At 60.0% G+C, this 112,716-nt stretch carries 107 protein-coding genes and 1 tRNA gene (2 of these 108 running past the window's edge); 54 read left to right on the top strand and 54 right to left on the bottom strand.

The window, feature by feature from the left end; genetic code table 11:
• Nucleotides 1-247 carry the end of a Na+/H+ antiporter gene (locus B3229_RS10325; protein ID WP_286870557.1) on the top strand. The gene continues 1,403 nt to the left of window position 1, outside the view, so the window shows 247 of its 1,650 coding nt (coding positions 1,404-1,650); its start codon lies beyond the left edge, outside the window; the stop codon is at nt 245-247.
• A gap of 14 nt (nt 248-261) precedes the next feature.
• Here B3229_RS10325 and B3229_RS10330 read toward each other — a convergent pair whose 3' ends face one another.
• A complete protein-coding gene (locus tag B3229_RS10330; protein ID WP_286870559.1) occupies nt 262-1,164 on the bottom strand; it encodes a LysR family transcriptional regulator in 903 nt (300 codons plus the stop codon).
• A 103-nt stretch (nt 1,165-1,267) separates the two neighbouring features.
• Between B3229_RS10330 and B3229_RS10335 the strand changes: the two genes are divergently transcribed.
• The 3 genes from B3229_RS10335 (at nt 1,268) to B3229_RS10345 (ending at nt 3,045) form a co-directional block, all read left to right on the top strand.
• The gene (locus B3229_RS10335; protein WP_048781492.1) at nt 1,268-1,693 is read left to right on the top strand and encodes a CidA/LrgA family protein; all 426 of its coding nucleotides are present in this window, start codon (nt 1,268-1,270) and stop codon (nt 1,691-1,693) included.
• Nucleotides 1,686-2,381: an LrgB family protein gene (locus B3229_RS10340; protein ID WP_277268451.1), complete on the top strand. Its 696-nt coding sequence runs from the start codon at nt 1,686-1,688 to the stop codon at nt 2,379-2,381. Before B3229_RS10335 ends, B3229_RS10340 begins: the two co-directional genes overlap by 8 nt.
• Before the next feature lie 118 nt (nt 2,382-2,499).
• On the top strand, nt 2,500-3,045 hold the full coding sequence (locus B3229_RS10345) for a YfaZ family outer membrane protein (protein WP_033749177.1): 546 nt from the start codon (nt 2,500-2,502) through the stop codon (nt 3,043-3,045).
• Nucleotides 3,046-3,099: 54 nt separating this feature from the next.
• On the opposite strand, the gene B3229_RS10350 is transcribed toward B3229_RS10345, so the two are convergent.
• The 5 genes from B3229_RS10350 to acs all read right to left on the bottom strand — a co-directional run bounded on the left by B3229_RS10350 (nt 3,100) and on the right by acs (nt 7,833).
• Nucleotides 3,100-3,402, bottom strand: a complete 303-nt coding sequence (locus B3229_RS10350; protein WP_048784072.1) for a type II toxin-antitoxin system RelE/ParE family toxin — start codon at nt 3,400-3,402, stop codon at nt 3,100-3,102.
• Nucleotides 3,402-3,656 carry a type II toxin-antitoxin system Phd/YefM family antitoxin gene (locus B3229_RS10355; RefSeq protein WP_286870565.1) on the bottom strand — a complete coding sequence of 85 codons (255 nt, stop codon included), beginning with the start codon at nt 3,654-3,656 and terminating at the stop codon, nt 3,402-3,404. Before B3229_RS10355 ends, B3229_RS10350 begins: the two co-directional genes overlap by 1 nt.
• A gap of 101 nt (nt 3,657-3,757) precedes the next feature.
• The gene (locus B3229_RS10360) at nt 3,758-5,407 is read right to left on the bottom strand and encodes a cation acetate symporter (RefSeq protein WP_048784068.1); all 1,650 of its coding nucleotides are present in this window, start codon (nt 5,405-5,407) and stop codon (nt 3,758-3,760) included.
• Complete coding sequence (locus B3229_RS10365) at nt 5,404-5,733, bottom strand: DUF485 domain-containing protein (protein ID WP_033749179.1); 330 nt, start codon at nt 5,731-5,733, stop codon at nt 5,404-5,406. Before B3229_RS10365 ends, B3229_RS10360 begins: the two co-directional genes overlap by 4 nt.
• Nucleotides 5,734-5,877: 144 nt before the next feature.
• Nucleotides 5,878-7,833 (bottom strand): acetate--CoA ligase, encoded by a 1,956-nt coding sequence (gene acs / locus B3229_RS10370; protein ID WP_286870567.1) that lies wholly within the window; start codon nt 7,831-7,833, stop codon nt 5,878-5,880.
• Between the two features lie 549 nt (nt 7,834-8,382).
• On the opposite strand from acs, the gene gltP reads away from it, so the two are divergent.
• The 3 genes from gltP (at nt 8,383) to B3229_RS10385 (ending at nt 12,595) form a co-directional block, all read left to right on the top strand.
• Nucleotides 8,383-9,684: a glutamate/aspartate:proton symporter GltP gene (gene gltP, locus B3229_RS10375; protein ID WP_033749181.1), complete on the top strand. Its 1,302-nt coding sequence runs from the start codon at nt 8,383-8,385 to the stop codon at nt 9,682-9,684.
• 277 nt (nt 9,685-9,961) lie between these two features.
• Nucleotides 9,962-10,861 carry an N-acetylmuramic acid 6-phosphate etherase gene (murQ, locus tag B3229_RS10380; RefSeq protein WP_048783042.1) on the top strand — a complete coding sequence of 300 codons (900 nt, stop codon included), beginning with the start codon at nt 9,962-9,964 and terminating at the stop codon, nt 10,859-10,861.
• 189 nt (nt 10,862-11,050) lie between these two features.
• A complete protein-coding gene (locus tag B3229_RS10385) occupies nt 11,051-12,595 on the top strand; it encodes a methyl-accepting chemotaxis protein (protein ID WP_286870568.1) in 1,545 nt (514 codons plus the stop codon).
• On the opposite strand, the gene B3229_RS10390 is transcribed toward B3229_RS10385, so the two are convergent.
• A complete protein-coding gene (locus tag B3229_RS10390) occupies nt 12,592-13,551 on the bottom strand; it encodes an AraC family transcriptional regulator (RefSeq protein ID WP_048783044.1) in 960 nt (319 codons plus the stop codon). The genes B3229_RS10385 and B3229_RS10390 overlap by 4 nt on opposite strands.
• Nucleotides 13,552-13,655: 104 nt before the next feature.
• Here B3229_RS10390 and B3229_RS10395 point away from each other — a divergent pair, with 104 nt between their 5' ends.
• The 4 genes from B3229_RS10395 (at nt 13,656) to B3229_RS10410 (ending at nt 18,266) form a co-directional block, all read left to right on the top strand.
• Nucleotides 13,656-14,843, top strand: a complete 1,188-nt coding sequence (locus B3229_RS10395; RefSeq protein ID WP_286870569.1) for an MFS transporter — start codon at nt 13,656-13,658, stop codon at nt 14,841-14,843.
• A 215-nt stretch (nt 14,844-15,058) separates the two neighbouring features.
• Nucleotides 15,059-15,268, top strand: coding sequence for a DUF1471 domain-containing protein (locus tag B3229_RS10400; protein WP_033749187.1), 210 nt, complete (start codon nt 15,059-15,061; stop codon nt 15,266-15,268).
• 209 nt (nt 15,269-15,477) lie between these two features.
• Nucleotides 15,478-16,518 carry a YncE family protein gene (locus B3229_RS10405; protein WP_286870570.1) on the top strand — a complete coding sequence of 347 codons (1,041 nt, stop codon included), beginning with the start codon at nt 15,478-15,480 and terminating at the stop codon, nt 16,516-16,518.
• A 107-nt stretch (nt 16,519-16,625) separates the two neighbouring features.
• Nucleotides 16,626-18,266, top strand: coding sequence for a dihydroxyacetone kinase subunit DhaK (locus B3229_RS10410; protein ID WP_286870571.1), 1,641 nt, complete (start codon nt 16,626-16,628; stop codon nt 18,264-18,266).
• Between the two features lie 58 nt (nt 18,267-18,324).
• Here B3229_RS10410 and B3229_RS10415 read toward each other — a convergent pair whose 3' ends face one another.
• The 4 genes from B3229_RS10415 to sbmA all read right to left on the bottom strand — a co-directional run bounded on the left by B3229_RS10415 (nt 18,325) and on the right by sbmA (nt 23,141).
• Nucleotides 18,325-19,338, bottom strand: a complete 1,014-nt coding sequence (locus B3229_RS10415) for an aldose 1-epimerase family protein (protein WP_048783051.1) — start codon at nt 19,336-19,338, stop codon at nt 18,325-18,327.
• The gene (fucP, locus tag B3229_RS10420; protein WP_286870574.1) at nt 19,335-20,660 is read right to left on the bottom strand and encodes an L-fucose:H+ symporter permease; all 1,326 of its coding nucleotides are present in this window, start codon (nt 20,658-20,660) and stop codon (nt 19,335-19,337) included. The genes B3229_RS10415 and fucP overlap by 4 nt, the downstream gene beginning before the upstream one ends.
• Nucleotides 20,661-20,669: 9 nt before the next feature.
• Entirely contained in the window at nt 20,670-21,587 is a 918-nt protein-coding gene (gene rbsK / locus B3229_RS10425) for a ribokinase (protein WP_096072441.1), read from the bottom strand.
• A 312-nt stretch (nt 21,588-21,899) separates the two neighbouring features.
• A complete protein-coding gene (gene sbmA / locus B3229_RS10430) occupies nt 21,900-23,141 on the bottom strand; it encodes a peptide antibiotic transporter SbmA (protein ID WP_286870577.1) in 1,242 nt (413 codons plus the stop codon).
• A gap of 297 nt (nt 23,142-23,438) precedes the next feature.
• Here sbmA and B3229_RS10435 point away from each other — a divergent pair, with 297 nt between their 5' ends.
• Genes B3229_RS10435 through B3229_RS10445 form a run of 3 tightly spaced genes read left to right on the top strand, consistent with a single transcriptional unit; the run spans nt 23,439 to nt 27,284 of the window.
• Nucleotides 23,439-24,170 (top strand): gluconate 2-dehydrogenase subunit 3 family protein, encoded by a 732-nt coding sequence (locus B3229_RS10435; RefSeq protein WP_286870579.1) that lies wholly within the window; start codon nt 23,439-23,441, stop codon nt 24,168-24,170.
• Nucleotides 24,171-24,172: 2 nt separating this feature from the next.
• Nucleotides 24,173-25,957 carry a GMC family oxidoreductase gene (locus tag B3229_RS10440; RefSeq protein ID WP_286870581.1) on the top strand — a complete coding sequence of 595 codons (1,785 nt, stop codon included), beginning with the start codon at nt 24,173-24,175 and terminating at the stop codon, nt 25,955-25,957.
• Nucleotides 25,958-25,967: 10 nt separating this feature from the next.
• Nucleotides 25,968-27,284, top strand: coding sequence for a c-type cytochrome (locus B3229_RS10445; protein WP_286870583.1), 1,317 nt, complete (start codon nt 25,968-25,970; stop codon nt 27,282-27,284).
• Nucleotides 27,285-27,342: 58 nt separating this feature from the next.
• Here B3229_RS10445 and B3229_RS10450 read toward each other — a convergent pair whose 3' ends face one another.
• The 4 genes from B3229_RS10450 to B3229_RS10465 form a co-directional block, all read right to left on the bottom strand.
• Nucleotides 27,343-28,755: an MFS transporter gene (locus B3229_RS10450; protein ID WP_048783062.1), complete on the bottom strand. Its 1,413-nt coding sequence runs from the start codon at nt 28,753-28,755 to the stop codon at nt 27,343-27,345.
• Between the two features lie 186 nt (nt 28,756-28,941).
• Nucleotides 28,942-30,462: a p-aminobenzoyl-glutamate transporter gene (gene abgT, locus B3229_RS10455; protein WP_286870585.1), complete on the bottom strand. Its 1,521-nt coding sequence runs from the start codon at nt 30,460-30,462 to the stop codon at nt 28,942-28,944.
• A 78-nt stretch (nt 30,463-30,540) separates the two neighbouring features.
• Nucleotides 30,541-31,983: a M20 family metallopeptidase gene (locus B3229_RS10460; protein ID WP_286870587.1), complete on the bottom strand. Its 1,443-nt coding sequence runs from the start codon at nt 31,981-31,983 to the stop codon at nt 30,541-30,543.
• Nucleotides 31,980-33,293, bottom strand: a complete 1,314-nt coding sequence (locus tag B3229_RS10465; protein ID WP_048783068.1) for a M20 family metallo-hydrolase — start codon at nt 33,291-33,293, stop codon at nt 31,980-31,982. The genes B3229_RS10460 and B3229_RS10465 overlap by 4 nt, the downstream gene beginning before the upstream one ends.
• A gap of 104 nt (nt 33,294-33,397) precedes the next feature.
• Between B3229_RS10465 and B3229_RS10470 the strand changes: the two genes are divergently transcribed.
• Together B3229_RS10470 and yjdN are read left to right on the top strand one after the other, a co-directional pair.
• Nucleotides 33,398-34,294, top strand: a complete 897-nt coding sequence (locus B3229_RS10470; RefSeq protein ID WP_286870589.1) for a LysR family transcriptional regulator — start codon at nt 33,398-33,400, stop codon at nt 34,292-34,294.
• Between the two features lie 74 nt (nt 34,295-34,368).
• Nucleotides 34,369-34,806 carry a VOC family metalloprotein YjdN gene (yjdN, locus tag B3229_RS10475; protein ID WP_033749203.1) on the top strand — a complete coding sequence of 146 codons (438 nt, stop codon included), beginning with the start codon at nt 34,369-34,371 and terminating at the stop codon, nt 34,804-34,806.
• 191 nt (nt 34,807-34,997) lie between these two features.
• On the opposite strand, the gene B3229_RS10480 is transcribed toward yjdN, so the two are convergent.
• From B3229_RS10480 to B3229_RS10490, 3 genes are all read right to left on the bottom strand, one after another.
• On the bottom strand, nt 34,998-35,864 hold the full coding sequence (locus B3229_RS10480; protein ID WP_033793233.1) for a nucleoside-specific channel-forming protein Tsx: 867 nt from the start codon (nt 35,862-35,864) through the stop codon (nt 34,998-35,000).
• Between the two features lie 275 nt (nt 35,865-36,139).
• Nucleotides 36,140-37,495, bottom strand: coding sequence for a sensor histidine kinase (locus B3229_RS10485; protein WP_048783071.1), 1,356 nt, complete (start codon nt 37,493-37,495; stop codon nt 36,140-36,142).
• The gene (locus B3229_RS10490; RefSeq protein ID WP_033749206.1) at nt 37,492-38,151 is read right to left on the bottom strand and encodes a response regulator; all 660 of its coding nucleotides are present in this window, start codon (nt 38,149-38,151) and stop codon (nt 37,492-37,494) included. Before B3229_RS10490 ends, B3229_RS10485 begins: the two co-directional genes overlap by 4 nt.
• Before the next feature lie 186 nt (nt 38,152-38,337).
• Here B3229_RS10490 and B3229_RS10495 point away from each other — a divergent pair, with 186 nt between their 5' ends.
• The 3 genes from B3229_RS10495 (at nt 38,338) to B3229_RS10505 (ending at nt 40,975) form a co-directional block, all read left to right on the top strand.
• Nucleotides 38,338-38,706, top strand: a complete 369-nt coding sequence (locus tag B3229_RS10495) for a helix-turn-helix domain-containing protein (RefSeq protein WP_033749207.1) — start codon at nt 38,338-38,340, stop codon at nt 38,704-38,706.
• A 68-nt stretch (nt 38,707-38,774) separates the two neighbouring features.
• Nucleotides 38,775-39,665, top strand: coding sequence for a LysR family transcriptional regulator (locus tag B3229_RS10500; protein ID WP_286870595.1), 891 nt, complete (start codon nt 38,775-38,777; stop codon nt 39,663-39,665).
• Nucleotides 39,666-39,772: 107 nt separating this feature from the next.
• A complete protein-coding gene (locus tag B3229_RS10505) occupies nt 39,773-40,975 on the top strand; it encodes an MFS transporter (protein ID WP_286870597.1) in 1,203 nt (400 codons plus the stop codon).
• 76 nt (nt 40,976-41,051) lie between these two features.
• Here B3229_RS10505 and B3229_RS10510 read toward each other — a convergent pair whose 3' ends face one another.
• Both B3229_RS10510 and B3229_RS10515 read right to left on the bottom strand, forming a co-directional pair.
• The gene (locus tag B3229_RS10510) at nt 41,052-43,442 is read right to left on the bottom strand and encodes a glucose/quinate/shikimate family membrane-bound PQQ-dependent dehydrogenase (protein ID WP_048783092.1); all 2,391 of its coding nucleotides are present in this window, start codon (nt 43,440-43,442) and stop codon (nt 41,052-41,054) included.
• A gap of 283 nt (nt 43,443-43,725) precedes the next feature.
• A complete protein-coding gene (locus B3229_RS10515; RefSeq protein WP_286870600.1) occupies nt 43,726-44,316 on the bottom strand; it encodes a hypothetical protein in 591 nt (196 codons plus the stop codon).
• A gap of 389 nt (nt 44,317-44,705) precedes the next feature.
• Here B3229_RS10515 and B3229_RS10520 point away from each other — a divergent pair, with 389 nt between their 5' ends.
• The 3 genes from B3229_RS10520 (at nt 44,706) to B3229_RS10530 (ending at nt 48,248) form a co-directional block, all read left to right on the top strand.
• The gene (locus tag B3229_RS10520) at nt 44,706-45,965 is read left to right on the top strand and encodes an MFS transporter (protein WP_286870602.1); all 1,260 of its coding nucleotides are present in this window, start codon (nt 44,706-44,708) and stop codon (nt 45,963-45,965) included.
• Complete coding sequence (locus B3229_RS10525; protein ID WP_286870604.1) at nt 45,962-46,816, top strand: BadF/BadG/BcrA/BcrD ATPase family protein; 855 nt, start codon at nt 45,962-45,964, stop codon at nt 46,814-46,816. The genes B3229_RS10520 and B3229_RS10525 overlap by 4 nt, the downstream gene beginning before the upstream one ends.
• 103 nt (nt 46,817-46,919) lie before the next feature.
• On the top strand, nt 46,920-48,248 hold the full coding sequence (locus B3229_RS10530) for a glycoside hydrolase family 28 protein (protein ID WP_286870605.1): 1,329 nt from the start codon (nt 46,920-46,922) through the stop codon (nt 48,246-48,248).
• Here B3229_RS10530 and B3229_RS10535 read toward each other — a convergent pair.
• Nucleotides 48,245-49,321 carry a tartrate dehydrogenase gene (locus B3229_RS10535; protein ID WP_286870607.1) on the bottom strand — a complete coding sequence of 359 codons (1,077 nt, stop codon included), beginning with the start codon at nt 49,319-49,321 and terminating at the stop codon, nt 48,245-48,247. The genes B3229_RS10530 and B3229_RS10535 overlap by 4 nt on opposite strands.
• 86 nt (nt 49,322-49,407) lie before the next feature.
• On the opposite strand from B3229_RS10535, the gene B3229_RS10540 reads away from it, so the two are divergent.
• Both B3229_RS10540 and B3229_RS10545 read left to right on the top strand, forming a co-directional pair.
• On the top strand, nt 49,408-50,325 hold the full coding sequence (locus B3229_RS10540; protein ID WP_033749217.1) for a LysR family transcriptional regulator: 918 nt from the start codon (nt 49,408-49,410) through the stop codon (nt 50,323-50,325).
• 126 nt (nt 50,326-50,451) lie between these two features.
• The gene (locus B3229_RS10545) at nt 50,452-51,543 is read left to right on the top strand and encodes a YncE family protein (protein ID WP_286870610.1); all 1,092 of its coding nucleotides are present in this window, start codon (nt 50,452-50,454) and stop codon (nt 51,541-51,543) included.
• 283 nt (nt 51,544-51,826) lie between these two features.
• Here the strand turns inward: B3229_RS10545 and B3229_RS10550 are convergent, their stop codons facing one another.
• From B3229_RS10550 to B3229_RS10560, 3 genes are all read right to left on the bottom strand, one after another.
• On the bottom strand, nt 51,827-52,120 hold the full coding sequence (locus B3229_RS10550) for a DUF1330 domain-containing protein (RefSeq protein WP_013359848.1): 294 nt from the start codon (nt 52,118-52,120) through the stop codon (nt 51,827-51,829).
• Between the two features lie 11 nt (nt 52,121-52,131).
• On the bottom strand, nt 52,132-52,998 hold the full coding sequence (gene yghU / locus B3229_RS10555; protein WP_048781794.1) for a glutathione-dependent disulfide-bond oxidoreductase: 867 nt from the start codon (nt 52,996-52,998) through the stop codon (nt 52,132-52,134).
• A gap of 89 nt (nt 52,999-53,087) precedes the next feature.
• A complete protein-coding gene (locus B3229_RS10560; protein WP_286870615.1) occupies nt 53,088-54,107 on the bottom strand; it encodes a LacI family DNA-binding transcriptional regulator in 1,020 nt (339 codons plus the stop codon).
• A 98-nt stretch (nt 54,108-54,205) separates the two neighbouring features.
• On the opposite strand from B3229_RS10560, the gene B3229_RS10565 reads away from it, so the two are divergent.
• A complete protein-coding gene (locus tag B3229_RS10565; protein WP_286870617.1) occupies nt 54,206-55,219 on the top strand; it encodes a Gfo/Idh/MocA family protein in 1,014 nt (337 codons plus the stop codon).
• Between the two features lie 4 nt (nt 55,220-55,223).
• Here B3229_RS10565 and B3229_RS10570 read toward each other — a convergent pair whose 3' ends face one another.
• The gene (locus B3229_RS10570; RefSeq protein WP_033793251.1) at nt 55,224-56,108 is read right to left on the bottom strand and encodes a sugar phosphate isomerase/epimerase family protein; all 885 of its coding nucleotides are present in this window, start codon (nt 56,106-56,108) and stop codon (nt 55,224-55,226) included.
• Nucleotides 56,109-56,129: 21 nt separating this feature from the next.
• Nucleotides 56,130-57,161 carry a Gfo/Idh/MocA family protein gene (locus B3229_RS10575; protein WP_286870620.1) on the bottom strand — a complete coding sequence of 344 codons (1,032 nt, stop codon included), beginning with the start codon at nt 57,159-57,161 and terminating at the stop codon, nt 56,130-56,132.
• A gap of 340 nt (nt 57,162-57,501) precedes the next feature.
• Between B3229_RS10575 and B3229_RS10580 the strand changes: the two genes are divergently transcribed.
• The 3 genes from B3229_RS10580 (at nt 57,502) to B3229_RS10590 (ending at nt 60,782) form a co-directional block, all read left to right on the top strand.
• A complete protein-coding gene (locus tag B3229_RS10580) occupies nt 57,502-58,527 on the top strand; it encodes a LacI family DNA-binding transcriptional regulator (RefSeq protein WP_286870622.1) in 1,026 nt (341 codons plus the stop codon).
• 151 nt (nt 58,528-58,678) lie between these two features.
• The gene (locus B3229_RS10585) at nt 58,679-59,602 is read left to right on the top strand and encodes a TIM barrel protein (RefSeq protein WP_286870624.1); all 924 of its coding nucleotides are present in this window, start codon (nt 58,679-58,681) and stop codon (nt 59,600-59,602) included.
• Between the two features lie 10 nt (nt 59,603-59,612).
• Nucleotides 59,613-60,782, top strand: coding sequence for a Gfo/Idh/MocA family protein (locus tag B3229_RS10590; RefSeq protein ID WP_286870626.1), 1,170 nt, complete (start codon nt 59,613-59,615; stop codon nt 60,780-60,782).
• A gap of 15 nt (nt 60,783-60,797) precedes the next feature.
• Here the strand turns inward: B3229_RS10590 and B3229_RS10595 are convergent, their stop codons facing one another.
• The 4 genes from B3229_RS10595 to B3229_RS10610 all read right to left on the bottom strand — a co-directional run bounded on the left by B3229_RS10595 (nt 60,798) and on the right by B3229_RS10610 (nt 64,848).
• A complete protein-coding gene (locus B3229_RS10595) occupies nt 60,798-61,529 on the bottom strand; it encodes a class II aldolase and adducin N-terminal domain-containing protein (RefSeq protein ID WP_286870628.1) in 732 nt (243 codons plus the stop codon).
• A 66-nt stretch (nt 61,530-61,595) separates the two neighbouring features.
• Nucleotides 61,596-62,408 carry an ABC transporter substrate-binding protein gene (locus B3229_RS10600; RefSeq protein ID WP_286870630.1) on the bottom strand — a complete coding sequence of 271 codons (813 nt, stop codon included), beginning with the start codon at nt 62,406-62,408 and terminating at the stop codon, nt 61,596-61,598.
• Nucleotides 62,409-62,427: 19 nt separating this feature from the next.
• Nucleotides 62,428-63,300, bottom strand: coding sequence for a phytanoyl-CoA dioxygenase family protein (locus tag B3229_RS10605; RefSeq protein ID WP_286870632.1), 873 nt, complete (start codon nt 63,298-63,300; stop codon nt 62,428-62,430).
• A 27-nt stretch (nt 63,301-63,327) separates the two neighbouring features.
• On the bottom strand, nt 63,328-64,848 hold the full coding sequence (locus tag B3229_RS10610; RefSeq protein WP_048785967.1) for an amino acid ABC transporter permease/ATP-binding protein: 1,521 nt from the start codon (nt 64,846-64,848) through the stop codon (nt 63,328-63,330).
• A 472-nt stretch (nt 64,849-65,320) separates the two neighbouring features.
• Between B3229_RS10610 and B3229_RS10615 the strand changes: the two genes are divergently transcribed.
• The 5 genes from B3229_RS10615 to argE all read left to right on the top strand — a co-directional run bounded on the left by B3229_RS10615 (nt 65,321) and on the right by argE (nt 69,961).
• The gene (locus B3229_RS10615; protein ID WP_286870634.1) at nt 65,321-66,241 is read left to right on the top strand and encodes a LysR substrate-binding domain-containing protein; all 921 of its coding nucleotides are present in this window, start codon (nt 65,321-65,323) and stop codon (nt 66,239-66,241) included.
• A 150-nt stretch (nt 66,242-66,391) separates the two neighbouring features.
• Complete coding sequence (locus B3229_RS10620) at nt 66,392-67,657, top strand: flavin-containing monooxygenase (RefSeq protein ID WP_286870636.1); 1,266 nt, start codon at nt 66,392-66,394, stop codon at nt 67,655-67,657.
• Between the two features lie 18 nt (nt 67,658-67,675).
• On the top strand, nt 67,676-68,110 hold the full coding sequence (locus B3229_RS10625) for a RidA family protein (protein ID WP_033793294.1): 435 nt from the start codon (nt 67,676-67,678) through the stop codon (nt 68,108-68,110).
• A complete protein-coding gene (locus B3229_RS10630; protein ID WP_286870638.1) occupies nt 68,107-68,781 on the top strand; it encodes a DUF1028 domain-containing protein in 675 nt (224 codons plus the stop codon). Before B3229_RS10625 ends, B3229_RS10630 begins: the two co-directional genes overlap by 4 nt.
• Nucleotides 68,774-69,961 carry an acetylornithine deacetylase gene (argE, locus tag B3229_RS10635; RefSeq protein ID WP_286870640.1) on the top strand — a complete coding sequence of 396 codons (1,188 nt, stop codon included), beginning with the start codon at nt 68,774-68,776 and terminating at the stop codon, nt 69,959-69,961. Before B3229_RS10630 ends, argE begins: the two co-directional genes overlap by 8 nt.
• Nucleotides 69,962-70,309: 348 nt before the next feature.
• Here argE and B3229_RS10640 read toward each other — a convergent pair.
• The 6 genes from B3229_RS10640 to aspA all read right to left on the bottom strand — a co-directional run bounded on the left by B3229_RS10640 (nt 70,310) and on the right by aspA (nt 76,034).
• A tRNA-Phe gene (locus B3229_RS10640) sits at nt 70,310-70,385 on the bottom strand.
• Between the two features lie 107 nt (nt 70,386-70,492).
• The gene (dicD, locus tag B3229_RS10645) at nt 70,493-71,074 is read right to left on the bottom strand and encodes a division control transcriptional repressor DicD (protein ID WP_048784694.1); all 582 of its coding nucleotides are present in this window, start codon (nt 71,072-71,074) and stop codon (nt 70,493-70,495) included.
• 53 nt (nt 71,075-71,127) lie between these two features.
• Entirely contained in the window at nt 71,128-72,828 is a 1,701-nt protein-coding gene (locus tag B3229_RS10650; RefSeq protein ID WP_286870643.1) for a protein-disulfide reductase DsbD, read from the bottom strand.
• A complete protein-coding gene (gene cutA, locus B3229_RS10655; protein ID WP_033749239.1) occupies nt 72,804-73,118 on the bottom strand; it encodes a divalent cation tolerance protein CutA in 315 nt (104 codons plus the stop codon). Before cutA ends, B3229_RS10650 begins: the two co-directional genes overlap by 25 nt.
• 75 nt (nt 73,119-73,193) lie before the next feature.
• Nucleotides 73,194-74,495, bottom strand: a complete 1,302-nt coding sequence (locus B3229_RS10660; RefSeq protein ID WP_033749240.1) for an anaerobic C4-dicarboxylate transporter — start codon at nt 74,493-74,495, stop codon at nt 73,194-73,196.
• Nucleotides 74,496-74,597: 102 nt separating this feature from the next.
• Nucleotides 74,598-76,034 (bottom strand): aspartate ammonia-lyase, encoded by a 1,437-nt coding sequence (gene aspA / locus B3229_RS10665; protein WP_033793295.1) that lies wholly within the window; start codon nt 76,032-76,034, stop codon nt 74,598-74,600.
• A gap of 347 nt (nt 76,035-76,381) precedes the next feature.
• Here aspA and B3229_RS10670 point away from each other — a divergent pair, with 347 nt between their 5' ends.
• The 4 genes from B3229_RS10670 to B3229_RS10685 all read left to right on the top strand — a co-directional run bounded on the left by B3229_RS10670 (nt 76,382) and on the right by B3229_RS10685 (nt 79,607).
• A complete protein-coding gene (locus tag B3229_RS10670) occupies nt 76,382-76,840 on the top strand; it encodes an FxsA family protein (RefSeq protein WP_033749241.1) in 459 nt (152 codons plus the stop codon).
• A 235-nt stretch (nt 76,841-77,075) separates the two neighbouring features.
• Complete coding sequence (locus tag B3229_RS10675; protein ID WP_033749242.1) at nt 77,076-77,369, top strand: co-chaperone GroES; 294 nt, start codon at nt 77,076-77,078, stop codon at nt 77,367-77,369.
• A gap of 45 nt (nt 77,370-77,414) precedes the next feature.
• Nucleotides 77,415-79,055, top strand: a complete 1,641-nt coding sequence (gene groL / locus B3229_RS10680) for a chaperonin GroEL (RefSeq protein ID WP_286870648.1) — start codon at nt 77,415-77,417, stop codon at nt 79,053-79,055.
• 195 nt (nt 79,056-79,250) lie between these two features.
• Nucleotides 79,251-79,607, top strand: a complete 357-nt coding sequence (locus B3229_RS10685; RefSeq protein ID WP_033749244.1) for a DUF4156 domain-containing protein — start codon at nt 79,251-79,253, stop codon at nt 79,605-79,607.
• 73 nt (nt 79,608-79,680) lie between these two features.
• Here the strand turns inward: B3229_RS10685 and epmB are convergent, their stop codons facing one another.
• Nucleotides 79,681-80,709 carry an EF-P beta-lysylation protein EpmB gene (epmB, locus tag B3229_RS10690; protein ID WP_286870651.1) on the bottom strand — a complete coding sequence of 343 codons (1,029 nt, stop codon included), beginning with the start codon at nt 80,707-80,709 and terminating at the stop codon, nt 79,681-79,683.
• 41 nt (nt 80,710-80,750) lie between these two features.
• Here epmB and efp point away from each other — a divergent pair, with 41 nt between their 5' ends.
• The 3 genes from efp to B3229_RS10705 all read left to right on the top strand — a co-directional run bounded on the left by efp (nt 80,751) and on the right by B3229_RS10705 (nt 81,738).
• Nucleotides 80,751-81,317, top strand: a complete 567-nt coding sequence (gene efp / locus B3229_RS10695; protein ID WP_033749246.1) for an elongation factor P — start codon at nt 80,751-80,753, stop codon at nt 81,315-81,317.
• 51 nt (nt 81,318-81,368) lie between these two features.
• The gene (locus B3229_RS10700) at nt 81,369-81,500 is read left to right on the top strand and encodes an entericidin A/B family lipoprotein (protein ID WP_065426305.1); all 132 of its coding nucleotides are present in this window, start codon (nt 81,369-81,371) and stop codon (nt 81,498-81,500) included.
• A 103-nt stretch (nt 81,501-81,603) separates the two neighbouring features.
• The gene (locus B3229_RS10705) at nt 81,604-81,738 is read left to right on the top strand and encodes an entericidin A/B family lipoprotein (RefSeq protein WP_033749247.1); all 135 of its coding nucleotides are present in this window, start codon (nt 81,604-81,606) and stop codon (nt 81,736-81,738) included.
• Nucleotides 81,739-81,771: 33 nt separating this feature from the next.
• Here B3229_RS10705 and B3229_RS10710 read toward each other — a convergent pair whose 3' ends face one another.
• Nucleotides 81,772-82,296 (bottom strand): lipocalin family protein, encoded by a 525-nt coding sequence (locus B3229_RS10710; protein ID WP_033749248.1) that lies wholly within the window; start codon nt 82,294-82,296, stop codon nt 81,772-81,774.
• A gap of 134 nt (nt 82,297-82,430) precedes the next feature.
• On the opposite strand from B3229_RS10710, the gene epmA reads away from it, so the two are divergent.
• Nucleotides 82,431-83,408 carry an elongation factor P--(R)-beta-lysine ligase gene (gene epmA / locus B3229_RS10715; RefSeq protein ID WP_286870656.1) on the top strand — a complete coding sequence of 326 codons (978 nt, stop codon included), beginning with the start codon at nt 82,431-82,433 and terminating at the stop codon, nt 83,406-83,408.
• A gap of 77 nt (nt 83,409-83,485) precedes the next feature.
• On the opposite strand, the gene degS is transcribed toward epmA, so the two are convergent.
• The 3 genes from degS to zapG form a co-directional block, all read right to left on the bottom strand.
• Nucleotides 83,486-84,553, bottom strand: coding sequence for an outer membrane-stress sensor serine endopeptidase DegS (gene degS, locus B3229_RS10720; protein WP_286870658.1), 1,068 nt, complete (start codon nt 84,551-84,553; stop codon nt 83,486-83,488).
• A gap of 92 nt (nt 84,554-84,645) precedes the next feature.
• A complete protein-coding gene (gene degQ / locus B3229_RS10725) occupies nt 84,646-86,016 on the bottom strand; it encodes a serine endoprotease DegQ (protein WP_033749251.1) in 1,371 nt (456 codons plus the stop codon).
• Between the two features lie 110 nt (nt 86,017-86,126).
• Nucleotides 86,127-86,528, bottom strand: a complete 402-nt coding sequence (gene zapG / locus B3229_RS10730) for a Z-ring associated protein ZapG (RefSeq protein WP_033749631.1) — start codon at nt 86,526-86,528, stop codon at nt 86,127-86,129.
• A 176-nt stretch (nt 86,529-86,704) separates the two neighbouring features.
• Between zapG and zapE the strand changes: the two genes are divergently transcribed.
• The 5 genes from zapE to sspB all read left to right on the top strand — a co-directional run bounded on the left by zapE (nt 86,705) and on the right by sspB (nt 90,355).
• Nucleotides 86,705-87,832 (top strand): cell division protein ZapE, encoded by a 1,128-nt coding sequence (gene zapE, locus B3229_RS10735; RefSeq protein ID WP_048784687.1) that lies wholly within the window; start codon nt 86,705-86,707, stop codon nt 87,830-87,832.
• Nucleotides 87,833-88,060: 228 nt separating this feature from the next.
• Complete coding sequence (gene rplM, locus B3229_RS10740; protein WP_033793286.1) at nt 88,061-88,489, top strand: 50S ribosomal protein L13; 429 nt, start codon at nt 88,061-88,063, stop codon at nt 88,487-88,489.
• A gap of 15 nt (nt 88,490-88,504) precedes the next feature.
• Nucleotides 88,505-88,897 (top strand): 30S ribosomal protein S9, encoded by a 393-nt coding sequence (rpsI, locus tag B3229_RS10745; RefSeq protein WP_031375459.1) that lies wholly within the window; start codon nt 88,505-88,507, stop codon nt 88,895-88,897.
• A 327-nt stretch (nt 88,898-89,224) separates the two neighbouring features.
• Nucleotides 89,225-89,866 carry a stringent starvation protein SspA gene (gene sspA, locus B3229_RS10750; RefSeq protein WP_033749254.1) on the top strand — a complete coding sequence of 214 codons (642 nt, stop codon included), beginning with the start codon at nt 89,225-89,227 and terminating at the stop codon, nt 89,864-89,866.
• 3 nt (nt 89,867-89,869) lie between these two features.
• Nucleotides 89,870-90,355, top strand: coding sequence for a ClpXP protease specificity-enhancing factor (sspB, locus tag B3229_RS10755; protein ID WP_048784686.1), 486 nt, complete (start codon nt 89,870-89,872; stop codon nt 90,353-90,355).
• 51 nt (nt 90,356-90,406) lie between these two features.
• Here the strand turns inward: sspB and B3229_RS10760 are convergent, their stop codons facing one another.
• Together B3229_RS10760 and gltB are read right to left on the bottom strand one after the other, a co-directional pair.
• Nucleotides 90,407-91,825 carry a glutamate synthase small subunit gene (locus tag B3229_RS10760; protein WP_286870663.1) on the bottom strand — a complete coding sequence of 473 codons (1,419 nt, stop codon included), beginning with the start codon at nt 91,823-91,825 and terminating at the stop codon, nt 90,407-90,409.
• Between the two features lie 49 nt (nt 91,826-91,874).
• Nucleotides 91,875-96,344, bottom strand: a complete 4,470-nt coding sequence (gene gltB / locus B3229_RS10765; RefSeq protein WP_033749257.1) for a glutamate synthase large subunit — start codon at nt 96,342-96,344, stop codon at nt 91,875-91,877.
• A gap of 849 nt (nt 96,345-97,193) precedes the next feature.
• Here gltB and arcB point away from each other — a divergent pair.
• Nucleotides 97,194-99,536 carry an aerobic respiration two-component sensor histidine kinase ArcB gene (gene arcB / locus B3229_RS10770; RefSeq protein WP_286870666.1) on the top strand — a complete coding sequence of 781 codons (2,343 nt, stop codon included), beginning with the start codon at nt 97,194-97,196 and terminating at the stop codon, nt 99,534-99,536.
• 884 nt (nt 99,537-100,420) lie between these two features.
• A complete protein-coding gene (mtgA, locus tag B3229_RS10775) occupies nt 100,421-101,140 on the top strand; it encodes a monofunctional biosynthetic peptidoglycan transglycosylase (RefSeq protein ID WP_286870668.1) in 720 nt (239 codons plus the stop codon).
• 3 nt (nt 101,141-101,143) lie between these two features.
• Here the strand turns inward: mtgA and npr are convergent, their stop codons facing one another.
• The 11 genes from npr to B3229_RS10830 form a co-directional block, all read right to left on the bottom strand.
• Nucleotides 101,144-101,416 (bottom strand): PTS phosphocarrier protein NPr, encoded by a 273-nt coding sequence (npr, locus tag B3229_RS10780; protein ID WP_033793304.1) that lies wholly within the window; start codon nt 101,414-101,416, stop codon nt 101,144-101,146.
• A complete protein-coding gene (gene rapZ / locus B3229_RS10785; RefSeq protein ID WP_033749261.1) occupies nt 101,413-102,267 on the bottom strand; it encodes an RNase adapter RapZ in 855 nt (284 codons plus the stop codon). Before rapZ ends, npr begins: the two co-directional genes overlap by 4 nt.
• Nucleotides 102,268-102,321: 54 nt before the next feature.
• Nucleotides 102,322-102,801 carry a PTS IIA-like nitrogen regulatory protein PtsN gene (gene ptsN, locus B3229_RS10790; RefSeq protein ID WP_033749262.1) on the bottom strand — a complete coding sequence of 160 codons (480 nt, stop codon included), beginning with the start codon at nt 102,799-102,801 and terminating at the stop codon, nt 102,322-102,324.
• Nucleotides 102,802-102,957: 156 nt separating this feature from the next.
• Nucleotides 102,958-103,245: a ribosome hibernation promoting factor gene (gene hpf, locus B3229_RS10795; RefSeq protein ID WP_048784682.1), complete on the bottom strand. Its 288-nt coding sequence runs from the start codon at nt 103,243-103,245 to the stop codon at nt 102,958-102,960.
• 21 nt (nt 103,246-103,266) lie between these two features.
• Nucleotides 103,267-104,700 (bottom strand): RNA polymerase factor sigma-54, encoded by a 1,434-nt coding sequence (rpoN, locus tag B3229_RS10800; RefSeq protein ID WP_048784681.1) that lies wholly within the window; start codon nt 104,698-104,700, stop codon nt 103,267-103,269.
• Between the two features lie 47 nt (nt 104,701-104,747).
• Complete coding sequence (gene lptB, locus B3229_RS10805) at nt 104,748-105,473, bottom strand: LPS export ABC transporter ATP-binding protein (protein ID WP_033749265.1); 726 nt, start codon at nt 105,471-105,473, stop codon at nt 104,748-104,750.
• Between the two features lie 5 nt (nt 105,474-105,478).
• Nucleotides 105,479-106,027 carry a lipopolysaccharide ABC transporter substrate-binding protein LptA gene (gene lptA / locus B3229_RS10810; protein WP_033749266.1) on the bottom strand — a complete coding sequence of 183 codons (549 nt, stop codon included), beginning with the start codon at nt 106,025-106,027 and terminating at the stop codon, nt 105,479-105,481.
• Complete coding sequence (lptC, locus tag B3229_RS10815; RefSeq protein ID WP_033749267.1) at nt 105,996-106,574, bottom strand: LPS export ABC transporter periplasmic protein LptC; 579 nt, start codon at nt 106,572-106,574, stop codon at nt 105,996-105,998. The genes lptA and lptC overlap by 32 nt, the downstream gene beginning before the upstream one ends.
• Entirely contained in the window at nt 106,571-107,137 is a 567-nt protein-coding gene (gene kdsC / locus B3229_RS10820) for a 3-deoxy-manno-octulosonate-8-phosphatase KdsC (protein ID WP_048784680.1), read from the bottom strand. The genes lptC and kdsC overlap by 4 nt, the downstream gene beginning before the upstream one ends.
• Nucleotides 107,138-107,150: 13 nt before the next feature.
• The gene (gene kdsD, locus B3229_RS10825; protein ID WP_033749269.1) at nt 107,151-108,137 is read right to left on the bottom strand and encodes an arabinose-5-phosphate isomerase KdsD; all 987 of its coding nucleotides are present in this window, start codon (nt 108,135-108,137) and stop codon (nt 107,151-107,153) included.
• Between the two features lie 17 nt (nt 108,138-108,154).
• Entirely contained in the window at nt 108,155-109,135 is a 981-nt protein-coding gene (locus B3229_RS10830) for a calcium/sodium antiporter (protein ID WP_033749270.1), read from the bottom strand.
• A 225-nt stretch (nt 109,136-109,360) separates the two neighbouring features.
• Here B3229_RS10830 and mlaF point away from each other — a divergent pair, with 225 nt between their 5' ends.
• From mlaF to ibaG, 6 genes are all read left to right on the top strand, one after another.
• A complete protein-coding gene (gene mlaF, locus B3229_RS10835) occupies nt 109,361-110,176 on the top strand; it encodes a phospholipid ABC transporter ATP-binding protein MlaF (RefSeq protein ID WP_033749271.1) in 816 nt (271 codons plus the stop codon).
• Between the two features lie 4 nt (nt 110,177-110,180).
• Nucleotides 110,181-110,963 (top strand): lipid asymmetry maintenance ABC transporter permease subunit MlaE, encoded by a 783-nt coding sequence (gene mlaE / locus B3229_RS10840; RefSeq protein WP_033749272.1) that lies wholly within the window; start codon nt 110,181-110,183, stop codon nt 110,961-110,963.
• A gap of 4 nt (nt 110,964-110,967) precedes the next feature.
• Nucleotides 110,968-111,513: an outer membrane lipid asymmetry maintenance protein MlaD gene (gene mlaD / locus B3229_RS10845; RefSeq protein ID WP_048784679.1), complete on the top strand. Its 546-nt coding sequence runs from the start codon at nt 110,968-110,970 to the stop codon at nt 111,511-111,513.
• A 13-nt stretch (nt 111,514-111,526) separates the two neighbouring features.
• Nucleotides 111,527-112,159 (top strand): phospholipid-binding protein MlaC, encoded by a 633-nt coding sequence (gene mlaC, locus B3229_RS10850; protein ID WP_033749275.1) that lies wholly within the window; start codon nt 111,527-111,529, stop codon nt 112,157-112,159.
• 2 nt (nt 112,160-112,161) lie between these two features.
• Nucleotides 112,162-112,467 (top strand): lipid asymmetry maintenance protein MlaB, encoded by a 306-nt coding sequence (mlaB, locus tag B3229_RS10855; RefSeq protein WP_033749276.1) that lies wholly within the window; start codon nt 112,162-112,164, stop codon nt 112,465-112,467.
• A gap of 115 nt (nt 112,468-112,582) precedes the next feature.
• A protein-coding gene (gene ibaG / locus B3229_RS10860; RefSeq protein WP_033749277.1) for a BolA family iron metabolism protein IbaG crosses the window boundary here: on the top strand, nt 112,583-112,716 show its 5' portion. The gene runs 124 nt beyond the window's last position; the window shows 134 of its 258 coding nt (coding positions 1-134); its start codon is at nt 112,583-112,585; its stop codon lies off the right edge, out of view.

Here is a 112,716-nt window from a genome sequence, read left to right on the forward strand (position 1 = left end):
GCTGCTTAAAGAGGTTAGCCTGCGCGTTATCGGCAACCTGCGTCGCCGGGCGGACGGCAAAAGCGATCTGGAGCAGGCGCTGTTCGCCGAGAATCTGGAGCGTCGTTTCCGCCTGACCGCGCTGCGCGCCGAGCGCGCCGAGGTCTATCACCTGCGCGCGACCCAGCAGCTCTCCGATGAGAGCATGCAGCGCCTGCTGCGCGATCTCGACCTGCTGGAAGCGCTGCTGATCGAGAAAGAAGAGTAAGCCGCGCGCCGCGCCTATACCGACAGGCGCGGCGCTTCATCCGGCCAGTGTTCGCGGCAGCAGGCGATCCACGCCTGCGCGCTGCGCGACAGATAGCTTCCCTCCCGCCAGATCAATCCCAGACTCCACATTAGCTCCGACTCCAGCGGCAGCCACAGCAGCGACTGCTTATCCAGCCGCTGACAGATCGGCTCCGGCAGGATCGCCAGCCCCATCTCCGCCTGCACCATCGCTGCCAGAAAATCCCACTGTCCGCTGCGCACCGCGATATGCGGCGTGACGCCAAGACGCTGAAACGCCTTCATCAGCTGGCGATTCAGCGAGAACTCCTCGTTGAAAATCAGCAGCGGATGCGCCGCCAGCTCCGTCAGCGCGATATGGCTGCGGTTAAGCCAGGCGGGCTGACGCGGCACCAGCACGCAGAGCGGATGGTGCATCAGGGGCAGCGTGTTCAGCGGCAGATCGGGATCGACCGGCAGGGCGGTAAGGGCGATATCCAGGCTGCCCGCGAGCACCGCCTGCTGCACCGTCAGGCCGCCAAATTCGGCGATGTTCAGGGTGACGCCGGGATAGCGGCGGCGAAACGCCGAGATCGAGCCGGCGATCTGCATGCCGACCATCGGCGGAATGCCGAGGCGCAGCTCGCCGGTTTTCAGCTGGTTAATGTCGCCGATCTCCGCCTCAAGCTGGTGGAACTCCTGCAAAATCGCCAGCCCGCGCTGGTAGACCGCCTGGCCGCTGTCGGTCAGATGCAGCTTGCGGCCGTCGCGCAGCAGCAGGGTGCAGCCCAGTTCCTCTTCCAGCTGACGCAGCATTTTGCTGATGGTGGGCTGGGTCACATAGAGCTTCTGCGCGGCGCGGGTAAAACTCTGCTGGCGCACCACCTCGGTAAAGTAGCGTAACGCACGGACGTCCATAACTATTCCCTTTTGGCATGATTGGGATAATTTTAATTCATTTTTTTCACCTTCTGTCGCGGATTTATACTAAGCACCGAATCTGGTGAAGGGAGAGAAGAAAATGGCGTTAGCGCTCAGCCCGCAGCGCGTGGGCAGGCTGCAACGACTCTGGTTGCCGCTGCAGCTGCTGCTGTACATCGGCATGTTTATCGCCAGCGATCGTCTGGTGAGCTGGCTGCATTTGCCGCTGCCCGCCAATATCGTCGGCATGCTGCTGTTGCTGGCGCTGATCGTCACGCGCGTGCTGCCGCTGCGCTGGGTCAGAGCGGGCTCGCGCTGGCTGCTGGCCGAAATGCTGCTGTTCTTTATTCCGGCGGTGGTGGCGGTGGTGAACTACGGCGACCTGCTGCGCGTCGACGGCTGGCGCATCTGCGTGGTGATTGCGCTAAGCACCGTGCTGGTGCTCGCCTCCACCGCGCTGGTGGTCGATCGCCTCTACCGCTATGAAGTGGCGCGCGCGGCGCGCAGGGAAGAGCGTGATGCGTGATTTTATCCTGAGCCTGCTCTGTCTGGCGGTCACGCTGCTGATCTACTTTCTCAACAAGCGTCTCTATCGCCGCTGGCGCACGCTGCTGCTGATGCCGCTGGTGGCGACGCCCGTGCTGCTGGTGGCGCTGCTGCTGATTACGCACGTCTCCTGGCAGGACTATATTGCTGAAAGCCACTGGCTGCTCTGGCTGCTCGGCCCGGCGACGCTGGCCTTTGCCGTGCCGGTGTATGAAAACATGACGATTATTCGCCGTCACTGGCTCTCGCTGAGCGCGGGTGTGCTGACCGCCACGCTGGTGGCGGTGTGCAGTTCGGTGTGGCTGGCGCGGCTGCTGACGCTGCCTGAGTCGATCCAGCGCAGCCTGGCGGTGCGCTCCATCACCACGCCTTTCGCGCTGGCGGCGGCGAAGCCCATCGGCGGCCAGCCCGATCTGGTGGCGCTGTTTGTGGTGATTACCGGCGTATTCGGCATGGCGATCGGTGACGTGCTGTTTCTGCGCATCGCTATCCGGCAGGGCGTGGCGAAAGGGGCGGGTTTCGGCGCGGCGTCGCACGGCGCAGGCACGGCGCGCGCCTACCAGCTCGGCGAGCAGGAAGGCGTGGTTGCCAGCCTGGTGATGATGCTTTCCGGCGTGGTGACGGTGGTGCTGGCGCCGCTTATCGGCCAGCTGATGTGGGCAGCCTGACAACAAAATTTGCCGATCGACATGTCTGTTTACGTAAAGGTTGCCAAATAGAGTTGTCAGAGGATTTCAGGCTGTTAACCTTTGCGCCGAAATTATTGTCCTTTCATGGAGTGGAATCATGTTTAAGCAACTTGTTACCGGGAGCGCACTGGGTCTGGTACTGCTGAGCGGCGCGGCGCAGGCTATCGAAGGCAGCGTGGATGTCGGCGAGCACAACACTAATCTGAACGTCGGTCTGGGCACCACCTCTCCGGGCCTGTTCCTTAAAGGCAACTGGCTGCGCAGCGATCACGACGGCAGCACCTACGGCCTGGGACTGGGTTACAACGTCGATATCGGCGGACTGCGTCTGGCGCCGACCGCCAAGACCATTTTCACCCATCCGGAAGATGGTAAAGATGGCTTCGCCGTGGCGCTGGGCGGCGGCGCGCAGTACAGCTTCAACAGCATGTGGGGCCTGTACGGCGAATACTACTACGCGCCAGAAGGTCTGACCGACCATCTCGACAGCTATCAGGAAGCCGCTGGCGGCCTGAGCTTCACCCCGATTTCACTGCTGAACCTGCGCGTGGGCTATCAGTATATCGAGCTGAACAACAAAGGCGGTCGTAAAGACAACGTGCTGGTCGACGGCCCGTACGTCGGCGCTTCGCTGCGTTTCTAATCAGCGTAATAAACACGTTTGAGCCGGTTGCTTGCGCGACCGGCTTTTTTATTGTCAGGGCTGACGCTTTTTCACCGCTTTTGGCAGACGCGTCTGATGAATAATCGCGATGACCTGAATGCCCTCAGGCACCCGAAGAAAATAGAGGTAATGGCTTTCGTAAGGCCAGTAAAAGACGCCTGGCCAGGTCTCATTGCTGATGTCGATGCCGACCTGATGGCTGGCGAGCATTTGCATCGTCACACGCATGCCCTGCAAATACGCCTGAGTGATGACAGCTCCCCATCGCGTTAATGAATGGGCTTTGACCTCTTTTAAATCTTCCTTCGCTTCATCCGTAAGCCTGAACTGTCCCATTACAGATCCTTCATCAGCTCCTCAAAGACAGCCTCACCGTCATGCAATTGACCGTTTTCCGCCTGAGCGATAGCGTGCGCCAGTTTAGCCCGCAGGCTTTCTAGCTTGAATTGCTCAAAGGCTTCATAATCTTCAGCTGGCAGGCAGACAAAGGCGGTGCGGCCATTTTTAGTGATAGTAACGGCCTCGTGCTGCGCTTTGTTCATCAGCTCGCCAAAACGCGTTTTTGCCTGGTTAGCGGTAAAACTCAGCATTGTGATTCCTTAATCGTGCGAATCGTGCGATTCGCACTTATTTTAGCCTTTCTGCTGAGAAAAACGCCAGCGTCTGTTCACGCTGGCGGGAAAGATATGACTTAGTGCGACTTGCCCTGCGAGATGCCAATACCGGTTTGCGAGCGGATAAACTGCGCCCGGAAGCGGCCGCGCTCCTGCGCGCCCTGCGGCGAATGGTCGGTAACGGAGAAGAGCCAGGTGCCGACAAAGGCGACAATCATCGAGAAGAGCGCCGGATACTCATAGGGATAAACCGGGGAGGCGTGACCCAGCACCTGCACCCAGACCGTCGGGCCGAGGATCATCAGCACAACCGCGGTAATCAGCCCAAGCCAGCCGCCAATCATCGCGCCGCGGGTAGTCAGCTTCGACCAGTACATCGACAGCAGAATGATCGGGAAGTTACAGCTGGCGGCGATAGAGAAGGCGAGGCCGACCATAAAGGCGATGTTCTGCTTCTCAAACAGGATGCCCAGCGCAATCGCCACCACGCCCAAGACCAGTACGGTAATCTTCGACACGCGCAGCTCTTCGCGCTCGGTCGCCTGGCCTTTGCGAATAACGCTGGCGTACAGGTCGTGCGATACCGCCGACGCGCCCGCCAGCGTCAGCCCGGCGACCACTGCCAGAATGGTGGCGAAGGCCACGGCGGAGATAAAGCCGAGGAAGGTGCTGCCGCCTACCGCGTTCGCCAGATGCACCGCCGCCATATTGGTGCCGCCGATCAGCGCGCCGCTGGCGTCTTTAAAGGCGGGATTCGCCCCGACCAGCAGAATCGCCCCGAAGCCGATAATAAAGGTCAGGAAGTAGAAGTAGCCCATAAAGCCGGTGGCCCAGAAGACGCTTTTACGCGCCTCGCGCGCGTCCGCCACGGTAAAGAAGCGCATCAGAATATGCGGCAATCCGGCGGTGCCGAACATCAGCCCCAGTCCGAGCGAGAGCGCGGAAATGGGATCCTTCACCAGCCCGCCCGGCTGCATGATGGCCGCGCCTTTCGGGTGCACCGCCATCGCCTGAGTAAAAAGGTTATTGAAGCTGAAGCCGGTCGCCTTCATCACCATGATCGCCATAAAAGAGGCGCCGAACAGCAGCAGTACCGCTTTGATAATCTGCACCCAGGTGGTCGCCAGCATGCCGCCGAACAGCACGTAGAGCACCATCAGAATGCCCACCAGCACCACGGCGATATGATAGTCGAGGCCGAACAGCAGCTGGATCAGCTTGCCCGCGCCCACCATTTGCGCAATCAGGTAGAGCGCCACCACTACCAGCGAGCCGCAGGCGGAGAGGGTGCGAATCGGCTTCTGCTGCAGGCGATAAGAGGCGACGTCGGCGAAGGTGTAGCGACCCAGGTTGCGCAGGCGCTCGGCGATCAGAAACAGGATCATCGGCCAGCCCACCAGGAAGCCGAGCGAGTAGATCAGCCCGTCGTAGCCGGAGGTATAAACCAGCGCGGAGATGCCGAGAAAGGAGGCGGCGGACATAAAGTCGCCCGCCATCGCCAGGCCGTTCTGGAAACCGGTTATATTGCCGCCGGCGGTATAGTAGTCGTTGCGCGAGCGGGTGCGCTTCGACGCCCAGTACGTAATGCCCAGCGTGGCGGCGACGAACACCACAAACATGCCGATCGCCTGATAGTTGGTGGCCTGCTTCTGCACCGCGCCGGTCAGGGCGTCCGCCAGCGCGGAGGCGGGCAGCAGCGCCAGCAGCCAGAGAGAAAGACGCTTCATGGTTTTACCTCGCTGAGGATCTGCTTCGTCAGGCGATCGAATTCGCCGTTGGCGCGCCAGACGTAAACGCCGGTCAGCACAAAAGAAATCACAATCAGGCCTACGCCGATGGGAATGCCGCGCGTCACGCTGGTGCCGTCATGCAGCGGCGTGCCGAGCCAGCCGGGCGCGAAAGCGATCAGCAGAATAAAGCCGACGTAGAGCACCAGCATAATCAGCGACAGCACCAGGGCGAACCGCTGGCGCTTATGCACCAGCTCCTGAAAGCGCGGATGACGCTCAATTCGTTGATTGAGCGCCTCCTGAGTGGAAAGGGCGTCGTTCATCACAGTTTCTCCAGAGGTTATGCAGGCGGCAGCCTCACGCTGCTGCGCGAGAAAGGCCTGGTCAGATATTGTTATGTGACTTCAGAAACACACTGCGTAAGGAAAGGGCGGCGGGAAGAAGAGACCTCCCGCCGGTAAGACGGTTTACGGCATACGGAGCGTCTGCTTCTCCTCCAGCAGTTTATCCACGACGCCTGGATCGGCCAGCGTTGAGGTATCGCCCAGATTGCTGGTGTCGCCCGCGGCGATCTTGCGCAGAATGCGGCGCATAATCTTGCCGGAGCGGGTTTTCGGCAGCGAGTCGGTCCAGTGCAGGATATCGGGCGTAGCGATGGCGCCGATCTCTTTCCGCACCCAACTGCGCACCTCGGTATAGAGCTCTGGCGACGGCTCTTCGCCATGGTTCAGCGTGATATAGGCGTAGATCGCCTGGCCTTTAATGCTGTGGGGAATGCCCACCACCGCCGCTTCGGCGATTTTAGGGTGCGACACCAGCGCAGATTCGATCTCGGCGGTGCCGAGACGGTGGCCGGAAACGTTAAGCACGTCGTCGACGCGGCCGGTGATCCAGTAGTAGCCATCTTCGTCGCGGCGCGCGCCGTCGCCGCTGAAATAGCAATTTTTGAAGGTAGAGAAGTAGGTCTGCTCGAAGCGGTCATGATCGCCGAACAGCGTACGCGCCTGGCCCGGCCAGGAGTCGGTGATCACCAGATTGCCTTCCGCCGCGCCCTCCTGCGGATTGCCTTCGTTATCCACCAGCGCAGGCTGCACGCCGAAGAAAGGTTTGGTCGCGGAGCCCGCTTTCAGCTCGATGGCGCCCGGCAGCGGCGCGATCATAAAGCCGCCGGTTTCAGTCTGCCACCAGGTATCGACAATCGGACAGCGGCCGTCGCCAATCTTATTGTAGTACCACTCCCAGGCTTCCGGGTTAATGGGTTCGCCCACCGAGCCCATGATGCGCAGGCTCTGACGGCTGGTGCCCTCAATCGCCTTGTCGCCTTCCGCCATCAGGGCGCGGATCGCCGTCGGCGCGGTATAGAGCAGGGTCACTTTGTGTTTATCCACCACTTCCGCCATGCGGCTCGGTTTCGGCCAGTTCGGCACGCCCTCGAACATCAGGGTGGTGGCGCCGCACGCCAGCGGCCCGTAGAGCAGATAGCTGTGACCGGTGACCCAGCCGACGTCGGCGGTACACCAGTAGATATCTTCCGGATGATAATCGAAAACGTATTTAAAGGTGGTCGCCGCATAAACCAGGTAGCCGCCGGTGGTGTGCAGCACCCCTTTCGGCTTGCCGGTAGAGCCAGAGGTATAAAGGATAAAAAGCGGATCTTCCGCCTGCATCTCGGCGGGCGCGTGCTGCTCGCTCGCTTTATCCATTAACTCGGACCACCAGAGATCGCGGCCATCCTGCCAGTCGATCGACCCGCCGGTACGCTTCAGCACCACCACATTTTTCACGCTGTTGACGGTGGGATTTTTCAGCGCGTCGTCGACGTTTTTCTTTAGCGGGATAGGACGTCCGGCGCGCACGCCTTCGTCCGCGGTGATCACCAGTTTCGCGCTGGAGTCCACCACGCGGCCCGCCACCGCTTCCGGCGAAAAGCCGCCGAAAATCACCGAATGCACCGCCCCGATGCGCGCGCAGGCCAGCATCGCCACCGCCGCTTCGGGCACCATCGGCATATAGATCGCCACCACGTCGCCTTTTTTCACTCCCAGCGACAGCAGCACGTTGGCGAAGCGGCACACCTGGTTATGCAGCTGGCGAAAGGTCAGGGTCTTGCTTTCGCTGGCGTCGTCGCCTTCCCAGATAATGGCGGGATGGTCGCCGCGCTTTTCCAGATGGCGATCGAGGCAATTGGCCGCCAGATTAAGCGTGCCGTCCTCATACCAGCGAATAGAAATATTGCCCGGCGCGAAAGAGCTGTTTTTCACTTTGCTGTAGGGCTTGATCCAGTCGAGGATTTTCCCCTGTTCGCCCCAGAACGCATCCGGGTCGCTGACGGACTGCTGATACATCGTCTGATACTGCTCGGCAGTGATCAGGGCATTCGCGGCAATGCCGGCAGGAATCGGGTGTTTATGTTGTTGGCTCATGGCGGATCTCCTTGAAGATGTTAATAATATGTCAATCAAAGGTTAAGTGAAGCCTGAGCCAATGCTTTGTTTCTTTTTTGCGCCTTAGATCACGAGAGCGCCCGCCTGCTTGTTATCCCTTGCAAAACCATCGAACATGCTCCGCAATTCGACCCTGTGGCTGGCGAAAAATGCAGCAAACGAACCCGTCGCCTTTTTGCGCAGCGCTGCATAGCTATGCGGATAATTTAATAACTATTACTTTTTAGAACAGCAGGTTAGGGTTTTTATAACTAAACAGCATTTTATGCTAGAAGAGTGGCTAATCTTTAATCGAACACGCCAGGGGTTGCATTTACCACAGTGAAAATGGTACTTATCTCGCCCCTGCTCAGCAGGACTCAACCAGACGGCGTCTGAAAAAAGTACGGGAATTTTCGCATTTTCGTCGAGGACGCTGTCCTCAATAACCCTCTAATTTACCGGGCTTTTGCTCACTTCCCTGTGTGTATCCTTCTCTGCACCTTCGCAGCGTAGCAATAGGGGTTTTGACTGAGGAAATAACGCGTTATGAAAGGTTTTAAAATAAGCCTGGCCTGGCAGATTCTGATTGCGCTGGTGCTCGGCATCGTTGTCGGTTCAGTGCTGCATAATCAGCCAGACGATCGTGAATGGTTAATCACCAACATTCTCAGCCCGGCGGGCGATATCTTTATTCATCTGATCAAGATGATCGTTGTGCCTATCGTGATTTCATCGCTGATTGTCGGCATTGCCGGCGTGGGCGATGCGAAGAAACTGGGACGAATCGGCGTCAAAACCATCGTCTATTTCGAAGTGATCACCACCCTTGCCATTGTGGTCGGCATTACGCTGGCTAACGTGTTTCAACCCGGCACCGGCATTGATATGTCAACGCTGGCAACGGTGGACATCTCTAAGTATGAAGCCACGACCGAAGCGGTGCAGAACGGGCCTCACAGCCTGGTCGCCACCATTCTGTCGCTGATCCCGCAGAACATCTTCGCTTCGCTGGTGAAGGGCGACATGCTGCCGATTATCTTCTTCTCGGTGCTGTTCGGCATGGGCCTGTCGGCGCTGCCGTCGGAGCAGCGCGATCCGCTGGTCAACATCTTCCGCAGCGTGTCGGAAACCATGTTTAAAGTGACGCACATGATTATGCGTTACGCGCCGGTGGGCGTCTTCGCGCTGATCGCCGTGACCATCGCCAACTTCGGCTTCACCTCTCTGTGGCCGCTGGCGAAGCTGGTGCTGCTGGTTTACGCCGCGATTCTCTTCTTCGCGTTCGTTATCCTCGGCGGCGTGGCGCGCTTCTGTAAGCTGCGCATCACCACTCTGATGCGTATCCTGAAAGATGAGCTGATCCTCTCTTACTCGACCTCCAGCTCGGAAACCGTGCTGCCGCGCATCATGCAGAAGATGGAGGCCTACGGCGCGCCGAAGGCGATCACCAGCTTCGTGGTGCCGACCGGCTACTCCTTTAACCTGGACGGCTCAACGCTCTATCAGAGCATCGCCGCCATCTTTATCGCGCAGCTTTACGGCATCGACCTGTCGCTGACCGATGAGATCATCCTGGTGCTGACGCTGATGGTGACCTCCAAGGGCATCGCAGGCGTGCCGGGCGTCTCGTTCGTGGTGCTGCTGGCGACGCTGGGCAGCGTCGGCATTCCGCTGGAAGGCCTGGCCTTTATCGCGGGCGTCGACCGCATCATGGATATGGCGCGCACCGCGCTTAACGTCATCGGCAACGCGCTGGCGGTACTGGTTATCGCCCGCTGGGAAAACCAGTTCGACGCCGAGCAGGCGAAAGCCTACGAGCTGAAGCTGCGCGCACAAACGGCGAGCTAACCCTTCTTTTGACCTGACCATCAGGCGACGAGCCAGGCTAAACAGCGGATAAGACGGACCGAAGAGCAAAGCGTCCTGCGTCATGGATGACGCAGGCCGAGCTGCCAGGGATGGCGCTTTTTGCGTCTTTGCGATCGGGCCGTCTTATCCGCGCAGGCTCCGGCTTTCCAGGCAACATCAGGCCATGTAACAGGGTTCAGACAACGTCTGAACCCTTTTTTTATCCCGCAAATATGATAAAACCGGGCCTGGATAAATCATGCCCGGAGCACGTCCCATGACAATCGACCTCAGCCAGCTCATCACCGAAGGCCGTAACCCGGCCAGCCAGAACATCGACGAGCTCTCCACCGACGCCATGCTGCGCGTCATCAACAACGAAGATAAAAAAGTGGCGCTGGCGGTCGAAGCGATCGTGCCGCAGATCGCCCAAACGGTTGACGCCATCGTCGCCGCCTTTGCACAGGGCGGCCGACTGATCTACAGCGGCGCAGGCACCTCCGGGCGACTCGGCATCCTCGACGCCAGCGAATGCCCGCCGACCTTCGGCACGCCGCGCGACCAGGTGGTAGGGCTCATCGCCGGCGGCCACAAGGCGATATTGCAGGCAGTAGAAAACGCGGAAGACGACCGCGAGCAGGGCGCGCAGGATCTGCGCGACATCCAGTTCAGCAAGAAAGATGTGCTGGTGGGCATCGCCGCCAGCGGCCGCACGCCCTACGTGCTGGGTGCGCTGGAATATGCCCGGACGCTTGGCGCCACCACGGCGGCGCTCACCTGCAACCCCAACAGCGCCATGGCGCAGGCAGCGGACATCGCGCTCACGCCGGTGGTCGGCCCGGAAGTGGTCACCGGATCCTCGCGCATGAAAGCGGGCACCGCGCAAAAACTGGTGCTCAACATGCTCACCACCGGCGCGATGATCCGCAGCGGCAAAGTCTACGGCAACCTGATGGTCGACGTAGAGGCCACCAACCAGAAACTGGTACAGCGCCAGATCAACATCGTCATGCAGGCCACCGACTGCGACGAAGCGCACGCCAGCCGCGCGCTGGCGGCCTGCGACGGCCACTGCAAAACCGCCATCCTGATGCTGCTGGCCGACATCGACGCCGGAGAAGCCCGCGCACGCCTCAAAAGGCATCAGGGCTTTATCCGCCGCGCGCTACAGGGCTGACAAACACGATTATTAAAAAGGGCTAAAGGATTATATATACGCGGCTGGCGGGTCAAATGCTCTCCAGTCCTCTTTTTTAGCGGGGAAAATTTATTGCCGCCCCTAAAGCCCGGGTCTTTTGCTGCCGAAAATATAAAAAAACATAACTGATAATCTCCCTACATTCAGCAGCCCTTTCAAGGACCCGTCATGCGTAACAATCAGCCAGTCACCCAGCGCGAATTCGTGTTTGACGATGACGCGACGTTAATGTCGACCACCGATATCAACAGCTACATCACCTACGCCAACGACGCCTTTATCGAGGTCAGCGGCTTTACGCCGGAAGAGGTCAACGGGCAGCCGCACAATATGGTGCGCCATCCCGACATGCCGCCCGAGGCGTTTGCCGACATGTGGGCGACGCTGAAGCAGGGCGAACCCTGGTCGGCGCTGGTGAAAAACCGCCGTAAAAACGGCGACCACTACTGGGTGCGCGCCAATGCGGTGCCGGTGGTGCGTGACGGCAAAGTGCAGGGATTTATGTCGGTGCGCACCAAACCTGGCGAAGCGGAAATTCGCGCCACTGAAGCGCTCTACCGCGATTTTCGCGAAGGGCGGACGAAAGGGCGCCGCTTCCATAAAGGGCTAATCGTACGCACCGGCTGGCGTCGCGTCGGGTCACTGCTGAAAACGCTGCCGCTGCGCTGGCGTATTCGCCTGCCGCTGATCGCGCTGCTGCCGCTGGCGGCGCTCAGCGCCGCGCTGCTCGGCATGACGCCCGCCTCGCTGGGCTGCTTTACCGGCGGCATGGCGCTGCTGCTGCTGCTGACCAGCCTGTGGATGGAACAGCAAATCTCGCGCCCCATCGAACGCATGTGCCAGCAGGCGCTTAGCGTGGCCACCGGCGCCAGTCATAAAGTAGAGCAAATCGATCGCGTCGATGAGGTGGGGATGACGCAGCGTGCTATCGGCCAGCTCGGCCTGATGTTCCGCTGGCTGGTGGATGACGTCAGCGGCCAGGCGATTAACGTTCTGAGCGCCAGCGACGCCATCGCCAGCAGCAACAGCGAGCTGAGCCGTCGCACCGAACAGGCGGCGGCTAACGTGCAGCAGACTGCCGCCACCATGAATGAGATGACCGCCACGGTAAAAAGCAACACCGAAACGGCGGGTGAGGTAAATACGCTCTCGGCGCGCACCAGCCAGGCGGCGAGCAAGGGCGGCGACGTGATGCAGGAAATGGTGGGGATGATGGCGGAAATCGCCGAAAGCTCGCAGCGCATCGCCAACATCACCAGCGTGATCGACGGCATCGCCTTCCAGACCAATATCCTCGCGCTCAACGCGGCGGTGGAAGCGGCGCGCGCGGGCGAGCAGGGCAAAGGCTTCGCGGTGGTGGCGGGAGAAGTCCGCAGCCTGGCGCAGCGCAGCGCCAAGGCTGCCAGCGAAATCAAAAGCCTGGTGGAAACCAGCGCCAGCCGGGTTCAGCTCGGCAGCCGGCACGCCGATGCGGCGGGACGCACCATGCAGGACATCGTCGCGCAGGTGCAGAACGTCTCCTCGCTGATCGCGCAGATCAGCGCCGCTACCGCCGAGCAGTCCACCGCGCTGAGCGAAGTCTCTACGGCAGTCGAGGATCTCGACGATATCACCCACCGCAACGCGGCGCGCGTGCAGGAGAGCGCCGAGGCGTCCAGCCGCATGACGCATCAGGCTAACCGCCTGGTGGAAGCGATCAGCGTCTTCCGCTAGGAGGCACGCGCCTCTTCCCGCCCGGCGCGTAGCGCGCCGGGCGGCTGACCGACAATGCGCTTAAAGGCGCGGCTAAAAGCGGCCAGCGAGCCGTAGCCAAGCTGAAAAGCCACCACTTCCACCGCTTCGCCGTTATTAACGATGCGCTGCACCGCCAGCCGCATGCGCAGCTCGGTGAGATAGCGCAGCGGCGTCATGGTGGTGGCGTTCTGAAAGCGTTCGGCGAACACCGACCGCGAGCAGCCCGCCACGCGCGCCAGCCGTTCTACCGTCCAGTTCTCTCCCGGTTCGCGGTGCATCGCGGCGATCGCCTTGCTCAGGCGCGGATCGCGCATCGCCTGCACCAGCCCGCTGCCCTGACCGCAGCCGTTCTCTACCCAGCCGCGCACGATCAGCGCCGCCACCACGTCCGCCAGCCGCGACAGAATACCGGCGAAGCCGGCGTGGCGCGTGCGCGACTCGCGCTCCATAGCGTCGAGAATCGGCTGGATCTCCGGATACTGTGACAGCAGGGTGCTCACCAGCATGATATCCGGCATGGTGTTGATCAGCGGCTGCATGCCGCCCAGCTCGAACTTCATGCAGGCGCTGAACAGGATCACGCTCTCCTCGTCGTCGCAGGCGTCGGCAGGCGCGCCAATGGCGCAGACGCTGTCGCAGATCGGCTTGCTGCTGAAGGCGGCGATATTCTCGCAGTCGGCGTCGGGCGAGGAGAGCAGGCTGTGGGGTTTGCCGTGCGGGATCAGCAGCGCGTCGCCGGTATTAAGCGTAAAAATTGCGCCTGACGCACCGCGCACCAGCAGCGGGCCGCGCCCGACGAAGTGAAACTGCGCGCGGCCCGGCGCATGCTCATAGCGCAGCCCGAAGGGCGCGGCGAGCTGAATACGCTGATAGGTCACGCCGTGCAGGCGCATGCCCATCAGCAGTTCGCTGGTCAGATCTTCATAGTGGCTCATTGCATTCCAGACGAATTATCAATAATGAAGGTGTTGTCATCATAGATCGTCTTGCCCGCTGCCTCTATGCTCCAGCCTTAATAAATTTTTTATGGAGAAGCTGCATGAGTCTGAGTACAGAAGTGGCTGATGAGGTTTCCGTACCCGCGCGTCCAGCCTGGGGCGCGGTCTTTGCCATGGCGTTTGGGGTATTCGGCCTCATTACCGCCGAATTTTTGCCGGTCAGTCTGCTGACGCCGATCGCCGCCTCGCTGCAGGTGTCGGAAGGACAGGCGGGACAGACGGTAACGGTGACCGCGCTGGTGGCGCTGCTGACCAGTCTGGTGGTGGGCAGCGTTACGCGGCGGCTCGATCGCCGCGTGGTGATGCTCGCCTTTACGCTGCTGCTGGTCGCCTCGGCGCTGCTGGTGGCGCTGGCGAGCAACCTGACGCTGATCCTGCTGGCGCGCGTGCTGCTCGGCATGGCGATTGGCGGCTTCTGGACGCTCTCGACCGCCATCACCATGCGCCTGGTGCCCAGCGATCAGGTGCCGCGCGCGCTGTCGATCGTCTTCAGCGGCATTTCGCTGGCGACCATTATCGCCGCGCCGCTCGGCAGCTATCTCGGCGGCCTGATCGGCTGGCGCAATATTTTTATGCTGACCGCCGGGCTGGGCGTGCTGGCGCTGATCTGGCAGAGCTTTACCCTGCCGGCGATGCCGCCGGAGAACAAAGCGCGCAGCGGCGGCGTGCTCGATCTGCTGCGCAGCGGGCTGATGCGCTGGGGCATGCTGGCGGTGATTATGATGTTTACCGGCCACTTCGCCTTCTTTACCTACCTGCGTCCGTTCCTGGAGAGCAGCGCGCAGCTTAATCTCAACCAGCTTTCTCTGGTGCTGCTGGCGTTTGGCGTGGCTAACTTTTTCGGCACTTCGCTGGCAGGCTATCTGGTGACGCGCAGCGTATCGCTGACGCTGAGCGCGATGGCGCTGGTGATGAGCGCCACCGCGCTGCTGCTGGTGAGCTTTGTCGATGTCTCCTGGCTGGTCGGCGCGGGCGTGGCGCTGTGGGGCCTGGCGTTTGGTTCGATGCCGACCGGCTGGTCCACGTGGATCTCGCGCGCGGTGCCGGACGACGCTGAATCGGGCGGCGGCCTGCTGGTGGCCACCATCCAGCTGGCGATTACTGCTGGCGCGGCGGCGGGCGGCTGGATGTTCGACCTGCAGGGCGCAGGCGGCGTCTTTCTCGCCAGCGGCGTGCTGATGCTGCTCGCCTCGCTCACCATCTTCACTCGCGTGCGACATCACGGCTAACAGGCCAGAGGGCAGCGGAATATGCTGCCCTTTTTATTTCTGCCAGCAAGTTAACCTTTTGCGGCGCCGCTACACCCAATGTGCGATTTGATTGTCAGTAAATTTGATAAAGAACGGCAATTATCTCCGCTATCAGCAGTGTCATCCTCGGTCTATTATTCATATCAACAAGGCGACACGCCTTATCTGACTAAACATCTACCGAGGAATTGACCATGAAAACTATCAAAACTTTTGCTGCTGTTATCGCTCTCTCCGTTCTTCCGCTGACCAGCTTCGCGCAGAGCGTGACCGCTACCGACGCTACCCTTGACGGCGCGGAAGCAAAAATCGCGGCGCAGGCGAAAGAAGCGGGCGCGTCATACAAAGTGACCGAAGCCTACACCAACAACGGCGTGCACATGACGGCTGAACTGCTGAAATAAGTCCGACCGGCTGTTGCTGACAGGACGCCTCCGGGCGTCCTGGCGGCGTTTAAGCGGGTGAAACCGCTTCCCTTCTGGCGATAAATCCTTATGATCTGCCAAAAAAATTGTCTCTGCTGGCCTTAAGGCCCTTTCGCTTTTTTGTTCGGTTTGCAATGTGAGCTTTCCAGCACTGCCTGACGGCGGTGAATTTTTGCTATGGAGAGATCATGAAATCCTTATCCTCTGCGCTGCGCGTGACGCTGCTCGCCACCGCGCTCTTTTCCGCCTCCGCCATGCTGGCGCATGCGGACGAACTTACCCAGCCGGTCAGCAAGGGCGCTTATGAACTCGCCTTTAGCCCCAGCGACGATACGCTGTTCCTCGCCGCCTCGCAGGGCAGCGATGCGCCAGGCGGCGCGGTGTTCCGCCTCGATCCGCAAAACCTGGCGATTAAACAAACCATCCCCACCGAGCTGAAAAGCTTCGGCGCGGCGATCAATCCGCAAACCAACGTGCTCTATATCGGCAACACCCTGAACGGCGCGCTGACTGCTATCGACGCCGTCAGCGGCAAAGTGCTCAACACGCTGGTACTGGACGGCCGCCAGCGCGGCGACAGCGTGCGTCCGCTGCAGCCGCGCGAAATCGCCGTCGATGTGAAAACCAACCGCGTCTACGTCACCGGGCTGGGGCCGCAGAGCGTGGTCTGGGTGGTGGACGGCAAAACCCTGCAGCTTCTCAGCGTGGTGCCGAACACCGGCAAAATGGCTACTGGCCTGGCGGTCGACAGCGAGCGGCAAAAACTCTACGTCACTAACGCCGACGGCGAACTCATCACCATCAACTCCCGCACCAACGCCGTTGAAAAGCGCCAGAAAATCGGCGACGACAAAGCGCATTTCTTTCTGAATATCGCGCTCGATACTCAGGGCCAGCGCGCCTTCTTCAGCGACTCGAAACAGCCGCAGGTGCTGGTGGTTGATCTGCGCGATGGGAAAGTGATCCAGACGATCGCCGCGCCAGAGTCGCTGGCGGTGCTGTTCAATCCGCAGCGCGATGAGCTCTACGTCACCCACCGCAAAGCGGGCGAGGTCAGCATCATCGACGCCAGCAGCTATAAAGTGAAACGCACGGTGAAAACGGCGGGCCTGCCTAACAGCCTGGCGCTCTCCGCCGACGGCAAGGCGCTCTACGTCAGCGTCAAACAGCCGGGATCGCGCAAAGCGCCGCCGAAAAACCCCGACAGCGTGACGCGCATCGCGCTTTGATTCCAGCCACATCCTCAGGGGCGGCCATCGGCCGCCCTTTGCATTTCTTCGGCTACCTTTAAAGCGTGCCGCTGCCTGGCGGCATCAACACCATTGGAGAGGATGCAATGAGCCAGTTCCTGATGAATGAAAAAAATAATCTGGTCAACGAAGCGATCGAGGGTGTGCTGCTGAGCACGCCGTGGCACAACCTTAGCCGCCTCGACTTAGGCGACGACATTCGGGTGGTGGTGCGCAACGACTGGGATAAAAGCAAGGTGGCGCTGATTTCGGGCGGCGGCTCGGGGCATGAACCGGCGCACGCCGGCTTCGTCGGCAAGGGGATGCTGACCGCCGCAGTCTGCGGCGATATTTTCGCTTCACCCAGCGTCGACGCGGTGCTGAGCGCGATTATCAACATTACCGGCGACGCGGGCTGCCTGCTGATCGTGAAAAACTACACCGGCGACCGCCTTAACTTCGGACTGGCGGCGGAGAAGGCGCGCGCGCTGGGCTACAAGGTTGAGATGGTGATGGTACAGGACGATATCGCCTTGCCGGACAACCCCCAGCCGCGCGGCATCGCCGGCACCGCTCTGATCCACAAAATCGCCGGCTACGCCGCAGAGCAGGGGCAGTCGCTGGCGCAGGTGAAAACCCTGGCGCAGCGCGCCATTAAAGGCACGGCGAGCATCGGCGTCGCCTTTTCGACCTGCCATATTCCCGGCGAAAAGCGCGACAACCGCGTGAAAGAGGGCGAGAGCGAGCTGGGCATGGGCATTCACGGCGAGCCGGGCGTTATCACGCTGGACACGCAGAACAGCCAGCAGCTGGTGAGCATCATGACGGAGAAGCTGGCCAACAGCCTCTCTTCCGGCACCCGCGCGGTGCTGCTGGTGAACAATCTCGGCGGCTTCTCAATGCTGGAGCTGGCGCTGGTGACGCGCGACGTGCTGAAAAGCCCGCTGGCAGCGCAGATCAGCCATCTGATCGGTCCGGCGACGCTGGTGAGCGCGCTCGATATGAAAGGCTTCTCGCTGACGGTGCTGCAGGTAGAGGCGGTGTTTCTCGAAGCGCTGAAAGCGCCGGTAGAAGTGCTGGGCTGGGCACCAGTCCATGCGGTGGAGCCGGTCACGACGCTGAGCAGCCAGCGCGTGGTAAGCAAGCTCGAGTTTACGCCTTCTCAGGACGAGCGGACGGCGCAGGTGGTTGGACGCGTGGCGCAGACGCTGATCGATCTTGAAGCCGAGCTGAACGCGCTGGACGCGAAAGTCGGCGACGGCGACACCGGCTCGACCTTCGCCGCGGGCGCACGTAAGGTGAAGAGCGCGCTGGAAGCGCAGCAGCTGCCGCTAGCGGATCTGCCGTCGCTGTTCGCGCTGGTGGGCGAGCAGCTGGCGACGGTGATGGGCGGTTCGAGCGGCGTGCTGATGTCGATCCTCTTTACCGCGGCGGGCCAGCGGCTGGCGCAGGGCGGTACGCTGCCAGAGGCGCTGACGCAGGGTCTGGAGCAGATGAAGCACTACGGCGGCGCGCAGATTGGCCACCGCACGCTGGTCGATGCGCTGGAGCCGGCGCTGGAGGCGCTGTCGGCGGGCAAATCGCTGGCGGAGGCGGCAGAGGCGGCTGCCCAGGGCGCCGATTCCACCGCGCAGATGCAGAGCGCCAGAGCGGGTCGCTCATCCTACCTGAATCAGCAGACGCTGGATGGGGTAAAAGATCCCGGCGCTTACGCCGTAGAGCAGGTTTTCGCCGCGCTGGCGGGTTAACTCTCGCGCTGCTGCATGGTCGTCTGGCGACCCTGACGGGTCGCCATCACGCACGACGTTACAATATTCCCGTCTCGACGCTGAAACGGCGCTGTTCGCCCGGCGCCAGCCACAGCAGCGTGCCGGCGCGCTGCGCGGCGTTGAAGCCCTCCGGCCGGCAGGTAGCCGGCAGAATATAAGCCGCCACCTGCTGATCGCGGTTGTGCAGCATCCAGCGCGTGGCGTGCGGAAACTGCCGGCTGCTGAAGCGCGTCATCAGTGCGAAACCCTGCGGCGAATGCAGCTCGAACTGCATCTCGTCGCCATACTGCGGCAGATCGTCGGCGAAGAAGACGATCTCCGGATCGCACATCTCCGGCCGATCCAGCCGCTGAAACGCCTGCGGATCGCGCGCCAGAGCGGCGGTGTAGGTCTGCCACTGCGGCGTCGGCTTCACGTGCGCCGGCACCGAGGTGCGCAGCTGGAAAGCCTGCTGCGGGATCGACTGCTTAAACTCGCCGTCATCAATCCATGCGCTGTTCAGGTGACACATATACTGTAGCGGCATCGGCGCGCCCGCCAGGTTGGTCACGTTCATCTCAATATGCAGGCGCGGCTGGCCAGCCTCGACCCGCACCGCCGGCGCCGCCAGATAGTGATGGCCAAAGCCTTTCACATACTCGGTTTCACCCTCAAGCGACAGGCGATCCGCCTCCAGCACCAGCCACGCGCTGTCCATGCGCGCGCAGGCCATTTCGCCATGCAGAGGGTGGTTATCATCTTCGGCCGGACAGCCATTCGCCAGCAGCCCAGAGTGGAAGGCAAAGCAGCCGTAGGTGTCGATAATCGAACTGCCCGGCAGCGGCTGCTTAAAGCTGTGGCCCATGGTCAGCGTCCGGCCGTCGAAACAGGCATCCCAAATCATCTGGCCGTAAAAAGGCAGCACCGTTACCGTGCCGCGCTGATTGCTGATACGCACCGCTTCGATCCCGGCCGGATAGCGGAAAAGCTCGACGTGGAACTCGGCGTTTTGCAGCAGCGTGGTCGGCGTGGCGTGAAACTGTTCCCGACAGAGCGGCAGACGGGTTTTCATGGCATCTCCTCGACTAAACGGCCGGTTTGCAGCGCCTGTTTTTTATGACGCAGTTCGCCCCAGAAATAGAAACCCACCCAGGCAAAGCAGAGCAGCGAGACGCCAAACGCCAGCTGCATCGAGCCCAGATGATCGGAGGCAAATCCCTGAATTGCCGGGATAAAGGCGGCGCCGACAATCGACATCACGATAAACGCGCCCGCCACTTCGGTGTACTTGTTGTCGACGGTCGCCAGGGTGCCGGCATAAATTGTCGCCCAGCAGGGGCCGAACAGCACGCTGACAAACACCGCCGCATAGACCGCGGTGAAGTTCGGCACGAACATCACCCACGCCAGGGTCAGCACGCCGAGCGCTGAATAGGCAATCAACACCTTCTCGGCGCGAAAGCGCGTCATCAGGAAATTGGCGACGAATTTGCCGATAAAGAAACAGATAAAGCTGTAGATCATAAAGTTAGAGGCGTGACGTTCATTCGCGGCGCCCAGCGTGAGCGCCAGACGGATCGTGAACGACCACACCGCCACCTGCATGCCGACATAGAGGAACTGCGCCACGATGCCGCGCTTAAAGTGGCGGTTGCCGGCCAGATAGCGCAGCGTTTCGCCGAGCGACGGCAGGGATTTCTCGGTCGACGCCGGTTTGCAGCGCGGATAGCGCGTAAACAGAAACAGCAGCATCACCACGACCAGCACCATCACCAGATATTTATAGGGCTCCAGCGTATGCTCCAGCATGCTGAGGCGGAACGCGTGCGCCTGTTCGGCGTTCATTCCGGCCAGCTGGCTCTGCAGGCTGTCGCCCTCCTGAAACACCAGATATTTGCCCAGCACGATGCCCATCAGCGCGCCGACCGGGTAGAAGGTCTGGCTGACGTTGAGGCGCAGCGTGGCGCGATCGCGGTGGCCAATCATCGAGCTATAGGTATTGGCTGCGGTTTCCAGAAAGCTCAGGCCGATGGCGATAGCGAAAATGGCCGCGAGGAACATGGTATAGGTGGCCATATGCGAGGCGGGATAGAACAGCACGCAGCCGCCGATATAGAGCGCCAGCCCCATCAGGATCGCCAGCTTATAGCTCGCTCTGCGGATCACCAGCGAGGCCGGAATGGCAATGAGAAAGTAGCCGCCGTAAAAGGCGCTCTGCACCAGCGCGCTGGCGAAGTCGCTGAGCGCAAAAACGCTTTTGAACTGGGTGATCAGGATGTCGTTCAGGCTCGCGGCGCAGCCCCACAGCGGGAAGAGGCACGAGAGCAAAATGAACTGGAACAGCGGCGTTTTATTTAAGTAGCCGTCGGATTGCTGAACAATGTTCTGCTGCATAGCTCGACCTCAGTTAACGTTAAGAAAACGCTGGAAGGTTTCCGCGTCGGGATAGGATCGCTGCGTGCCGCGGCCGGTCACGCTGCAGGCGGCGTAGGCGGAGGCTTGCGCCATCGCCGCCGCGATATCGCCGCTTTGCACCAGCGCCTGGGCGAAACAGCCGATAAACGCATCGCCCGCGCCGCTGGTATCGACCGCTTTCACCGCCGTCGGCGCCACCTGGTGCAGGCTGTCGCCGCTCATCCACAGCGAGCCGCGCGCCCCCATGGTGATGATCAGGTTTTTCAGCCCGCGCTTGAGCAGCGTCTGGCCGGCCAGTTTGACCTCTTCATCGGTGGCGACCGGCATGCCGGTCAGGATCTCCAGCTCGGTTTCGTTGGGCATAAAGAAGTCGCATTTACAGGCGTAAGCGATATCGAGATTTTCCACCGCCGGCGCCGGATTGAGGATCACTTTGATGCCGTGCTGACGGGCGAAATCGATGGCGTAGTAGACGGTTTCCAGCGGGATCTCCAGCTGCAGGATAATCAGCTGGCACGCTTTCAGCGCCTCGGCGGCGGCGTCGATATCGGCCGCGCTAAGCTGCTGGTTGGCGCCTTTGATAATCAGGATGCGGTTCTGCGACTGCTCGTCGACAAAGATCGGCGCCACGCCGCTCGAGGTTCCCGGCGCGGTGGTGACGTAGCGCGTATCCACGCCCTGACGCTGCAGGTTGGCGACGGTTTCCGGCGCGAAGAGATCGTCGCCGACCTTGCTAACCATCATCACGCGTCCGCCCATCTTCGCGGCCGCAACCGCCTGATTCGCGCCTTTCCCGCCGCAGCCAATGGCAAAATCTGGCGCTTCCAGCGTTTCGCCTGCTTTAGGCAACTGACTGGTATAGGTAATAAGGTCAACCATGTTTGACCCGATAACCGCGATGTCCATTGTTTGCTCCCAGGTGAATTTATTCTGTTTTAATGTTATTAAAATCACATTATCAGCTTGTTAAAGTTAATAATGTGACAAATTTCACAACCTGAAATCGCGATGCAAACGGTTAAATCGCCTGTTAACGGCAACGATAGATGTGATTATTTTAACAATGCTAAAGGGTTTTGAGAGCGGTGGGCGTGGTATTGCTGGCGGCAAGAATGCGAAATGCGCAAGGGGGAAGGGGGCGAAGGCGCAGTTAGCAGGCCGTTCCGGGCGCAGCAGGCGCAGCGCCCTGTCGCGCTGCGCCCGGGTGAGTTTGCTGCTTTACTCGTTTTCCGCCGCTTCGCGCAGCATCTCCTGATGCGGAACATCCTGCAGGATCTGCTCGAAACTGCGCAGACGCTTATAGATAGACATCAGTTCCACCAGCGTCGACCAGGAGGTGATCAGATACTGGAACGATGAGCGCACCTGGTCGAAAACGTTGGTGATTTGGTTCAGCAAACCGAGCGTAATGGTACCTGCCACAATAGAGGGGAACAGCACAAACAGGCCGAAAACATTATCAACCTGCAAATAGAGAATGCGGGTGATATTAAAGTAGAGATAGTGAAAGTAGAGACGGAAGTAGTTAAAGCGCACGCGGCTGAACAGCGCCTGCACCGTCGGCGGCGTCGCGCGATCGGCATTATCCTCGCCATACACCAGCTCTTTACGATAGGCCGCCTCGACCCGCTGATTGCGGAACTCCAGCCCCGGCAGCTTGATGCCCACCAGCGCCAGCAGAGCCGTGCCGAACAGCGACCAGAGCAGCGCCGCGATTACCAGCGCGTAGGGAATATTGCCGAGAATCGGCACATCCTTGACGTGGTGCGACAGGCCGATCAACACCGGCAGAAAGGCCACCAGCGTCATGATTGCCTGAATAAAGCTGACGCCCCAGTCTTCCAGCGTACTGGCGAAGCGCATGGTGTCTTCCTGCACACGCTGCGCCGCGCCTTCGACCTTACGCAGGCGTTGCCAGTTGTGCATGTAGTAGTTGTTCATCGCGGTACGCCAGCGGAACACCCAGTGGCTGATAAAGAATGAGTTCATTACGCCAATCACTACCGCAATCACGGCAATGCCGAGAAAGGCCATTACTTCCGCGTAAAAGCGGCTAATCGGCACCGAACCCGCTTTGGTCAGCGCCTGCTGGATAAGATCGTAGAACGGGCCGTACCAGGCGTTGACGCCGACGCCGACCTGCACGCCGAACCAGGTGACGAAGATAATCAGCGCCGATCCCCATACCGACCAGCGCTGCCACGGATGGTTATCGATAATGCGCCAGGCCAGGGCGAATATCGCCACCACTATCCAGTAATAGCCATAAAACCAGAGCTGGCTCGGGGCGATAAAGCGCGCGGCCGTGGTCGGCAGCGGCTGCTGCATGGCAGCATGCAGCGCTGGCCAGCGGGAAGGCAGGTCATCGGCAAAGCCGAACCAGGCAAAAATCGCGATCAGACTCCAGATCGCCGCCGAGCTGAAAAACAGCGCTGGCCGGGGGAAATAGGACTTAAACATGGGCTCTCCGCTGTTGTGTGCACTCTTTTATAACGTCTTTTAGCGTTATCTGTCTGTTGAGTGTTGTTTCTGGTGGTGACAGTTATCGTCCGCACCAGGTAAAGCATTGCGACGAGATGTTAATGAATTTGTGCGAATTTGTTTCGGCGAACTAAATGTTTCACCACAACAGTGTTACACTAGCGCCCGCTGTTACCGGTAACAGTACTGCTGTAACCCTTAATCCGCATAAAAAAACCATTACAACGCAACTGTTTAACTTTCATGCCGCATTATAAGCGGTACTGAGGCAATGTCATGTCAGAACAAAAACGTGGGCAGACGCGCAGGGATTTTCTGTTAAAGACCATTGCGCTGGCGCCAGCTATGGCGGCGGGCAGCGCCGTCGTCGGCGGCTTCAGCATGGCGCCTGCGGTGCAGGCTGCCGATCCCGCTGCGGCGCAGCCGGCGCGCGACTACCAGCCCAGCTGGTTTACCGCTGAGGAATTCGCCTTTATCAAGGCTGCCGTCGCCCGCCTGATCCCGAATGACGAGCGCGGTCCAGGCGCGCTGGAAGCGGGCGTGCCGGAATTTATCGATCGCCAGATGAATACCCCTTACGCCACCGGCGCCAACTGGTATATGCAGGGACCGTTCAATCCGGACCTGCCGAAAGAGCTGGGCTATCAGCTGCCGCTGGTGCCGCAGCAGATCTACCGTCTGGGACTGGCGGACGCCGACGACTACAGCAAGCGCCAGCACGGCAAGGTGTTCGCCGATCTCAGCGGCGAGCAGCAGGATGCCCTGCTGCAGGCGATGGAGAGCGGCCAGGCCGATTTCCATCAGCTGCCCGCGAAAACCTTCTTCGCCTTTCTGATCCAGAACACCCGCGAAGGCTTCTTCAGCGACCCGATTCACGGCGGCAACCAGAATATGGTGGGCTGGAAGCTGATCGGCTTCCCAGGCGCGCGCGCCGACTTTATGGACTGGGTTGAACGCGGCGAACGCTATCCGTTCCCGTCAGTATCTATTCGCGGGGAGCGCGCGTAATCATGGCAAACGAGATGAAAAAAGCAGACGCGGTAATCGTCGGTTTCGGCTGGGCCGGGGCGATTATGGCGAAAGAGCTGACCGAAGCCGGTCTTAACGTGGTCGCGCTGGAGCGCGGCCCGCATCGCGACACCTATCCAGACGGATCCTATCCGCAGTCAATCGACGAGCTGACCTATAACATCCGCAAAAAGCTCTTCCAGGATCTGTCGAAAAGCACCGTGACTATTCGTCACGACGCCTCGCAGACGGCGGTTCCCTATCGCCAGCTGGCGGCGTTTCTGCCGGGCACCGGCACCGGCGGCGCAGGGCTGCACTGGTCCGGCGTACACTTCCGCGTCGACCCGACCGAGCTGCGCCAGCGTAGCCACTATGAAGAGCGCTACGGCAAAAACTTTATTCCGGAAGGGATGACCATCCAGGATTTCGGCGTCACCTATGACGAGCTGGAGCCGTTCTTCGACAAGGCGGAAAAGGTCTTCGGCACCTCCGGCACGCCGTGGAGCATTAAAGGTCAGGTGGTCGGCAAGGAGAGCGGCGGCAACCCGTTCGCGCCGGATCGCTCCGACAAATTCCCGCTGCCGGCGCAGAAGCGCACATACTCGGCGCAGCTCTTTGCCGAGGCGGCGAAGTCGGTGGGCTATCACCCTTACGATCTGCCGTCGGCCAACACCTCCGGCCCCTACACCAACCCCTACGGCGCGCAGATGGGGCCGTGCAACTTCTGCGGCTACTGCAGCGGCTACGCCTGCTACATGTACTCGAAAGCGTCGCCGAACGTGAACATCCTGCCCGCGCTGCGCCAGGAGCCGAAGTTCGAGCTGCGCAATAACTCCTACGTGCTGCGCGTCAACCTGACCGACGACAAAAAGCGCGCCACCGGCGTCACCTACGTCGATGCGCAGGGGCGTGAAGTGGTGCAGCCAGCGGATCTGGTGATCCTGTCGGCGTTCCAGTTCCACAACGTGCACCTGATGCTGCTCTCCAGCATCGGCAAGCCCTATAACCCGATCACCAACGAAGGCACCGTCGGCCGCAACTTCGCCTACCAGAATATCTCGACCCTGAAGGCGCTGTTCGACAAAAACACCACCACCAACCCGTTTATCGGCGCGGGCGGTGCGGGCGTCGGCGTCGACGACTTCAACGCCGACAACTTCGACCACGGGCCGCACGGCTTCGTCGGCGGTTCGCCGTTCTGGGTCAACCAGGCGGGCACCAAGCCGATCTCCGGTCTGCCGACGCCGACCGGCACGCCGAACTGGGGCAGCAAATGGAAGGCGGCGGTGGCGGATACCTACACGCACCATATCTCTATGGACGCCCACGGCGCGCATCAGTCCTACCGCGCGAACTATCTCGACCTCGATCCCAACTACAAAGATGCCCACGGCCAGCCGCTGCTGCGCATGACCTTTGACTGGCAGGATAACGACATCAAGATGGCGCAGTTTATGGTCGGCAAGATGCATAAAATCGCCGAAGCGATGAGTCCGAAGATGATTATCGGCGGCGCGAAAAAGCCGGGCAGCCATTTCGACACCACGGTTTATCAGACCACGCACATCAGCGGCGGCGCCATTATGGGCGATCATCCCGCCACCAGCGCGGTGAACCGCTATCTGCAGAGCTGGGACGTGCCGAACGTCTTTGTGCCAGGTGCCTCCGCTTTCCCTCAGGGCCTGGGCTACAACCCGACGGGCATGGTGGCGGCGCTGACCTACTGGTCGGCGAAAGCGATCCGCGAACAGTATCTGAAAAACCCGGGCCCACTGGTGCAGGCATAAGGAAATGGCGATGAAAAACGGCTTACTGGCCCTGATTCTGGGCACGATGACCTTTGCCGCGCTGGCGGACGATAACGGCGGCGATCGGGTAAAACGCGGCGAGTATCTGGCGCGCGCGGGCGACTGCGTCGCCTGTCATACCAGCAAAGATGGCAAACCCTTCGCTGGTGGCCTGCCGATGGCGACGCCGATCGGCACCATCTACTCCACCAATATCACGCCGGACAAAGCAACCGGCATCGGCGACTACAGCTACGACGACTTCCAGAAGGCGGTGCGTCACGGCGTGGCGAAGAACGGCGATACCCTCTATCCGGCGATGCCTTACCCTTCCTACGCGGTGGTGAGCGACGAGGATATGCAGGCGCTCTACGCATACTTTATGCACGGCGTCGCGCCGGTCGAGCAGACTAACCACAAAAGCGATATCCCCTGGCCGCTGTCGATGCGCTGGCCGCTGGCGATCTGGCGCTCGATGTTCGCGCCGGATGTAAAAGCGTTTCAGCCGATGGCGCAGGAAGATCCTGAGCTGGCGCGCGGCCGCTATCTGGTGGAAGGCCTGGGCCACTGCGGCGCCTGCCATACGCCGCGCAGCATTACCATGCAGGAAAAAGCGCTGAACAACGGCGAAGGCAATGACTATCTGGCGGGCAGCAGCGCGCCGATTGACGGCTGGACCGCCAGCAACCTGCGCGGCGATAACCGCGACGGACTGGGACGCTGGAGCGAAGAGGATCTGCGCCAGTTCCTGCGCTACGGCCGCAACGACCATACCGCTGCGTTCGGCGGCATGACTGACGTGGTGGAGCACAGCCTGCAGCATCTTAGCGATGAGGATATCGCGGCGATTGCCCACTATCTGAAGTCGCTCGGCGCGAAAGATCCGCGTCAGGCGGCATTTAGCGTCGATGACGCCACGGCGAAAGCGCTGTGGAAAGGCGACGACAGCGCGACCGGCGCATCGGTCTATGTCGATAGCTGCGCGGCCTGTCATAAAACTGACGGCAGCGGCTATCAGCGCTTTTTCCCGGCGCTGCGCGGCAACCCGGTGGTGATGGCCGAAGATCCGACCTCGCTGATCCATATCGTGCTGGCGGGCGGCACCTTGCCGGGCGTAAAAGGCGCCCCAACTACCATTACCATGCCGGCGTTCGGCTGGCGGCTTAACGATCAGCAGGTGGCGGACGTGGTGAACTTTATCCGCACCAGCTGGGGCAACGGCGGCAAGGCGGACGTTACGGCGAAGGATGTGGCGAAGCTGCGTAAAGATAATACCATCCAGCCTTATCAGGGCAGCGCGGATATCCATCAGCTCGAAAATCAGTAACCCTCTGAACAGGCCCGGCTGACGTCGGGCCTGTTTTCCTTTGGCTTGCGCCTCTCCCTTAAATATTCTCCAGATCGATGCCGCGCGTCTTCGGTCCGTAAATCCCCACCGACAGCATCACCATCAGCATGCTCGCCACGATAAAGGCGATAACGCCCTGGCTGCCCGCATACTGCAAAATCAAGCCAATCAAAATACTGCTGAATACCGTCGAGAGGCGGCTAAAGGAGTAGCAAAAGCCGACCGCGCGGGCGCGAATATGCGTGGGAAAAATCTCCGTCTGGTAGGCGTGATAGCTAAAGGTCAGCCAGGCGTTGGAGTAAGTGATCAGAAAGCCGCAGAGGATCAGCAGCACCGGGTTGGTCTGAAAAGCGAACAGCGTGCCGAATACCACCGTCATCAGGCAGGAGAAAACGATCTGCCATTTGTTCTCAAACTTATCGGCGTAGCGGCTGCAAATCAGCGAGCCGAGCGGGTAGGCGAGGGTGATAAAGAAGGCGTAGAGCAGGCTGTGGGTCACGGTCGCGCCTTTGCCCGACAGCAGCGCGGGCAGCCAGTTGCCAAAGCCGAAAAAGCCGATCGCCTGAAAGAAGTTCATTACCACCAGCATCAGGGTGCGCTTGCGGTAGGCCGGCGACCAGATCTCGCTGAACCGGCCGCGTTTCGGCAGCTGCGCCGCCGCGTCATCCGGCGGGAAGTCTGCGCCGGGCGCGACGCCGCAGCGTTTCTCCATCGCGCTCAGCACCTGATGCGCCTCCTGATGACGGCCCTGCTGCGCCAGCCAGCGTGCCGACTCCGGCAGATCCTTACGAATAAACCAGATAATCAGCGAACAGAGCGCGCCCGCGATCACCACCCAGCGCCAGCCTTCGAGGCTTAACAGCGTCTGCGGCACCAGCCACCAGGACATCAGCGCCACCGTCGGCACAGAGAGAAACTGCACGAAAAACGAAAAGGCGAAGGCGCGGCTGCGCAGATGCGTTGGCACCCACTCAGAAAGGTAGGTGTCGATGGTGACCAGTTCGATGCCGAGGCCAATGCCTACCAGAAAGCGAAACAGAATAATCATCTCCGCGCTCTGCTGAAAGGCCATCAGCAGCGAGAAAATGCCATACCACGCCAGCGCGCACATAAAGGTCAGGCGTCGGCCAAAGCGGTCGGCATAAGGCGCGAGAAGGCTGGCGCCGACAAACAGGCCGAGAAAGGTGGCGGAGGCGAAGGCAGCCTGATCGGCGATGCCGAACACGCCCGCGCTGCCGGTGTGGAAGACGCCGGCGGCCAGCAGCCCGGAGCTGATATAGCCGGTCTCAAACAGATCGTAGAGTTCGAAGAAGCCGCCGAGCGCGAGCAGCGTAATAAAACGCCACAGGCCGCGCGACGAAGGCAGCGCGTCGATGCGCCCCGCTAAGCTGTTGTTCGGCGTCGGCGCAGCGAACCCCGGCGCCATCCCTGGAGTGCAGGTGGTTGTCATTATTTTATAAACCTCGGTGTGACGGTGTTTGCCTGTCTCGCTAACGGCATGGCGATGTTGTAAAAATAGTGACCGTTAGCAAGCGAAGAGAGTGCAGAATAATCAATTCGGCGATCCTTGCCGAGAGGGTTGTTGGTGAGTTTTTAGCAACGTACGTTGCACTTTTCGCCGTCCCTGGCGAAGCCGTCACGGCATCTGCGGCCAGACGCCCGGTCCGATAGGCAAACCCAGCGCATACCAGGCGAGCAGCAGCGCGATCCAGGTGATGAAGAAGACCACCGGATAGGGGAAGATCAGCACGTAATAGGTGCCAAGCTGAGCATCTTTCTGGTAGCGCTGCAGGAAAGAGAGGAACAGCGGCAGAAAGGGCGACATCGGCGCCAGCGGCAGCACCGCCGAGTCAGCGATGCGAAAGATCATCTGCGCAAAGGCGGGGTGAAAGCCGAGCAGCATAAACATCGGCACGAACACCGGGGCGAGAATCGACCAGATCGCCGAGCCGCTGGCGATAAACATGCAGAGAAACGCCGACAGGAACATCAGGCCGAGAAAGGCTGGCGCGCCGCTGATGCCTGCGCTCTCCAGCACGTCGGTCAGCCCGATGGCCATAAACTTGCCCATGTTGCTCCAGTTGAAGAAGGCCACGAACTGCGACAGCGGAAACACCATCACGATAAAGCCCGCCATGCTCTTCATCGGCTCAACCAGCAGCTGCGGAATATCGTCCGGGCGGCGAATTTGCTTCGTGACCGCGCCATAGACGATCGCCACCACAAAGAAAAACAGAATGATGATCGGCACGATGCCCCTGATAAAGGGCGACGGCACGATGCCGCCGGTCTTAGGATCGCGCAGCGGCGCATGCTCCGGCACCACCAGCAGCGCCATCACGCCGATAAACAGCAGCGCCGCAATGCCCGCCGCGCGCAGGCCGCGATTCTCCAGCGGCGTCAGGGCCGCCAGCCGCTCGCTGCTTCCCTCTTTCCACTGCGGCAGGCGCGGCTCGATAAATTTGTCGGTGAGAATGGCGCCGGCCACGGTCAGCACGATCACCGAGGTGGCCATAAAGAACCAGTTATCGATTACGCTGACGTGCACGGTGTCGCTGACCGCTTTCGCCGCTTCGGTGCTGATGCCGGAGAGCAGCACGTCGGTGGTGACGATCAGCAGGTTGGCGGTAAAGCCGGAGGCGACGCCGGCGATTGCCGCCAGCAGGCCCGCCACCGGATGGCGTCCCACGGCGAGGAAGATCAGCGCGCCGAGAGGCGGCATCACCACCAGTGCGGCATCGGAAGAGATATGGCTGAAAAAGGCGATAAACAGTACCATATAGCTGGCATAGCGGCGGCTGACGCGCGACGCCATCTTCACCATCAGCGACTGCAACAGGCCCACTTTTTCCGCCAGGCCGGCGCCGAGCACCAGCGCCAGAATCGAGCCGAGCGGCGTAAAGCCGCTGAAGTTTTTGATGATGTTGGGCAGGATCCACTGCAGGCCCGCGACGCTCAGCAGGTTGTTGACGCGCACCATCTCGCCGCTGACCGGGTTTTTCACCGCCAGATCGAGACTGCTGATAACGGCGGTCGCTATCATCAGCACCACAATTAGATAAACAAACAGCAGGAAGGGATTGGGGACTTTGTTGCCGACCCGCTCGATCCAGCCGAACACTTTCCCAGGGCTGCGACTCTCCGACATTACGGTCATGATATTCCTCGTCTTGTATGGTCGTGTTTGCGTTTTTTTTATTGTGTTATCGGTCCGCGCCTGAGGCGCGGCCGCGGCTCAGTTGGCCAGTTTTGAAGGCGCGACGCCTTCAGGAATCGGGCATGTATAGGGCTGCGCGCGGCGCGCGCGGTCGAACTCGGCGCGGCAGCGCGCCAGCGCCTGCTCGTCGGTCAGCAGATCCAGCACGGTGGCGGCCATCACTTTGGCCGCCAGCAGCATGCCCTTGTGCGCGATAGTGGTGCGGCCCTGCGCCACCAGCTGCCAGGTATGCAGCGGCGTGCCGAAGGTGAAGCAGGGCGCGAAGCACTGCGCGACGGGCGTCACCCAGCTGACGTCGCCGACGTCGGTGGAGCCGTAGAGCAGCTCGCGCGTCGCCGCGCAGGGGGCCACCTCATCCATCAGCAGCTTATCGCCGTGCGCCTCAATCCACGCCGCGCCCGCCTCGCCGCCGGTGCGCGCCGCATTGAGCCGCGCGGTGCGTAGATCCTCCTCGCTCAGCGTGGCGCGGATCTCGGCGGCGAAAGCGCGCTCGTCCTCGCTGTAACGCGGCAAACCGAAGTGATGCAAATAACGCTCCATCACCGCTTCCAGCGCGCGATTCGGCACGTAGTTGGAACACGCCTTGTCGAAGCGCACCGTCACCTGCGTGTCGGTCATCAGCGCTGCGCCCTGGGCGATATTGATCACGCGCTGGTAGATCTCCTGCGCCTGAGGCAGCTCGGGCGCGCGGATCAGGTAGAGCACTTCGGCGTCGGCCTGCACCACGTTGGGCGAGACGCCGCCGCTGTTGGTCACCGCATAGTGCAGCCGCGCCTCCTGCACGATGTGCTCGCGCAAAAAGTTGGCGCCGGTGTTCATCAGCGTCACCGCATCGAGCGCGCTGCGCCCGAGATGGGGCGAGGTCGCCGCGTGCGCCGCTACCCCTTTAAAGCGAAAGGCCGCCTGGATATTGGCGAGGGTGCTGAGGTTGAACAGGCCGCTGAAACCTTCGGGATGCCAGGTGACGGCGGCGTCGACATCGTCGAACAATCCCTCGCGCACCATAAAGGTTTTGCCGGACCCGCCCTCTTCGCCGGGACAGCCGTAGAAACGCACCGTGCCGCGCCCGCCGTGCTGCGCCATCCACGCTTTCAGCGCGAACGCCGCCGCCAGTCCGGCGGTGCCGAGCAGATTATGGCCGCAGCCGTGACCGTTGCCGTTCTCTTCCAGCGGTTCCGGTCGCGCGCAGCCCGCTCGCTGGCTGAGTCCGGCCAGCGCGTCGAACTCGCCGAGAATGGCGATCACCGGCTGGCCTTCGCCCGCGCTGGCGACAAAGGCGGTCTCGATATTGCCGACGCCGCGCGTTACGACGAAACCTTCCTGCTCCAGCGCGTCGGCCAGCAGCGCGCTGGAGCGCGTTTCGGCGAAGCGGGTTTCCGGCGTGTCCCAGATGGCGTCGCTAAGGGCGGTAAAGCGCGCCTGATGGGCGTCGATATAGTCCGCAAGGAAATCAGCGTTCATCGGCCGCCTCCGAACTGCGCCTGATTGAGCGCCAGCGTCGCCAGCGTCTGCACCGCTTTGCCCATCACGCTTTCGTCAAAGTCGAAGCGGGCGTTATGGTGGCCCGCCGCCAGATCGCAGCCGAAGATGGCGTAGGTCGCCTGGCCGCCGCGCTGTTTAACGCGCTCCATCATGTAGGTGGCGTCTTCCGATCCGGCGGCCTGCGCCTTGCGATCCACCACCGAGTCGAAGATGCCGAGCGCCTCCGCCTGCTGGTGGAGGAAATCGACCCAGGGCTGGGTCGGCGTGCAGCTGCGCGCCGCGCCCATTAGCCTGACCTCATACTCCACGCCGTACATCGCCGCTGCGCCAGCGATGACGCGCAGCGCCTGCTGGTAAATGTCGTCGTTAACCTGGTTGCTGACGCCGCGCGTCTCGACCTTCATCAGCGCGGTGTCGGCCACCACGTTGCGGCCGGTGCCCGCCTGCAGCACGCCGACGTTGACGCGCGCGACGCCGCCGCTGTGCTGCGGCAGCCCGTGCAGTCCCAGCGTGGCCTGCGCCGCCGCCAGCAGCGCGTTGCGCCCCTCTTCAGGCCTGCCGCCCGCATGCGCGCCGACGCCGGTGAAATGCACGTCCAGCTTGGTGGTGGCGAGGAAGCTGTCGCTGCCGCACACCAGCTCGCCGGCGGGCACGCCGGTGCCGAGATGGATAGCGGTAAAGAGATCGACATCGTCTACCACGCCCGCCTCCACCATCGCCTTCGCGCCGCGTACGCCCTCCTCGGCAGGCTGGAAAATCAGCTTGATCGTGCCGCTCAGCTGCGACTTCATCGCCATCAGCACGCTGGCGAGCGCCAGCCCGATAGTGGTATGGCCGTCATGGCCGCAGGCGTGCATCATGCCGGGATTGCAGGAGACGAAACCTTCGCGCTGCGGCAGGTGATCGGGCGCCTGGCTCTCGTTAAGATCGAGCGCGTCCATATCGACGCGGAATCCCATCACCGGGCCGGGACGACCGGTCTCCAGCGTGGCGACAACGCCGCAAAAGCCGCCGGAGAAATAGGGCAGCCACTGCGGCAGCGCGCCCTGCTGCAGCGCACGCGCCTCCTGCTGTTTCAGAACCTCAGCGTTGGGGAGTCCCATACGCGCCTCGGCGTTAATCACCTCGCGACCCAGCTGCAGTTGATAACCCAGTTTATGCAGCGCGTCGGCCACCCGCGTCGCGGTGCGGAATTCCAGCCAGCCGGATTCGGCAAACTGATGAAGATCGCGCCGCCAGCTTTGCATCTGCGGCGCCAGCGCCTGAACCTGCTCAGAGAGGGTTGTCATAGGAGATCCTTATTGATGGTTTTTTATGCACCCTACCGAATTTACACAAGCCGTGCAGGCCGCATAAGATGCGAATATCTTTCTCCTGATAAACAGTGGTTATCATGCCGTCACAGTTAAAATTGCATCAGCTACGCGCCTTCGTTGAGGTTGCGCGCCAGGGCAGCATCCGCGCCGCGAGCCGTCTTTCCGGGCTTTCTCAGCCGGCGCTGACCAAAGCGATTCAGGAACTGGAGCAGGTTTTAGGCGCAAAATTGTTTGTTCGCCGCCAGCAAGGTGTGGTGCTGACCGACGTGGGTGATAACTTTTTTCGCCATGCCAGTCTGGTTTTGGAAGAATTACGTGTGGCGCAGGAGGATATTCAGCAGCGGCTTGGACTGGCAGGCGGCCAGGTGAATATCGGCGTGGGCGGCAGCGTGGCGCGCACCATCATGCCGCAGGTGATCACCCAGTTTCATCGCGAGTATCCGCTGGTCAAGGTGCGTATTGTTGAAGGCCAGCTGGTGTCGATGATCCCGGAGCTGCGCCAGGGCGAACTCGATTTCACCATCAATACCTACGATCAGAGCCATCTCGACCAGGAGCTGAGTTTTGAGAAAATGATGCAGCGCGACTATAAAGTGGTGGTGCGCAAGGGGCACCCGATGGAAAAGGCGCGATCGCTTGAGGCGCTACAGCGGTGCGACTGGACGATGCCGACGCCGAAGGGCAGCTACTATCGCCTGCTGCACGATCTCTTTGCCGAGCGCGGCATGGCGCCCAAAATCGTGGTGTCCTGCGAGACCTTTATGGCCTGCACCAGTCTGGTCGCGCAGAGCGACTTTGTCAGTATTCTCTCGGTCGATGTCATCAACGATGCGGTACTTGGCCAGCAGCTGGTGGCGCTGGATCTGGACGATCCCTTACCAAAAGCGACCTTCTATTTGATTCAGCGAAAGGAGACGGCGCTGACGCCGATGAGCGCTTACATGGCTCAGCTCTTTCGCCGTTATTGCCAGTAAAAACAATAGGTAAAGTCGATCGTCTACACTGTTAGGGTACTGTAAGAAATCCAACCGACAATATAGAGGTGAAGATGCAAGTCAGTCCTTATCTGTTTCTCTATGGCCGTTGTGAAGAGGCTATCGACTTTTACCTACAGGCTACCGAGGGAGAGTTGCTCTATAAAATGACGTTCGGTGATATGCCGGATCAGGGCGAGCAGGTGGGCGATCAATCTGCGCCGCCGCTGCCGCCGGAAAAGATTATGCATGCCCAGCTGCGTATCGGCGAAGGGGAACTGATGCTGAGCGACGGCAATACCGAGAAGCCGCCGGCATCGGAGCACGCCGGCTATGCGGTCAGCCTGTCGACCACCGACGTGGAACAGGGTAAAGCCTGGTTTGAGAAACTGTCGGCCGGTGGCAAGGTCACGACGCCGTGGCAGGAGACCTTCTGGTCCAACGGCTTCGCGATGTTTATCGATAAGTTCGGTATTCCGTGGCGCATTAACGTCGAGAAGCCGCAGGAATAAGTGCTCGCCAGGCCTTTCTTATAAACGGCTGAACAAGCTTGCAAGCGGGAGAGCCAGCCCGAGGAGCAAAGCGTCCTGCGCCATGGATGGCGCAGGCCGAGCTGGCAGGGATGCCGCTTTTTGCGTCTTTGCGATCGGGCTGGCTCTCACGCGACAGCACTGTTTCTAAGCGTGCAATTAGCCCGCTTTTATCAGAAGTTATAACCCGCCACCAGGTAGTAACCCCAGCCGGTCGATTTCACTTCAAAAGGCCCACGGCCGAAGTTCAGCTCCTGACCATCCGCCCACTGACCGCCGTTATGGAAGTAACGCGCCACGGCGGAAATATGCCAGTGGTCGTAGCCCAGCGACAGAATGTGGCTGGAGGCGATCGAGTTGCTGGTGCGCGACGCGTCTGACTTGTCGCGCAGATCGGAACCCCAGTCGAAATTGGTAAAGCCGATATAGCTCAGGTTGCCGCCCCACAGCGTGGTGATCGGCACCATATATTTCACCTTGAAGCGATAGCCATCCCAGCTGTTCTCGTTCGCCGCGCCGTAGTTTTCCCACTGATATTTGGCGTAGACGTTAAGCGACAGGCCGACGTCGCTGTGCGTGTCGATGTCGGTGCCGAGGCCCATATACCAGGTGTTCTGACGGTTATCGCTGTTGCGGCCCATATCGTAGATATAGTTGTTGGCGAAGTACCACTCTTTGAACGGACCGAAGGCCAGGCTGGTGCCGGTCAGCTTATCGATAGAGAAACGCGGCTCGATTTCCATGAACATCGGCGAACCGTGGTCGAAAATGCCGTTGGCGTTGCTGTTGCCCATGCCGAAGAAGTTGGTCAGATCGAGGTAGCCGTAAAAATCGAACCAGTCTTTTTTCGCGAAGGCTTCATATTCCAGATAGACGTCGTTATTGAACTGCGGTCCGAAGCGGGTGTGATAGCTGCCCACCACGTTGACGCTCTGGTGCCACCAGTCGGAGAGGTATTGCGGATCGCTTTCGGCGGCCTGCGCGCCGCTGCTCAGGGAGGTTGCCAGCAAGGCGCCTGCTATCAAGGTTTTAAATTTCATTATCATTAACCACATGCTTTTGACCGCGCAGGAACGCAGTCAGAGTGAAATCGATCCCAGAGTGGGGCGGCGAAGATGTAACCGTTTTTTACAGCCGGTTTTTGACCTGCGTAGCCTGACCGTTACAGGGCGATAGAAAATAGATTTTGCTCACGTTTGTCAAAATGTGTTGCATTGCATTTACGTGAAAATGTGAAGTGTGTCACGAAAATAAGCGGCGGCGAACGGAACGCCGCAACCGTTTACGTTGTCGGCATCGCGCGCGAACGTGAAAATCAGGGCAGGGTGACGCGAACCTGTAGACCGCAGATGGCGCCCTGCGGATTGAGGCAGTTGGAGAGGGAAACATGGATATGGTGCTTTTGCGCCACGCTGCGCACGATCGACAAACCTAAACCGCTGCCCTGTGCCTTCACGGTCGGCGAACGGGTAAAGCGGTCAAAGGCGCGATCGATAAAGGCTTCCGGCATGCCGGGACCGTTATCGACGATATCGACCACCGTGCGATCGCCGACGCGATGCAGTAAGACGTCCACCAGGCTGCCTTCCGGCGTATGCAGCATGGCGTTGCCGATCAGATTATCGAACAGGCTGCGCAGCTCGGAACGGCTCGCCTGCAAATGATAGTGCGTCGAACCGTTAAAGCCGATATCGATGCCGCGCTTGTCGGCTACCACCATCAACTGCTCGATGCTCTCTTTCAGCAGATCCTCCAGCTCGATGTTTTCTACCGAAGCGACCACGGTTTTATCTTCCTGACGCGAAATATTGAGCAGCTGCGTCACCAGATGGCGCGTGCGCGTCACGCCCGCTTCCAGCTGATCGAACTGGCGGCTCGCTTCGCCCGGCTGAATATGCTGGCGCAGGTTCTCCAGCTGCAGCGTCACCGCCGTGACTGGCGTGCGCAGCTCGTGCGCCGCGTCCTCCAGGAACTGACGCTGCGACGACCAGGCGGCGCGCAGCTTGTTGAGCAGCGAGTTGTAGGCCTCTACCAGCGGCAGGATCTCATCCGGCAGCCCTTCAGGCGACACCAGATGGGGATGCAGCGTCTCCTGCGCGGCGATTTCGCGCGAGGCGACGCGCAGATCGCGGGTGATCTTGCGTACCACCAGCCAGATCACCAGCAGGGAGAGCGGCATCATCAAAATCAGGGGGATAATCGCCGCCAGCGCGCGTCTCACCATCTCGGCACGCATATGGCTGAGGTTATGCATCACCTGAATGGTTTTAATGTCGCTGCCCGGCTCGCCGGGACGGGTGTAGATACGCCAGGCGCACTCGTCGCAGTCACCGACGTCGATATCATGCCACCCTTTTTGCGCCTGCAGCGGCGCGTGCAGCTCCGGCCAGGAGCTGGCGCGCAGCCTGCCGTCCTTGTCCCACAGCTGCACGACGTAGGCGCTTTTCATTTTGTCGGCGTGCAGCATCAGCGGCATCAGCGCCGGAATCTCTTTGTTGGTCGCCCAGGCGTCGGCGATTTTCGACAGCTGGTCATCCTTCATGGTGCCGATCATGTCGCCGTAGCAGCTGAAGAAATACCAGGTGACGCCGCCGATCATCAGCAGATGAATAATCAGCAGCGTGCTCAGTAGCTTATTGCGCAGGGAACGCATAAAGGTGAAGGGTTTCATAGCGCGGGCACGCGCCAGCCGAGTCCGCGCACGTTGCGGATGGCGTCATTGTCGAGCTTGCGGCGCATGCCGTGGATCAGCACGTCCACCGCATTGCTGGTAACCTCTTCGCCCCAGCCGTAGATGCGGTTCTCCAGCTGTTCGCGCGACAGGATGGCGCCGGGACGCTCCAGCAGGGCGTAAAGCAGCGCATATTCGCGCGCGGTCAGCTGCTCGCGCTGGCCCTTATAGAGCACTTCGCGCGTCATCATGTCCAGCTGAACGTCGCCGCTGCCGAGCAGCGAGTCCGCCGCGCCGTGGCGACGTCGGGTTATTGCACGCATGCGCGCCAGCACCTCTTGCAGATCGAAAGGTTTCAGAAGGTAGTCGTCGGCGCCGCTGTCGAGCCCCTGCACGCGCTGCGCTACCGTGTCGCGCGCCGTTAAAATCAGCACCGGCGTGGTGTCGCCGCGTCCGCGCGCGCGCTTCAGCACCTGCAGCCCGTCGTCGCGCGGCAGGCCGAGGTCGAGCAGCACGCAGGTATAGTCGCCTTCATTCCAGGCGTGATGGGCAAAGACGCCGTCGCGCGCCCAGTCAACCGACCAGCCTGCGGCTTCCAGCGCCTGCTGCAGATTGGCGCCGATCATTTCATCATCTTCAACCAAAAGTACGCGCATGGAAAATCGCCTCGTCAGTGATTAGCCGCAGTTTACGCCGGGATTATTAGCACAGAATTAAAGTCGCCGCACGGCGATGCCTGCCAGATGCGATGCTAATTCTGCGCTAATTTTCCGCTAATTAAGGGATAAATTTTCCGCGCTAAAGTGGGTTCACTGAACATCATGCCGTATCGGGAGGAACTCATGAATCAGCGCGAATTTATTCGTAGTTTGCTGCAGTGGATTGAAAGCAACTTAGGCCAGGACCTGCATCTGGATGAGGTGTCGCGTCGCTCGGGCTATTCCCGCTGGCATCTGCAGCGTTTGTTCCGCCAGCATACCGGTTTTTCGCTGGCGGAATATATTCGTCAGCGCCGCCTGACGGAGTCTGCGCTGCTGCTGCTGAACAGCAACGAGGCGATTCTGCAGGTGGCGATGAACTACGGTTTCGACACCCAGCAGGCCTACACGCGCACCTTTAAAAACTATTTCCGCGTTACGCCGGGGCAGCTGCGCCGTCAGCGCCGCGTCGAGCCGGACAGGCTGCTTTTTCCGCTGGCGATGGCGAGCTGACGCCAGCAAACAGATGTAACCGGTAGCGAAATTGTTTAGTCTGCTTTTTTGCGGCGGACCAGACGATCATGGATAACAGCGAAAACTTAACGGCGATGATGATGTTCGCCCGCGTGGTGGAGTGCAGAAGCTTCAGCGAGGCCGCGCGCGCGCTCGGCCTGTCGAAATCCCACGTCAGCCGGGAGATCGCCCGGCTTGAGGTACGACTCGGCTTTAAGCTGTTGCATCGCACCACGCGCAATATGGCGCTTACCGAGCTGGGGCAGGCCTACTATCCTTTCTGCACTCGCATGCTGGCGGAGATGCATCGCGCTGACACCTTTGTGCAGCAGCTGCATCAGAACGTCGCAGGCAGCGTGCGGCTGCAGGCGCCGGTTACCTACGGCTGCCAGTGCGTCTCCCCCGCGCTCAACCTCTTTTTGCGTCGCCATATTCATATCAACGTCGATCTCGACCTGACCGATCGCGGCAGCGAGGGACTGGAAGATCAGGTCGACATCGCCGTAGCGATCCGCGCTCGCGCGCCGCAGGGCGCGCACGTCCGGCTGTTAGGCGATATCGAGTGGGGACTCTACGCCGCGCCGGCCTACCTGGCGCAGCGCCCGCCGGTAACCCATCCCGATATGCTGCCGCGTCACGATCTGCTGATGTTTCACGGCCCGGCGCACACCGCCGCGCTGCCTTTTCGCCGCGATAAGCAGCGGCTGGCGATCGATGTGCGCAGCCGCTTTCGCGCCAATAACAGTATGGCGTTGCTCAACGCCGCGCAGGCGGGCAGCGGCATCGCCTATCTGCCGTCCTATATGGCGCAGGCGGCGCTGGCGCGCGGCGAGATTACCCAGCTGCTGGCGGAGTGGCAGATGGATCGCCTGCAAAGCTATCTGCTGCTGAAAGAGGCGCAGCCTGCCGCGCCGGTCAGCCTGTTGTGCGACGCGCTGGTCGCCGCGCTGAGCGGCTGATTGTTGCTGTCTGGCAACAACGGGCGGCGCTGAGTAATTATCGCGCCGGTACTGTTGTTGCAGTGTCAACGACGCTAGCCTGAAAGCCAGACAAAAAGGAGGGCTTGATGGAAGCGATCGCCGCGCCAGACGCGCAAATCTGGAAACGTAACTTATGGGTATGCGTGCTGGGCTCGTTTAGCACTATCGTGGCGATGACGCTGCTGCTGCCCTTTCTGCCGCTCTACGTGCGACAGCTCGGCGTGACGGAACCGGCGGCGATTGCGCGCTGGTCCGGGCTGGCCTACGGCGCGACCTTCTTCAGCGCCGCGCTGACCGCGCCGCTCTGGGGCAGGCTGGCAGATCGCTATGGCCGCAAGCTGATGCTGATCCGTGCCAGCCTCGGCATGGCGGTGGCGATGGCGTTGATCGGCATGGCGACCGCGCCCTGGCAGCTGGTGGCGCTGCGGCTGCTGGCGGGGCTGCTCGGCGGCTACGCCTCAGGCTCCACTATTCTGGTGGCGGCACAGACGCCGAAGGCGCAGACCGGCTGGGCGCTCGGCGTGCTCTCTTCCGGCATCATGGCGGGCAACGTCGTCGGTCCGCTGCTGGGCGGCGTGCTGCCGCCGCTGATCGGCATCCGCCACACCTTCTGGCTGACCGGCGGGGTTATTTTCCTCGCCTTTCTGGCGACCACCTTCCTGCTGAAAGAACAGCCACGTCCGCCTGCGGCCACGCGCGCCGCTGGCGACGCGTCCGGCGCCGTCAATCGCGGCGTGGTGAAGCTGATGTGGCTGTCAGGCATGCTGTTGATTTTCGCCAATATGTCGATTGAGCCAATTATCACGCTTTATATCGGGCAGTTTGTCGCGGGGGATAGGGCGATGACCGTCACCGCCGGACTGGTGATGGCCGCTGCCGCGCTGGGCAGCATCCTTTCCGCGCCGCGGCTGGGCAAGCTGGCCGACCGCATCGGCCACTGGCGCGTGCTGAGCGGCGGACTGCTGATGTGCGCGGCGCTGCTGATCCCACAGGCGTTTATCACCGCCGCATGGCAGCTGGTGGCGCTGCGCTTTCTGATGGGGATGGCGCTCGGCGGACTGCTGCCCTGTATTACGGCGATTATTCGCCATAGCGTGCCGGAAGGGCAGGTCGGGCGCATGCTGGGCTACTCGACTTCCGCGCAGTATATCGGCCAGGTAACCGGCCCGCTGTTTGGCGGTTTTATCGGCGGCGCGTTCGGCATGCGGCCGGTGTTTTTGCTGACGGCGGCGGTGATGTTGTTGTGCGGGGCAGTGAACTGGCGGAAAAGCCGGAAAGTGCGGCGGTAAGCAGGAGAGCCAGGCTGGCGCGTTGCCAATAAAAAAAGCGGACCGAAGTCCGCTTTTTTACTTGCCTCAAAAAGGCTTATTTCTCGTCTGGCAGCGCGTAGGCAATGACATAATCGCCCAGCTTGGTACCGAAGGAGCCGTGACCGCCCGCCGCGATGACAATGTACTGCTTGCCATTCGCTTCATAGGTCATCGGCGTCGCCTGGCCGCCAGCCGGTAGACGCGCCTGCCACAGCTGCTCGCCGGTTTCGGTGCTGAACGCGCGCAGATAGTTGTCTGCGGTCGCGCCGATAAAGAACACCTTACCTGCCGTCGCGATTGGGCCGCCCAGCATCGGCATCCCCATCTTGAACGGCAGCGGAACCGGCGCGCTGTCGCGCGTGGTGCCGATACGTTTCTTCCAGACGACTTCATTGGTTTTCAGGTCGACGGCAGAAACGTAGCCCCAGGCCGGCTGCTTACACGGCAGGCCAAACGGTGACAGGAACGGGTTCAGCTCAACGCCGTACGGCACGCCGTACTGCGGCTGGATGCCGGTTTCGGTACCTGAACCGCCGCTCGCGCCTTCAGGCGGCTCGATCGGGTTGCCCGGGCCGCGCGGCACCAGTTTAGAGACGAACGGCAGGGCCATCGGGTTGGCGATGGCGATCTGACGATGCGGATCGACCGCGATGCCGCCCCATTCGAACATGCCCAGGTTGCCCGGGAACACCAGCGTGCCCTGCTCGGACGGCGGCGTGAACGGACCTTCGTAGCGCAGACGCTTGAAGATCACGCGGCACACCAGCTGGTCATACAGGGTCGCGCCCCACATATCCTTATCCGTAAGATTCTGCTTCGGACGGTAGGTCAGCTCGGAGTAAGGCTGCGTCGGCGAAACGTGATCGCCTTTCGCGGCGCCCTGCGGAACCGGGGTCTCCGGCGCAGGCACGACCGGCTTACCGGTACGACGATCCAGCACAAAGATGTTGCCGGTTTTCGCCGGGGCGTAGATCACCGGAACGGTATTGCCGTCTTTATCGGTGATGTCGGCCAGCGTCGGCTGCGACGGCAGATCCATGTCCCACAGATCGTGATGCACGGTCTGATACGACCACACCAGCTTACCGGTGGTGGCGTTCAGCGCCAGCACGCTGCTCGCGTAGCGCTCCTGCTCCGGCGTGCGGTTGCCGCCCCAGATATCCGGGGTAGAAACGCCCATCGGCAGGTAAACGGTATCCAGTTTCGGATCGTAGACCGCCGGCGCCCAGGAGTTAGGCGAGTTCATGGTGAAGGTGTGTTCATCAGCCGGAATCGCGTTAGGATCTTTCGCGCCCGGATCGAAGACCCACAGCAGTTTACCGGTGTTGACGTCGAAGCCGCGAATTACGCCAGACGGCTCGCGCGTCGAGTAGTTATCGGTTACCGCGCCCGCCATAACGATGGTGGTATCGGTGATAACCGGCGGCGACGTCGGCTCATACTGGCCCGGCGTGGTGACCGGCTGCTTGTGCTGCAGATCCAGCTCGCCGTTGTTGCCGAAGGCAGGGCAGCGCGCACCGGTGTCCGCATCCAGCGCGAACAGACGGCCGTCGTTTACCGGCAGGTAAATACGGCGCGAGCAGAGCGCAGGCTGGCTGTTAGCGGCATCGGCCGCCGCAGGCACTTCGTGGTAAGAGACGCCACGGCAGGTGACATGCTGGAAGGTCGGATTCGGCTTCATGCCCGGATCGAATTTCCACTTCTGCTTGCCGGTGGTCGCGTCGAGTGCGAACAGAATCTGGTGCGGCGAGCAGAGGTAGACCGTGTCGCGGACCTTAATCGGCGTCACTTCATCGGTAATTTCGCCCGGATCGTTCGCGGTCTTGAGATCGCCGGTCTGGAACTGCCAGGCAACCTGCAGGTTTTTCACGTTCTCTTCGTTGATCTGCTTCAGCGGCGAGAAACGCGTACCCTGCTGATCGCGCGCATAGGCGGGCCAGTCGGCGTCGGCGATATTGCTCAGCGGCTGCGCTGGCGTAGCGTTCTGCGCGGTTTCCGGCAGCTTGCCGTTCACCGTCTGCGGATCGTTGAACACCGCATAGGCCAGCACCAGGGCGCTGGCGATCAGCGCGACGGCCATGCTGCCCAGCGCGGCTTTGCTGCCGGCGTTTACGCTACGGTAAACAAAAGGCAGGATCAGCCAGACGCCGAAAATCACCAGCACATCGGTGCGCGGCGCCAGGGCCCAGAAGTCAGTGCCGACTTCCCACACGCCCCAGATCAGGGTGCCGATCAGCAGCAGCGCATAGAGAACCAGCGCGGTGCTTTTGCGACGTGACAGCAGCCAGGCGGTGATAAGCATAACCACACCGCCGATAACGTAATACCAGGAACCTCCGATAGCGGCTAACCAACCACCGCCAATCAGCATAAACGCGCCCGTCAGGAATGCGAACAGCACCGTCAGGAAACGAATTACGCCAAAAGATGAGGAACTTTTCCCCATAATGTCGACCTCGTTTTTTTGCCATAAAAACACAGAAAACAACGCATTAGGCTGTTTTCACGTTATATAAAGTACGTAAGAAAGCAGGTGTTCAATGCTGCTCTTCCCGTGAGCATCGCAATCCGTGTGAGTTAAATTTTATAGTAAAAACGTTAAGAGGTTTGATTTTTTTAGCGCTTTGCGCTTGAGCGCGCAATTAGTACGACATTTTATGAGGTTTACGCTGCGTTATGGCGCTCAGGCTACGCTCACAACGCCAGCGTTTGGTTTTTTCCTCGGTATTTCAGCTGATAAGGCTACCTGCGCGACGTTGCTGCTGCCACCCCGATATATTGAGCGCCTTCATCACCTCGGCGGGTGGTGCCGGCTGGGCGCTGCGGACAATAACCTTAATTTCCCTTTCAGCAAATGAAGATAATAAAAAGGGAAAGGTAAATTTTTGATAATTAGCGTTAAAGAAATCTTCGCTCAACACGATGCCGGAAAAGGGGAAAGATTCAATCAGCCGCCAGTCAGCGCCGGGCGGAGCGAAATCGAGCATCCAGAACTGAAAAACATTTGTTATTTCAGACAAAGCGAGGCGGCACTCTTTCAGCGCGTCGTAGTTAATAGCGAGGCGAACGCGTGAATGTTGCCAGCAAAGATATTGATCTGTCGCAGCAATGATTTGTTTTAGCTGCTTCATGGCGACGGGAATAATCATTAATGCCGCTTCATTTGCACAATGATTTTTCCATGCAACTATATCGTCATTATTATTGGTTTCCTCTGCATCATCCAGTAAGTAAGGTTTCGAATAACAAAAACCCAGCAACGTGCCTGCCGGGCTGAGAATATTTTCAGTAACATATGGATTGTACAAGCTATTTTCCATGCATCTCTGGTTAAAAGAAAAAGTCGGACAAAATTATAAGTGTTTCTCAAGGTAACGCTCAGGTTACTGCTGGACTCAATATAAAACGGAATTAATAAAGACGTCACCCTTTTTATGCGCCTAGTTGCGCGGCTATTAAGGTGCATCATAAAGTATACTTTAATAATTAAATGGTCCTAATTCTGCCATTTCTGGAAATAAATAGTCTGATAATAGTCAATAATAACCGTGTCGATGTCCGCCGCATTTTAGCGGCGCGCTAAAGCACATCCCAGCATTGCCAGCCGACGAGAAATCAAGCACGCTGTGCTGCGCGTTCGCCTGCGCAGATTAAAAAAGAGAGGTTCGCGCTATGACGTGAACCGGCAGAATAATTAACGGGATAAATTATGGATTCTATGGAACAGGCAGCGGATGAATCGCTGTTAAAGCATCGGGCGTTTGTCGCGTTCTGGCTGGCGCGCACCTGCTCATCGTTTGGTTTTCAAATGTTCTCTGTCGCCATCAGCTGGCAGATTTATGCCCTTACCAACAGCGCGATGGCGCTGGGCATTATCGGCCTGATGCAGTTTTTGCCGTCGGTGCTGCTGGCGCTGCCCGCCGGCCATCTGGCCGATCAGCTCGACCGGCGCCGCATCGTGTTGCTGGGCCAGCTGATCGAGTGCGCCGCGCTGGTGGCGCTGCTGTTTCTAACCCTGTTCAACTGGGCTGGCAAAATAGAGATCTGGGGGCTGGTGTTTCTCATTTCCGTGGCGAAAGCGCTGGAGTGGCCCGCTATTACCTCGATGCTGCCTTCGCTGGTGCCGCCCGGTATTCTCGCGCGCGCCATGGCCTCGACTTCGGTCGGCAGCCAGGCGGCGGTTATCGTCGGCCCTACGCTGGGCGGCCTGCTCTATGTCGCCGGTCCGGACGTGGTGTATGGCGTCTCCGCCGCCTTCTATCTGCTGTCGCTTTTCCTGGTGGCCCGCTTGCGCTATGAGCGCCCGCCGCAGCCGCGTCTGCCGATGAATCTGCCCAATCTGTTCGCCGGCGTGCGTTTTATCCGCGATCGCAAAGATGTGCTCGGCGTTATCTCGCTCGATCTTTTCGCCGTGCTGCTCGGCGGTGCGACCGCGCTACTGCCGATTTTCGCCCAGGATATTCTGCATACTGGTCCCTGGGGGCTCGGTCTGCTGCGCGGCGCGCCGTCGGTAGGGGCGCTGCTGGTGGGGCTGTGGCTGAGCCGCAACAAACTGGAAAAACATGTCGGTATGATTATGTTTGGCTCGGTGGCGGGATTCGGCATCGCGACGCTGGTGTTTGCACTCTCGACGCAGCTCTGGCTCTCCCTGCTGGCGCTGGCCGCGCTCGGCGGATTCGATATGGTAAGCATGGTGATCCGCGGCGCGCTGGTGCAGCTCGATACGCCGGACGATATGCGCGGCCGCGTCAACGCGGTTAATGCCATTTTTATCAATACTTCGAATCAGCTGGGAGAGTTCGAATCGGGGATGCTGGCAGCCTGGTTTGGCGCGGTGCCTGCCGCAGCGATTGGCGGCATCGGCACGCTGGTGGTGGTGGGAGTGTGGATGGCGCTATTTCCGCATTTACGTAAGCGGCAGAAACTGGAAAATGATCCCCAACATGAAGCGACGCGGAATAAAGCATGAGTTCTCCCTACTATCTTGGCATTGACGGCGGCGGCACCCGCTGTCGCGCTCGACTCATCGATGCGCAGGGCAAGGTGCTGGCGCAGGCCGAAGGCGGCCCGGCCAATGTCTTTTCCGCCTGGGACGTTGCGATCGGCACGCTTGATGCGCTGATCGCACAGATTGCCGACCAGGCGCAGCTGCCCGCCACGGAGATGCGCATCGTCGCCGGTCTGGCGGGAGCGAATGTGCCTTCGGTTCAGCGGCGTCTCGCCGACTGGCGGCCGCGCTGTGCTGCGCTGCGCGTCGTCACCGACGTAGAGATCGCCTGCATCGGCGCGCACGGCGGTGCGCCGGGCGCGGTATTTATCGTCGGTACAGGCAGCCAGGGCGCCTGCTGGGACGGTGACAGCTTTACGCTGCTCGGCGGCTGGGGCTTCGCGCTTTCCGATCTGGGTTCTGGCGCCGTGCTGGGGCAGCGTGCGCTGCGGCTGGCGCTGCTGGCGCATGAAGCGGTTGTGCCCGCCTCGCCGCTGACGCAGCGGCTGATGGCCCGTTTCGCGCAGGATGCCGAAACGCTGCTGCTCTGGTCGCAGCGGGCGACCACCGCCGACTGGGGCAGCGTGGCGCCGGAGGTGTTTGCCGCCGCGCAGCAGGGCGACGCGCACGGCCTGACGCTGGTGCGGCAGAGCGCAGAGGAGATCGCCCTGATGGCGCAGCCGCTACTGGCGCGTCAGAGCGGCAAGCTGGCGCTGATGGGCGGCCTGGCGCAGCCCATCGAGCCCTATCTGCCGGAATCGCTGCGGCGCGTGCTGACGGCGCCGCAGGGCGATGCGCTCAGCGGCGCGCTGGCGCTGGCGCGCCTCGGCTGATTTTGCGAGACGCCTCACAAAGCGGCGAGGTGGCGGCCAGATAAAGGTTTCCCCGCGCCGTACGCGCTGAAATAGCGGCTTCTCTCTAATCAGGAGCCGCACTATGCACCTTTCCCTTGCTGATTTTCATCCCGCCGCCGACGGCGAAACCCTGGATACGGCGGTATTGCAACGCGCTATCGACCAGATCGCCGCCGCGGGCGGCGGCCGCCTGACGCTGCCCGCCGGGCGTTACCGCAGCGGCTGCCTGAATCTGCCTTCCCATTTTGAGCTGCACCTTGAAGCGGGCGCGGTGCTGCTCGCCAGCCAGCGGCGCGCCGATTATCAGCGCTTTCAGACGCTGAGCAGCGCCGAGAAGTCGCATAACGTCCTGCTCTACGCTCTCGGGCAGCGCAATCTGACCATCAGCGGCAAGGGCTGCATCGACGGCGACGGCGAAATCTGGTTTGCCGCCGAGCGCGACGCGCAGGGCTACCGGCTGCCGCGTCCCGAGCGGCCGCGCATCATCGTGTTCGAAGCGTGCGAGCAGGTGACGCTGGAGGGATTCACCATCGTACAGGCGCCGATGTGGACGGTGCATCTGGTGAGCTGCCGCCATGTGCATATCGATCGCCTCACCATCGACAACGCGATGACGATGCCCAATACCGACGCGCTCGATATCGACAGCTGCGAGGCGGTGTTCGTCAGCAACAGCTACCTCAGCGCGGCGGATGACGCCATCTGCATTAAAACCACCCTGAAGCCCGACGCGCTACGTCGCCCTGCGCGTCAGATCGCCATCAGCAACTGCCTGCTGCGCTCCTACAGCTGCGCCTTTAAGATCGGCACCGAAACCTTCGACGATATCGAGGACGTTACTGTGACCAACTGCACCCTGTTTGACTCCAACCGCGGTATCGGTATTTTGTCGCGCGACGGCGGCACGATGCGGCGGCTGCTCTTCAGCCATCTGACCTTTGTCTGCCGCTACGCGCCGCCGTGCCACTGGGGCAAGGCCGATCCGCTGTTTGTGTCGGTGCGTCCGCGCGATCCGGCAGTGCGGCCAGGGCGAGTCGAGCAGCTGCAGTTCACGCAGGCGAGCGGCATAGCGGAAGGGGCGATCAACCTGCATGCCGCCCGGCCTGGCGATATTCGCGACGTGCTGATCGCCGATGTGCAGCTGCGTCAGGTGGTCAGCCGCGATAGCGCGCAGGGGCAGTTTGATATTCGCCCGCCGTGCAATCCCGACGCGCCGATCGGCATGGGGCTGGATAACGCCTATAAGCTCGATCCTGCGACCGGGGAGGCGTTCGGCGTCGAGCGCTATCCCGGCGGCCTGCCTGCGCTGTTCGCGCGCGGCGTCGAGAATCTGCGCTGGCATCACCTGGCGGTAGAGCGGCCGGAACCGCTGCCGCCAGGCTGGAATCCAGAACTTTTCGCGATCGACTAGGCGCTGAGCGCTGCGGCGATCGCCGCGCCGAGCGCTTCGGTGCTGGCTTCGCCGCCAAGATCGCGCGTCAGGCATTCGCCCTGCGCCAGCGTGCGTTCGATGGCGTCGAGCACCGCGTCGCCCGCCGCTTTATAGCCCAGATGCTCCAGCATCATCGCGCCGCACCAGATCTGGCCGATGGGGTTCGCTACGCCTTTACCGGCGATGTCGGGCGCGGAGCCGTGCACCGGCTCGAACAGGCTAGGGAAGGCGCGGTCGGGATTGATGTTGGCCGAAGGCGCGATGCCGATAGTGCCGGTGCAGGCCGGGCCGAGATCGGAGAGAATGTCGCCGAAGAGATTGCTGGCGACCACCACGTCGAACCAGTCGGGATGCAGCACGAAGTTGGCGGTAAGAATATCGATGTGGTACTTGTCGACGTTTACCTCAGGATAGTGCTCGCCCATCGCCTCGACGCGCTGGTCCCAGTAGGGCATGGTGATGGCGATGCCGTTGGATTTGGTGGCGGAGGTGAGGTGCTTTTTCGGGCGGCTGTTGGCCAGCTCGTAGGCGAACTTCAGGATGCGGTCGACGCCGATGCGCGTCATCACGGTCTCCTGAATCACCACTTCGCGCTCGGTGCCGGGGAACATGGTGCCGCCGACGCTGGAGTATTCTCCCTCGGTATTTTCACGCACTACGTAAAAGTCGATGTCGCCCGGCTTGCGGTTCGCCAGCGGCGCTTTAACGCCAGGCATTAAACGCACCGGCCGCAGGTTGACGTACTGATCGAACTCACGGCGGAACTGCAGCAGGGATCCCCATAGCGAGACGTGATCCGGTACGATCGCCGGCCAGCCCACCGCGCCGAAATAGATCGCATCGAAGGTTTTTAGCTGCGCGAACCAGTCGTCGGGCAGCATCTTGCCGTGCTGCTGCCAGTATTCGGCGCTGGCAAAGTCGAACCACTCCCAGCGCAGCGCGATGCCAAATTTCTCTGCCGCCGCGTTCGTTACGCGAATGCCTTCCGGCATCACCTCTTTACCGATACCGTCGCCGGGAATGACGGCAATACGATGGATTTTTTCAGACACAGGGCACCTCACAGGGTTGATGTTCGAATTGTCTGCGCAGTATAACTTTGCATCACCGGGAAATAATTAGCCTGAAATGCAAGCCAATGTTGAATCAAAGTAAAGAATCCCGCACCTCAACCGACGATCTCGCCTTCTTTGTGCGCATCGCCACCCTTGGCAGCCTGACGGCGGCGGCGCGCGATCTCGGCCTGTCGCTGGCTGCGGTCAGCAAGCGTCTCAGCCAGCTTGAGCGCCGGCTCGGCGTGCAGCTGCTGAAGCGCACCACGCGGCGTCTGGAGCTGACGGCGGAAGGACGGCGCTATCTGGAGGGCGCGCGTCCGCTGCTGGACCAGCTGGCGGCGCTGGAAGAGGCGGTGAGCGGCCAGACCGAGGTGCTGCGCGGCACGCTGAATATCAATGCGTCGTTCGGCTTTGGCCGTCGCCACGTCGCGCCCTGCGTGTCGGCGTTCGCGGCGCTGCATCCCGAGCTGGCGCTGTCGCTGCAGCTCAGTAGCCAGCCGCTCAATTTTCTCGATGCTAACGTCGACATTGACGTGCGCGTCGGGGAACCACCCGATTCGCGGCTGGTGGCGCGTCGGCTGCGCGCCAACCCGCGCATTCTCTGCTGTTCGCCCGCCTATGCCGAGCGCTGCGGCCTGCCGGCCGATATCCATGCGCTGGCGCAGCACAACTGTATTTTGCTGCGCCAGCATGAAGGAGATTTCACCCTGTGGCGCTTTGTAAAGGGCAGCGAAAGCGTCAGCCAGAAGGTGCGCGGCAGCCTGCTCACCAACGACGGCGAGGTGGCGATGCGCATGGCGCTGGACGGTCACGGCATCCTGCTGCGCTCGTGGTGGGATGCGCGGCACGCCGTCGAGCGCGGCGATCTGCTGCACGTGCTCCCGGAATGGCAGGCGCCCGACGGCGATATTTTCGCGGTATGGCAGGCGCAGCGACAGCTTCCCGCGCGCATTACCGCCTTCGTGGATTTTTTACAGGCGCGTTTAAAGAGGGAGACGTAAAGGGTGGCGCTACAACGAGCAACATTTACACCTTGATTGTTAATGAGTATGATTCTCATTCTTTTTGAGCGTTAGCCGCGGCGGCTGAGCCGGGCGGCGGCGCATCATTTCCCAAGGGAGTCATGCATGAAATCTCTGTTCAGTCCGCGCAACGCGGCGCTTGCTCTGGCGGTCGCCGCCGCTTTCGGCCTGACGGCCTGTCAGGCGCCGGCGAAAAAAGCCGAGGCGCCAGCCGCCACCGCTGCCGCAAAGCCCGCCGCCTCAGCGGTGAAACAGCGCGAACTCGGCTTCGGCCTGTATGAGATGGCTTACGTGCCGGGCGCCAACGCGCTCTACGTCGCCAGCGCCGACGCCTTTAAGGATGTCAGCGGCGGCGTGATCTATCGCCTCGATCCCGCCACGCTGGAGACCACCGGCAAAGGCTACACCGATCTGAAAAACTTCGGCATGACCATGAACAGCGACGGCAGCCTGCTCTACGTCACCAATACGCTGGACGGCGGCGTCTCGAAGATCGATCCGGTTAAGGGCAAGGTGCTGGCGCGTACCCTGTTCAGCGAGCGCAACGAGAAGGGCTTCCCGTTTGGCGCGCGCGAGATTTTCCTGCATAACGACCAGCTCTATATCGGCGGCGTGGGCGATCCGGGTGTGATCTGGGTGGTAGACGCGCAGACCATGAAGCTGAAGACGCGCATCAAAAACGCCGGCAAATGGGTTACCGGCATTATCTATTCGCCGGTCACCGATCGCATTTACGCCGCGAACGGCGGCGGCGAGATCCTGGTGATCAATCCGCGCAGCCATAAGATCGAGAAGCGTCTGACCCCAGGCGACGGCAAAGCCTATCTGCTGCTGAATATGGCGGAAGATCCGGCGACGGGCCGCCTGTTCGTTACCGACAACTCGAAAGCGAAAACCACGCTGGTGTTCGATGAGCGCAGCGGCAAGGTGATTAAACGCATCGACGGCGACGCGCTGGGCATTAAATTCAACGCGAAACGCAACGAGATCTATATCAGCCAGCGTGAGTCGCAGAAGGTGCTGCAGCTTGACGCCACCACCTATGCGGTGAAAAACAGCTGGTCGTTCGAGGGGCATCCCAACAGCCTGCTGGTGACGCCGGATGGTCAGACGCTCTACGTCACTATTAAGCAGGGCTTCAATAAAGACCACAGCAGCAAAGGGCCAGACAGCGTGGCGCGCATTCAGCTGAATTAAGGCGAAGCGGAGTGGTTTTTATTTCATAGCGGGCACAAATCGTAAAACGCGGGTTGCATGGACCGGGGAGCAAAGCGTCCCGCGACAGGGACAAAAGCGCCGGGAGCGCTTTTGAACAACGTGTAACGTTGGCCCGGCGACGGGCGCGCCTCAGGGATGAGGTGCGTATCCGCGCGGGCCGAGCTGGCAGGGATGCCGCTTTTTGCGTCTTTGCGATCGGGCCATGCAACCCGCGTCGGCACGCTGCCAGACTTTAAAGGGACGCCGAACGGCGTCCCTTTTATTACTGCTCGACGCCCTGCACCAGCACCACGCGGTACTCCGCGCCTTTCAGACGATGCTGTTTCGCTTCCTGATATTCCGGGCTGTCATACCAGCCGTGCGCCGCTTCTGCCGTCGGGAACTCCAGCACGACCACGCCATCCGCTTCCGGTCCTTCCAGCGTCTCCAGCTGACCATAAAACGCCAGCGGCGTAATAGGGTGGTCGCCGCGCGCTTTGCCCGCTTTCTCGCCGTAAATCGCGAACTCTTCAGGGTTGGTAATTTTGTCGCGAATAAAGATTACATATGCGCTCATTGTCGGCTCCTTTACGCCTGGCGTTTATCTTCGGTGTTGGTGTCAAAATCGGATGCGTCGTGACGCTCGTGCAGCTGATCGGCCGGATCGCCCATCACGCGGTTCACTTTGCGCCCGCGGATCACCGCCGGACGCTCCGCAATCTCCTGCGCCCAGCGCGCCACATTTTTGTAGGATTTCGCGTCGAGGAACTCGGTCGCGCCATACTGGTTGCTCAGCACCAGGCCGCCGAACCAGGGCCAGGTGGCGATATCGGCGATGGTGTAGGCGTCGCCGCCAAGGAAGCGGCTCTCCGCCAGACGGCGATCGAGCACGTCGAGCAGGCGCTTGGTCTCCAGCGTATAGCGGTTAATGGCGTATTCGATTTTCTCCGGCGCGTAGTGGTAGAAGTGGCCGAAACCGCCGCCGACGAAGGGCGCGGCGCCCTGCAGCCAGAAAAGCCAGTTCAGGGCTTCGGTACGGCCCGCCGGATCGTCCGGCAGGAAGTGGCCGAACTTGTCCGCCAGATAGAGCAGAATACTGCCGGATTCGAACACGCGCTGCGGCGGGTTCACCGAATGGTCGCTGAGCGCCGGGATCTTGGAGTTAGGGTTGATATCAACAAAGCCGCTGCCGAACTGGTCGCCGTCGCCGATGCGGATCAGCCAGGCGTCATACTCCGCCTCTTTGACGCCGACCGCCAGCAGCTCCTCCAGCAGGATTGTCACCTTCTGGCCGTTGGGGGTGCCGAGCGAGTAGAGCTGCAGCGGATGTTTGCCGACCGGCAGCGCTTTTTCATGGGTCGCGCCTGCGACAGGACGGTTGGTTTTTGCGCCGTTGCCTTTGGCTTCCGGATCCCATTTCCAGACTGTTGCGGGCTGATAACTGTTTTCCGACATAGTGTGAGTTCGCCTTGTTGATGAGAGTGTGTCAGACGTCTCTGAGTGTAGCAGGGCGAATAATTGCGGTTTAACTCTGCTGGCGTTCGCTAATCGACGTTCTCCTGGGTGTAGAGCATAAAGTCGACGCGACCCTCTTCATAAGTGGAAAAATCGCCGCCTTTTTCCAGCTTTTGCAACAGCAGGTTGAGCGCCAGCTGGGCATGGCGCTGGGTATTCTGGTCGAGCGTTAAGGTAAGCGTGCGCTGCTGTAGCAGGCGGCGCGTGGTGGCGTAAAGCTCATGCGTAATGTAAACCACATCGTGCTCGCGGCGGTGGCGCGCCAGCGCCTCGGAGATCTCGCGGTTGCCAAGGCCGGTATTGTAGACGCCGACAATCGACGGGGAGGTCACCAGCGCCTTCTCCAGCAGCTTGCTGATGCGCGAACGATCCTCCAGACCGGCCAGCGCTTCGCGCAGCGCCAGATGGGGAAAGCGCTGCTGCAGCACGTCGCGGAACCCCTCGATGCGCTGACGGTGCGCGCGATAGTCGACGCGGCCGCTGATCACCAGCACCTCGCCCGCGCGCGCCAGCATGCTGCCCATCATCAGCCCGGCGGTGCGTCCGGCCTGCAGCTGATTGATGCCCACGTGCAGCAGACGATCGGCGTCGGGCAGATCGGAAACCAGGGTGATCACCGGCACGCCGCGCGCTTTGCAGTCGCTCAGCGCCTGATAAATCGCGGGATGTTCATGCGCGAAGAGCATCAGCCCGTCCATTCTGCGGCTGCTGGCGAGAATATGCGCCGCCAGCTTCTCCGGCGCGTTCTCGGCGATAAAGGTGCGCTGCAGACGCAGGCGACGATAGCCGAGCGCGTCGGCCAGCTGCTGAAAATCCTGCGCCAGTTGCTGAAAGAAAAAGGCGTCGGCGCTGCTGAGGATCACTTCGATTTGCCACGGCTGGCGATGCTCTTCCGGCAAAATGCGGTTAAGCCCCGCCGCACGCGCCGCCTCCAGCACTTTTCTGGTCATCGCTGGCGACACGCCGCCGCGATCGTTAAGCACCCGGTCTACGGTCGCCACGCCGACGCCGGCGGCGTGCGCCAGCTTACTGAGCGTCATTCGCTTCATGCTGAGTGAATTCCATCAATTTCTGCGTTCAGCCAGCCTGACAGAACGGGCTATTTTGACAAGGTCAGCTATCCCGAACTGTGAAGAGGAGATCGCAAATGTCCCCTGTAACTCAACGCGTTGCCCTGATCGGCAGCGGTTTTATCGGCCAGGTGCACGCCGTGAATCTGGCGGCGCATCCAGGCGCGCATCTGGCGCTGGTGTGCGACCTCGACGCGGCGCGCGCCGAGGCGCTGGCGCAGCGGTATAGCGCACGCGCAGGCCGCGTCAGCGAGGCGCTGAATCGCGACGATATCGATATGGTGCTGATCGCCAGCTCGACGCCGACGCACGCCGATTTTCTGGCGCAGGCGGCAAACGCCGGCAAGGCGGTCTACTGCGAAAAGCCCATCGATCTGTCGCTGACGAAGGCGCGCGCGGTGGTGGAAAGTCTTGCGCCGCTGAAGGTGCCGATCACCGTCGGCTTTAACCGTCGCTTCGACCGCAGCCACCAGCAGCTGAAGCAGCAGCTTCAGCAGGGCGTCATCGGCGCGCCGGAGTTGATCCAGATGGTGTGTCGCGCCTCTGAGATGCCGCCCCTCGACTATCTGCGCGCGTCGGGCGGACAGATGCGCGATCAGGCCATTCACTTTTTCGACCTGCTGCGTTTTCTGACCGGCGACGAGGTTGAAACGGTCGGCGCGCTGGGTGCGGCGCTGGCGCAGCCTGCGCTGCGCGACTTCGGCGATGTCGACACCTCGGTGCTGATTATGCGGCTGGCGCGCGGCGCGCTGGCGCAGCTCGATAATACCCGACGTACCGCATACGGCTATGACGAGCGCATCAGCGTGGTGGGATCGCAAGGCATGCTGGCGTCGGAGCCGCAGGCGATGCGCGGCGCGACGCTCTATCAGCAAAGCGGCATCACTCAGCCCGGCCTGTTCCCGGACTGGTTCAGCCGCGTGCGCGACACGTACTACGCTCAGCTGGACGCCTTCCTGCGCTATCTTGGCGGCGAAACGGTGGCGGATCTGCCTGGCCTGATGGATGGTCTGCAGGCGCAGGCGATTGCCGAAGCGGCGTGCGAGTCGCTGACCAGCAGACGCTTCGTTCAGGTCGAGCGGCTGGCATAGTCTTCTATCGGCTCAGCAGCTCGCGCTCGATCAGCTCGCGCGTCTCGACCGCCTGCGTCTTCATCTTCTCCGGATAGCCGAACAGGGCGGACGCGATAATGGATTCGCCGCCCACTTTATAAGTGCGGTTGGCGAAGTCCATCTCGCGCAGCGTCTGGAACAGCGTGTCGAAATCGACCTCGCCTTCGCCGACGCCGACGTGCTGGTGGATAGTGGCGTCCACGCCCGGCGGGTTAACGATATAGCGGCAGTGCTTAGTGTGGTTCATGGTATCGGCGATCAGCACATGGGAGAGATCCTCGCCGGCATACTCCAGCATTGGCCGAACGTCGCCTTTGCCGTTGTCGTAGAAAAAGGTGTGCGGCACGCTGTAAACATATTTCACGTTGTCGCTGCGGAACGACTTCACCATATCGGCAGTTTCGTTGCTGTTCTCGCAAAAATCCCACGGATGCGACTGAATCTCGACGCGGATATTTTCGCGCTCGAACAGGGGCAGCAGCTCTTCCATTGAGCGGTAGAACATCTCTTCGCATATCTCCGGCTCGTTGGGGTTGCCGGATAGCTCGGTATTGATCACCTGCACGCCCATCTCCACGGCAATCTCAATCATGCGCTTCCAGTTTTTTACCGCCGCCTGGCGACGCAGCTCGTCCGGACCGGACCAGCGATAGACCACGATAAACGACGAGATCTCCACGCCGGTGGCATTCAGCGCGTTTTTATATTCGCGCATAATTTCGCGACTGGCCTTCGGGTGCTTGTAGAACGGGTTGATCTGCGGATGAGGCGACTGCTCGATATAGTTATATCCCCATTCGGCCACCTGATGCACCATGCGGGTAATGCCCATATCTCTGATTACATCCACGTCAAAAGCGATTTTCATCTTTACGACTCCTGGCTTTAGTTAGCGTTCTTCGTTGAATACCACGCCGATCTGACGACGCGTCTCATCCATTGCGCGCAGCGTGAGCAGCGAGGTCGCCAGCGAGCGCACCGGCGAGTCCGTCAGGCTTTGGCCGACGCACCAGGCGAAGTGGTCAATCTCATGGCTGAGCTGCTGATAGCGATTCGCCTGCTCTTCCCAGTGCAGCGTCCGGCGCTTATCGCTGGAGACCAGGCGAAAGTTGCCCGGCGCATAGAACTGCCCGTCCAGGTAGAGCGTGGCGTCGCGTCCCGCGATCACCGCGGTGCCCGGCGTATTGCTGAACAGCGTGGTGTGCAGCACCGACTGCATGCCGTGCGCATGGGTAAAGAGCATCGAGGTCTGGCCGTTGACGCCGCCTGGCGCAGGTTCGCCCTGCGCGACGATACGTTCAGGCGCGCCGCCCACCAGAATGCTGAAAGCGACCAGATAGCTGCCGAGATCGAGCATCGGCCCGCCGGCGAGATCGGGGTTAAAAATGCGGTGATCCGGGGTAAAAAATTCGCCGTGATCGGCGATCAGGCTGTGTACGTCGCCCAGCGCGCCATCTGCCAGCAGCTGGCGAATAACGTCATATTTCGGCGCAAAGTCGCACCACATCGCCTCCATACAGAGCCGCTGTGCGCGCTGCGCCGCCTGCTGCAGCGCTTCGCCCTGATGCGCATTGAGCGCCAGCGGCTTTTCGATGAGCACATGTTTCCCCGCCTGCAGCGCGCGCAGGCCGTCAGGGAAATGGTGGTTATGCGGGGTAGCGATATAGATTGCGTCGACGTCATCACGTGCCAGCAGGGCGTCAATGCCGCCGCACGCATGAGGAATCGACCATTTGTCGGCGAACGCCTGCGCCTTGTCAACGCTACGCGATGAAACTGCGGTCAGCTGCTGATGAGTGTGATGACACAAGGCGCTGGCGAAGCGATCGGCGATCCAGCCAGGGCCGACAATGCCCCAGCGCAGCGCAGGGATCTGGTGCGCATCGGGCAGGCGCGGAGCAGGTAGGGTAGAGAGAAACATAACAACTCCATACTTATTAGTCTGTTAATGGCCAGCTGCGGCGTGCCGCTGCCTCCGTCAGGCTTTCACTATAGAAAGCCTGAGGCTGCCCTCTCTAACCTTTTGCTGATGGAATTCCATCAGCCTTCCCGCGGGCGGATTGAGGAAAATTTCTAGCAAATGTTTTTTCCGAATAAAAATAATTTAGAAATAAATGTTTCGTTATGCGAAGAGGATCAAATTTATGCGCGTTCTGTTTTATCAAAAGGTCGGGCAGGCGCGCTTGAGCGGTTAGGATAGCGACAGCGCGAGATGGCTCGCGGCCGGGCAACGGCGTTACCGTCACAGGAGGCAACAGAGAATGACGAAAGTCACCATGAGCGCTATCGCGCGCGAAGCGGGGGTCGGCGTGGCGACGGTAGATCGCGTGCTGAATCAGCGCGCCCCGGTGCGTGGCGCAACCGAACAAAAGGTGCTGGCGGCAGCCAGCCGGTTAGGCTATCGCCATGCGCAATCCCGGCTGCTGCATCCCGGCGCGCCGCCGACGGCGACGCTGCGCATGGGATTCCTGCTGCTTTCCACCGACTATTCGCTCTACCGGCAGCTGAGCGAGGCGCTGCGCGAGCAGGCTATGCCGCACCATCCCACCGGCGTCGAGCCGCTTTTCGTCACCCACGGCATCGATGAGGTTGAGCAGGCGGCGCTATCGCTGCGCGCGCTGGCGACGCGCGTCGACGTGATTGGCGTGGTGGCGCTCGATCATCCGCTGATCCGCCATGCCATTCAGGCGGTATCGCGTCAGGGCGTGCGGGTCTACGCGCTCTTCTCCGACTTTTCGCCCTGCGGTCAGGCGGGCTATATCGGCGTGGATAATCAGAAGGCGGGGCGCACCGCCGCCTGGATGGCGCAGCATCTGCTGCGTCGGCCCGGCAGCGTCGGCGTGCTGCTCGGCGACCATCGCTTTACCTGCCAGGAGAGCTGCGAAATCAGCTTTCGCTCCGGGATGCGGGAATATGGGGCGACGCAGCGCGTGCTCGAGCCGCTCAACACCCGGGAAAGCGTCGAAGGCGGCTATCGCGCCGCGCAGGCGCTGCTGGACGGATATGCCGATTTGCAGCTGATCTATGCGCCGTGCGGCGGCATTGAAGGCGTGGTGCGCGCGCTGCGCGAACAGGCGCAGCGCAGGGTCATGCTGGTGTGTCACGGGCCGGTGCAGGAGGGCGAGCTGGCCCTTATCGACGGCAGCATTACCCTGATGCTGCGTCATAACATCGAAACGATGGCCGCCGCCGTGGTACGGCTTTGCACCGAGCGCCAGAGCGAGCGTGACGCGCGATATGAGCAGGTGATTCTGCCTTTCGAGATTATCACCAGAGAAAATATGTAAATCAGCTAATTACTGATTTTAATGATAATTTTCTATCATTTTTATGATAAGAATAACTATGATCGCTATCAAAGAATAAAACTTCCACGATTGTTTAATATGGAAAATATGTTCGATACTCGCGGCAAGTGTGCATGCCTGGAGAGCTATCGTGACCATCCATATCGCCAACGCGCCCTGTAGCTGGGGCGTCGATAATCCCGACAATCCTTTTCTGCCGCCGTGGCAGACGGTGCTGCGCGAAGCGGCGCAGGCAGGCTACCGCAGCATCGAGCTAGGCCCATGGCGTTATCTGCCCAGCGACCCTGACGAACTCAGCCGCGCCCTGAACCAGCACGGCCTGTCGATCGTCGCCGCCACGCTGTTCGACGATTTGGTCAGCGAGGCCAACTTTCAGGCGATGGTCGATCTGACGCACAAGCTGTGCCGCAACCTGTCCCGCATTCCCACCGCTGAGAAAACGCACGGCGACAACGCGCCCGCGCCTTATCTGGTGATTATCGACTTCGGCAACCCCGAGCGCGCCCGGCTGGCCGGCCAGTCTGAACGCGCGCCGCGCCTCGGGGCGGCTGACTGGCAGCGCCTGATGCGCCATATCACGCAAATCAGCGAGATCGCCTGGCGCGACTACGGTGTACGTCCGGTGATCCATCCGCACGCGGGCGGCAGCATCGAGTTCGCCGACGAACTGGCGCAGCTGGCGCAAGATATTCCGCATGAGATTGCCGGGCTCTGCCTCGATACGGGGCATCTTTACTATGCGGGCATGGATCCCATCGCCGCGCTGCGGCACTACTGGCGCCGCATCGACTATCTCCATTTCAAAGACGTTAACGATGCGGTCTGGCGCGATGTGCTGGCGCGCGGCCTCGACTTCTTTAGCGCCTGCGCCGAAGGGGTAATGTGCCCGATCGGGCAGGGCGCAATCGACTATCCGGCGGTGCGCGCCTTTCTGGCCGAACAGGGCTACCAGGGCTGGATCACGCTGGAACAGGAGCGCGATCCGCGCCAGGCCGACACCAGCCTGCGCGACGTCAGCGCCAGCCTGACCTATCTCAAAACCGTGGGTTTTTAAGGAGAAGACGATGATTAACGGTACAAAAGCGGTAGATCGCGCCCTGCGCTGGGGCATGGTCGGCGGCGGCGGCACCAGCCAGATCGGCTATATTCACCGCTCGGCGGCGCTGCGCGACGGCAACTTTCAGCTGCTGGCGGGCGCCTTTGATATTGATGCCGAGCGCGGCCGCGCCTTCGGCACCTCGCTGGGCGTCACGGCCGAACGCTGCTATCCCGACTACGAGACGCTGTTTGCCGCTGAAGCGGCGCGCGAGGACGGCATCGAAGCGGTTTCCGTCGCCACGCCCAATAATACCCACTTCGCCATCTGCCGTGCGGCGCTCAACGCCGGGCTGCACGTGGTCTGTGAAAAGCCGCTCTGCTTTACCACCCAGGAGGCGGACGAGCTGGAACGGCTCTGCGTGGAGAAAAACAAGCTGATCGGCGTAACCTACGGTTATGCCGGACATCAGCTGATCCAGCAGGCGCGGGAGATGATTGCGCAGGGAATGCTGGGCGAGATCCGCATCGTCAACATGCAGTTCGCCCACGGCTTTCACCATGAGGCGGTAGAGCTGCAAAATCCCAGCACGCGCTGGCGCGTCGACCCCCGCTTCGTCGGCCCCAGCTATGTGCTGGGCGATCTGGCGACCCATCCGCTGTTCCTTGCCGAGACCATGGCGCCGCAGCTAAAGGTCAAACGGCTGCTCTGCGCGCGCCAGAGCTTTGTCGCCACGCGCGCGCCGCTGGAAGATAACGCGTTTGTGATGATGGAGTATGGCAACGGCGCGGTCGGCACGCTCTGGGCCTCGGCGGTGAACTGCGGGTCAATGCATGGCCAGAAGATCCGTATCGTCGGCGCGAAGGCGAGTCTGGAGTGGTGGGACGAACAGCCCAACCAGCTGCGCTACGAGGTGCAGGGCGAACCGGTGCGCATTCTTGAGCGCGGCATGCCTTACCTGGCGCCGCGCGCGCTGGAAGAGGATCGCATCGGCGGCGGCCATACCGAAGGGCTGTTCGACGCTTGGTCGAATCTCTATCGCCGCTTCGCGCAGGCGTTCGCCGCCAGCGATCGCGGCGACGCCGCCTTCCTGCAAAGCTTCTGGTATCCCGACGTCCATGCCGGGCTGGCGGGCGTGCGCTGGGTGGAACAGTGCGTTAAGTCGGCGGAGGCGGGCGCGGTCTGGGTCGAGTGTTAGCGACCGCCTGCGAGGCTAATCGAGCAGCGACGGATCGGCGGCGATCATCAGCGCCTTCATCTCTTCGAAATGCTGGCGCGAGAAGTCGGGTATGCCTTCCCAGGCGCGTGCCGTCTTCTCCGCTACCGCATCGCTGAGAATTTTCAGCGGCTGGCCGGTGGACCAGGCGGTGACCAGGATCTGGCAGGCGCGTTCCAGCGTCCAGATATCGTCGAAGGCTTCGCCGATATCTGTGCCGGTGACCATGACGCCGTGGTTGCCCATCAGCAGGCGGCTTTTGCCCGCCAGCAGGCTCGCCAGCCGCGCGCCTTCCTCTGCCGTGTCTGCCATGCCGCCGTAAAGGGTATCGATCGCCACGCGGTTAAAGTAGCGCGCGGTGTTCTGATCGACCGGCGGGATATGCGGCTCGGCCAGACAGGCGACGCTGGTGGTGTAGATCGGGTGCAGATGCAGCACCACGCGCACCTCCGGCAGACGCTGGTGGATCTGGCCGTGTATCGACCAGGCGGTGGCGTCCACGTCGTCGCGCTGCGCACAGGCGGCATCGTCCGCGTCGAGCAGCAGCAGATCGCTGGCGCGAATGCGGGAAAAGTGTTTCCACTTCGGATTCAGCAGAAACTGTCGACCATCCGAGGAGACGGCCGCGCTAAAGTGGTTGGCTACCGCCTCGTGCATGCCCAGGTGGGCAATGATGCGAAAGGTGGCGGCCAGATCGATGCGGGTCTGTTCTTCAAACGAGAGCGCCATAAATCTCTCCTGACAGAGGGTAGAAAAAGGAGCGCGGGCGACGAATATCTGACGCCCGCAACGGGATCACGGCTGCGGCATCAGCGTCTTGATATCCTCTGCGCTGGGCGCCTCAAAGTTATACTTCTTCAGCAGCGCGGCGTATTCCGGCGTCTTGCTGTATTTCTCCAGCCCATCGATCAGCGCCTGCTTCACCTCATCGTTGCCTTTCTTCACGCCGAAGCCGTTCAGCACCGGATAGATCAGCGTTTCCGAGGAGATCTGCACGCGGTTACCCAGCTTCTGCACCACGCCGCGCGCCACGGCGGCGTCGGTAATCTGCGCCTCCACCGCGTGCGACAGCATCGCCTGGGTGGTTTGCGGATCGGTGGTGTACTCGCTGATGGCGATCGGCGGCTTGCCGTTTTTCACGCAGTAGTCGGCGGAGAGTTTATGCAGCTGCTGCAGCCAGGAGGTGGCGCCCATCGAACCGATTTTATGGCCGCAAAATTCTTCCGGCGTTTTCGGCTGAAAAGCGGCGCCTTTCAGCGACAGGATCGCCTCGCCGCTTTTGAGATAGGGGATCATATCGATCACCTTCAGCCGCTCCGCGGTGATGTACATCGAAGAGTTGGTGATATCGAAACGGTTGCCCTGCAGGCCGGTGATCAGGTTGGGAAAGCGGGTGTCGAGATTAACCGCCTGGCGGCCCATCACCTTCGCCAGCCCGTCGAGAAACTCGATATCGAAGCCGGTCGGTTTGTTGTTCTCAATATATTCATAGGGAAAAAAGGTCATGTCGGAACCGGCGATAATTTTTCCCGGCTGCTGGAACGCCGAGGCGCTAAACGACCCCAGCGCGACGCTGGCGGCCAAAAAAGTCAGGGCAACAGATTTCATAGAGCCTCCGTGGTGGCGATTACGCGCGGGCAAGATCGTTTCCGGCCTGCTGAACAAAGAAGGATGCGCCGCTCGGCTTCTGCGGCAAACGGAACTGGTTGGCGGTGCTGCGGATGGTGCCGCTCTCTGCGCCGAACACCAGCGCGCCGGCGTCCAGGCTCGGCAGCGGGTTCTCGCCGAAGGGCAGGGCATCTTCCGCCGCATAGACGGCGATAAACAGCGTGCGCGGCAGCTCGGTTTCGTTCGGACTGGAGGCGTGCAGCAGGCGCGTGTGCATAAAACAGACCGAGCCTGGCGGGCCGAAACAGGCGGCAGGCTGGCCGCACTGCGCCTCGACCACCGTTTTATCCACCGCGCCGGTAAAGCGGCCATTTTGCCAGTGGGAGTAGAGCGGGCCTTTATGGCTGCCCGGCACCACGTTCAGCGGGCCGTTTTCCGGCGTCACTTCGCTGACCATCAGCAGCGCGGTGACGATGTCGTCGTTGCTGTGCGGCGTGAAGAGAAAATCCTGATGCCACTCAACTTTGGTGGCGGTGTGCGGCAGTTTGGAGTTGATCTTGCTGTGGTGGAAGCGCGCGCCCTGGCCGCCGGTGAGCTGACCGGCAATCTGCGCCATGCGCGACTGCAGCGCGGCGCGGCGATAGGCGGCGGAGATTTCGGTCGGCGAGCTGACCCGGCGCAGCGACGGATGGTCGGCGCGGTGATCGCCTTCCAGATCGAAGCGCGCGCGGCCGTCCAGCGTGTCGCCGTACGCCGCCTGCTGGCTGCGGCTCTCTTCCACCCAGCCGTCAAAATCGTGCTGCAGCGCGGCGATCTCCTCGGCGCTTAATACGTTTTCCACCACCAGAAAACCCTGCTGGTGATACTGGTCTATCTGCCACTGTTCGATCATGATTTTCCCTCGTGCTGGTTACATGGGTTAAGCCAGAGAAACATCTTTCAAAAAGGCTTCGACGCGCGGATGCTGCCCGCTGCGCATAGCCTGCGGCGCGTCGTCGCACACGACGCGGCCTTTTTCCATAAATACGATGCGGTCGGAGACCTTAAAGGCGAAGTTCATCTCATGGGTAACGATCACCATGGTGATGCCCTCATGCGCCAGGGTTTCGATCACCTGCAGCACTTCGTTGACCTTTTCCGGATCGAGCGCCGAAGTCGGCTCGTCAAACAGCATGATCTGCGGACGCATCATCAGGGCGCGGGCGATGGCGACGCGCTGCTGCTGGCCGCCGGAGAGCTGATGCGGATATTTCCACGCGTGTTCCAGCATCCCGACCTTGTGCAGCAGCTCGCAGGCCTGCTGCTTCAGCGCGTCGCGCGGCGCCAGCCGGTGGTAGCGCGGCGCCAGCATCAGGTTGTCCAGCACGCTGAGGTGAGGAAACAGGTTAAAGCTCTGGAACACCATGCCGATGTTGAGGCGGTGTTCGGCGTGCTCGATAAAGCGCGGCTTCTGTTCGCCCTGCTGGCTAAGGTGAATAAAAGGCTGGCCGTTGATGCGGATTTCACCGTTGTCGATCTGCTCCAGCCCGTTGAGCAGGCGGATCAGCGTGGTTTTGCCGGAGCCGGACGGGCCAATCACCGACACCACCTCGCCAGGCTGGATTTGCAGGCTGACCGCGCCCAGCACTTCCACGTTGTTATAGGCTTTGTGCAGCCGAGACGCCTGCAGCGCCGGACCGCTGGTCTGCGCCGCCGGACGTGCGAGCGGCGTGGCGGCGCGCTGCGCCAGCGCGAAAAGCTGGTCATCTACCTTGCCGGCCGGACGGCGCTGGGTAACGTCGAGGTGGCGCTCCAGCTGTTTGAGCAGGAAGTCGAACACCGTCACGATCAGCACGTAGTAGCAGGCGACTGCCGCCATGGTTTCCATCACCAGGAAGTTCTGCGAATAGAGGCGCTGGCCGACCATCAGGATCTCGGTAAGAGAGATCACCGACACCAGCGAGCTGAGCTTAACGATGGCGATATATTCGTTCGCCAGAGCGGGCAGGGCGACGCGCACCGCCTGCGGAATAATAATGCGCCACTGAATGCCGGCGAAGCGCAGGCCCAGCGCGCGGGCGGCTTCGCTCTGGCCTTTCGGGATCGAGAGCAGCCCGCCGCGGTGAATTTCGGCGATATAGGCGCTTTCGCTGAGCACCATGGCGATCAGGCCCGCCCAGAAGGGATCGCTCAGCAGCGCGGAGGTTCCCGGCGCGGCCTGCGGCAGGTTATAAACGAAAATCAGCAGCACCAGCAGCGGCAGGCTGCGGAACAGCCAGATATAGCCGCGCGCCGGCAGGTTGAACAGCAGGCGGTTCGACTGCTTCGCCAGCGCGAGTACAAACCCTACTACGATACTGATGCCCCAGGTGAGCAAGCTCAGTTTAATGACGGTCCAGGTCGCCAGCCAGAATTCGGCGTCGCTGAACAGGCTGAACATATAGTTCCAGTTAAAAGTCATGAGGCATTTCACTCGCTTAAATAAACGCGAATTTCAAAAAGAGGAATTCGCCGCTGTCGATTTATTTACACTATGGCGGCAGCGGCTAATTTGAGGCAATTAGTAAAATGTTGCCTTCAGACTTTAAAAAAACTATCCAGCCAAAAAAAACGGGCGAATGGTGCGCGGCGCTGATTAATTTAAAAAGAGAGGCCGTTTCAGGTCGGCGCCATTTATCTTGCCGCGCATTTGCTCTTTTAAAGAGCAGCCCTGTGCCAAAATGATGCAGCGTAAAAAATAAAACCTTTTCGCTGACAAATTAAATTTATTCAGCCGTTGATCTATCAGCAACAAAGCGAATGTTGCCAACAGCGCCGTACGGCGACAGGCTGCGCGTTAACAGGGCGCAGGAGTGGCATGGCCCTTGCAGCAACAGATGACCTGTAAAAAAGCGCGCCAGTCGAGCGCGCTAAAAGAGATAAGTAAGGTTTTTATGATGCGATTCACGCTGAAACAGCTTAAGTATTTCGTCACGGTGGTCGAAACAGAGAGCATCGCCGAAGCGTCACGCCAGCTGCATATCGCGCAGCCCTCTATCTCCATCGCCATTAAAAATCTGGAAGATACCTTTGACCAGCAGCTGTTTATCCGCCACCACGCGCAGGGCGTTTCCCTGACGCCGGGCGGCCGCCGCTTTTACGAGAAGGCGCGCGATCTGCTGCGGCTCTCCTATGAGTTTGAGCAGAACTCGCGCGCCGAGCATCAGCTGGTTTCCGGCACCATCGCCGTCGGCTGCTTTGAGTCTGCCGCGCCGCTCTATCTGCCGAAACTTATCGCCGGTTTTAAAAAAATCTATCCCGATATCACCATCGAACTCTATGACGGCGAGCAGCACGAGCTGATGCACGGGCTGCATCGTGGGCGTTTCGACCTGGCGTTTCTCTACGATCTCGACCTCGACCACTCGATCAAAAAAGAGCCGCTGAACGCGCCGCACCGGCCCTATGCGCTGCTGCCCGCCGCGCATCCGCTGGCGCGTCAGGCGACGGTGACGCTACAGCAGCTGAGTCGCGAGCCGATGATTCTGCTGGATGCGATCCCGAGCAAAAACTACTTTATCCGCATCTTTAAAGAGAAGGGCTACCATCCTGAGGTCGCCTACAGTTCGCCCTCAATTGAAATGGTGCGCTGTATGGTGGGCCAGGGATTAGGCTTTTCCGTGCTGGTGACGCGTCCCTGCTCCGATATTACCTACGACGGACAGCAATTAATTCATCTTGAGATTGAAGATGAGATGGCGGATTCGATGCTGATCATGGCTTATCTGCAAAATAATGAGCCGACAAGACCGGCGCAATTGTTTATGGAGTATTGTCGCCGCGCTGAACTTTTCCCTGCGCCGTCACTTCAATAACGCATTTCAGGCGCGTCTGTCGCGCAGCCTAATAAATTCCTATGCAGGCGTTAGCTTTATAATATTTTACCCGCTCTGTCGGCTCAAATAGTCTTGGAAACCTTCCCCATGGTGAATATATCGGCCGGTGGCTGGTTGAAGGACGCGGACATGACAGAGATGAAAACAGAAATAGATACCCTGGTGATTGGCGCCGGGCAGGCGGGCGTCGCGATGAGCGAACACCTGAGCCGCCTCGACGTTCCGCACCTGGTGCTGGAGAAAAACCGCATCGCCGAAGCCTGGCGCAGCGGGCGCTGGGATTCGCTGGTGGCGAACGGCCCCGCCTGGCACGACCGCTTTCCCGGCATGGCGTTTCCGGAGTGCGCGCCCGACAGCTTTGTCGCCAAAGAGAAGGTGGCGGACTACTTCGTCGCCTACGCGGAGAAGTTCCATGCGCCGATCCGCACCGGCGTGGAGGTGCTGCGCGTAGAGCGTCACAGCGGGCGCGCGGGATTCACCGTGCACACCTCGGACGGAGTGATTGAGGCGCAGCGCATCGTGGCGGCCACCGGCCCTTTCCAGAAGCCGGTGATCCCGGCGATCGCGCCGCGCAGCGAGCGCCTGACGCAGATCCACTCCGCCGACTATCACAACCCGCAGCAGCTGCCGGAGGGCGGCGTGCTGGTGATCGGCGCCGGATCCTCCGGCGTGCAGATCGCTGATGAGCTGCAGCGCGCTGGAAAAAGGGTCTATCTCTCGGTCGGTCCGCACGATCGTCCGCCGCGCGCCTATCGCAACCGCGACTTCTGCTGGTGGCTGGGCGTGCTCGGCATGTGGGATGCGGCGGCAAGCCAGCCGGGCAAAGAGCACGTCACCATCGCGGTGAGCGGAGCGCGCGGCGGCCATACCGTGGATTTCCGCGCGCTGGCGAACCAGGGCGTCAATCTGGTCGGCATGACCGAGACGTTCGACGGCGAAACGGTGCGGTTTCAGCCCGATCTGGCACATAACATCGCGCGCGGCGACGCCAGCTATCTGGCGCTGCTCGATGCGGCGGATGCCTATATCGCTCGTAACGGCCTCGATCTGCCAGAAGAGCCGGAGGCGCGGCGCTTTCTGCCCGATCCCGACTGTGTCGCGCATCCGCTCAGCGAGCTGAACCTCGCCAGCGCTGGCATTAGCAGCATTATCTGGGCGACAGGCTACGTGGCGGATTACAGCTGGCTGAAGGTTGACGCCTTTGATGCGAAAGGCAAACCGCAGCACCACCGCGGCGTTTCCAGCGAGCCGGGCGTCTACTTTCTCGGACTGCCCTGGCTTTCCCGTCGCGGCTCTACCTTTATCTGGGGCGTATGGCACGACGCGAAATATATCGCCGACCAGATCGCGATTCAGCGCCAGTATCAGCACTACCAGACCGCGTCGCCCTTTTAACCCAGCAGGAGAGCAATGATGCCAACCCATACCCGTATTCGCATGTTCAACACCAAAGAGACCTATCCCAATCAGGCGCTCGACAACGATCTCTGCCAGGCCGTGCGTGCAGGCAACACCGTTTATGTGCGCGGCCAGGTCGGCACCGATTTCGACGGCAGGCTGGTGGGGCTGGGCGAGCCGGGCCTGCAGGCAGAGCAGGCGATGAAGAACGTGAAGCAGCTGCTGGAAGAGGCGGGCAGCGACCTGTCGCATATCGTGAAAACCACCACCTATATCACCGATCCGCGCTACCGTGAGCCGGTCTATCTGGAAGTGGGCAAATGGTTGAAGGGCGTTTTTCCGATCTCGACCGGGCTGGTGGTGTCGGCGCTGGCGCAGCCGCAGTGGCTGATGGAGATCGACGTTATCGCCGTGATCCCTGACGACTGGCACGGCAAGGAGGCGCTATGACGCTCTCTATTAGCGCGCGCTGTCCGGAGAGCGGACAGCTGGGCATCGCCATCAGCTCTTCCAGCATCGCGGTCGGCGCGCGCTGCCCCTGGCTACAGGCGGGCACGGGCGCGGTCTCCAGCCAGAACATTACGCTGCCCGCGCTCGGTCAGCAGATCCTGGCGCAGCTGGAAGCAGGGGTATCGGCGCAGCAGGCGCTGAAGCTGGCGCTGGCGGAGGATCGCTTCAGCGACTATCGCCAGGTGACGGTGATCGATTCCGCCGGCGACGTGGCGCACTTCAGCGGCAGCGAAACCCTGGGCGTCTGGAAGGTGGCGCAGGGCGAAAACTGCGTGGCGGCGGGCAATATGCTGGCGGACGGCGCGGTGATCGACGCGATGGTCGCGGCATTTGCAGCCTCTTCCGGCGAGCTGGCCAGCCGACTGATCGCGGCGCTTCAGGCGGGCATCGCGCGCGGCGGCGAGGCGGGACCGGTGCATTCCGCCGCCGTGAAAGTCGTGGACGACTATACCTGGCCGCTGGTGGATCTGCGCGTGGACTGGGTCGACGACGATCCGGTCGGCGAGCTGTCGCGCCTGTGGCTCGCCTACGAACCGCAAATGGAGGCCTACGTGACGCGCGCGCTTGATCCGCGCGACGCGCCGAGCTACGGCGTGCCGGGCGATGAATAACGCGCTGCGCGACACGCTGTCCGCGCTGCTCGCGTTCGATACCACCAGCCGCGAATCGAACCTGGCGCTGATTAGTTTTATCCGCGACGTCCTTGCGCAGCGCGGCGTTGCGGCTGAGCTGTTTTATGACGAGAGCGGCGCGAAAGCCAACCTCTACGCGCGGCTGGGGCCGGCGGGAGACGGCGGCGTGATGCTGTCGGGCCACACCGACGTGGTGCCGGTCGACGGACAGCGCTGGACGGTGCCGCCTTTTGCGTTGACCGAGCGCGACGGGCGCTGCTATGGCCGGGGCAGCGCCGACATGAAAGGGTTTATCGCCTGCGTGCTGGCGTCGCTGGATCGCTTTTTAGCACAGCCGCTGCGGATGCCGCTGCATCTGGCTTTCTCTTACGATGAGGAGGTCGGCTGCCTGGGCGTGCGCTCGCTGGTGGCGCATCTCAAGGCATCCCCTGAAAAGCCCGCGCTCTGCATTATCGGCGAACCCACGGCAATGCAGCCGGTTTACGGCCATAAGGGCAAAGTGGCGATGCGCTGTCAGGTGCGCGGCCGCGCCTGCCATTCCGCCTATGCGCCGCAGGGCGTCAACGCTATCGAACAGGCAGCGCAGCTGATTGGACATATCGTTCGCGTCGGCGAGTCGCTGCGGCAGACGCAGGACGCGCGCTTCGATCCGCCGTTCAGCACGCTGCAGGTCGGCACCATTCAGGGCGGCGCGGCGCTCAATATCGTGCCGCAGGATTGCCAGTTCGATTTTGAGCTGCGTACGCTGCCAGCAGCCGATGTCGACGGCGTGCTGGAGAATATCGCGGCCTTCGCGCGCGACCAGCTGCTGCCCACGATGCGGGAACGGGCGCCGGAGAGCGAGATCGCGCTTCAGCCGCTGGGTGCCTATCCCGGCCTGCTGACCGATCCGCAGGGCGACTTCGCCCGCTGGCTGGCGCAGTGGAGCGGCAGCGAAAAATTTTCCACCGTCGCGTTTGGCACGGAAGGCGGCCTGTTCGACGAGATTGGCATTGCGACGCTGGTGTGCGGGCCGGGGAGTATGGCGCAGGGGCATAAGGCGGACGAGTTCGTCGCCGTCGAGCAGCTTGAGCGCTGTATGCAGATGCTGGGCAACCTGTGCGACTGGATGCGTGCGGAGTCAGTCATAAATTGCACAAAAGCAAAAACCCAGCCATAGGCTGGGTTCTTTAATTTGTGGTGCCCGAACCCGGACAAAAATGCCGGGAGCATTTTTGCTTTGTCGCGCCTGCGCGGCAAACCCGCAGGGCGAGCCGCAGGACGCGGCGAGGTCATCGAACCGGTTCGATGATGGGTTCCGCACAAAAGCAAAAACCCAGCCATAGGCTGGGTTCTTTAATTTTGGTGCCCGAACCCGGACAAAAATGCCGGGAGCATTTTTGCTTTGTCGCGCCTGCGCGGCAAACCCGCAGGGCGAGCCGCAGGACGCGGCGAGGTCATCGAACCGGTTCGATGACGGGTTCCGCACAAAAGCAAAAACCCAGCCATAGGCTGGGTTCTTTAATTTTGGTGCCCGAACCCGGAATCGAACCAGGGACACGGGGATTTTCAATCCCCTGCTCTACCGACTGAGCTATTCGGGCAACGGGGCGCATTAAACCGTAATGGCCGCTTCGCGTCAACGCCTTTCCGGTAAAAAAGCGGGAAAACGTGACTGATTGCCTGCTTTTCAGGCAGAAGCGGCAAAACCCTAGGCCAGCGCGCCGTTAGCGCGGCACAGCGCGATGCGCAGCACATCTTCCGCCAGACGTTTGGCTGTCGCCACGTCCTGCACGTTCCGCTTCACCAGCAGCTTGCTGAGGCAGCCTTCCAGGATCAGCTCAAGCTGGTCCGCCACCATCGTCGGATTATCCAGCCCCAGTTCCACCAGAATGCTGTGCGTGAAGTGCCAGGAAGCCTGTTTCTGCTGTTCGGCAATCTGATGCACCGGCTGCTCCGGCTGCGGATAAAAGCTGCAGGCGGCGATAAACAGGCAGCCGGGGAAGCGGCCTTTCTGCACCTGTTCGCTCAGCACATGATAGCGCGCCAGCAGCTTCTGCTCGCCGTCGAGCTGCTCGCTGAGCAAAACCTGACGCCGCCAGCTGTCGATCTGCTGCCCGTGATAGCGCAGCGCATCGTAAAGCATGGCGTCGCTGTCGGGCCAGAGCGCTTCCAGCTGCGTCAGCGTCATGTCGCAGTGGGCAGCCAGCTGCGGTAGTAATGACGTCGTCGCCGCCAGTCCATTTTTTTCGAGCACATTCAACGCATGCTCGAGTACCTGTTCACGCTGCAAATGACGTCTCCTCTCTGTACGAGTCCGCCTGAGGCGGGGGACTCCAGTGTCGTTCAACGCGCCCGATTCTGCAAATGCGTGCGGAAATCCTCTGTGTTAAGGAAGCCCGTCACGCGCGAGCCGGGGATCTCGCGGCCCTGCGCATCGAAAAACAGAATGGTCGGCAGGCCGAGCACCTGAAGATGCTGCAACAGGGCGTTATCCGTGGCGTTATTCGCGGTGACGTTAGCCTGCAACAGCTGGTAACGGCTCAGCGCCTCACGCACGCCCGGATCGCTAAAGGTATATTTTTCGAACTCTTTGCAGGCTACGCACCAGTCGGCGTAAAGATCGACCATAGTGACGCGGCCATTGGCCTGCCGCAGCGCCTCGTCCAGCTGCGGCGCGGAGGCGATACGCTGAAAGGGCAGCTGCGCCGCCGTCTGCGACGCGGCGGGCGCGCCCCAGACCCATTCCTGCAAGGGGCGCGCGCTGATGAGCGCTGCCGCCAGCATCGCTATCTGCGCCAGACGCCATTTGCCGCCCTGGCCGCGCAGACTGCTGCAAAAGGCCCAGGCGAAACAGGCGACGCCCAGCGCGCTCCAGAGCCGTACTCCCCACAAATCGCCCAGCACGCGCTCCAGCAAAAATACCGGCAGCGCAAGGATAACGAAGCCGAAACCCTGCTTTACCGTCTGCATCCACGGCCCGCTTTTCGGCAGCAGGCGGTTGCCGAACAGGGTGACCACAATCAGCGGCAGGCCCATGCCCATGGCGTAGAGCCACAGCGTGCCCGCGCCGGCCCAGAGATTACCGCTCTGGGCGATGTAGAGCAGAATAGCGCTGAGCGGCGCGGTGGTGCAGGGCGAGCAGATTAGCCCTGCCAGCGCGCCCATCAGGAAAACGCCGGGCAGCGATCCGCCCTGCTGGCGATTGCTCCATAACGTCAGTCGCGTCTGGACGCTGGCGGGAAGCTGCAGCTGGAACAGGCCGAACATTGACAGCGCCAGCAGAGTGAAGATCAGCGACAAACCGATCAGCATATAAGGATGCTGCAGCGCCGCCTGAAAGCGCAGGCCCGCCGCCGCGACCACCACGCCCAGCAGCGTATAGGTGAGCGCCATGCCCAGCACGTAGATCAAGGCGAGGCTAAACAGGCGCAGCAGAGAGCCGCTGCGCTGGCCGCCGAGGATAATTCCGGCGATCAGCGGATACATCGGCAGCACGCAGGGGGTAAAGGCGACGCCGATGCCGATCAGCAGCGCCCAGAGCGGCGAGAAGGGCAGCGGCGCGGCTGGCGCGGGCTGGACGCTGCCCGCGGGCGGCGCTGCGTCGGCAGCCACCGGCGTGAGCGGAATGGTGCGCGTCTCGGGCGGATAGCAGAAGCCCGCCGCCGCGCAGCCCTGATAGGTTACGCGGAGGCTGGCACCGCTGGCGGCCTCGCGCAGCTGCACCGGCAGCTGAAGATCCTGCGAATAGATTTCGCTTTTGCCATAGAACTCATCTTCATGCGGCTGCCCTGGCGGCAGCGCCACCGGCGCGATTTGCGCCTGCTGCGCGCTGACATGAATCTGCTGGCGGTAAAGGTAGTAGCCCTCTTTGACCTTCCAGCTGAGCGTCAGCTGTCGGCCCTGCTGGCTGAAATCGAAAGCAAACGCCTGGTCCACGGGGACAAAGCGGCTGCTGGCGTTAGGGGAGAAAATCGACGCCTGCGTCGGCAGCGTGATAAACAGCGCCAGCGCAAAGGCGATCAGGCAAGAGATGCGTGCAGCCATGACAAGTATTCACTGTCTCCATGTTGAACCGGTAGCGCCAGCAGTTCGGGCACCTCAAAGGGATGTTCGCGCTTCAGCAGATCCATCAGCGCCTGCTGGTGCGTCGTACTGCTCTTTAACAGCAGCTGAACTTCGCTGGCCTGCTCCAGCGTGCCCTGCCAGACGTAAAGCGACGTGGCGCCGGGCAGCAGCGTGACGCAGGCGGCGAGCTTCGCCTCCAGCGCCAGGGCGGCAAGCCTGCGCGCGCAGGCTTCATCCGGCGCGGTACAAAGAATCACAACGGCGTTCATCGCGTGGCTCCTGTTGCGGAAAGCAAGGATGATAGCACGCTCGCCGCGCCTCAGGCTTTACCGGTTGTAACAGCCCTACAGCACCAGGCCGCCGATCAAAAAGCCGAACAGCACCGACAGCGCGATCGCCAGCACGCCAGGCACGATAAAGGCGTGGTTAAAGACATATTTGCCGATGCGCGTCGAGCCGGTATCGTCCATTTCCACTGCCGCCAGCAGCGTCGGATAGGTCGGCAGCACGAACAGCGCGGAAACGGCGGCGAAGGAGGCGATAGCGGTATGCGGCGACACGCCCAGCAGCAGCGCGGCGGGCATGAGCGCCTTGGCGGTGGCCGCCTGTGAATAGAGCAGCATCGAGGCGAAAAAGAGCGCCACCGCCAGCAGCCAGGGTGCCTGCTGCAGCAAGTCGCCCGCCAGCTGCTGGATCTCGCCGATATGCGCTTTGACGAAGGTATCGCCGAGCCAGGCGACGCCCATCACGCAGACGCAGGCGCTCATGCCCGACTTAAAGGTGCTGGCGCTGAGGATGGCGCTGGTGTCGATTTTGCAGCTCAGCGAGATCAGCGTGGCGATGGTCAGCATAAACACCACAATCGCCTCGTTGCGCGGCAGCGGCGGATCGGCAATCAGACCGACGCCGTCGCTGATGGCGGTAGCATAGAGCACCACGGCGACGATGCCGACCAGAAACAGCAGTACCGACCGTCTGGCGCCGGGCTTCTCTTCATAGCGGCTTGCGCCGCGTAGCTTTACTTCGCCTTTGGCGAGGCGCGCCTGATAGACCTCGTCTTCATGCAGCTCTTTGCCGAGGAAGTTGGTGACCAGCGCGGCGAGAAACAGGCCGATCATCGTCGAGGGAATGGCGATCGCCAGCAGGGCGATATAGCCGACGCCGCGCGGCTCCAGCAGCGAAGCGAAGAAAACCACCGCGGCGGAGAGCGGCGAGGCGGTAATGGCGATCTGCGAGGCGACCACGGCGATAGAGAGCGGGCGCGACGGGCGCACGCCTTGCTCTTTCGCCACTTCGGCAATCACCGGCAGCGTCGAGAAGGCGGTATGGCCGGTGCCCGCCAGCAGCGTCATCATATAGGTTACCAGCGGCGCCAGCAGCGTGACGTAGCGCGGATGACGGCGCAGCAGCCGTTCCGCCAGGCTGACCAGATAATCCATGCCGCCCGCGACCTGCATCGCGGCGATAGCGGCAATCACCGCCATAATAATTTCAATCACGTCAAAGGGGATGGCGCCGGGCTTCAGCCCGCAGATCAGCGTCAGCGCCAGCACGCCCAGCCCGCCCGCGAATCCGATACCGATACCGCCCAGACGCGCGCCCAACCAGATCGCCAGCAGGACGATCGCTAATTCAACGACGATCATTCGTCACCTCTTGAGAGTGAGAAAAAGAGCCGGTTATGTACCAAATAAAAAGGCGCGCCGTGTTGATCGCGGCGCGCCTTTTTTATCATTGTGAAAATTGACCTACTGTTCGTTTTCGTCAGTGTAGCGACGCGCCTTGTAGACTGGATACATCAGGTTCTGCACCGAGAAGATGTCGTCCAGCTCGCTTTCAGTCAGCAGGCCGCGCTCCAGCACCACTTCGCGCACGCTTTTGCCGGTCTCCGCGCAAATCTTGCCGACGATATCGCCGTTGTGATGGCCAATGTACGGGTTGAGATAGGTCACGATGCCGATAGAGTTGAAAACGTAAGCTTCGCACACCGCTTTGTTGGCGGTGATGCCGTTAACGCATTTTTCCAGCAGGTTGTAGCAGGCGTTGGTCAGGATGCTGATCGACTCGAACAGCGCCTGGCCGATCACTGGCTCCATCACGTTGAGCTGCAGCTGACCCGCCTCCGCCGCCATGGTTAAGGTAGTGTCGTTACCGATCACCTTGAAGCAAACCTGGTTCACCACTTCCGGCACCACCGGATTGACCTTGGCGGGCATAATCGAGGAGCCCGCCTGCAGTTCCGGCAGATTGATCTCGTTGAGGCCCGCGCGCGGGCCGGAAGAGAGCAGGCGCAGGTCGTTGCAGATTTTCGACAGCTTCACCGCCAGGCGCTTCAGCGACGAGTGCACCATCACGTAGGCGCCGCAGTCGGAGGTCGCTTCGATCAGATCTTCCGCCGGCACCACCGGCAGGTTGCTCACCTCGGCGAGACGCTGAACCGCCAGCTGCTGATAGCCGTCCGGCGTGTTAAGGCGCGTGCCGATCGCCGTGGCGCCCAGGTTCACCTCCAGCAGCAGTTCGGCGGTGCGCAGGATGCTGCGCGTCTCTTCGTTCAGCAGCACGTGGAAAGCGTGGAACTCCTGGCCGAGCGTCATTGGCACCGCGTCCTGCAGCTGGGTGCGGCCCATCTTGAGAATGGTTTCGAACTCCGCCGCCTTGCGCTCGAAGCCTTCGCCCAGCTCTTTGATCGCGTCCAGCAGCTTCAGAATCGAGCTGTAGACCGCAATGCGGAAGCCGGTGGGATAGGCGTCGTTGGTAGACTGGCACTTATTGACGTGATCGTTCGGGTTGAGGAACTGATATTCGCCTTTCTGGTGGCCCATCAGCTCCAGCCCGATATTGGCCAGCACTTCGTTGGTGTTCATGTTGACCGAGGTGCCCGCGCCGCCCTGATAGACGTCGACCGGAAACTGATCCATGCATTTGCCGTTGTTCAGCACCTCGTCGCAGGCCTGAATAATGGTATTGGCGATATTGCGCGGAATGGTTTGCAGCTCTTTATTGGCGAGCGCGGCGGCTTTTTTCACCATCACCATGCCGCGGACGAATTCGGGGATGTCGCTGATTTTACTGTTGCTGATACGGAAATTTTCAATCGCACGCAGAGTATGAACGCCGTAGTAGGCATCGGCGGGGACTTCACGCATGCCTAGCAGGTCTTCTTCGATACGAATGTTGTTCGCCATGATAACCTTCTTGTTATTGGCCGCTTGCGCTGGCGCCATCCATCACAGGTGATGTGTTGATTTGTCGTGGAAAGCCGGAGCCGACAGTGTATCCGCCTCGTCACCGGCGCGCACGATCATATGCTGCCGCCGGGCTAAAGCGCGAGTCTGGATACGTATCCATGTATCAATTATCGCTGCAATAACCACGATATGTGAGATTGCGCACAAATTTAACCTCACTGTAAATATTTGAAAACAGCGGTTGAATTAGCGTCGCGGCAGGCCCATCTCATGGCTATGCCGTCTAATAGGGCGTTTTCCGCTGCCTGCCTGACGCAGAGCAGCCCGACTAAAAGGAGAATACGGTGCGCTGGTTACCGTTAATCATTATTTTTGCGCTCGCCTGGATTGAGATCACCCTGTTTATTCAGGTGGCTCACGCGCTGGGCGTATTGCTGACCATGCTGCTGGTGATTTTCACCTCGGCGATCGGCGTGTCGCTGGTGAAAAACCAGGGCATGAAAAACTTTATGCTGATGCAGGAGAAGCTGGCGCGTAATGAGAGCCCGGCTGAAGAGATGATTAAAAGCGTATCGCTGATCATCGCGGGCTTTCTGCTGCTGCTGCCTGGCTTCTTTACCGACTTCCTCGGCCTGCTGCTGCTGCTGCCGCCGGTGCAAAAACATCTGACCCTGAAGCTGATGCCGCATCTGCGCGTCTGGCGCGGGCCAGGCGCCGGCCCGGACAGCGGATTTACCGTGGATGGCGAGTATGAACGCAAGGACAGCGATCGCATCGGCCATGACGATCGCCACGATCGCTAAGCGCGGACAGAAGAGAAGCGTGACCTGAGCGTCGCGCTTTTTTTATGGCCGAGGCGAAAACGGCCTTTCGCGCAAAAAATGGGCAGTTGTCATCGCCAGGTAAAAAAATTGTCCTGCTGCCCCTTGAAAGCCATTTTAACCGACCCTATCTCTTGCACCACGAGGCCGGAAGCCCTGCAGCCCGGCGTTCAACCCAAAAACTGAATGATTGGACTTCTCAAAGGAGAGCTATCTAATGAAAATTCGTCCGTTGCACGATCGCGTTATCGTCAAGCGTAAAGAAGTTGAAGCTAAATCTGCTGGCGGCATCGTTCTGACCGGCTCTGCAGCAGGCAAATCAACCCGTGGCGAAGTTCTGGCCGTGGGCAATGGTCGCATCCTGGAAAATGGTGAAGTGAAGCCGCTGGACGTTAAAGTTGGCGATCTGGTGATCTTTAGCGAAGGCTACGGCGCGAAAACCGAAAAGATCGACAACGAAGAAGTGCTGATCATCTCTGAAAGCGACATTCTGGCGATTGTTGAAGCGTAATTACGCGGAACTCACTGAACGAAACGAATTTAAGGGACAATTGAAATGGCAGCTAAAGACGTAAAATTCGGTAATGACGCTCGCGTAAAAATGCTGCGCGGCGTGAACGTACTGGCAGATGCAGTAAAAGTTACCCTGGGCCCGAAAGGCCGTAACGTGGTTCTGGATAAATCTTTTGGTGCACCGACCATCACTAAAGATGGCGTGTCCGTAGCGCGTGAGATCGAACTGGAAGACAAGTTCGAAAACATGGGCGCGCAGATGGTGAAAGAAGTTGCCTCTAAAGCGAACGACGCAGCAGGCGACGGTACCACCACCGCAACCGTACTGGCTCAGTCAATCATCACCGAAGGCCTGAAAGCTGTGGCTGCGGGTATGAACCCGATGGATCTGAAGCGCGGTATCGACCAGGCCGTTATCGCGGCGGTTGAGCAGCTGAAAGCGCTGTCCGTTCCTTGCTCAGACTCTAAAGCTATCGCCCAGGTCGGCACCATTTCCGCTAACTCCGATGAGAGCGTCGGTACCCTGATCGCCCAGGCGATGGAAAAAGTGGGTAAAGAAGGCGTTATCACCGTTGAAGAAGGCACCGGTCTGCAGGACGAGCTGGACGTAGTTGAAGGTATGCAGTTTGACCGCGGCTACCTCTCTCCGTACTTCATCAACAAGCCGGAAACCGGCGCAGTTGAACTGGAATCGCCGTTCATCCTGCTGGCTGACAAGAAAATCTCCAACATCCGCGAAATGCTGCCGGTGCTGGAAGCCGTGGCTAAAGCAGGCAAACCGCTGCTGATCGTTGCTGAAGATGTTGAAGGCGAAGCGCTGGCGACGCTGGTGGTCAACACCATGCGCGGCATCGTAAAAGTCGCTGCGGTGAAAGCGCCGGGCTTCGGCGATCGTCGTAAAGCAATGCTGCAGGATATCGCTATCCTGACTGGCGGTACCGTTATCTCTGAAGAGATCGGTATGGAGCTGGAAAAAGCGGCGCTGGAAGATCTGGGCCAGGCAAAACGCGTTGTGATCAACAAAGACACCACCACCATCATCGACGGTGTGGGTGAAGAGGCGACGATTCAGGGCCGCGTAACCCAGATTCGTCAGCAGATCGAAGAAGCGACCTCTGACTACGACAAAGAAAAACTGCAGGAGCGCGTAGCGAAACTGGCAGGCGGCGTGGCCGTGCTGAAAGTAGGCGCAGCAACTGAAGTTGAAATGAAAGAGAAGAAAGCCCGCGTTGAAGATGCCCTGCACGCGACCCGTGCTGCGGTAGAAGAAGGCGTGGTAGCGGGCGGCGGCGTAGCGCTGGTTCGCGTTGCAGCACAGCTGGCCGATCTGCGTGGTCAGAACGAAGATCAGAACGTCGGTATTAAAGTTGCGCTGCGCGCAATGGAAGCGCCGCTGCGTCAGATCGTTTCTAACGCCGGCGAAGAGCCGTCTGTTGTCGCTAACAACGTGAAAGCGGGCGACGGCAACTACGGTTACAACGCGCAGACTGAAGAATACGGCAACATGATCGACTTCGGTATCCTGGACCCAACCAAAGTGACCCGTTCTGCGCTGCAGTACGCGGCCTCTGTTGCTGGTCTGATGATCACCACCGAGTGCATGGTGACCGACCTGCCGAAAGGCGACGCGCCTGATTTAGGTGCTGGCGCTGGCGGCATGGGCGGAATGGGCGGCATGATGTAATTGCCCTGACGCTTTTGCTATCTGAAAAACCCCCGATCGGAAACGGTCGGGGGTTTTTCTTTTGCAGATGAAAAGGGTATAAGTAAGGGCGCAATACTTCGGCTTTGCGGGTTCAGGGCAATGAATGTTCAGAAAAAAGAGATACTTTTCTGCTACGCTGCCGCCCGATACTGATGATAATAAATGGGGATTACAATGCGGATTAACCTCTTGCTCGGACTGGCGGTCGGTACCTTGTTGCTGGCGGGATGCAGCAGCTCTCATCAGCTGAGCGCTGGCGGCGAACGTGTCACCTTCACCGATCAACAACCGGGCAGCGACTGTCAGCTTCTGGGTAATGTCACCGGTTCACAGAGTAACTGGCTGAGCGGTTCCGGCGGCGAGGGCAGCTCGCTGCGCGGCGCGGCCAACGATCTGCGCAACCGCGCGGCGGAAATGGGCGGCAATGTGATTTACGGCGCGACCAGCCCGACGCAAAACCTGTGGTCCGCTTTCGCGCCTCTGGACAGCAAAATGAACGGGCAGGTCTATAAATGCCCGGCGAAAGCCTGATCGTCTTCGCCATCCTGTTGATAACGGCCGGTTTATACCGGCCGTTAATTTTTGTGGGCGGGATGTTGGCTCGCTACTCCTGGCGCAGCTGCAGGTCGAGCGGCGTTTTACTCGGCTCGCCGCCAATCTCTCGCGCCAGCTTAGGCACCATATAGCCGGACACCTGCGTCAGCAGCGTGCGCACCAGCGCGCGCGCCTCTTCATCGGAGACGTAAAAGTGCGCCGCGCCCTGCACCTTATCCAGAACGTGCAGGTAGTAGGGCAGAATGCCCGCGTCGAACAGCGCGTTGCTGAGATCGGCGAGCGCCTGAGCGTGGTTATTGACGCCGCGCAACAGCACGCTCTGGTTAAGCAAGGTCACGCCGGCGCGCTTCAGCTGCTGCATCGCGGCCGCCAGCGAGGCGTCGATCTCCTGCGCATGGTTGATATGGGTCACCATTAATACCTGCAGGCGCGTTTCCGCCAGCATCCGACACAGCTCGTCCGTGATGCGCGCCGGAATAACCACCGGCAGGCGGCTGTGGATACGCAGTCGTTTTAGATGGGGGATCTGCGCCAGCGCCTCAATCAGCCACGCCAGTTCATGATCCTTCGCCATCAGCGGATCGCCGCCGGAGAAGATGATTTCGTCCAGTTCGGGATGGGCGGCGATATAGTCGATAGCCGTTTGCCAGCTGCGCTTGTTGCCGGGGTTATCCTGATAGGGAAAGTGACGGCGGAAGCAGTAGCGGCAGTTGACCGCGCAGCCGCCTTTGACCAGCAGCAGCGCGCGGTTTCTGTACTTATGCAATAAGCCCGGCACCACGCTGCTTTGCTCGTCGAGCGGATCGGCGCTGTAGCCAGGCGCCTGGATAAACTCCTCGCGCTGGGTAAGCACCTGCAGCAGCAGGGGATCCTGCGCGTCGCCCGGCTTCATGCGCGCGATAAAGGCGCGCGGCACGCGCAGCGCGAAAAGCTGACGGGCGTCGCGGCCAGCGGCCAGTTCCGCATGGTGCTCAAGGCCTAAAAGTTGCAGTAATTCATCAGGTTCGGTGACAACATCAGCAAGTTGCTGCAACCAATCTTCTCTGGAAGGGGTTTTTAGGGTTACAATGTGTGCCATTTTTTTGGCTATTACCAGTTCAATATTTACAGAGGGCCTTTATGGCGACTTATCTTAGCAACGATTTTCGTTCCGGTCTTAAAATCATGTTCGAAGGCGAACCTTACGCCATCGAATCCAGTGAGTTCGTTAAGCCAGGTAAAGGCCAGGCATTCGCACGCGTTAAAATGCGTCGTCTGCTGACCGGTACGCGCGTTGAGAAAACCTTCAAGTCTACCGACTCAGCTGAAGGCGCGGACGTTGTTGATATGACGCTGCAGTACTCTTACAACGACGGCGACTTCTTCTACTTTATGCACCCGGAAACCTTCGAGCAGTACCAGGTTGAATCGAAAGTGCTGGAAGACGTGCAGAAATGGCTGCAGGACAACGCAGAGTGTATCGTTACCCTGTGGAACAACAAAGCCATCGCCGTTCAGGCGCCGAACTTTATCGAAGCAGAAGTCATTGAAACCGATCCGGGCCTGAAAGGCGATACCGCCGGCACCGGCGGCAAGCCTGCTAAACTGGCGACCGGCGCCGTGGTTAAAGTGCCGCTGTTCGTTCAGATCGGCGAAGTGGTAAAAGTCGATACCCGCTCCGGCGAATACGTTTCACGCGTAAAATAAGTGCGAAGGCGCATCCTGGGATGCGCCTTTTTCTTTGGTGAGTTAAGAAGAATGAAAAAACAGCTGACGCTTTTCACTCTTGTGCTGCTGGCCTGTTCTGTGCTCAGCGCCTGTAATACCTTTCATGGCTTCGGCGAAGATGTTTCCCACCTTGGCGGCGCTATCTCGCGCGCGGCGAAATAGTCCCAGACGATAACCTTTTTTCGCTGCGTTTCAGTACGTTTGGCCATAAGCGGTCTATGCTTAAAGCGCTGTACTTGACTGCAACCACAAAAAGGATATTGCCATGTTAAAGAAAAGTATTGTTGCGATTTTCTCAGTGCTGGTGCTCTCTTCTCTGCTGTCCGCTTGTAACACCACGCGTGGTGTCGGCGAAGACGTAGAAGCGGGCGGCCAGGCTATTCAGCGTACTGCGCAGTAATATCTTCAAGCCGGTACGATTCTGTCGTACCGGTTATTTCTGCTTAACCCAAATCAGATCCTCGACCGGGAAACCGGCCTGCCGCGCCTGTTCCACCAGCTTCTGCTTCACGCCCTCATCCAGCTGCGGCGTGCGCGATAATATCCACAGATAGTGACGATTTGGACCGCATACCAGCGCATAGCGGTAATCCTTGTCCAGCGCGATAACGTTGTAGCCGCCGTAGAAGGGACCAAAGAAAGAGACTTTTAGCGCGGCGCGCTGCGGGTCGCCGGTGAAGTACGCCTTGCCTACGCTCTCCTGCCATTTTTGCTTCTGCGGCTTGTAGCCGCGGTTGATGACCTTAAGGCCGCCGTCGTCGCGCGGGCTGTAGGTCGCCGTGACCTGTTCCAGGCCGCGTTCGAAGCGGTGGTCGAGGCGCGCGATTTCATACCAGGTGCCGAGATAGCGCTGGCTGTCGAACCCTTCGACGACGGTAACGTTTTTCGGCGGCGTGGTAGAGCAGGCTACTGACAGCATTGAGCCAAGGCCTGCGATGAAGGTTTTCCATGGGGACATAAGCGATTCCTTTTTGGTTGAACAGATTAAGTATAGTTGCCGCTGCGATTTTTCTCTGGCTTCGGACGGCTGATTGTCTGCCGGAGGCAATGCAGGTAGACTTCCACCCCTTATTTGTATAAGGAGTCATCACCATGAGCGAAACGGCAAGCTGGCAGCCGAGCGCACCCATTGCCAATTTGTTGAAACGTGCCGCTATCCTCGCGGAAATTCGACGTTTCTTTGCCGATCGCGGCGTGCTTGAGGTCGATACGCCGGCGATGAGCCAGGCGACCGTCACCGATATCCATCTGGTGCCCTTTCAGACGCGCTTTGTCGGTCCTGGCGCGACGCAGGGACGCGATCTCTGGCTGATGACCAGCCCGGAATACCATATGAAGCGTCTGCTGGCGGCGGGCAGCGGACCTATCTATCAGATGAGCCGCTGTTTCCGCAACGAAGAGGCGGGGCGCCATCATAATCCTGAATTCACCATGCTGGAGTGGTATCGCCCGCACTACGATATGTATCGCCTGATGAATGAGGTCGACGATCTGCTGCAGCAGGTACTGGAGTGCGACAGTGCGGAATCGCTCTCCTATCAGCAGGCGTTTATTCGCCATCTCGATCTCGACCCGCTGTCAGCGGATAAAGCGCAGCTGCGCGAAGCGGCGGAGAAGCTGGGCGAGGGCGAACTGGCGAATCGCGAAGAGGATCGCGATACCCTGCTGATGCTGCTGTTTATGCTGGGCGTGGAGCCGAAGATCGGCATCGATAAGCCAACCTTCGTTTACCATTTCCCTGCCAGCCAGGCGGCACTGGCCGAAATTAGCACGGAAGATCACCGCGTCGCGGAGCGTTTCGAGGTCTACTACAAGGGCGTGGAGCTGGCGAATGGTTTCCGCGAGCTGACCGACAGCCGCGAGCAGAGTCAGCGCTTCGAGCAGGATAACCGGCGGCGCGCGGCGCGCGGACTGCCGCAGCATCCGGTCGATACCTATCTGCTGGATGCGCTGGCGCACGGCATGCCTGCCTGTTCCGGCGTGGCGCTGGGCGTGGATCGTTTGATTATGCTGGCGCTGAAGGCGGATTCGCTGAGCGAGGTGATCGCGTTTCCGGTGGATCGCAGCTAAACAAGATAGCGGGACGCTTTGCTCTTCGGTTCCCGCTACCCGCGTTTTAATGCCGGTGCGGCCGGAAAGACGTTCGGTTAATTCCCGCTGTCGGGAAACTCCTGAATGGTCACCGGCAGCGTCAGCTTCCGATCGTTGCGCAGCACTTCGACTTTAATCACTGAGCCAGGGCGGATCTCCGCAACCTGATCCATCGTCTCCTGCGCGGAGATAGCCTGTTTACCGTTAACGCTCAGCAGCACGTCGTTGACCTGCACGCCCGCTTTCTCCGCAGGTCCGTCCGGCGTCACCACGCTGACGATAATGCCCTGCACGTGATCGATGCCGCTGCCCTGATTATGTAGCGCAGGCAGCTCGCGTCCGGTGATACCGATATAGCCGCGGATAACGCGGCCGTCGCGGATAAGCTTATCCATAATCTTGCTCGCCAGCGCGGTAGGGATAGCGAAGCCAATGCCTTCCGGCGTCTCGCCGTCGTTGCTTTTATCAAAGGTCAGGGTATTGATGCCCATCAGCTCGCCCAGCGAGTTAATCAGCGCGCCGCCGGAGTTACCCTGGTTGATTGAGGCGTCGGTTTGCAGGAAGTTCTGACGTCCGGATGAGCTCAGGCCGACGCGGCCCGTGGCGCTGATAATGCCCTGCGTAACGGTTTGCCCGAGGTTATAGGGGTTGCCGATCGCCATCACCACATCGCCGATATGCGGCACGCGGTGCGGGTTAATCGGGATCACCGGCAGGCTGGACGCGGTGATCTTCAGCACCGCCAGATCGGTCATGGCGTCGGAGCCGACCAGGTTGGCTTCAAAGAAGCGGCCATCCTGCAGCGCGACGATAATTTGATCGGCATTATTGATCACGTGCTTGTTGGTCAGGATGTAGCCTTTGGCGTTCATGATGACGCCGGAACCGAGTGTGGTAATGCCGCGATTGTTATTGCCGCCGTGGGCGCTGCGGTTGTAGACGTTGACCACCGCAGGCACGGCGCGGCGGACGCCGGCGTTAAAGCTGAAAGGCGTCTGGTCTTCGCTGTCGTCACGGTTGAGAAGGGCGCTGGTGCCGCCCATACGCAGTGCGGGCAGGGCCGCAAGCAAAATGCCGGCGACAATCAGGCCCAACACCACTGAACGCAAAAGTTTAGGAAACATGGTGTTAACTTACGCCAGGGGGAGATCGCAGGGCAGAATAGCACGAGAAAGGCGAACAAACACGCGCTTGTGTTGTTCGCCTGTAGCAGGGATTAACGCAGCAGGAGGTAAATAGACTCGTCGCCGCGCACCACGTTCAGCGCCAGCACCGGCGGTTTGCCTTCCAGCACTTTGCGCATCTCGGCAAGGCTGGTGACGCGCGTGCGGTTAACGCCGACAATGACATCATCTTTTTGCAGACCGACCTGCTCAGCCGGAGTGCCTTTTTCGATGCTGTCGATCTTCACGCCCTTGTCGCCGGTTTTGGTCGCGCCATCGCTCAGCATCGCGCCCTGCAGCGCAGGGGACATCAGCTGCGCGCTGGCCGTGGTCTGCGCGCTTTGCTCCAGCGTCACCTCTACCGAAAGCGGCTTGCCGTCGCGCAACAGGCCGAGCTTCACTTTCTCGCCCGGCGCGGTCGTGCCCACTTTCACGCGCAGTTCGGCAAAGCTGGTGATCGGCTTGTCGTTAATCGAGGTGATAATATCGCCTGACTTAATGCCCGCTTTCTGCGCCGCAGACTGCGGCAGCACTTCAGAGACGAAGGCGCCGCGCTGCGCATCGACGTTAAACGCCTTGGCGATGTCCGCCGTCATCTCGGTGCCTTTAATGCCGAGCTGACCGCGCTTCACTTCGCCATATTTAATCAACTGCTGCGCCAGGTTCATCGCCATATCGCTCGGGATAGCGAAGCCGATACCGATATTGCCGCCGCTCGACGCCAGAATCGCGGTGTTGATGCCGATCAGTTCGCCGTTGAGATTAACCAGCGCGCCGCCGGAGTTACCGCGGTTAATCGCCGCGTCGGTCTGGATAAAGTTTTCCAGCCCTTCGAGGTTAAGTCCGCTGCGCCCCAGCGCAGAAATAATGCCGGAGGTCGCGGTCTGACCCAGCCCAAACGGGTTGCCGATCGCCACGGCGAAGTCGCCCACTTTTAGCTGATCGGAGTCGGCGATTTTCACCTGCGTCAGGTTCTTCGCGCCTTCGACCTGAATCAGCGCGATGTCGGTCTGTTCGTCATGGCCGATTAGCTTCGCGTCATATTCGCTGCCGTCGCCAAGCTGCACGCTGATCTTGTCCGCGCCGTTGACCACGTGGTTATTGGTCAGGATGTAGCCCTTAGCGGCGTCGATAATCACGCCGGAGCCTAAGCCCTCGAACGGCTGCGCCTGATCGCCGCCAGGCCCCTGGCCGAAGAAGCGTTTCAACGGCTCGGGAATATCCTGCGCCTGGCTGGCGGTTTCCGTGCCTTCAACATGGACGCTGACCACCGCCGGCAACACTTTTTCCAGCATCGGCGCCAGGCTGGGTAGCGGCTGGCCCTGAATCTGCGCGGGCAGGGTCGCCATCGCCGCAGGCGTTGCGGCCAGGCTCATTCCGATACTCAAGGCTAATGCGCTTAACAGACGTGCTTGTTTTTTCATTGCTAGAACGCTCTCGCTGCGAAAAGTGGGGGAGTAAACGTATGTGACAGCTGATTCAGGGTCTGGGTTCGCAAAAATGCGGGGCGCAACCGGGTTACGCCCCAATAAGACTAGTCGCGCGCGGCGCGTTCGCCACGCAGCAGGCCGGAAGCGCCTTCGGAGTAGTCGCGCGGGATCTGGACCGGCGCCTGATCGTTATCCGCTTCCGCTTCAGTCAGCTGATAGGCAAAGGGGTTTTTCTCGCCCGGCAGGTTCGGCAGCAGATCGTTCGATCCTTTCGCCATGTGCTGATAAAGCTGGCGGTAGTCGCGCGCCATGTTGTCCAGCAGCTCGGCGCTCTGCGCAAAGTGGTTGGTCAGCTCTTCGCGGTAGTCCGCCAGCTCTGCTTTAGACTTCTCCAGCTCGTACTGCATGCTGCGCTGCTCGCGCAGTTTTTTGTTACCGAAACGCATGGCAACCGCGCCGACAATAATGCCAATTACTAAACCAATTAACCCGTATTCCCAGGTCATAATGACTCCCATGTAATTTCCGTTGTTTGTAGGGCATCCACCATTTCAATAGTAGTCACTATACCCGTTAATCTTATGGATGTGGAACTCTGAGGCGGCATGCTTTAGTGTAGAGCGGCCTTTTTTTCATCAACCGAACTGTGAATAAGACCTTTTCAGGGATTCTGAGAGAACCAATGCAAACCTCATCTCCGCTTGCGCGCTATGAGCAGGCGCTGTCGCAGGGCGACTTTAAACCCGATGATGTACAACGCGACGCCATCACCCGACTGGACGCCGTCCAGCGGGCCTTACTCGCGCGTCAGCCCGAACCGCCCGCCAGCGGCAAAGGATTATTCGGCCGCCTGTCCCGACTGATGGGCAAAGAGAAAACCGACGCGCAGGCGCCGGTGCGCGGCCTCTATATGTGGGGCGGCGTAGGACGCGGCAAAACCTGGGTCATGGATTTGTTTTTTCAGTCTATTCCTGGCAACCGCAAGCTGCGTCTGCACTTCCATCGCTTTATGCTGCGCGTGCATGAAGAGCTAACCCAGCTGCAGGGACAGAGCGATCCGCTGCTGATCATCGCCGACCGCTTTAAAGCCGAAACCGATATTCTCTGCTTCGACGAGTTTTTCGTCTCCGACATTACCGACGCCATGCTGCTCGGCACCCTGATGGAGGCGCTGTTCGCACGCGGCATTACGCTGGTGGCGACCTCGAACATTCCGCCAGACGATCTCTATCGCAACGGCCTGCAGCGCGCGCGTTTCCTGCCGGCGATTGAGCAAATTAAACAGCACTGCGACGTGATGAACGTCGATGCCGGCATCGACTACCGGCTGCGCACCCTGACCTCGGCGCATCTGTGGAACTCGCCACTGAACGAGGCGACGCACGCCGAAATGGAGCGCATGTTCAAGGCGCTGGCGGGCAGCGCGCGCGACGACGCGCCGGTGCTGGAGATTAACCATCGCCAGATGGCGACGCTGGGCGTCAGCGAAGGGGTGCTGGCGATCGACTTCCTGACGCTGTGCGGAGAAGGGCGCAGCCAGCATGACTATATCGAGCTGTCGCGCCGTTTCCACAGCGTGCTGCTCTACGACGTGCCGGTGATGATTTATAAAACTGAAGATCAGGCGCGCCGCTTCCTCGCGCTGGTGGATGAGTTCTACGAGCGCCACGTCAAACTGGTGGTCGCGGCGGAAACCTCGCTGTTCGAAATCTATCAGGGCACGCGACTGAAATTCGAGTATCAGCGCTGCCTGTCGCGCCTGCAGGAAATGCAGAGCGAGGAGTATCTGCGGCTGCCGCATCTGCCCTGAGGGCGCGCAAGAAAAAGATCAAATAGGGTTCGATTTTTGCAATCGACTTCTCTATAATCTTGCGACCCCACGTTACAGCAACTGGATTTATTTCCCGAATCCGTTGTGCTCCGGTAACTCTATCCGAAGGGGTAGGCTTGCTGGTCAAAATGGTCGTGTGAGCCTCAACCGTTTACTTAAGCGTTTGGGTTTTCACCAACGTGTAACTTAATTTGGGTAAGCTTTTCGATGAAAACTTTTACAGCTAAACCAGAAACCGTACAGCGTGACTGGTATGTTGTTGACGCAACTGGCAAAACCTTGGGTCGCCTGGCGACTGAACTGGCGCGCCGTCTGCGTGGTAAGCATAAAGCGGAATATACTCCGCACGTTGATACTGGTGATTACATCATCGTTCTGAACGCTGACAAAGTCGCCGTTACCGGCAACAAGCGTACTGACAAGATTTACTATCACCACACTGGCCACATCGGTGGTATCAAACAGGCGACCTTTGAAGAGATGATTGCTCGCCGTCCTGAGCGTGTGATTGAAATCGCGGTTAAAGGCATGCTGCCGAAGGGCCCGCTGGGCCGTGCAATGTTCCGTAAGCTGAAAGTTTACGCGGGCAACGAGCACACCCATGCGGCACAGCAACCGCAAGTTCTTGACATTTAATCGGGATTACAGGCAATGGCTGAAACTCAAAACTACGGCACTGGTCGCCGCAAAAGCTCCACCGCTCGCGTATTTATCAAGCCGGGCAGTGGCAACATCGTTATCAACCAACGTTCTCTGGAACAGTATTTCGGTCGCGAAACTGCCCGCATGGTAGTTCGTCAGCCGCTGGAGCTGCTGGACCTGGTTGGTAAATTCGATCTGTACGTCACCGTTAAAGGTGGTGGTATTTCTGGTCAGGCAGGTGCGATCCGTCACGGCATCACCCGCGCTCTGATGGAGTACGACGAATCTCTGCGTGCTGAACTGCGTAAAGCGGGCTTCGTTACCCGTGACGCACGTCAGGTTGAACGTAAGAAAGTCGGTCTGCGTAAAGCACGCCGTCGTCCGCAGTTCTCCAAGCGTTAATTGTTTGCGGCTTCGGCTGCTGCGATTGGCACAAAAAACCCGCTTCGGCGGGTTTTTTATTTTCTACCCCGTCGCGTCAAAAAACGCGTAAAACCCCCGCGTTGCTCGCAAATTCCCCGCAAATCTCGAATCCTCGCCCACAAGCTGCCCAAAATCTGGTAAACTCTGTGTCACTTTGCGCCCATAAGTCGGCGTGTGATGTCGGTCAACCCTCAGGATGTCGGAAAGACAGATCTAACGCGGGCTGTGAGCGAACGATTGAGCAGGTGAGTCGCCGTGTGGTTGGCTATTCGCAGTAACTTTTTGTGAACAAACTTGGAGGTTTTCATGGCTGTCGCTGCCAACAAACGTTCGGTAATGACGCTGTTTTCCGGTCCTACTGACATTTTCAGCCATCAGGTACGCATCGTACTGGCTGAAAAAGGCGTTAGTGTAGAGATCGAGCAGGTCGAAATGGATAACCTGCCGCAGGATCTGATTGACCTCAACCCGTATCGCACTGTGCCGACGCTGGTAGATCGCGAACTGACGCTGTATGAATCCCGTATCATCATGGAGTACCTGGACGAACGCTTCCCGCATCCGCCGCTGATGCCGGTCTATCCGGTTGCGCGCGGCGAAAGCCGTCTGATGATGCACCGCGTCGAGCAGGACTGGTATAGCCTGATGCACACCATTGAAAAAAGCAGCGGTCAGGAAGCGGAAGCCGCGCGTAAACAGCTGCGCGAAGAGCTGCTGGCGATTGCGCCGCTGTTCGCCCGCACGCCGTTCTTTATGAGCGAAGAGTTTAGCCTGGTGGACTGCTACCTGGCGCCGCTGCTGTGGCGTCTGCCGTCGATGGGCATCGATCTGGCCGGCGCCGGTTCGAAAGAGCTGAAAGGCTATATGAATCGCGTATTCGAGCGTGACTCTTTCCTCGCTTCACTGACGGAAGCGGAACGTGAAATGCGCCTGCAAGCCCGGGGCTAACCTATGGAAATGTCGCAACTCTCAGCCCGCCGTCCTTACCTGCTGCGCGCGTTCTATGACTGGCTGCTCGACAACCAGCTAACGCCGCATCTGGTGGTCGACATCAATCTGGAAGGGGTTCAGGTGCCGCTGGAATATGCGCGCGATGGACAGATTGTGCTGAACATTGCGCCGCGCGCGGTCGGCAATCTGGAGCTCGGCAACGACGAAGTGCGCTTTAACGCGCGTTTTGGCGGCGTGCCGCGCCAGGTCTCCGTGCCGATGGCCGCTATTCTGGCGATCTACGCGCGTGAAAACGGCGCGGGCACGATGTTCGAGCCGGAACCCGCCTACGAGCTGGGCGCGCAGGATGCCGAAGAGACGCCGGTCGATCCTGTGATGTCCGTAATCGATGGCGACCGCCCGGACGACGCCAGCGAAGACGATCCCTCGCCGGATGACGATCCGCCGCCGCGCGGCAATCGCCCGTCGCTGCGCGTGGTGAAATAGCACATAAAAAAGCCGGCTGCGATAGCCGGCTTTTTTGTCGCTGCGCGAACCTTACACTTCCAGATAGTCCATGATGCCTTCGGCGGCTTTACGCCCTTCGGCAATCGCCGTTACCACCAAATCCGAACCGCGCACCGCATCGCCGCCGGCGAAGATTTTCGGGTTGCTGGTCTGGAAGGCGCTTTCAGCCTGTTCCGGCGCGATAATGCGTCCCTGACCGTCCAGCTCTACGCTGAAGTCGGCCAGCCACTCCATTTTGTGCGGACGGAAGCCGAACGCCATGACTACCGCGTCTGCGGGCAGCACATGCTCGGAGCCAGGCACGATTTCCGCGTGGCGACGTCCTGCCGCATCCGGCTGGCCCATCTCGGTGCGCGCCACTTTGACGCCGCTGACGCGACCGCTGGCGTTGATTTCGACGCCCAGCGGCTGCACGTTGAACTGAAATTCCACGCCCTCTTCACGCGCGTTTTTCACCTCGCGTTTCGAGCCTGGCATGTTGGCTTCGTCGCGGCGGTAGGCGCAGGTAACGTGCGTCGCGCCCTGACGGATAGAGGTGCGTACGCAGTCCATCGCGGTATCGCCGCCGCCCAGTACCACGACGCGCTTGCCTTCCATACTGATGTAAGGCTGTTCGTCCTGCTGCGCAAACCCCATCGTGTGCTTAGTGTTGGCGATCAGGAACGGCAGCGCGTCATAGACGCCCGGCGCATCCTCGTTCTCCAGCCCGCCGCGCATTGACTGATAGGTGCCGACGCCCAGGAAGACCGCGTCATAGGCGTTCAGCAGGTCGCTCATCTGCACGTCGCGGCCCACTTCCGTATTCAGCTGAAACTCAATGCCCATACCGGTAAAGAGTTCGCGGCGCTTAATCATCACCTCTTTTTCCAGCTTGAACGACGGAATGCCGAAGGTCAGCAGGCCGCCGATTTCCGGATGGCGATCGTAAACCACCGCTTTAACGCCGTTGCGCGTCAGCACGTCCGCGCAGGCGAGGCCCGCCGGACCCGCGCCGATAATCGCCACGCGCTTGCCGGTCGGTTTCACGTGCGACATATCCGGACGCCAGCCCATCTCCATCGCTTTATCGTTAATGTAGCGCTCGATATTGCCGATGGTGACCGCGCCGAACTCGTCGTTCAGGGTGCAGGAGCCTTCACACAGACGATCCTGCGGGCAAACGCGTCCGCACACTTCCGGCAGACTGTTGGTCTGATGCGACAGCTCTGCCGCTTCGATAATGCGGCCTTCGTTCGCCAGCTTCAGCCAGTTAGGAATGTAGTTGTGAACCGGACACTTCCACTCGCAGTAAGGGTTGCCGCACGAGAGACAGCGATCGGCCTGCGCCTTCACCTGGCTGTCAGAAAAGGGCTCATAAATTTCGACAAACTCAATTTTACGAATTTTCAGCGGCTTCTTTGGCGGGTCAACGCGCTGCAGGTCGATAAATTGATATACGTTTTGACTCATCGTAACCTCTTACGGCTATCCCGTCCGGCGCGCCGGACGGGGCAAACTATTACTGTGCCTGCACGCGCAGCTCTGCTGCGGAACGACTGCGGTGACCCAGCAACGCTTTGACGTCGCTGGACTTCGGTTTAACCAGCGCGAAGCGCGACGACCAGAGCGGCCAGTTGGCGAGGATCTCTTCGCCGCGGCTGGAGCCGGTGTGCTGTACATGCTCGGTGATCAGACCACGCAGGTGTTCCTCATGGATCGCCAGCTCGTCGACGTTGAGCACTTCCACCAGTTCCGGGTTGACGCGCTTGCGGAACTCGCCGTCTTCATCCAGCACGTAGGCGAAGCCGCCCGTCATGCCGGCGCCGAAGTTAACGCCGGTGCGGCCCAGCACGCAGACGATGCCGCCGGTCATATATTCGCATCCGTTGTCGCCGATCCCTTCTACCACCGTAATCGCGCCCGAGTTGCGCACTGCGAAACGCTCGCCCGCGCGGCCTGCGGCAAACAGCTTGCCGCCCGTCGCGCCATAGAGGCAGGTGTTGCCCGCAATGGTCGCTTCGTGGCTGCGGAACGCGGAGCCGACCGGCGGACGGATTGCGAGCATACCGCCCGCCATTCCCTTGCCGACGTAGTCGTTGGCGTCGCCGGTCAGCGTCAGCTCAACGCCGCCTGCGTTCCATACGCCGAAGCTCTGACCGGCGGTGCCGGAGAAGTGCGCGCGGATCGGATCCGCCGCCAGCCCCTGATCGCCGTGGATCGCCGCGATAGCGCCAGAGAGCGTCGCGCCGACGGAGCGGTCGGTGTTGCGAATGTCGAAGAAGAAGGTTTTGCTCTGTCTCGCTTCTACAAACGGCATCGCCTGGTCGTGCAGCGCTTTATTCAGCTCGCCTTTGTCGAAAGGCGGGTTGCTGCCTTCGGTGCAGTGCAGCGCCTTGCCCGGCATCGGCGTGGCGGTTTTCAGCAGCGACGAGAGATCCAGGTTCTGCTGCTTGGCGGTGAAGCCGTCCAGCTCTTTCAGCAGGTCGGTGCGGCCGATCAGGTCAGTCAGGCGTTTCACGCCCAGGCTGGCCATCAGCTCGCGGGTTTCACGCGCGATGAACTCAAAGTAGTTGGTTACCTTGAAGGGCAGGCCGTGATAGTGATTCTTACGCAGCTTGTCGTCCTGGGTTGCTACGCCGGTCGCGCAGTTGTTCAGGTGACAGATACGCAGGTATTTACAGCCCAGCGCCACCATCGGACCGGTGCCGAAGCCGAAGCTTTCCGCGCCGAGGATCGCCGCTTTGATAATGTCGAGGCCGGTTTTCAGGCCGCCGTCGACCTGCAGACGGATCTTATGACGCAGACCGTTGGAGACCAGCGCCTGCTGGGTTTCCACCAGGCCAAGTTCCCACGGGCAGCCTGCATATTTCACCGAGCTTAACGGGCTGGCGCCGGTGCCGCCGTCATAGCCGGCGATAGTGATCAGGTCGGCATAGGCTTTCGCCACGCCGGTAGCGATGGTGCCGACGCCTGGTTCGGAAACCAGCTTCACCGAAATCATCGCTTTAGGATTCACCTGCTTCAGGTCGAAAATCAGCTGCGCCAGATCTTCGATCGAGTAGATGTCGTGATGCGGCGGCGGGGAGATCAGAGTGACGCCCGGCACGGAGTAGCGCAGCTTCGCGATATACGGGGTGACTTTGTCGCCCGGCAGCTGGCCGCCTTCGCCTGGTTTCGCACCCTGCGCCACTTTAATCTGAATGACGTCGGCATTGACCAGATAGGCTGGCGTCACGCCGAAGCGGCCGGAAGCGACCTGCTTGATGCGCGAGACTTTGTTGGTGCCGTAGCGCGCCGGATCTTCGCCGCCTTCGCCAGAGTTGGAGCAGCCGCCGAGCGAGTTCATCGCTTCGGCCAGCGCCTCATGCGCCTCCGGACTGAGCGCGCCGATAGACATCGCCGCGGTGTCAAAACGCTTAAACAGCTCGCTGGCCGGCTCGACGTCGTCGATGTGGACCGATTCGGTGCCTGGCTGCAGCGCCAGCAGATCGCGCAGCGTCGCTACTGGACGCTCGTTCACCAGCTTCGCATAGGCCTGATAGTCGCTGTATTCGCCGCTCTCTACGGCGCGTTGCAGCGTACCCACCACGTCCGGGTTATAGGCGTGATACTCGCCGCCGTGCACATACTTCAGCAGGCCGCCCTGGTCCAGCGGCTTGCGCTGCAGCCAGGCGCGTTTCGCCAGGTTGGTGAGATCCTGCTGGAAGTCGGCGAAGCTGGCGCCGCTGATGCGACTGACCACACCCTGGAAGCAGAGGCGCGATACATCGGCATGCAGGCCCACCGCTTCGAACAGTTTCGAGCAGCGATAGGAGGCGATGGTCGAGATGCCCATTTTGGACATGATCTTGTAAAGGCCTTTATTGATGCCGTTACGGTAGTTCAGCATCACCGCGCGATAATCTTTTTCGATCACGTTGCTGTCGACCATCTTCGCCAGCGATTCATAGGCCAGATAAGGGTAGATAGCGGTCGCGCCGAAGCCGAGCAGTACGGCAAAGTGGTGCGGATCGCGCGCGCTGGCGGTCTCAACGATAATATTGGCGTCGCAGCGCAGGTTTTTCTCAACCAGACGCGTCTGCACCGCGCCGACGATCATCGGCGCCGGAACCGGCAGGCGGTTTTCGCCGATGGCGCGATCGGAGAGCACCAGCAGCACGGTGCCGTCGCGCACCATACGCTCGGCTTCGTCGCACAGCGCGTGCATCGCCTGTTCCAGCGTTTGCGTCGCCGGGTCGAAGGTGCAGTCGAGCGTGTCGGCGCGATAGTACTCGCCTTCCATGGTGGTCAGCTGATTAAAATCGGACCACAGCAGGATAGGGGACTTAAAGCTGACGCGATGCGCCTGACCTTCCGCTTCGCAGAAGACGTTCATTTCGCGGCCGATGCTGGTGGCCAGCGACATCACATGGTTTTCACGCAGCGGATCGATCGGCGGGTTGGTCACCTGCGCGAACTGCTGGCGGAAATAGTCATAAATAATGCGCGGGCGGCTGGAGAGTACGGCGAACGGCGTATCGTCGCCCATCGAGCCGACCGCTTCCTGGCCGTTCTCGCCCAGCACGCGAATAATCGTATCGAGCTCTTCGCTGCTGTAGCCGAACTGCTTCTGGTAGGTCGCCAGCAGCGGATCGTTCAGCTCGCGGCTGCCGACCTGGTCGTCAGGCAGATCTTCGAACGGCACCAGACGCTTAACGTTTTTCTCCATCCACTCTTTATAGGGATGGCGACTCTTCAGATCGTTATCGGTTTCCGCCGAATGGAGGATGCGCCCGATACGGGTGTCGATCACCATCAGCTCGCCGGGACCGACGCGGCCTTTCTCCACCACTTCATCCGGCTGGTAATCCCAGATGCCGACTTCGGAGGCGCAGGTGATCAGCTTGTCTTTGGTAATGACGTAGCGCGCCGGGCGCAGGCCGTTACGGTCAAGGTTACAGGCGGCGTAGCGGCCGTCGGACATGACGATGCCCGCCGGGCCGTCCCACGGCTCCATATGCATGGAGTTGAAGTCGAAGAAGGCGCGCAGTTCCGGATCCATGTCCGGGTTGTTTTGCCATGCGGGCGGCACCAGCAGGCGCATCGCACGCACCAGGTCCATGCCGCCGTTCAGGAACAGCTCCAGCATGTTGTCCATCGAACTGGAGTCGGAGCCGGTTTCATTGACGAACGGCCCGGCATTCTGCAGATCGGGGATCAGCGGCGTGTTGAATTTGTAGGCGCGCGCGCGCGCCCACTGCCGGTTACCGGCGATGGTGTTGATTTCGCCGTTGTGCGCCATATAGCGGAACGGCTGCGCCAGCGGCCAGCGCGGCACGGTATTGGTAGAGAAGCGCTGATGGAACAGGCAGATAGCCGATTCCAGACGCAGGTCTGCCAGATCGAGATAGAAGCGCGGCAGGTCGGCCGGCATACACAGGCCTTTATAGATATTGACCTGGTTTGAGAAGCTGCAGATATAAAATGCTTTATCGTCGGTCTGCTCGATGCGCTTTTCCGCGCGGCGGCGCGCCATATAAAGGCGACGCTCCATATCGCGCGGACGCCAGCCGGCCGGGGCGTTGATAAAGAGCTGCTGAATGCGCGGCATAGAGGAGAGGGCGATCTCTCCCAATACGTCCTGATTGACGGGCACGTCGCGCCAGCCGACCACAGAGAGGGTTTCACGGACCACTTCCTCTTCCACAATGCGGCGGCTCGCCTGAGCCTCTTCCTCATCATGGCTGAGGAACAGCATGCCCACGGCGTAATTTTTCGCCAGGCGCCAGCCTTTTTCTTCCGCAACGACGCGGAAGAAACGGTCAGGTTTTTGTAATAACAGACCACAGCCGTCGCCGGTCTTGCCGTCGGCAAGGATCGCGCCACGGTGTTGCATACGGGCCAGCGCGTGGATAGCGGTACGCACCACCTTGTGGCTAGGTTCGCCTTCTATATGGGCGATGAGGCCGAAACCACAGTTATCCTTTTCAAGGGATTTGTCATACAACATTTCAGTGAACCTCCCCAGGCTCTGTGGATTCCCTTTGGTCGGGCTACGGGCGCAGAAAGTGCTAAGCGACAGGCTGGCGCGCATCGTGCGCTGCACTCCTGTGTCGCCCCATCTGTCTGGCCTTTGGCGTCGTTGTCACAAGCGTCGTGGTCTTGTTACAGGGGGAATCTCTGTTACTGCATAAATATGACGAGTTGAGCACCCGTCCAGAAAGCTTCCAGCGGATTTCCAACTTATCGGGAAAGCGGAATAAGGTCAAATAGCGTTCCTGGTCGACTTTTTAGCCGTCTTTTATTGGGTAACTAATTGAATTTTAAATAAATAAAAGCTAAAAAAGCGGTGATCGGCCATTGCCTCTGCCCGGCCGAAATGTGAACTGTCTCACTGTCATGCAGCCGTCACATCCCTTCCCCGTGCTGGTTTGATGCACTTTAACAGCAGAATATGCTGGATAGCAGATTACCCGCACATCATGTATCTGTTTTTCTTATAACAGCCTCTTTGCCGCAAATGAGCTGGCGTCATAAGTAAAATTAATCAGGATAAGCGCGACTATTCACGCAATTAAAATGAATTTCTATTCAAATGGAAAAAGGGATGCCGGGACAACGGAAGGTTGTCGACAAAGAAAAAGAAAGGTTTGGATCACAGTCGCCGAGAAGCAGGCGGCCCTCCAGATTATTCGGTTGGCGCAATTAGTCAAGTGATTTAGCGCCAGCGCAGGTATCGTCGGCGATCGTGGCGTCAGATGCACCATAACGGGGCGTAACGCGCGCTTTCCGGCGCTTCGTCGCGCCATCGGCAGAGTAATTACGCTATGATGAGCCTGTTCTTTTCCAGGGAGTTCGTATGAAACAGATTCGCCTGCTGGCGCAGTATTATGTTGATTTGATGGTTAAGCTGGGACTGGTGCGTTTTTCGCTGCTGCTGGCGTCGGCGCTGGTGGTGCTGGCGATGGTGGTGCAGATGGCGGTGACCATGGTGCTGCGCGGCCATGTCGAGAGCATCGACGTGGTACGTTCGGTGTTCTTCGGGCTGCTGATTACGCCCTGGGCGGTTTACTTTCTCTCGGTGGTGGTTGATCAGCTGGAGGAGTCGCGTCAGCGTCTGTCGCGCCTGGTGGACAAGCTGGAAGAGATGCGCACCCGCGATTTAGAGCTCAATCAGCAGATGAAAGAGACCATCACCCAGCTCAATCAGGAAATTAACGATCGTATCAAGGCGGAGCAGGCGCGCGAGCAGGTGATGGATAAGCTGCGCGAGGAGATGGCCCGCCGCGAACAGGCGCAGATCGAACTGGAACAGCAATCCTCGTTTCTTCGCTCTTTCCTCGACGCTTCGCCCGATCTGGTGTTCTACCGCAATATCGACAAGCAGTTCTCCGGCTGTAACCGCGCCATGGAGTTGCTGACCGGCAAAAGCGAAAAGCAGCTGATCGGCCTGACGCCGCGCGATATCTATGACGACGACGCTGCTACCAAAGTGCTGGAGACGGATGAAAAGGTTTTCCGTCATAACGTGTCGCTCACGTATGAACAGTGGCTGCAATATCCGGACGGGCGCAAAGCCTGTTTTGAAATTCGTAAAGTGCCTTACTACGACCGCGTCGGCAAACGCAGCGGGCTGATGGGCTTTGGCCGCGATATTACCGAGCGTAAGCGCTATCAGGACGCGCTGGAGAACGCCAGCCGGGAGAAAACCACCTTTATCTCTACGATCAGCCACGAGCTGCGTACGCCGCTTAACGGCATTGTGGGCCTGAGCCGCATTTTGCTCGATACCGATCTCAATCAGGAGCAGCTGAAATACCTGAAAACCATTCACGTTTCAGCGATTACGCTCGGCAACATCTTCAACGACGTTATCGAAGTGGACAAGATCGAGCGCCGCAAGGTGCAGCTGGATAACCAGCCGCTCGACTTCACCGGTTTCCTGGCGGATCTGGAGAACCTTTCCGGTCTGCTGGCGCAGCCGAAAGGGCTCAGGTTCGTGATGGCGCCTGAGCTACCGCTGCCGCACAAGATTTGCGCCGACGGCACGCGCCTGCGTCAGATCTTATGGAACCTGATCGCCAACGCGGTGAAGTTCACCCAGCAGGGTGAAATCGTGGTGCGCGTCGCCTACGAGCCGAACGAGACGCTGCGCTTCGAGGTGGAAGACTCCGGCCAGGGCATCCCGCAGGAAGAGCAGGACAAGATCTTCGCCATGTATTATCAGGTGAAAGATCAGCACGGCGGCAAGCCGGCCACCGGCACCGGCATCGGACTGGCGGTGTCGCGTCGGCTGGCGCAGGCGATGGGCGGCGATATTACCGTCCGCAGCGCGCCGGGCCAGGGCTCCTGCTTTACCGTGCTGATTAAGGCGCCGCGCGTGGCCGAAGAGGTAGAGGATGACAGCAGAGACAGCAGCATGCCGCTGCCGGCGCTGCACGTTTTGCTGGTGGAAGATATCGAGCTGAACGTGATTGTGGCGCGCTCGGTGCTGGAGAAGCTGGGCTGCAGCGTCGAGGTTGCCATGACCGGGCAGGCCGCGCTGGAGATGTTCGATCCGCTGGAATTCGATCTCGCCCTGCTGGATATCCAGCTGCCGGATATGACCGGCCTCGACGTCTCGCGCGCCATCCATCAGCGCTATCCAGACGCCAGCCTGCCGCCGCTGGTGGCGCTGACCGCCAACGTGCTCAAAGACAAAAAAGAGTATCTGGAGGCCGGTATGGACGACGTGCTGAGCAAACCGCTCTCCGTTCCGGCGCTGACCGCCATGATCAAGAAGTTCTGGGATCATCAGAACGAAGAGGTCGACGCTGACCACCCTGAAAGCGATGACAAGACGCGCGCGCTGCTGGATGTGCCGATGCTGGAGCAATATATCGAACTGGTGGGGCCCAGCCTGATTACGCAGAGCCTGACGATGTTCGAACAGATGATGCCTGGCTATCTGGAGGTGCTCGATTCAAATCTTATGGCGCGCGACCAGAAAGGCATTGCGGAAGAGGGACACAAAATCAAAGGCGCGGCGGGATCGGTCGGATTACAGCATCTGCAGCAGGTGGCTAAACAGATTCAAAGCCCGGAGCTGCCGGCATGGTGGGACAACGTAGGCGAATGGGTCGAAGAGCTCAAGCGCGAGTGGCGTCATGACGTTCAGGTATTGCGCGACTGGGTAGCGGAAAGAGAAAACCAGGGGGCCTGAAAAAAAATGACCCCAGTCGAAGACCGGGGTGCGCGAATACTGCGCCAACACCAGGGAAAAAGTCGCTGTTGCTATACTTGGAGGAGTTTAAGCGCAGCAGCGTGGTATCGGTTAACGTCTGTCATCACCTTAGCAAATTCATCAATGACCAGGTAAAGATTCATTAAAATGTGTGATGTTGAGCAGCGTTTAAATACAGAAAACATTAATTTGGCAACACAGTCAAGTAAGGAATTAATTTCTGCGTTGCATTGCGCTTATTTTGACCAATTGTTGCATTTTTTGTGCGGTTTTCGGTTGCCGTGACGATAAGAGCATGGCCTTAAACCAGGGAAAAGGGCGCCCAGCGGTTTTTAGCGGTTTGAAGTATGATAACGCGATGAAATTTAAAGTATAAAGTGCTATTGCCACGATATTATCCAAAACGTTTTGGAAAGCACGCCTTTAAAGTTCCAGATTTAAATTAAGTCCTGTCATTTTACAGGGCGCTAAGCATAAAATTGAGTGGCCCAGGCAGCGCTATGAAGATCAAATTAGCAGCCTGAAGTTGCCTGTTGTGTAACCATTCGCTTCAATTGGTGAAAACCACAACAGTGCACCGTCTGTCATAGTTTAGAGAATCGAATCATTTGAAATGGCGCTTATCACAAATCGTTAAGTATATGGCGTGGAAAGCGATAAGCGGACAACAAGTATGGAACCGATTCCTTTTTCACGGAAGTGCTTGATGTCATTCGATCTGTTTTAATATTTTACGGTTAAAACTGCGCTGCAACGGTTAAGCGAGGCGCAAATTCAGGCGCTTCTTCAGCGATTTTGACCAGGACGCGACTTTCATCACGTCGGGAATTGATTAATGCAGGGAACAGGTAAGAGAACATTGCATGAGCAAGAATAAAGGGAGCCGCTGGCAACGCGTTAAGCGCGCTGTTATCGGCGCAGTGGTCGCTATAGCGGGTATCTGGGTTGCGGGAATTATTCTGTTTTCCTTTCTGCCGGTGCCGTTTTCCGCGGTAATGGTGGAACGGCAAATCGGCGCCTGGCTGCGCGGCGACTTTCATTACGTCGCGCACGCCGACTGGGCGGGCCATGACGAGATATCGCCGTGGATGGCGCTGGCGGTGATCGCCGCAGAAGATCAAAAATTTCCCGAGCACTGGGGTTTTGACGTCGACGCGATTGAAACGGCGCTGGGCAGCGAAGGCGAGCGCATGCGCGGCGCCTCGACGCTGTCGCAGCAAACGGCGAAAAATCTCTTTCTCTGGGATGGACGCAGCTGGGTGAGGAAAGGGCTGGAGGCGGGCTTAACGGTCGGCATCGAAACCGTCTGGACCAAACGTCGCATCCTGACGGTTTATCTCAATATCGCCGAGTTCGGGCAGGGCACCTTCGGCGTGGAGGCGGCGGCGCAGCGCTATTTCCATAAGCCAGCCAGCCGTTTGACGATAGCGGAAGCGGCGCTGCTGGCGGCGGTGCTGCCGAATCCCATCCGTTTTCGCGCCGACGCGCCCTCAGGCTATGTGCGGCAGCGCCAGCAGTGGATTATGCGCCAGATGCGCCAGCTAGGCGGAGAAGGCTTCCTGCAGCGCCATCATCTCAACTAGCCTTTACTCTTCGTCGAAGCCGGCCTCGAAAAGTTCGATGACGGCAGCCAGCGCCTGGCGCTCTTCCGGGCCGCTGGCTTCGATTTCAATATGACCGCCTTTCGCCGAGTCGAGCATCAGCAGAGCGATGACGCTGCTGGCCTCCGCCTCGGTGCCGGATTCGTTACGCAGCAACACTTCGGCGTCGAAGCTCTGCACCAGCTCAAACAGCTTCATGGCCGGACGCGCGTGCATGCCCAGCTTATTTTTGATTTCCACGGTTTGCTTGACGGTCATGATTTGCGTTTTTCCAGCGTACGATGGCGTGACTGCACGTTTTTGCCGCGTGAGCGGAAGTAGTCCGCCAACTGCTCGGCGATATAGACCGAACGGTGTTTACCGCCGGTACAGCCGATGGCGACGGTCAGATAGCTGCGGTTGTTGGTTTCCAGCATGGGCAGCCACAGTTCAAGGTAGCTGCGTGTCTGGTAGATAAAGTTGTGCACTTCAGTATGGCGATCGAGAAACGCCGCTACGGGGCGATCGAGGCCGGTCATCGGCCGCAGCTTGGGATCCCAGTGCGGGTTCGGCAGAAAGCGCACGTCAAAAACGTAGTCAGCGTCGATAGGGATGCCGTGCTTGAAGCCAAAAGACTCGAATACCATGGTCAGTTCGCGTTCGCGCTTGCCCAACAGGCGCGTGCGCAGCATCTCCGCCAGCTCGTGAACCGACATTTCTGAGGTATCGATAATTAAATCGGCGCGCGAGCGCAGCGGCTCCAGCAGATCGTTCTCTTCATCGATGGCGCTTTCCAGCGACAGATTTTTGCTGGAGAGCGGGTGCAGGCGGCGCGTGTCGCTGTAGCGGCGGATTAGCGTATTGCGATCGGCGTCCAGAAACAGCAGCTGCGGCGAAAAGGCGTCCGGCAGATTATTCAGCGCATGTTCGAATACCTCTGGCGACTCCGGCATATTGCGCACGTCGATGCTGACGGCGGCCGAAATATTGCGCTCCACCAGCGAGTTCGCCAGCTCGGGCAACAGCACCACGGGCAGGTTATCGACGCAGTAGAACCCCATATCTTCCAGCGCGCGTAGCGCTACCGACTTTCCTGAGCCTGACCGACCGCTAACGATCATCAGCACCATGACCTTCTCTCCCGTTTTAAACCGGCGCGCACGCCGGTAAAAGCGCAGCGCGCGTTACTGCTCCTCTGGAGCTTCTGTAATAATGGCGTAGAGTTCTTCATCGCTCTGCGCCGCGCGCAGGCGGCGACACACGGTCTTATCCGCCAGGCGCTTCGCGACCAGAGAGAGCGTGTGCAGATGGGTTTTGCACTGATCCGCCGGCACCAGCAGCGCAAACAGCAGATCGACCGGCTGATTGTCTACCGCATCGAATGCGATAGGCTGGTCGAGGCTGATAAAGACGCCGACGGCGCGCAGCGTATCCTCTTCCAGCTTGCCGTGCGGAATGGCGATACCGTTGCCGATACCGGTGCTGCCCATGCGTTCACGGGTCAGGATCGCTTCAAACAGCGTTTGATGCGGCAGGTTAAGCTGCTTCGCTGCCAGCTCGCTGATAATTTCCAGCGCGCGCTTTTTACTCTGGCAGTGTACGCCGCTGCGCGTACAGTCCGGCGTCAGCACGGTGCTCAGTTCCAGTGTCAGATCGTTGTTCATTGTCGTTTCACTTGCGAGTTCACAGAGCCGCAGGCCTGCCGCGCTAAACGGCCGCGCGGTATCCCGTGGCGCTTGCACAGATGGCAAAACGGGGCGGTAAATCCGCCCCATCCTGACCGCCCCGAGCGCGCGGCAAGCGCGCTGCAAGCGTGAAGGTTAGTGTTTTTTCAGTTTGTCTTTGTGCCGGGTGAGCTGACGGGCGAGTTTATCCACCAGTCCGTCAAGCGCCGCGTACATATCTTCCGCTTCCGACGTGGCGTGCAGCTCGCCGCCGTTGACGTGCAAAGTCGCTTCCGCAACCTGAGTGACCTTTTCCACTTTCAGAACAATATAAACCTGATTGATACGATCGAAGTAGTGTTCCAGTTTGGCAAATTTCGTGTTGATGAATTCACGCAGTGGTTCGGTGATTTCAACGTTTTGCCCAGTGAGGTTTAGCTGCATAGGTCTTCCTTCTCATTTCGGTCAAACCAGCTGTTTACGCTGATTGGAGGGCGGGATAGATAAAGACTCGCGATATTTAGCGACGGTCCGGCGCGCCACCATGATGCCCTGTTCAGATAACATGGTGGTGAGCTTGCTGTCACTCAAGGGTTTAGCGGGATTCTCCGCCGAGATTAATTTTTTCACCAGCGCGCGGATCGCCGTTGAAGAGGCTTCGCCGCCGCCTTCGGTATTCACGTGGCTGGAGAAAAAATATTTAAGTTCAAAGATGCCGCGCGGGCTGTGCAGGTATTTCTGCGTGGTCACGCGAGAGATGGTGGATTCATGCATATCCACGGCCTGGGCGATATCCGCCAGCACCATAGGACGCATAAACTCTTCGCCCTGCTCGAAAAAGGCCTGCTGCTGCTCAACGATGCAGCGCGTGACTTTCAGCAGCGTATCGTTGCGGCTTTCCAGACTTTTGATCAGCCAGCGCGCTTCCTGCAGATTGCTGCGGATAAACTGGCTGTCGCTGTCGTTCCGCGCCGCGCCGCCCATAGCAGCGTAATGCTGATTGATTCTGAGACGCGGCACGCTATCGGCGTTGAGTTCCACCGTCCAGCGCTTGCCCACTTTGCGCACCAGCACATCGGGAATGACATATTCCGGCTCGCCTGTCTGCACCGACTGGCCAGGACGCGGATCCAGCGACTGAATCAGCAGCATCGCCTCTTTCAGCACATCTTCTTTGAAACGGGTGACGCGCATCAGGCTGCGGAAATCGTGGTTGGCCAGCAGGTCGAGATGGTCGCTGACGATCAAACGCGCTTCGGCCAGCATCGGCGTGGTCGGCGCGAACTGGGAAAGCTGCACCAGCAGGCAGTCGCGCAGGTCGCGCGCGCCGACCCCGACCGGATCGAAGCGCTGAATGCGCTTCAGCACCGCCTCGACCTCATCCAGCGCCAGCTCTTCATCGCCCATGCTGTCGAGGATCTCGTCAAGCGAAACGGTGAGATAGCCGGTATCGTCGATGGCGTCGACGATCGAGGTGGCGATAGCGCGATCGGTATCGGTAAAGGGCGTTAAATCTACCTGCCACATCAGGTAATCCTGCAGCGACTGGGTAGTTTCGCCCTGATAGACCGGCAGCTCGTCGTCCTGATAGTCGGTGCCGGTGCCGGAAGGGGTGCCTGCGGTATACATCTCGTCCCAGGTGGCGTCGAGCGGCAAATCGTCCGGCATCTCTTTCTGTTCAAGCGCCTCGCGCGTGTCCAGCACCTCATCTTCCTGATAGTCGCGGCTGTCGATCTCTTCATGCACTTCAGCCTGTTCCAGCAGCGGATTGCTCTCCAGCGCCAGCTGCAGCTCTTGCTGCAGCTCAAGCGTAGAGAGTTGCAGCAGCCGGATGGCCTGCTGCAACTGCGGAGTCATCGCCAGCTGTTGGCTGAATCTGAGTTGCAAACCTTGCTTCATATTCAGGACGGGATTTCCTAAGCAAACATCGTATTAACGACACCTTATCAGAGTCTGAACTCTTCGCCCAAATAAACCCGTTTAACCTGCTCATCTTCAAGAATTTCATTCGGCGTGCCGTGAGCGATAAGACGCCCCTGGCTGACGATATAGGCGCGTTCGCAAACCGCCAGGGTTTCACGTACGTTATGGTCGGTAATCAGCACGCCGAGCCCGCTGTCGCGCAGGTGCTCGATGATTTTTTTAATGTCGATAACCGAGATGGGATCGACGCCGGCGAAAGGCTCATCCAGCAGGATAAATTTAGGATTAGCGGCCAGCGCGCGCGCAATCTCGACGCGGCGGCGCTCGCCGCCCGACAGCGCCTGACCCATGCTGTCGCGCAGATGGGCGATATGGAACTCATCCATCAGCTCGTTGGCGCGATCCTGACGCTGCTCTTCGGTAAGATCGTCGCGAATTTGCAGCACCGCCATCAGATTGTCATAGACGCTGAGACGGCGGAAAATCGACGCCTCCTGCGGCAAATAGCCGATGCCGCGGCGCGCGCGGGCGTGCAGCGGCAGGATGCTGATATCATCCTCGTCGATCACGATGCGGCCCGCGTCGCGCGGCACGATGCCGACGACCATGTAGAAGGTGGTGGTCTTGCCTGCGCCGTTAGGGCCAAGCAGGCCGACGATCTCGCCCGATTTCACCTGCAGGCTGACATCCTCCACCACGCGACGGCCTTTATAGGCCTTCGCCAGATTTTCTGCGATTAAAGTGGCCATAGCGATCAGTTACTCTTTTTCGGGCTGTTAGCGTTCTTGTCCTGCAGCTGCGACGGCACCAGCACGGTGGTGACGCGCTTGCTCTGACCCTGGCTGTAGGCCTGCATTTTCTGCTCTTTGACCAGATAGGTAATACGGTCGCCTTTGATATTGCTGTCCTGCTGCTCGATATAAGCGTTGCCGGTCAGCTCGACGAAATCTTTCGCCAGCTCATAGTGCAGCTTAGCGGCGTGGCCCTGAACCGGCTTGCCGCTGTCCTGCATCTGGTAGAAGGTGGCGGGATTGCCGTAGGCGTCCACGATGGTTTTATTGCTGTCGCCGCCGGGACGCGTCACCACCACTTTATCGGCGGTGATTTTGATCGTTCCCTGGGTCACGATGACGTTGCCGGTGAAGGTCGCCACATTGCCTTGCAGGTCCAGCGCCTGGTTTTCGGAATCGATGTTGACGGGTTTGTCCGAGTCGCCGGTCACCGCCAGCGCGGGCAAGCTGGCCGCCAGCAGAGCGCCGACCAGGAAAAACTTAAGGCTGTTGTTGTGCATTTTGAATTTCATAATAAGTTTTGACCTTTTCAATCAACTCGGCGTTTTTCGTCCGTAAATTCCCGCGCATCTTCATGCCGGTAGAGTTAAAACCGCGCCCGAACAAGGTAACCTGATCGTCGGAGGTCACGTCCTGCGAGACGAGGTTGACCTGCGCGTTGTCAGTTTTGATGCGCTGCAGCTGCGAATCCTGCGTCAGGGTATTCACCTCGACGTGACCATACAGATAAAGCATACGATCTTTGGTTAATTTGGCTTTATCGGCGCGCACCGACCATGTCGGCACTTTATTTTCGTCGTAGGTGGTCATTACCGGCTTATCGAACCAGCTCACTTCATCCGTCGCGAAATAGGTCACTTTATCGGACACCAGTTTGTAAGCCAGCGCCCCTTGCGGGTTGTAGACCACGGTGTTCGAATTCGCGCTGGTATAGGTCGGCTCCTGATCGTTGGCGGCGACCGGCGCGCTGCTGTCATCCTGACTGGTCAGGTTCCAGCCGATTAGCACCAGCGCAATTAAGGCCAGAATCAGCGTTATCCAACGCCTGCTTTTACTCATACTGATTGCCCTTTGGCATCCTCAAATTTGTTCTGCGCCATTAAAATCAGGTCGCACAGTTCGCGTACTGCGCCGCGTCCGCCTGCGATGCGCGTAACGTAATGGGCGCGCGGCAGCAACACCGGATGCGCATCCGCTACCGCCACGCTCAGCCCTACTCGGGCCATCACCGGCCAGTCGATAAGGTCATCGCCGATATAGGCGACCTGCTCATCGGAAAGCGACAGTTTATCCAGAAGTTCGCGATAGGCCAAAAGCTTATCGGACTGTCCCTGGTAAAGATGACGAATGCCTAAGGTTTTGCAGCGATCCTCCATCAGACGCGCGTTGCGTCCGGTAATAATCGCCACCTCTATATCAGAGGTTAGCAAACAGCGGATGCCGTAGCCGTCGCGCACGTTAAAAGCTTTCAGCTCTTCGCCGTTATTGCCCATATAGATCACGCCGTCCGACATCACGCCGTCGACGTCGCAAATCAGCAGACGGATCTGACCGGCGCGCGCCATCACCTCGGCGCTGACCGGGCCGTAGCAGGTTTCCACCAGGGAAGTATTTACCGACATTCTCATTTCCTGTTCAGACTACGCCGGCGCGCAGCATGTCATGCATATGTACCACACCGAGCAGACGATCGTCATCGGCCACCAGCACAGCGGTAATGTTTTTGTTTTGCATCAGGTTCAGCGCCTCAACCGCCAGCATATTGGGGCGAACCCGAATGCCGCCGCGCGTCATCACTTCCGAAATGGTGGCCTTCTGAAAGTCGATGCCCATATCGAAGATGCGGCGCAGGTCGCCGTCGGTAAAGATGCCCTCGATCTTCATCAGATCGTCGACGATAACCGTCAGCCCTAAATTTTTGCGCGTAATCTCCAGCAGCGCGTCGCGCAGCGAGGCGTCGCGCGTCACGTGCGGGATTTCGTCGCCGCTGTGCATGATGTCGCTCACGTGCAGCAGCAGTTTGCGGCCCAGCGCGCCGCCCGGATGCGACAGCGCGAAATCCTCCGCGGTAAAGCCGCGCGCTTCCAGCAGCGCTACCGCCAGCGCATCGCCCATTACCAGCGTCGCCGTGGTGCTGCTGGTCGGAGCGAGCCCGAGCGGACAGGCTTCCTGCGGCACTTTTACGCACAGATGCACGTCGGCGGCGCGGCCCATGGCGCTATCGGGGCGGCTGGTGAGGCAGATAAGCGGCACATGCTGGCGCTTCAGTACCGGGATCAGCGCCAGAATCTCGTTGGACTCGCCGCTGTTAGAGATGGCGAGCACCACATCGCTGCGGCCGACCATGCCCAGGTCGCCGTGGCTGGCTTCGCCTGGATGCACGAAAAAGGCGGGCGTGCCGGTACTGGCGAAGGTGGCGGCCATTTTCTTGCCGATATGGCCCGACTTGCCCATGCCCATGACGACGACTTTGCCCTGGCAGCGATAGATCATCTCGCAGGCGCGGGTAAAGTCGTCGTTAATATACTGGTCCAGCTGCTCCAGACCTTCACGCTCGATGCGCAGTACCGCTTTTCCCGCCGTCTGAAAGTCGAAATTCGCGTTTGAAAGCTGAGTTGACATGGCAAATCGGTCCTTTGTTATCCGTCGAGGAAAGCGGGCTGAATCCACAAAAGCGCGCCCCAGACGATGAAACCACAGAGTAAGAAAGCGCCTGCGACGCGCCCGATGCGGCGGCGGCGCTGCAGGCAGAGCAGGGCGAACAGCGCGCTGACGGCCAGCATTACCCAGTAATCGCGCGCGAAGGCGTGTTCGTCCACGCTGCCAGGGTTGATCAGCGCCGGTAAGCCCAGCACGATGGCGATATTATAAATATTGGCGCCGATAAGATTGCCGATGGCGATATCGTCTTCGCCTTTCAGCGCGCCCGCCAGCACCGTCGCCAGTTCCGGCAGGCTGGTGCCTACCGCGATCAGCGTGGCGCCCATCACCAGCTCGCTGACGCCGAAATAATCGGCAAAGGTGGTGGCGTTGTCGATCACCATGCGCGTCGCCATGGGCAAAATAATCAGCGCGACCGCCAGCCAGAGAAAGGCGACTGTGTTGCCGCTCTCTTCGCGCGGCAGCTCCGCGAGCTGTTCGCGAGTCAGGGTATCGCTATTGTCCCGCTCGGCGCGGCGCGCGAAGCGGATCGCCACCAGCAGATAGGCGATGGCGATGGCGATCAGGCCGAGGCCGTCAAGGCGGCTCAGGTAGTTATCGAACAGCATCAGGCCGCTGAGCAGCGAGACCAGCAGCATCAACGGCAGTTCGCGCCGGATCAGATTGGAGTATATGTTCAGAGGGTGCAGCAGCGCCGCGCCGCCGAGTATCAGTAAAATATTGGTAATATTCGAGCCCAGCGCGGTGCCGACGGCGAGATCCATCTGGCCGTGCTGCGCGGCTGAAAAAGAGAGGATCATCTCGGGTAGCGAAGTGCCGATGCTGACGACCGTCATGCCGATAATCAGCGGCGGGATGCCAAAGGATCGACACAGTATCGCGGCGCTAAACACCAGACGATCGGCGCCATAAGCCAGTAAAATCAAACCAATGATCAGCAGGGCAGCGGCTACGAACATGAAAAATCCTTGGGTGAAATGCGTTGCCGACACGTCTTGTGCGGCAGGTTTCAGGTTCTGTCATCAGAAACAGGCGCTGATTTTGACCGTCTGAGCGGCAAAAGTAAATTTTATGCCCGCTTTCGCCAAATGAAGGCAGTAAGTTTCTGTAATGCTATCGTGAACTGGCGCGTTACAGGCTACCATCGTAGGCTTTATAACGCCCGATCCACAGAAGAGGTAATAATGGACCAACAGGAAACGAACCTGGTTGAGGTTCGTGGCGTCAGTTTTACACGCGGCGATCGTCCGATTTTCGACGATATTTCGCTGACGGTGCCAAAGGGAAAAGTTACGGCCATTATGGGGCCGTCGGGCATAGGCAAAACCACGCTGCTGCGCCTGATCGGCGGCCAGCTGCAGCCCGATCGGGGCGAGATCTGGTTTCGCGGCGAAAATATTCCCAGCTTGTCCCGCGCGAAGCTTTATGAAACCCGTAAAAAGATGAGCATGCTGTTCCAGTCCGGCGCGCTGTTCACCGACCTGACGGTATATGAAAACGTGGCCTGGCCGTTGCGCGAGCATACGCAGCTGCCTGCGGCGCTGCTGCACAGCACGGTGATGATGAAGCTGGAAGCGGTGGGACTGCGCGGCGCGGCGCAGCTGAAGCCGGCAGAGCTTTCCGGCGGCATGGCGCGCCGCGCCGCGCTGGCGCGCGCGATCGCGCTTGAGCCGGAGCTCATCATGTTCGACGAACCTTTTGTCGGCCAGGATCCCATTACTATGGGCGTGCTGGTCAAGCTGATCGACGAGCTCAACCATTCGCTGGGCCTTACCTGCATTGTGGTATCGCACGATGTGCCGGAGGTGCTCAGCATCGCCGACAGGGCCTATATTGTGGCTGGCCAGAAAATCATTGCGCAGGGCAGCACGCCGGAGCTGCGGCAAAATCCCGACCCGCGCGTGCGTCAGTTTCTGGATGGGATTGCGGACGGACCTGTCCCGTTCCGGTTTGCCGCCGGAGACTATCTTGCCGACTTAACCGGCTCAGGGAGAGTGTAAGCCAATGTTGTTAAAGGCGCTGGCGTCATTAGGACGCCGGGGAATCAATACCTGCTCCACCTTTGGTCGGGCAGGCTTAATGCTGTTTCACGCGCTGGTAGGGAAACCTGCCTTTCGTAAACACACGCCGCTGCTGATCAAACAGCTTTACAGCGTCGGCGTCTTATCGCTGTTGATTATCGTCGTGTCCGGGCTGTTTATCGGCATGGTGCTGGGGCTGCAAGGCTATCTGGTGCTGACCACCTACAGCGCGGAAACCAGTCTCGGCATGCTGGTGGCGCTGTCGCTGCTGCGCGAGCTGGGGCCGGTCGTGACCGCGCTACTGTTCGCCGGCCGCGCCGGATCGGCGCTGACGGCGGAGATTGGCCTGATGAAGGCGACCGAACAGCTCTCCAGCATGGAGATGATGGCGGTCGATCCGCTGCGCCGCGTTGTCTCGCCGCGTTTCTGGGCGGGCTTTATCAGCATGCCGCTGCTGACGCTGATTTTTACCGCCGTCGGCATCGCTGGCGGCGCGCTGGTTGGCGTGAGCTGGAAGGGCATCGACCCCGGTTTTTTCTGGTCGGCGATGCAAAACGCGGTCGATTTTCGCACTGACGTAATCAACTGCATTATCAAAAGCGCCGTTTTTGCCGTGACGGTCACCTGGATCGCGCTGTTTAACGGTTACGACGCGATTCCGACCTCTGAAGGGATTAGCCGCGCGACGACGCGCACCGTGGTGCACGCCTCGCTGGCGGTGCTCGGTCTGGATTTTGTGCTGACAGCACTGATGTTTGGGAACTAATGCAATGCAAAGCAAAAAAAGCGAAATTTGGGTTGGCGTGTTTATGCTTCTGGCGCTGGTGGCGATGCTGTTTCTCTGCCTGCGCGTGGCGGATCTTAAGTCGCTCGGCACGCAGCCGACATGGCAGCTTTACGCCACCTTCGATAATATCGGCGGCCTGAAAGTCAGCTCGCCGGTTAAAATCGGCGGGGTGGTGATCGGCCGCGTCACCGACATCTCCCTTGAACCTAAAACGCTGCTGCCGCGCGTCACTATGGCGATCAGCGAGGAGTACGCCGACAAGATTTCCGACACCAGTTCGCTGGCGATCCGCACGCAAGGCTTACTCGGCGAGCAGTTTTTAGCGTTGAATCTAGGCTTTGACGATCCCGAGCTGGGTTCGGCGATGTTGAAAGACGGCGACACGCTTCGCGATACCAAATCGGCAATCGTGCTGGAGGACCTGATTGGTCAGTTCCTGTATAAGAGCGGCGGCGACAAGAAAGACGATACGGATAACAAGGATCCGCAGGGCGAAGAGAACGCGCCTGCGGCCCCGGCCCAACCCTGAGAGGTAAAAATCGATGTTTAAACGTTTACTGATGGTCGCCATGCTGGTCATCGCGCCGCTGGCCGCGGCGAATGCAGCCGATCAAACCAACCCCTATAAGCTGATGAACGAAGCGGCGGCGAAGACTTTCACGCGTCTGAAAAACGAACAGCCGAAGATTAAGCAGAACCCCAACTATCTGCGCGACGTCGTGCGTCAGGAGCTGCTGCCCTACGTGCAGATCAAGTATGCCGGCGCGTTAGTGCTCGGCCGCTACTACCGCGAGGCGACGCCGGCGCAGCGCGAAGCCTACTTCAACGCCTTCGGCGACTATCTGGCGCAGGCTTACGGTCAGGCGCTGGCGCTCTATCACGGCCAGACTTATCAGATCCAGCCGGAGCAGCCGCTGGGCGACGCTAAAATCATCGCTATTCGCGTGACCATTATCGATCCCAATGGCCGCCCGCCGGTACGTCTCGATTTCCAGTGGCGTAAAAACAGCCAGAGCGGCAACTGGCAGGCGTACGATATGGTGGCGGAAGGCGTCAGTATGATCACCACCAAACAAAACGAGTGGAGCGATCTGCTGCGCACCAAAGGCATCGACGGCCTGACCGCACAGCTTAAAACCTACGCGGCGCAGCCGATTACGCTGGATAAACAGTAACGATGCATGAGTCATTACGCTGGCAGCGTGACGCCAGCACGCTGTCGCTGTACGGCGAACTGAACCGCGATACGCTGCTGGCGCTGTGGCAGCAGCGCGACACGCTGATCGACAAAGCAGAGATTATCGACGTTTCCGGACTGGCGCGCGTCGACTCGGCCGGTCTGGCGTTGCTGGTGCACCTGCGTGAAATCGCCCGCGCTCAGGGCGTCACGCCGCGTTTTAGCGGCATCAGCGAGAAATTGCAGTCGCTAATCACTCTCTACAATCTTCAGCAGATTATTGTTTCTGCGGAAAAAAGCAGCTGACCGCTTTCTCACTCTCTTAAGCCCCTGTTTCTGGCAGGGGCTTTTCCATGTTTAAGAGTCCGCCGCTTTCCTCTAAGATGTCACCCTTTATTCTTTACAACTTAAGTAATGAGCAATGGAAAACAGTGAAATTCAGGCCGTGCTGATGAAAGCGCTGCCGCTGGACGAAGTCCACGTGATGAGCAACGACGGCAGCCACTTTCAGGTAATTGCCGTAGGTGAAATGTTTGGCGAGCTGAGCCGCGTGAA

Source organism: Pantoea sp. UBA5035, assembly GCF_002415245.1.
In the GTDB taxonomy this organism is placed as follows: domain Bacteria; phylum Pseudomonadota; class Gammaproteobacteria; order Enterobacterales; family Enterobacteriaceae; genus Pantoea; species Pantoea septica.

Bases quoted from the DNA above. Each gene is read 5' to 3' on its own strand.
- B3229_RS10345 (WP_033749177.1), top strand. From the start codon at position 2,500: ATGTTTAAGCAACTTGTTACCGGGAGCGCACTGGGTCTGGTACTGCTG.
- kdsC (WP_048784680.1), bottom strand. From the start codon at position 107,137: ATGTCGGTAAATACTTCCCTGGTGGAAACCTGCTACGGCCCGGTCAGC.
- B3229_RS10485 (WP_048783071.1), bottom strand. From the start codon at position 37,495: ATGAAACCCTTCACCTTTATGCGTTCCCTGCGCAATAAGCTACTGAGC.
- sspB (WP_048784686.1), top strand. From the start codon at position 89,870: ATGGAAATGTCGCAACTCTCAGCCCGCCGTCCTTACCTGCTGCGCGCG.
- B3229_RS10460 (WP_286870587.1), bottom strand. From the start codon at position 31,983: ATGAACGCTGATTTCCTTGCGGACTATATCGACGCCCATCAGGCGCGC.
- B3229_RS10355 (WP_286870565.1), bottom strand. From the start codon at position 3,656: ATGCTGAGTTTTACCGCTAACCAGGCAAAAACGCGTTTTGGCGAGCTG.
- rbsK (WP_096072441.1), bottom strand. From the start codon at position 21,587: ATGGACATCGCGGTTATCGGGTCAAACATGGTTGACCTTATTACCTAT.
- B3229_RS10495 (WP_033749207.1), top strand. From the start codon at position 38,338: ATGAATCAGCGCGAATTTATTCGTAGTTTGCTGCAGTGGATTGAAAGC.
- acs (WP_286870567.1), bottom strand. From the start codon at position 7,833: ATGAGCCAACAACATAAACACCCGATTCCTGCCGGCATTGCCGCGAAT.
- B3229_RS10480 (WP_033793233.1), bottom strand. From the start codon at position 35,864: ATGAAATTTAAAACCTTGATAGCAGGCGCCTTGCTGGCAACCTCCCTG.
- B3229_RS10360 (WP_048784068.1), bottom strand. From the start codon at position 5,407: ATGAAGCGTCTTTCTCTCTGGCTGCTGGCGCTGCTGCCCGCCTCCGCG.
- mlaF (WP_033749271.1), top strand. From the start codon at position 109,361: ATGGACCAACAGGAAACGAACCTGGTTGAGGTTCGTGGCGTCAGTTTT.
- B3229_RS10505 (WP_286870597.1), top strand. From the start codon at position 39,773: ATGGAAGCGATCGCCGCGCCAGACGCGCAAATCTGGAAACGTAACTTA.
- mlaB (WP_033749276.1), top strand. From the start codon at position 112,162: ATGCATGAGTCATTACGCTGGCAGCGTGACGCCAGCACGCTGTCGCTG.
- B3229_RS10650 (WP_286870643.1), bottom strand. From the start codon at position 72,828: ATGGCTGCACGCATCTCTTGCCTGATCGCCTTTGCGCTGGCGCTGTTT.
- groL (WP_286870648.1), top strand. From the start codon at position 77,415: ATGGCAGCTAAAGACGTAAAATTCGGTAATGACGCTCGCGTAAAAATG.
- B3229_RS10575 (WP_286870620.1), bottom strand. From the start codon at position 57,161: ATGTTTCTCTCTACCCTACCTGCTCCGCGCCTGCCCGATGCGCACCAG.
- B3229_RS10415 (WP_048783051.1), bottom strand. From the start codon at position 19,338: ATGAAAACCCGTCTGCCGCTCTGTCGGGAACAGTTTCACGCCACGCCG.
- B3229_RS10520 (WP_286870602.1), top strand. From the start codon at position 44,706: ATGGATTCTATGGAACAGGCAGCGGATGAATCGCTGTTAAAGCATCGG.
- B3229_RS10710 (WP_033749248.1), bottom strand. From the start codon at position 82,296: ATGTCCCCATGGAAAACCTTCATCGCAGGCCTTGGCTCAATGCTGTCA.
- B3229_RS10540 (WP_033749217.1), top strand. From the start codon at position 49,408: ATGTTGAATCAAAGTAAAGAATCCCGCACCTCAACCGACGATCTCGCC.
- B3229_RS10560 (WP_286870615.1), bottom strand. From the start codon at position 54,107: ATGAAGCGAATGACGCTCAGTAAGCTGGCGCACGCCGCCGGCGTCGGC.
- B3229_RS10605 (WP_286870632.1), bottom strand. From the start codon at position 63,300: ATGATCGAACAGTGGCAGATAGACCAGTATCACCAGCAGGGTTTTCTG.
- mlaE (WP_033749272.1), top strand. From the start codon at position 110,181: ATGTTGTTAAAGGCGCTGGCGTCATTAGGACGCCGGGGAATCAATACC.
- rpoN (WP_048784681.1), bottom strand. From the start codon at position 104,700: ATGAAGCAAGGTTTGCAACTCAGATTCAGCCAACAGCTGGCGATGACT.
- lptC (WP_033749267.1), bottom strand. From the start codon at position 106,574: ATGAGTAAAAGCAGGCGTTGGATAACGCTGATTCTGGCCTTAATTGCG.
- B3229_RS10410 (WP_286870571.1), top strand. From the start codon at position 16,626: ATGAGCCAGTTCCTGATGAATGAAAAAAATAATCTGGTCAACGAAGCG.
- rpsI (WP_031375459.1), top strand. From the start codon at position 88,505: ATGGCTGAAACTCAAAACTACGGCACTGGTCGCCGCAAAAGCTCCACC.
- gltP (WP_033749181.1), top strand. From the start codon at position 8,383: ATGAAAGGTTTTAAAATAAGCCTGGCCTGGCAGATTCTGATTGCGCTG.
- B3229_RS10760 (WP_286870663.1), bottom strand. From the start codon at position 91,825: ATGAGTCAAAACGTATATCAATTTATCGACCTGCAGCGCGTTGACCCG.
- B3229_RS10580 (WP_286870622.1), top strand. From the start codon at position 57,502: ATGACGAAAGTCACCATGAGCGCTATCGCGCGCGAAGCGGGGGTCGGC.
- epmA (WP_286870656.1), top strand. From the start codon at position 82,431: ATGAGCGAAACGGCAAGCTGGCAGCCGAGCGCACCCATTGCCAATTTG.
- aspA (WP_033793295.1), bottom strand. From the start codon at position 76,034: ATGGCGAACAACATTCGTATCGAAGAAGACCTGCTAGGCATGCGTGAA.
- B3229_RS10390 (WP_048783044.1), bottom strand. From the start codon at position 13,551: ATGAGCCACTATGAAGATCTGACCAGCGAACTGCTGATGGGCATGCGC.
- mlaC (WP_033749275.1), top strand. From the start codon at position 111,527: ATGTTTAAACGTTTACTGATGGTCGCCATGCTGGTCATCGCGCCGCTG.
- B3229_RS10440 (WP_286870581.1), top strand. From the start codon at position 24,173: ATGGCAAACGAGATGAAAAAAGCAGACGCGGTAATCGTCGGTTTCGGC.
- B3229_RS10620 (WP_286870636.1), top strand. From the start codon at position 66,392: ATGACAGAGATGAAAACAGAAATAGATACCCTGGTGATTGGCGCCGGG.
- B3229_RS10365 (WP_033749179.1), bottom strand. From the start codon at position 5,733: ATGAACGACGCCCTTTCCACTCAGGAGGCGCTCAATCAACGAATTGAG.
- rapZ (WP_033749261.1), bottom strand. From the start codon at position 102,267: ATGGTGCTGATGATCGTTAGCGGTCGGTCAGGCTCAGGAAAGTCGGTA.
- B3229_RS10610 (WP_048785967.1), bottom strand. From the start codon at position 64,848: ATGACTTTTAACTGGAACTATATGTTCAGCCTGTTCAGCGACGCCGAA.
- ptsN (WP_033749262.1), bottom strand. From the start codon at position 102,801: ATGAACAACGATCTGACACTGGAACTGAGCACCGTGCTGACGCCGGAC.
- sspA (WP_033749254.1), top strand. From the start codon at position 89,225: ATGGCTGTCGCTGCCAACAAACGTTCGGTAATGACGCTGTTTTCCGGT.
- B3229_RS10385 (WP_286870568.1), top strand. From the start codon at position 11,051: ATGCGTAACAATCAGCCAGTCACCCAGCGCGAATTCGTGTTTGACGAT.
- cutA (WP_033749239.1), bottom strand. From the start codon at position 73,118: ATGAACGCCGTTGTGATTCTTTGTACCGCGCCGGATGAAGCCTGCGCG.
- B3229_RS10405 (WP_286870570.1), top strand. From the start codon at position 15,478: ATGAAATCCTTATCCTCTGCGCTGCGCGTGACGCTGCTCGCCACCGCG.
- B3229_RS10685 (WP_033749244.1), top strand. From the start codon at position 79,251: ATGCGGATTAACCTCTTGCTCGGACTGGCGGTCGGTACCTTGTTGCTG.
- B3229_RS10525 (WP_286870604.1), top strand. From the start codon at position 45,962: ATGAGTTCTCCCTACTATCTTGGCATTGACGGCGGCGGCACCCGCTGT.
- fucP (WP_286870574.1), bottom strand. From the start codon at position 20,660: ATGCAGCAGAACATTGTTCAGCAATCCGACGGCTACTTAAATAAAACG.
- lptA (WP_033749266.1), bottom strand. From the start codon at position 106,027: ATGAAATTCAAAATGCACAACAACAGCCTTAAGTTTTTCCTGGTCGGC.
- B3229_RS10335 (WP_048781492.1), top strand. From the start codon at position 1,268: ATGGCGTTAGCGCTCAGCCCGCAGCGCGTGGGCAGGCTGCAACGACTC.
- B3229_RS10510 (WP_048783092.1), bottom strand. From the start codon at position 43,442: ATGGGGAAAAGTTCCTCATCTTTTGGCGTAATTCGTTTCCTGACGGTG.
- B3229_RS10450 (WP_048783062.1), bottom strand. From the start codon at position 28,755: ATGACAACCACCTGCACTCCAGGGATGGCGCCGGGGTTCGCTGCGCCG.
- gltB (WP_033749257.1), bottom strand. From the start codon at position 96,344: ATGTTGTATGACAAATCCCTTGAAAAGGATAACTGTGGTTTCGGCCTC.
- zapG (WP_033749631.1), bottom strand. From the start codon at position 86,528: ATGACCTGGGAATACGGGTTAATTGGTTTAGTAATTGGCATTATTGTC.
- B3229_RS10550 (WP_013359848.1), bottom strand. From the start codon at position 52,120: ATGAGCGCATATGTAATCTTTATTCGCGACAAAATTACCAACCCTGAA.
- B3229_RS10530 (WP_286870605.1), top strand. From the start codon at position 46,920: ATGCACCTTTCCCTTGCTGATTTTCATCCCGCCGCCGACGGCGAAACC.
- B3229_RS10600 (WP_286870630.1), bottom strand. From the start codon at position 62,408: ATGAAATCTGTTGCCCTGACTTTTTTGGCCGCCAGCGTCGCGCTGGGG.
- B3229_RS10675 (WP_033749242.1), top strand. From the start codon at position 77,076: ATGAAAATTCGTCCGTTGCACGATCGCGTTATCGTCAAGCGTAAAGAA.
- B3229_RS10470 (WP_286870589.1), top strand. From the start codon at position 33,398: ATGCCGTCACAGTTAAAATTGCATCAGCTACGCGCCTTCGTTGAGGTT.
- degQ (WP_033749251.1), bottom strand. From the start codon at position 86,016: ATGAAAAAACAAGCACGTCTGTTAAGCGCATTAGCCTTGAGTATCGGA.
- hpf (WP_048784682.1), bottom strand. From the start codon at position 103,245: ATGCAGCTAAACCTCACTGGGCAAAACGTTGAAATCACCGAACCACTG.
- B3229_RS10350 (WP_048784072.1), bottom strand. From the start codon at position 3,402: ATGGGACAGTTCAGGCTTACGGATGAAGCGAAGGAAGATTTAAAAGAG.
- lptB (WP_033749265.1), bottom strand. From the start codon at position 105,473: ATGGCCACTTTAATCGCAGAAAATCTGGCGAAGGCCTATAAAGGCCGT.
- epmB (WP_286870651.1), bottom strand. From the start codon at position 80,709: ATGGCACACATTGTAACCCTAAAAACCCCTTCCAGAGAAGATTGGTTG.
- efp (WP_033749246.1), top strand. From the start codon at position 80,751: ATGGCGACTTATCTTAGCAACGATTTTCGTTCCGGTCTTAAAATCATG.
- B3229_RS10400 (WP_033749187.1), top strand. From the start codon at position 15,059: ATGAAAACTATCAAAACTTTTGCTGCTGTTATCGCTCTCTCCGTTCTT.
- B3229_RS10465 (WP_048783068.1), bottom strand. From the start codon at position 33,293: ATGACAACCCTCTCTGAGCAGGTTCAGGCGCTGGCGCCGCAGATGCAA.
- zapE (WP_048784687.1), top strand. From the start codon at position 86,705: ATGCAAACCTCATCTCCGCTTGCGCGCTATGAGCAGGCGCTGTCGCAG.
- kdsD (WP_033749269.1), bottom strand. From the start codon at position 108,137: ATGTCAACTCAGCTTTCAAACGCGAATTTCGACTTTCAGACGGCGGGA.
- rplM (WP_033793286.1), top strand. From the start codon at position 88,061: ATGAAAACTTTTACAGCTAAACCAGAAACCGTACAGCGTGACTGGTAT.
- arcB (WP_286870666.1), top strand. From the start codon at position 97,194: ATGAAACAGATTCGCCTGCTGGCGCAGTATTATGTTGATTTGATGGTT.
- B3229_RS10340 (WP_277268451.1), top strand. From the start codon at position 1,686: ATGCGTGATTTTATCCTGAGCCTGCTCTGTCTGGCGGTCACGCTGCTG.
- B3229_RS10445 (WP_286870583.1), top strand. From the start codon at position 25,968: ATGAAAAACGGCTTACTGGCCCTGATTCTGGGCACGATGACCTTTGCC.
- mlaD (WP_048784679.1), top strand. From the start codon at position 110,968: ATGCAAAGCAAAAAAAGCGAAATTTGGGTTGGCGTGTTTATGCTTCTG.
- B3229_RS10515 (WP_286870600.1), bottom strand. From the start codon at position 44,316: ATGGAAAATAGCTTGTACAATCCATATGTTACTGAAAATATTCTCAGC.
- B3229_RS10700 (WP_065426305.1), top strand. From the start codon at position 81,369: ATGAAAAAACAGCTGACGCTTTTCACTCTTGTGCTGCTGGCCTGTTCT.
- B3229_RS10545 (WP_286870610.1), top strand. From the start codon at position 50,452: ATGAAATCTCTGTTCAGTCCGCGCAACGCGGCGCTTGCTCTGGCGGTC.
- B3229_RS10630 (WP_286870638.1), top strand. From the start codon at position 68,107: ATGACGCTCTCTATTAGCGCGCGCTGTCCGGAGAGCGGACAGCTGGGC.
- yjdN (WP_033749203.1), top strand. From the start codon at position 34,369: ATGCAAGTCAGTCCTTATCTGTTTCTCTATGGCCGTTGTGAAGAGGCT.
- sbmA (WP_286870577.1), bottom strand. From the start codon at position 23,141: ATGTTTAAGTCCTATTTCCCCCGGCCAGCGCTGTTTTTCAGCTCGGCG.
- B3229_RS10500 (WP_286870595.1), top strand. From the start codon at position 38,775: ATGGATAACAGCGAAAACTTAACGGCGATGATGATGTTCGCCCGCGTG.
- B3229_RS10490 (WP_033749206.1), bottom strand. From the start codon at position 38,151: ATGCGCGTACTTTTGGTTGAAGATGATGAAATGATCGGCGCCAATCTG.
- B3229_RS10435 (WP_286870579.1), top strand. From the start codon at position 23,439: ATGTCAGAACAAAAACGTGGGCAGACGCGCAGGGATTTTCTGTTAAAG.
- B3229_RS10395 (WP_286870569.1), top strand. From the start codon at position 13,656: ATGAGTCTGAGTACAGAAGTGGCTGATGAGGTTTCCGTACCCGCGCGT.
- B3229_RS10660 (WP_033749240.1), bottom strand. From the start codon at position 74,495: ATGATCGTCGTTGAATTAGCGATCGTCCTGCTGGCGATCTGGTTGGGC.
- B3229_RS10625 (WP_033793294.1), top strand. From the start codon at position 67,676: ATGCCAACCCATACCCGTATTCGCATGTTCAACACCAAAGAGACCTAT.
- npr (WP_033793304.1), bottom strand. From the start codon at position 101,416: ATGACCGTCAAGCAAACCGTGGAAATCAAAAATAAGCTGGGCATGCAC.
- B3229_RS10565 (WP_286870617.1), top strand. From the start codon at position 54,206: ATGTCCCCTGTAACTCAACGCGTTGCCCTGATCGGCAGCGGTTTTATC.
- yghU (WP_048781794.1), bottom strand. From the start codon at position 52,998: ATGTCGGAAAACAGTTATCAGCCCGCAACAGTCTGGAAATGGGATCCG.
- B3229_RS10705 (WP_033749247.1), top strand. From the start codon at position 81,604: ATGTTAAAGAAAAGTATTGTTGCGATTTTCTCAGTGCTGGTGCTCTCT.
- mtgA (WP_286870668.1), top strand. From the start codon at position 100,421: ATGAGCAAGAATAAAGGGAGCCGCTGGCAACGCGTTAAGCGCGCTGTT.
- murQ (WP_048783042.1), top strand. From the start codon at position 9,962: ATGACAATCGACCTCAGCCAGCTCATCACCGAAGGCCGTAACCCGGCC.
- abgT (WP_286870585.1), bottom strand. From the start codon at position 30,462: ATGACCGTAATGTCGGAGAGTCGCAGCCCTGGGAAAGTGTTCGGCTGG.
- B3229_RS10570 (WP_033793251.1), bottom strand. From the start codon at position 56,108: ATGAAAATCGCTTTTGACGTGGATGTAATCAGAGATATGGGCATTACC.
- degS (WP_286870658.1), bottom strand. From the start codon at position 84,553: ATGTTTCCTAAACTTTTGCGTTCAGTGGTGTTGGGCCTGATTGTCGCC.
- B3229_RS10330 (WP_286870559.1), bottom strand. From the start codon at position 1,164: ATGGACGTCCGTGCGTTACGCTACTTTACCGAGGTGGTGCGCCAGCAG.
- argE (WP_286870640.1), top strand. From the start codon at position 68,774: ATGAATAACGCGCTGCGCGACACGCTGTCCGCGCTGCTCGCGTTCGAT.
- B3229_RS10595 (WP_286870628.1), bottom strand. From the start codon at position 61,529: ATGGCGCTCTCGTTTGAAGAACAGACCCGCATCGATCTGGCCGCCACC.
- B3229_RS10590 (WP_286870626.1), top strand. From the start codon at position 59,613: ATGATTAACGGTACAAAAGCGGTAGATCGCGCCCTGCGCTGGGGCATG.
- B3229_RS10830 (WP_033749270.1), bottom strand. From the start codon at position 109,135: ATGTTCGTAGCCGCTGCCCTGCTGATCATTGGTTTGATTTTACTGGCT.
- B3229_RS10615 (WP_286870634.1), top strand. From the start codon at position 65,321: ATGATGCGATTCACGCTGAAACAGCTTAAGTATTTCGTCACGGTGGTC.